We start from the raw sequence: 115,343 nt of genomic DNA, 5'->3' as shown, positions 1-115,343 counted from the left end.
TGGTCGGATCTTCGACCGCAGGCGTGGCGGCATGAGCGACGCCGCCCGAGCGGTCGAACGGAAGCATGGGAAGCACCGCTCCTCCCACCAAGGCAGTGCCGATCTTCGCGATGGCGCTTCGACGGGAAGTCAGCTGGGCCGCCCGCCGTACGCGGCGCTCGGCCATGCGATCGATCCATTGTTCGACGAGATGAAGCATCTGGAGTCTCCCTTCGAAGTGTCAGGCGCTTTCGCCCGAGTGAGCATGAGCGCCGCGCTGCAGGTAGTCCTGCACCGAAGCGACCCCGATTTCCTTGGCGTTGAACAGGCTCTCGAGCTGTTCCCGATTGTTGATGAGTCCCTTGGCCCGGATGACCCCATGCTCGTCCAGCAGCACGGCGTACGGTAGCCGGCTGACCCGGTAGGTCATCCCCAGGTCTGCCGACAGTACGTAAGGAAAGCTCTGGAGCTTCTGATCGCGATAGAAGGCCAGATGCTGTGTCGAATCGCCGTCGCTGGCGAGAATGACGTCCAGCCAGCTCTTTTCGGCCTGCGAGGCGGAGCGCAGGATCGGCAGGAGCTTCTTGCAGACGGGGCAGGTCGGGGAGAGAAAGAAGATGAGCTGGCTTCTGGGCCGTTCGCCTCCGATGCCGATCGCCTGGCCTGCAAGGGAAGGGAGATCGAAGGCCGGAGACGCATCTCCCAGTTTGGGGCCTGCATCCGTGATGAGCGCTCCCATGGGGGCCACACGTTCGTAGAGAATGCCCACCTGGCGGGCGAGCGCCCACAGAGCCACGATGACCCCCAGCATGAGCACCCAGAGAAGCGCGTTGGAGACAGCCATACTGGTCATGAGAGAGAACTCCTTGCATCGTCCGACCGCTCGGCGCGCGCCATACGGCTCGCCTGACGGAGCAGTTCATCGGCCATGAGATAGGAAGCGTAGAACGCGAGAACGCCTGCCACGAGCATGATCGCGTCGAGCCACGAGAACGAGCGCTCGGCCTTGGGCCCCGTCGCCGCGACCGCCAGTGCGACCAGCACCAGGTTGCGGCATACCAGTCCCCACGAAAGCGGGTGCGCGGAACCGCCACAACCGCAATCGATGTAGCTGCGCCCACGAACCAGATTGATGGCCATTGCCGATGCGTAGACGGCCATCAGTGCCGCGCAACCTGCCAGAGCAGGCGTTCGGCTCGCCGGAACGAGCATCCCGACGCCCAGGAGCACTTCAACGGCGGGAATGCCTCGCGACAGGATGTCCAGCGCCCCTGCGGGCAGGAGCCGATACGCTGCGAGCGACGACAGGAACATGTTCGGTTCGGCGAACTTGTGCCAGGCCGCGCTGAAGAGGATCAGGGCCAGTGCGCCGACGATGATGCCGGTTGCCGCCGGGTCCGACAGCAGGAGGTCCATGGGCGTCAGTTGACCTCGATCTGGCTCGGGAACTCGCCCACCTGGAACACACCCCTGACCTTGGGCTTGCGGCCGATCTCGACGATGACGAGTGAGGCCTTTTCCGCGTCGATCGCATAGAGGCGCTTACCGTCCGAGGAGGTCCCGATCGCCGTGGCCATGTGTCCTGGCATCTTCAGCACCCGCTTGCGGCTGGCAAGGTCGAAGCCCCAGATCTCCTTGGCAGGAGACTTGTGGCTGCCTTCGGCGCCGCCTTCATGCATCGCGACGTACATGCGTCCCGACCCCTCGTGGAGCGCCAGCACCTGGTAGCCACCCGGGCGCCACCCTTTCTTCCTTTCGGCTGCGGACACCAGGGACCACTTGCTGGCTGCCTTGGCCTTCGCGCCGCTCATGTCGACGCTCACGACGTTGCCGGTGAAAGAGACGAAATGGTAGGTGTCGCCGGTCGCTTCGCCCTGGATGAACAGCGCATCCGCATCGGGATCGAAGATCGTGTCGGAGATCGTCCGGTCGGCCGCACTTCCGTCGTCTGCCACGGTCACCATCTGCACCGTTCCGTCCCCGCAGAGGGTACCGAAACGGTTCGGCTGGGATCTGACCGGAAATACCGCCCAGCACCCAGGCAGGGAGATCTCCGATACCGCCTTCTTCGCCTGAAGGTCCACGACGGTGACCGAGGTGGCCGGCGTCGCGTTCTGCACGAACAGCCAGCGGCTGTCGGACGACAGGCTCAGCAGCCACTTGTAGTTGAGCGCCATGGCGCGCTTGTCGCTGATGGGGATCTCGTACTTGAAGCGCAGGCTGTCGGCGTCCCACACTTCGACGATGTCCGTCCGCTCCCCGCGCTGCCCGCGCGAGTAGTAACCGGTCGCGATGTAGATTTCCTTGCCGTCCAGACTCAGCTTGGTCTGGCCGGTGAACCCGGTACCGATGACGCCCTGGTAGGCTCCCGTCTCCCCATCGACGATGTGCAGCTTGCCGTCGGCGATGTGATTGATCGCGATGTCGGGGATGTAGACGCGCTGGGAGGCCTTGACCACCGGTTCCGTGGAGAGCGTCTCCGCGGGCAGTTGCGCGATGGATGATACCGGGTGCAATAGCGCGGCCGCGGCGAGCGAGAGAGCCGACCATCGCAACGAACGCACACCCCACTCACGCAAGTACTGTTTCATCGTTCGATCTCCCTCTGACGGCCGACCGTGCCGGTTCCGATGGAAGCAACGATAGCGCGACCATCGCGTCATTCCTATCAAAATTCGGCATCGAAGGATCGGCGGGACCACAAAATGCAACGACAGGCGCTCGACAACAGCGATCGGAACCTGGCACCTGGGCGGGATCGACGATGGGATGTGCAAAATCAGGCGATGATGCCCGGCAATGGGGCGCCGACGAGGCTCCGCGCACCAGCGGGGAGCGATTCCATCTGCATCGCGGTCACCGGCGCGACGCCGACGAGCACGCGGAAGCGTTGCGGCACTGGGACCAGCGATACGAACAGCTGTCCTCGGGTCCCTTCGAAGGCTGGCTCACCGACGTCTGGCTCGATGAGGTCCAGGTCTTCCGGGAGCGGACCCGGCAGGTCGTGCTGCAGACGGGACGATCGTGGCCGGATGCCTGCATCGTGGGACTGGTCCAGGGCGCAGAGGGCGACGGCAGCTTCTGCGGGCATCCGCTGGAGGCCGGCAGCGCGTTCGCATTCGGCACCCCCGGTGAGTTTTCGCTGCGCACGCCGGCGCGTCTGGACGTGGTAGGAATCGCGGTGCCGCTGGATGCGATCCGGAGACGCGGGGACCGCACGGGGGACGATGCCGCCGCGGATCGCTGGGACCGGTCCGGCGCGGACCTGTTGCGCGAAACCGAAGCGCTTGCGGCCCTCAATACCTACGTGCGGCACTTCTTCGAGATGCTGGACCGGGATGCGAGCCCGTTCGACCATCAGGAAGCGAGACGAACGTTCGTCACCTCCCTGCTGGACGGCGTCGAAGCGGCGGTGGAAGGCGCTCGCCTCCGCGATACGGTTCCCGCGTCGTCACCCGCCCGCAGTGCTCTCGTCGGACGCGCCAGGGAATTCATTGCCGGCCACTGCGCGGCTCCCATGACCGTCGCGGATCTCTGTGCCGAACTGGGGTCGAGCAGACGGACGCTCCAATACTGCTTCCAGGAAGTCCTTGGCGTGAGTCCGGTCCAGTACCTGAGAGCCGTGCGCTTGAACGGCGTGAGGCGCGAACTCAAGACGGCGGGCGGGACGGCCCGTATCGGAGACATCGCCGCGCGGTGGGGCTTCTGGCACCTGGGACAGTTTTCCCTGGACTATCGCCGGATGTTCGGCGAGAGGCCCTCGGATACTCTTCGCAGGGCGCCGGTGACCGCGCGCCCCGCGAATCCGGACCTCGGGGGTCAGCCGAAGACGGGGAAAGGCTCGTAGCGGCCTTTCAGCACCTTGTCGGCGCTGCGAAGCTGCAGCCAGCCATCGATGGCGGTCGAGTAGCCCCGGCGGAAGTCGGTGGTGTAAGCCAGATTGTCGCCGGCATCCAGCTGAGTCAGGTTCGGTTTCACGCCGTAGTGTCCGCCCGCGACGTGCTTGCCGGCGAAGAACATCACGTTGGCGGCACCGTGATCGGTACCCAGGCTCGTGTTTTCCGGCACGCGGCGGCCGAACTCGGAGAACGCCATCAAGGCCACCCGGTCCGCCACGCCGATGCGTTCCAGATCCCGCATGAATCCCAGCACCGCGTCGGCGGTGTACGTCAGCAGGCGCTGGTGCAGGTCGTTCTGCTGGACGTGGGTGTCGAAGGCATTGTTGCGGTACGCCACGTAGTACAGACGCGTGGGAAAACCTGCCGAAATGCAGGCGGCCACCTTGTTCAGTCCAAGCGGGTTGATGCCGTAATCCACCGGCGAGCGGTAACGGCCCCAGGCATCGCGTACCAGTTGCGAGGCTTCCTTGGCGCTCCGCGCGACGTCGTCGAGGTACTTCCTCGAGGCATTGGTGTCGGCGTTCGCGTCCCCGGCATCCAGAACGCCGCGCTCCTGCGCAAAGGCGCTGCGCAGGAACTTGTTCGGGTCGTCGAAGACCACGGGCGTGTGCACGCGGCTCTTCACGGCAAGCGACTGCGTGGTATCGACGTTGATCAGGAAATTGGGCTGGGCTTGTGGCGAGAGCGTATCTGCCACGCGGCCGAACCAGCCATAGTCGTCCCCGCTGTTCGGCGCCGCCGTATGCCAGTACGCCATCGAGGTGAAATGGGAGAACGACGGATTGTCGTAGCCGCAGCCGTGGAGGATTGCCAGCTGGCCGTCTTTCCATAACCGCTCGAATCCCGCCATGCCGGGGTTGAATCCGAAGTGGTCGTCGATCTTCCGCAGCTTGCTGGCGGGAAGTCCGATATTGGGACGATGCCGGTAGTAGGCGTCGTCGGCGTAGGGAACGACCGTATTGAGGCCGTCATTGCCGCCCGAGAGCTCCAGCACGACGAGAATGCGGTCGCTGGCCGACGATTCCGCGGCGGCATGTGCGATGTTGGAGAACATGCCCGGCACGATGATGGGAGAGAAGGCCTGAGCACCCACGCCGGCGAGGGCTCCCTTCAGGAGCCGGCGTCTGCCTGTCGATCGATCATTCATTTTCGTCACTCCATGCGCGGGCGGCGGAAGGCGCGCCTCGCGTCATTGTTCGAAGGGCTGATGCCCGTTGTTCCGAGGTTTCCTGGAATCCGGTGTCTGCGTCCGGCCTCAACCGAGCTGATACTCCGGACGGCTCAGGATGAGGTGCAGGAGCAGGCGGAGGCTGTCTTCCGCGTAGCTCTGCGCCGCGCGGAGATCGTCCGTGCCCAGTTCCTTGACCAGGAAGTCGCTCATCGAGCGGCGCACCGAATCGTCGAGGGGCACGCTGAGGAACCGGCGCTCCAGATACGCGACGGCATCTGCCGAATTCGCGCAACCCGCGCCGAGCAGCATCGACGTGAGATCGATTCTCGCCGTCGTGCGGGCGATCGGCTTCACCCGTTCGATGGCCATCTGCCAGCCGCGGTAGCTCGCGAAGCGCGTGTTGAAGTCCTCGTCCCGGTCCGCGTTCGCACTGGACATCGCCATCATGTCGGGACTGGAATCCTTGTCGAGAGGTTTGGTCGCGGTCGTGATGTCGGCGCCGGCGCGGATCCGGTCATGCACCGCCCGGATCTCGGCCCCGGTGTAGGACACCGGGTAACGGTCCTCCGGAATGAAGGAGATGTCCGGCAGCAACACGTCCAGCGCAAAGTTGCCCCGCTCGAGCAGCAGGCCCGGCGTGATCCAGCTGCGGCCCTGCGCCCAGCCTGCCACGGTAGGCGGATAGAGCAGCTTCTGGCCCAGGGCGCCGGTGACATCGTTGAAGTCGGGTACGCCCGGGACTTCCTTCAGACCCAGCTTCTTGTAGGTCGACAGCGCCAGTTCCACCGGGCTCTTGATGTGGGTCGCGACCGATTCGGGGGCGTAGAAATCCTGGGACAGGAGCAGCGTCTCCATGAACGGGGCGATCCGGTAACCGTTCTCGCGCAGCACGTTGCCCAGCTGTCTGCGCAACGCCGGATCGAGGTCTTCCCTCACGAAGAACCGATAGAGCTTGGCCGCGAGGAATTCCGCCGTGACCGGCTGCTCGAGAATGATGTCGATGACCGCCACGCCGTCGAAGCGGCCTTCCCGGCCCAGGACCGCCTTGACGCCGTCGTCGTGCTTGTCGTCGTTCACCCGGAACGTGGTTCCCTGGAAGTTCCAGCCGGTGAAGGCCCGCGCAGCCTCGCGGATGTCGTGCTCCGAGTAGTTGCCCACGCCCATGGAGAACAGTTCCATGATCTCCCGGGCGAAGTTCTCGTTCGGCGCGCCCTTGACGTTCACGCCGGCATCGAGGAACGCGAGCATGGCCGGATCCTGCGCCACGTTCACGAGCAGGCTGCGGAAGTCGCCCAGGCCGTTCTGCTGGAAGATCTCCAGCTGCCGCAGCATCTTGCGGTAGTCGCGAACCTTTTCTTCCGTCGTCGCGAAGTGGCCGTGCCAGAACAGGGCCATCTTCTCTTCCAGCGGACGGGGCGACGCCAGCATGCGGTTTGCCCACCAGTAGCCGATCCGGTGCGTCTCCAGCCGGCTTGCGCGAAGCCAGTAGAAGAACTTGTTCACCACCGGCTGCATCCTGCGGTTGCCCGCCGGCTTCACCTTGACCCCGATCGCCTCCCCCTGGCTGCGCGCCAGATCCGTCGTCGCCGGGCGGCTGGGCGGGAAGGCATCCAGGCCCTCGTCGAACACGCCCGACTCGTCGAAGGGAGGGAGGTCGGCGGCCGGGGCGCCTTCGAAGTAGACGAGACGACGTACGGCGTCCCGGGGCTTCATCGCCGCCAGCGCGTCGATCTCCTCGGGAGTGCCGCCGAATCCGGCACGCTCCAGCAGATGCCTGGCACGTTCGCGGCTCCAGTCGTTGTCCGAGATCGGCGCAAGGCTGCCGCTCCAGCCGGAGCCGCCGAACGCCGTGGAAACTGTCGCGCACAGCGCTGCCGAGGCGACGAGGACTGCAATCCTTTTCATGGGTTTCTTTGCCTGGAGGGTGAATGCTGCGGAGTCTGCCGAAGCGGTGGGGAAGGAACCAAGCGCAAATTCACGATCCGCTGCTCAGGATATTCATGATCGCGCCGGGCAATTTTCCCGGCGACGCAGCGGGTGGCGAAAGTATAAATCCGGTCGGGGCGCTGGGAACCCCCTGTGGCGGCCGGTGCGCTGCCCGTTTCCCCGGCGCGAAAGCGGACCGGTTCGTGCCCGGAACGCATCGTGGCGGGCCGCCGCGGCCAGTCCTCCGGGGCCCCGACGCCGCCCGGTCCGGGGATCGCAGGACCATAGGACGAATGGGATATGCCCGCGGTGCGGCTCCCGGCGGTATGCTGAAGGCATTCGATGAACGATTGCGCGTCACGAGATCGCGCGAGCGGAGGAGGGTGCCATGACGTCTCGCGATTCGGTCGAGTTCCGGATTCCCGGTGTGCCGTTGTCCGCGGTTGCCGCCCCGCGGATGCTGGGCGGTGGTTCGCGAGCCGCTTCCGATCCGGCCGACCTGTTCCTGCCGGAAGGGTTCGTCGAAGTCGTGGAAGCCTACGATCTCACGCGGGCCGCCCGCGACGTCGCGGCGGCCGCCCCGTCGACCATGGCCGCCCAGGGCGGCGAAGTCCTCGTGCTGGAGCTGGGCGAGGGCGTCAGCATCTTCACCTCGCCGCAGACGCTCGAGGAAGTCCTGGAACGCATCGATCCCGCGTCGGTCGGGGGCGGGATCGCCGACCTCGACGCGTTGCGGCGCCATGGGCAACAGACGCGCGGCTGGGTGAGCGACGCCGTCGGCGAACTCGTCGAGCGCGTCTTCCGCGTCAAGGTGGGCACGGCGGCCGATCCGATCCTCGACGCCGCCCGGCACAAGCTCGCAGAATGGCTCGGTACCAAGGCGGAAGAGAAGCTTCGCGATGTCGCCGGGCTCGGGGTCACCTGGCTTGGCACCAAGGCCCTCATGTGGGCCATCGAGAGCCGTCTCCAGCGCGAACCGGGCCTGTACCGCTGGGTCGGGGCCCAGGGCGAACCCACCGATCTCATCTCCGTGGGCGACGACCGGCTCGCGCAGGAGGGAAGACAGGGGCCGATGCTCGTCTTCATCCACGGTACCGGATCGAACAGCAGCGGGAGCTTCGGCGATCTCAAGAACGTCTCGCAGGAAGACTGGCGGGACCTGCAGGCACGATTCGGCGATCGCATCTACGCCTTCGAGCACCGCACGTTCTCGGAGAGCCCCATCGAGAACGCGCTCGCGCTGGCCCGCGTGCTGCCTCAGGGCGCGCAGATCAGCGTCGTCACTCATTCGCGTGGCGGACTGGTGGGCGATTTCCTGTGCCTGGAGCGGGTTGACGACACGCTCGTGCGCGAGTGCTTCGGCGATCCGGATCCGAGGCCGGGGGAGGACGAGGGGCAGCGCGCAGTGCGCGAGGCCTGCAGCCACGGCTACGCCGAACACCGGGCGAAGCTCGGGGAGCTCGCGATCGTGCTGCGGGAGAAGCGGCTGCGCGTCGACCGCTACGTGCGCGTCGCGAGCCCCGCACGCGGCACACGCCTGGCCAGCGCCAACCTCGATGTGTTCCTGTCGGGCCTGCTCTCCCTGATCGGTCTGGTGCCGGTACTGGCGGCAAGCCCGCTGTACTCCGCCGTCAAGCGCATCGTCCTGGAGATCGCGAAGAACCGGACCCGCCCCGAGATGGTTCCCGGCATCGAGGCGATGCTGCCGGACTCGCCGACCGCGCGCTTCCTCGCGCGTTCGGAGCCGCGGGAAGGCATGCAACTCGCCGTCATCGCCGGCGACATCGAAGGCGGCGGCGTGCTGAAGAAGCTGGGCGTGTTGTTCACCGACTACCTCTTCTTCGATCGTGTGGACAACGATCTGGTTGTCGACACCGATTCCATGTACGCGGGCCTCGCCCGCCCGGCGCTGGCCCACAGCCGCTTCGAGCAGGGGCCCAAGGTCAACCACTTCCGCTACTTCGAGAACGCCGATTCCCGGGCGGCGCTGGTCGAATGGCTCACGCTGCACGACCTCACCATCACGGAACGGTTCGAGCCGCTGCCCGCCACACCGGCGGAGCGTACGGCCGCCCAGGAGGCTGCCGCCGATCGGGACTTCCTCCTGCAACGGGGCGGGGAACGCGACGAAGGCGACCTGCCGATCGTGGTGATGCTGCCCGGTATCATGGGCTCGCACCTGCGGCTCATGGCCGGCGACGACCGCATCTGGTTCGATCCCCTCGATATCGTTGCCGGCGGTCTCGCCAAGCTCCGTTGGACGGGGAGGCGGACGATGTCGCGCCGGACAAGCTGTTCGACCGGTTCTACGGCAACCTGTGCGAACACCTGCTGCAGACGCACCGGGTCGAGCGCTTTCCATACGACTGGCGCAAGCCGGTGAGCGTGGCGGCGAACGCGCGGGCCGAGCGCATCGAGGCCTTGCTGGAAGGCAGCAAGGACCGGCCCGTGCCCATCCGTCTGCTCGCGCACAGCATGGGCGGGCTCGTCGTGCGGACCATGATCGCGGCGAGGCCCGATCTGTGGGAGGCGCTCAATGCGCGGCCCGGCGCGCGCTTCGTGATGCTGGGTACGCCCAACCAGGGTTCGCATTCCATGGTGGCGACTCTGCTCGGCAAGGACGAGACGGTCCGCAAGCTCGCGCGCTTCGTCGACATGAAACACGATCTGCAGGAGCTGCTGGACATCATCAAGGAATTCCGCGGCGCGCTGCAGCTCCTTCCGCGACCCGGCTTCGACGATGCCGCCGGCCGCAACGGCCAGTTCGCGGACTACTACGATCCGCAGCTCTGGCCCTCGTTCCGGGATCGGAACCGCGACTTCTGGTTCGGCAACGGGATCGTCGGCGCGCCGACCGGGGATGCCCTGGGCGACGCCGGCCGGATCTGGTCGGCTTCCCCCGAGTTCGCCGAGGGCCGCCTGCCGGCCCGCCATCGCGAGAACATCGTCTACGTGTGCGGCGTGGCCGAGAAGACGCCCTGCGGTGTGCGTCTGGAGGGTGATCGCTGGAAGATGCTGTCGTGCGCCGAGGGAGACGGCACGGTCACATGGCGTTCGGGCCTGATCGGCGGACTCGAGGAGAATCGCAACGTCTATTTCCTGAGGGCGGAGCACGGCGCGCTCGCGGATACCGAGGAAGCGTTCCCCGCGCTCGTCGAGCTGCTCGCGGAGGGCAAGCCTCGGGCAACAGACGTGCTGACGGTCACGCGGCCTGCAGCGCGCACGGCGGGGGAGGTGCTGGCCTACGAGCCGGGACCGGTGCCTTTGCCCAGCAGCGGCGAGATCCTCGATGCGCTGGCCGGCAGCCGCCGGCCCCGCAAGGCGCGCCCGGCCGCCCGGCCCGTCCTGGAGGTGTCCTGCGCCGCGATGGATCTGCGCCAATGCCATTCGCCCGTGATGGTGGGGCACTACGAGCAGGATGCGATCTCGGGCGCGGAGTCCCTGATCGACCGGGAGCTGGTGGGCGGCGAGCTCACCATGCGGCACCACCTGGGGCTCTACGCGGGGCGGATGGGCACGGCCACTGTCGTGCTCTTCTCCCGCAACGACGAAGAGCGGCGGCGGGGCAGCGCGCGCGGAGCCGTCGTGATCGGACTGGGCGAGCTGGGCAACCTCACCATGGGCAGCCTCACGGAAGCCGCGCGCACGGGAACGCTCCGATACCTGCTGCAACTCGTGGACAACCAGGGCGGCGTTCACCGGGCGGCGCAGGGGTCCACCGACATCGGGCTCTCGAGTCTGCTCATCGGACACAATTCCACGACGAACATCAGCGTCGAGGATTCCGTCGGGGCGATCGTGCGCGGTGTCCTGGAGGCGAATCAGCAATTCGCCGAGAACATGAAGCAGCCCATGCGCGTCACCCGGCTCGATCTGGTCGAGATGTATCTCGACACGGCCATCGGTGCGACCCGAGCGCTCCAGCGCGTGGCGAAGCGGCTGAACGCGGACGCCTCGAGATACGGCATGCGTGTCCAGCCGCAGCCGTTCCTCACGCAGCGCAAGGGCTGGCACTACCGCCTCGACGCGCCCGAGTCCAACGGCTATTGGCCACGTCTCATCGTCACGGATGCCGATGTGGAAGGCGGGCGCCTGCCGGGCGATGCCAACCGCAGCCCGGCGCGCGCCCTCAAGTTTCTCTATCTCGCCCAGCGTGCGCGGGCCGAGACGCAGGAGAAACAGCGTCAGCCTGGGCTCATCGAAGCGCTCGTGAGCAACAGCCTCACGCGCACCGGTTATTCCGAAGAGCTGTCGCGCACGCTCTTCCAGCTCCTGATCCCCAACGACTTCAAGGAAGTCGCCCGGCAGCTCGGCCGCCTCGTCCTGGTCGTGGACGCGTACACCGCCAACCTTCCGTGGGAACTGATGCTCGCCGAAAAGGAGCCGCTGTGCGTCCGCGCGTGGGTCGTCCGCCAGCTTGCGTCGGGGCAGTATCGCAGCCGCGTGCGTCAGACGCTGGACCCCCTCGCGCTGGTCGTGGGCAATCCGTCCACGAAGGGCTTCGGAAAGGTCTTCCATTCGGCGGACGGAACGCCCTATCCCGATCCGCCGGCGCTGGCGGGAGCCGAGAACGAAGCGCGGGCCGTGGTGCAGGCGCTCGGGGCCGCCGGATTCTCCGTGACCGAAGCGATCGGGACATCGTCCATGGCGCTGGATGTCATCAACAAGCTGTACCAGCGTCCCTATCGCATCGTCCACATCGCTTCCCACGGTCTGTTCGAGCAGCGGGCGGCGGATGGAACGCTGCGCACCGGGGCCATCCTTTCCGATGGCGTGCTGCTGACCGCCGCGGAGATCGACTCCATGGAGGTGGTTCCGGATCTCGTGTTCCTGAACTGCTGCCACCTGGCGCAGACGGGAGCGGCGCAGCCGGGCATCGCATTCAACCGCCTGGCCTACAGCATCTCCCGGCAGCTGATCGAGATGGGGGTGCGTGCGGTCGTCGCAGCCGGCTGGGCGGTCGACGACGAAGCCGCAGAATACTTCGCGGCCGAATTCTACGGCGCCCTTCTGCGCGACAACCGGTCACTCGGCGAAGCGGCGTTCCTGGCGCGCAGCCACACCTACGAAAGGTTCGGCACGACGACCAATACCTGGGGTGCCTATCAAATCTACGGTGATCCGGGATACGTCGCCCAGCCCCAGGCGATGGATCGGGGAAGTTCCAACCTGCCCAGCCGGGCGCCGGTGGTTCCGGAAGAACTGCTGGGCGCGATCGAACGGGTATCCGCCTCGATCAGCACGGCGCCCGGCGCCATGGCACAGGATGCCGCCGCGCGGCATGCCGCCAGGGCCGAGAAGCTCTTGAAGGACTGTCCGGAGGCCTGGGGTGCGCGCCCCGATGTCCGCTACGCGCTCGGGCAGCTCTACGGTGCGCTCGGGCGGTCGTATTTCCCCGTGGCGCGCGACCACTTCGTTGCGGCCCTGCAAAGCACCGATCGCGACCGCTCCGTGCCGACGCGTGCGATCGAGGAACTGGTCAATCTGGAGGCGAGGGTCGCCGACGAATCCGATGCCGCGGGATTGAAGGCGGTGGCGGTCTCGGGCCGCACGATGACGCCGCTCGAACTGGTCGAAAGCGCCATTGGCCGACTGGAGAAGTTCGGCTCGGTCATCGACGGAGACGGCGCGCCGGGACCGAACAACCGCGAACGTGCCGCCCTTCTGGGCGGCGCCTGCAAGCGCAAGGCCGCCATCATCGGGCGTGCCCTCATCGCCCGCCGGCCGGGTGCGCGGATGGAGGATCTTCTGGAATCGCTCGAGCGCGGCATCGAGGCGTACGAGACGGCCGCCGGCAAACCGGACGATGCCGACTACAGGTCTTACATCGCGCTCAATGCGCTGGGCTTGCGTGCGACGGAGCGCGGACGGGAACCCGCTCCGCCTTCGCAGCGGCAGGCGTGGCTCGCGCAGGTTCGATTGTGCCGGGAGCGGGCCCACACCGGCTTCCGTTCCATGCCCGATTTCTGGAACGCCGTGATGCCTGCCGATTCCGCAGTGGTCGAGTCGATCATCGTGGGGGACCTGGCGACGGCGGGGCAGGCCGGCGAGGAGACGCTGCAACGCCTGAAGGACGACTACGGCGAAGCGCTGAGCAGCGTGCGTGGCACGCCGCGGGAACTCGATTCCGTGGTCAAGCAACTGGATCTGCTGAGCCTGTTCCTCAAGGTGAAGAGCGTGCTAGCGGCATCCCGGACCGATGCCACGGCGACCGCGCGCCTGTCGAAGCGGCTCGCCCAATTGGCCAATCATCTTTGTCCCGGCAGTTGCCGGCTGGATGACGACGAGCCGGTCGGTCCTGCCGATTCCGGCGAGGTGGGGGATGCACCGAAGCCTGGGCCGGTCCGGAAGAAAACCGCCAAGCGGGTCAGACCGGAACCCGCGCCGGCAAAGGCGAGGAAACCGGCAACGAAGAAGGGCGCATCGACGAAGCGGAAATGATCGACGGCAGGGCGTGCCGGACGACTGGGAAAGCCCGGGGGTTCCGTACAGGGAACGGAACCCCCGGCCATGCTGCAGCGGACGTCGGAAGTCCTGCTCCGCTGCGCCCCAACACTCAGGCCTGAGTGCCGCGATCACCGCGGCGGCGCCAGGCAAGTAGTCCCATCGCGCCCAGGCCGGCGGCCATGGAGGCGAAAGTGGCAGGTTCGGGAACCGCTGCCACGTCTCCGGTACGCACGGCCCAGGCATAGCGAAGGTCCGTCTTGAGCCACGTCAGCTGTGGTCCGGCGTCCGTGTGGAAGGTCCAGGCCTTGGTGGGATCGTTGCCGGCTTCGCCGGCATACCAGTAGTAGCTCGCCTGGAGATTCTTCACGAGTCCGACGTCGTTCTGGTCGCCAAACGAACCGGTGCCGTTGCCGAAGATGCCGTAATCGGGCTGCGGGCCGACACCGCTCGTGTTCGCCCACCCTTTCAAGCCCAGATTCACGTAATACATGTACGCGAGTTCGGCGTGCTCGCTCGTGACGTTGTAGGCGCGGTCCGTCGAGCCGTCGAAGGTGAACGAGTAGACGTAATCGGTGCCGTTAACGGGCGTGTTGACGGCGAGACGCCAGTCGTCGTAGTCGACGTTCCTGACGGCATCGTGGTAGACAAGCGATTCGGCCCACTCATTGGCCGCCTGCCACGTCATCCTGCCATCGGCGTCGAAGCCGGAGGTCTTGGCGTAGTTCGCATCCTGCAGCCAGGTTACGTTCAGCACGTCGTCGTAGAGCAGTCCGCCTCCGCGATCCTGCAGCGCTGCCTGTGATCCGCCACTGATCGCCATGCCGACGACCCATGCCACCACCGTTCCTGTCCGTTGCATCCCCTGGCCCCATCCATTTGTCGGTTCTTGTGCTCCGGCCGCGAAGCGATTATCCGGGCGCGGATTTATCACCTGCACACACCGTGTCCGAGCGCACCGCATTGCATGGCGCAGCGCTGCATGACAACGGCGAATGTCAGACGGACCGAATTGTGGCGTGCACCGATGACGACGATAAGCGACACATTGACGCACGCGACCGAATGCCGCATGGCGGGAAGCCGCGTTTGCGCACCCGGTTCCCGCCGCGGTCACGCAGCGGGTGTTGCGCCGTTCAAGTGGAGACTTCCTTCTCCTCGAACCAGCGGTAGAGCGTGGGGACCACCACCAGCGTCAGCAGCGTGGACGTGATGAGACCCCCGATGACCACGATCGCGAGCGGACGCTGGACCTCGGAACCCGGTCCGGTGGCGAACAGGAAGGGGATGAGGCCCAGCATCGCGACGGTGGCCGTCATCAGCACCGGGCGGAACCGCATCGTGCAGCCTTGCACGATGGCGTCGACGCAGGTCATCCCTTCCTGCCGCAGGGACCGGATATACGACACCAGCACCACGCCGTTCAGCACGGCGATCCCCCATAGCGCGATGAAGCCCACCGACGCGGGCACGGACAGATACTCCCCGGTGACGAACAGCGCCACGACGCCGCCGATGGACGCGAACGGCAGGACCGTGATGATCAGTGCGGCGTAGCGCAACGAATTGAACAGCGTGAAGAGCAGGAAGAAGATGGCGGCGATGGTGATCGGCACGATGATCTTGAGCCGGCTCATCGCGCGTTCCATGTTCTCGAACTGGCCGCCCCACACCAGGAAGTAGCCCTCGGGCAGCTTCACCTCCGCGGCAATCTGGTCCTGGGCTTCCTTCACGTAGCTGCCGATGTCCCGGCCGCCGACGTTGGTGCCGACCACGATGCGGCGCTTGCCCTGTTCGCGGCTCGTCTGCACCGGACCGTCCACGACCTTGATGTCCGCCACTGCGCGAAGTGGAACGACGGCACCGCTGGGGCTGTTCAGCAGAATGTCCGAGATCACGTCGACCTTGTTGCGGAACTCCTCGGGAAACCGGACGACCGCGGGGAAGCGCCGCTCGCCTTCGTAGATCTCCGTGGCCACCTTGCCGCCGATGGCGGTCTCGATCACATCGTGCACGTCGGAGGCATTGAGGCCGTATCGCGCCATGGTCGCGCGTCGCAGGTCGACGGTGAGGTACTGCTGTCCCGTCAGTCGCTCGATGCGCAGATCCTGCGTTCCCTGAACGCGGTTCAGCACGCGCGCGATGTCGTCGCCCACCCGCTTCAGTTCGTCCAGGTCGTCACCGAAGATCTTGATGGCGACCTGGGAGCGCACGCCCGTGACCATCTCGTCCACCCGCTGGGCGATGGGCTGGTGCATGATGAGACTGATGCCCGGCAGGTCCTTGAGTTTCTCGCGTATCGCGGATTCGAAGTCTTCCTGGCTGCGTGTGCCTGCCGGCCACTGATCGCGCGCCACCAGCGACACCACCGGATCGGAATCGCTGTGAGGTTGCGGATCCGCCGGGCTTTCGCCGCGCCCCACCTTGTTCACGACCGTGCGCACGCCGGGAACCGAGGCAATGCGCTTCGAAGCTTCCATCTCCAGATTGAGCACCTCCTCGAACGACATGTTGGGCATGCGGGAGATGGCCGGCGTGATGGAGTTTTCCTTGAGCGTCGGAATGAACGACTTGCCCAGCAGCGGAAACAGGCTCACGGAATTTAGAAGGGCGATGACTGCGAAGATCACGGTCTTGCGCTCGTTGCGCAGGGCCGCATCCAGCAGGCGCAGATAGTTCCGCTTGAGGAAACGGATGGGCCGCGTGTCTTCCTCGTGACCACCCTTGAGGAAGTAGGCGCACAGCGCAGGCGTCAGCGTGAGGGCCAGCAGCAGGGATGCGCTCAGCGCGATGGCGATGGTGTAGGCCAGGGGCGCGAACATCTTGCCTTCCATGCCCTCCAGCGTCATGAGGGGCAGGAACACGAGGATGATGATGCCCACGCCGTACACGACAGGGGTCGCGACCTGCTGCACGGCTTCCAGGATGATGCGCAGCTTGCCTTCGCCCTTGCGGTGCGAGAGCTGCGCGAACGCGTTCTCCACCACGACGACGGCGCCGTCGACGATGAGGCCGATGGCGATCGCCAGCCCGCCGAGCGACATGAGATTGGCGGAGATGCCGAACTGGTTCATGGCCATGAAGGTGATCAGCGGGGCGATGCACAGTGACGCCACCACGATGAGGCTCGATCGCAGATCGCCCAGGAACACGAACAGCACCACGATCACCAGCGCGATGCCCTCGAGCAGCACCTTGACCACGGTCCACAGGGCGGAATCGACCAGTTCCGTGCGGTCGTAGAAGGGCACGATCTGCAGGCCGCCCGGCAGCATGCCCTTCGCGTTGATCTCCGCGACGCGCGCCTTCACGCGCGTCACGACCTCCTTGGCGTTTCCTCCCCGCAGCATCATCACGATGCCGCCGACCGCTTCGGTCTCGCCGTTCTTCACCAGGGCGCCCACGCGGACGGCGGCGCCGATCTTCACGTCGGCGACGTCGCGGATGAACACCGGCGTGCCGTTCTCTTCCTTCAGGACGATGTTGCGGATGTCGTCGATGGAGCGGATGAGCCCGATGCCGCGCACCAGGTACTGCTCGTCGCCCGTGGGCAGGATGCCGCCGCCCGAGTTCGCGTTGTTGCGGGTAAGCGCATCGTAGACCTCGTGGAGCGACAGCTCGTAGTGCCGCATCCGGTCCGGATTGACGAGCACCTGATACTGCCGTTCGAAGCCGCCCTGCGAATTGATCTCCGCCACGCCCTGGATCGAACGCAGCAGGGGCCGCACGACCCAGTCCTGTGCCGTGCGGCGCTCCATCAGTTCGTCTTCCGTGAGCTTGCGTCCCTTGTCGTCGGGCTTCTCCAGCGTGTACTGGTAGACCTCGCCCAGTCCGGTGCTGACCGGCCCCAGCACGGGCGAGATGTCTGCGGGCAGGCGCGAACGCACCTCGATGATCCTCTCCATGACGAGCTGGCGGGCGAAGTACACGTCCACATCATCGCGGAAGACGAGCGTGATGAGCGACAGCGCATTGCGGTTGAGCGATCGCATCTCCACTAGACCGGGCAGGCCTGTCATGGCGATCTCGACCGGGACGGTGATGAAGCGTTCCACTTCCTCCGGCGAGCGCCCCGGCGCCTCGGTGGCGATCTGGACCTGGACGTTGGTGACATCGGGAAAGGCATCGACCGAGAGATTCTGCATGGCGCGCACGCCGAAGGCGGCGAGAGCGACGGCCAGGACGACGAGAATGATTCGCTGCTGCAGCGAAAAACGGACGAGGGCGTTCAGCACGCGTGGTACTCCTGCGGCAATCGTTCGTGTTCAGGGAATGCCCGGCCGCGCGGTGGCGGTCCGGGCGATTGCGTCAGCTTCCTGTTACTGCAGGTTCTGCTTGCGTTCGTTGTTGAGGTGGAACGCACCTTCCGTGACGATGACGTCCTCTGCCGTCAGCCCGTCGAGGACGGGTCGCACGCCGTCGGATTCGTTGCCGAGGTTCACCTGGATGAGCCGGTAGCTGTTCTGTCCCTTGCGGACGAACACGTAGTCCCGGTTGTTCTCGCGGACCACGCCATCCACGGGGACGACGGCCCTTTTCTGCGGGTGATCCTGGATCAGCATGGTGGCCAGCATCGCCGGCCGGATCGTCCGGTCGGCGTTGTCCACTTCCGTGCGGGCCGTGACGGTGCGCGTTTCCGGGTTCACGATGGAACTCACGAATACGATGCGGCCTTCGATCGCGCGATTGCCCAGCGCGGGTATCTGCACCTGCACCACGTCGCCTTTCTTCACCAGATCCGACTGTTTCTCGGGTATCTCCGCCTGGACCCACAGCCGGGACAGGTCGGCCACGGTGAACACCGCGTCCGCGGGTTGCACCACCTGGCCCTGGGCGACCCTGCGTTCGATGATCGTTCCGCTGATGGATGCGACCAGAAAGGATTGCGAGTCCACCGTGCGCGAACGTTCGAGCTTCTCGATGCTCTTCTCCGACATGCCCAACACCTCGAGCTGGTCGTGCGCGGCGCTCAGTTCCGCTGCGGCTTGGGACTGCTCCGTCTCGCGTCGCTGGAGTTCGGCGGCGCCGATGACGTCTGCCTCGAAGAGCTGCTTGGCACGTTCCGCCGCACGTTCCGCGAGAATCTTGGCCGAATACGCCTTGAGGAAACTGAGCTGGGCGCTGGAAAGCTCCGTGCTGTTCAAGCTGGCGAGGATCTGTCCCTTCTGCACGTCCTGACCCAGGATGGCTCGCAATTCGGTGACCCGTCCGGTGACAGACGATCCAATGCGAGCCACGCGCGTCTCGTCCACGCTGGCGGATGCGGGGACGCGCAGCGTCTCGCGGAACTCCACCGACTGAACCGGCAAGGCCTTCACCCACTTCTGCGTCTCCGCGTCGGCCGAGACGGTCAGCGGATCCGACGATGCGCTCGCAGTGGCAGCGTTTCCGGCTGCGGTTGCGGCTGCGGCCTTGGGCGTCTCCTTGCTGGCGGGTTGATCCTTGGATCCACACGCCGCGATCATCAGGGTGGAGGCGAGGGTGCACGCGAGGGCGGCGTTGAGGCGGCTCATTTCGAGTCTCCGATCAGGTCTTTGGCGATGAGGCGTTCGATTTCCACGATGGCGGATTGCTTGTCGAAACGGGCGGCAAGGAAATCCGCGCGCACGGTGCGAAGGACACGTTGCGCATCGAGCACCTCCAGAAAACCCCGTTCACCGAAGCGGAATGCGGATTCGGCCACGCGCAAGGCGTTTTCCGCCTGGCGGATGAGGCCGCCTTCATAGGCGGCGATCTGCTGCCGTGCGACCAGCAAGCGGTTGTAGTTGATCTCCAGTTCTCCGCGCAGCAGCATCCGCTGCTGCTCTCCCAGCACGGCGGCCTGCTGCAGTCCGGCCACCGCTTCGCCGACCGGTCCCTGGCGCTGGTCCCACACGGGGATGGGAATGGAGACTCCGAAGAGCGTCCTGTTCTGATCGGGATCGCGGTCGACACCGGCGAACAGGGTGGGGCGCGGAACCTTCAGCGCGCGCTGTTCCTGGAGCCGGTATTCGGCGCGGCGCAGTTCCACTCGCGCACGCCGCAAGGCGGGGTGACGGTCCTGCATGGTCGTGTAGAGCGACTCGAGCGTCTCGTCGATCGTCGCGGGAACGAAGTCGCCGGCGACGTCCACGTCCGCATCGGTGGCGATGCCCAGAAGCAGCTTGAGCTGTGCGAGTGCCTGCGCAACACGGAGCCTGGCGCTCTGCGCCTGGTTCGTGGCATTGGCGAGTTCGGCTTCCACGCGGACCAGTTCGAAGCGTGCCCGCTCGCCTACGTTGACGCTCACCTCGATGCGATGGCGCGTCTGTTCCAGCAGTTTCTGGTTGTCGAGGGAGAGCTCGTATTCGGCCCGCCGGCGCAGCACCTGGTAGAAGGCCTGCTTCACGTCCGCCCGCAGCGTGATGAGCGACTCCTGGGCGTAGAGCTGCGCGCTCTCGAGTCCGGATTCCGCCTGACGGATACGCGGTTCCCGGTGCGAAGGAAGATCGATCGGCTGGCCGATGGATACGCTCACTCCCTGTCCGGAGGTGACTCCGGGGATTCGCGCCCGGACGCCGCCCCGCAGAGCCTCGATTTCGGGATTGGGGTATGCCTTCGCGGAGGTGGTTCCGCTGCGCGCGCGGTCCACTTCGGTCGCGGCGATCTTGAGGCGGGGGCTGTTCTTCTCGGCGAGTTCCAGCGCCCGGGTGAGCGTCAGGGCCTCGACGGCTTGCGCGGTTCCGGGAAGGCCGGAGAACAGCACGAGAGCGGCAGCCAGAAGGCTTGCGCGTAGTTTCATCGGTATACCTGCATGATGGCAGTTGCAGCAATGGCCGGACGGGTGGGCCCAGCGACTAGCAAGGATCATCCCGTGCCGGACGCTGCGCGGGATCCGAGGCTGACACCGGATTCCCCGCAACGGAGCGGGGAGGCCGGCGCACTGTCATGCGACCGGAGGAGGCCGGTGCAGGTTCGGAGGAGAACGGGTCTCGATGGATATGACCGCAGGCGCGAGACGCCCCACCATGGGCCGTACGCGCAGATCAGGGTACACCGGGAGTGCATGGGGATCGGAGTCCTCCATGTCGTCGACGCAGAATGCAGCCGAATGCGGCTCCTGAGGGGCGGTCAGCGACACGCTGTCGTCCTCGAAACCCGCATCTGCCAGAACCCCATCCGCCGCGAACGAGGCGAACGCGATCAGGAGGATGGCAAGCGCTGCCCGCAATGAGCTGCCGATGTCTATTTCTATTTCCCTGGAATTTGTTCTGTTCGTACCGCGATTGCCGGTTTGCATCGCGGACACGACACGGCTTGGTCGGTACGAGTCCCGCGAAGTTCCATCCGCCGGCAAATTATTCCGGCCCCCGGAGTATGAGCGATGCCTTCGCCCGGTGACAACCCCGGGGAATGGAAGGATTCTCAGTGCGTTCCATCGACGAGCGACTCCGCCCAGTCGAGCACTCTCCTTGTGCGGGGCACGAGCCGCGTCGCGGCATCGTCGAAGACCAGCCAGCGGAACTCGTGATGCTCCGGTCGCCCGGAAACCGGTGAAGGCTCGAGCCGCACATCGCCTCGGGGGCACTCCGCCAGGTAGTAACGGGCGATCTTGCCGCCGGCATAGGGCTCCGTCTCGATCCACAGATCCCCCCAGCGGAAATCCAGATCGGTCAGGGTGGTTTCTTCGCGGGTCTCGCGCCTGGCGGCCTCCAGCGGGCTTTCTCCCTGTTCGATCCGGCCCTTGGGAAAATCCCAGTACGCGAATGCGCGCAGAAGGAGGACGTTCCAGGCGTCCCGATTTCTTCGAACGACCACGACGCCTGCAGATCTGCGAGCTTTCATGGAGACCTGTCCGAGCCGAGAGGGGGCGGGCGATGCCCGGGGCATCGTCACGACGGAGGGATATTGACACATTCCGCGGTCGGCCGATCAAGCCGTCGACTGGCATGGCCCGGCGGCAAGCGCTTGCCGAGGCGGCAAGTTTGATTGAGTCCGCCATGCCGCGTCCTTGCCGGGAGATTCCAGCCGGCCATGGTCGCCGTCGATCCAAGTCAATGAAATACAAGAGGTTCTGTGGAGCGGCCGCGATGTCTGTGCAGGTGGCACGGCCTTCGCACCAGGCATGGCCGTAAACCTCCACCCACCGGTGAACCGATCATGCTGGACCGCTTGAACCGAGTCTTCGAACCCCACGAAAGGGCGTTGCGCCTGCGCGGGTACCGCAGCGAGATTCTGTCGGCCAACATCGCCAATGCCGATACGCCCAACTATCAAGCGCGGGATTTCGACTTCCAGGCCGCCTACCGGGGTGCGGTCGCGAAGGGCGATCTGGCCCTGACGCGCACCGATCCCAAGCACATGGGTGCGTCCGCCTCGAACGCCGGACCGTCGTGGCTCGCGTACCGCAATCCGGTCCAGCCTTCCATCGACGGCAACACCGTGGAACTCGACGCCGAGGTCGGCCGGTTTTCCGAGAACGCCCTGCGCTACCAGGCGGCACTCACCTTCACCAGCAACAGCATCCGCACTCTCGTGGCTGCGATACAGGGTCAGTGATGAGCCTCACGAACGTATTCGACATCGCCGCCTCGGCACTTTCCGCTCAGTCGCAGCGGCTGAACGTCGTGGCCTCGAACATGGCGAACGCCGACAGCGCGGTCAGCGCCGACGGCACGCCCTACCGCGGCAAGCAGGTCGTCTTCCAGGCGCAGATGCTGCGGCCCGGGAGCCTGGCCCCCGCAGTCGCGGTGAAGCAGGTGATCGACGACCCTTCGCCGCCGCGCCTCGTCTACGACCCGAAGCATCCGCTCGCGAACGCGCAAGGCTACGTCACCTTTCCGAACGTCAGCGTGGTGGAGGAGATGACCAACATGATCTCCGCCTCACGCTCGTACCAGATCAACACGGACGTGATGAACACGGCCAAGACCCTCATGTTGCGAACCCTGAGTCTCGGACAATAACCATGGCCACTGCTTCCACCACCGGTGTGACCGGCAACAGTTATCTCAACAGCCTCACCGGCACCAAGGCGAACAAGTCGGCCGAGGATCCGGAGAACCGGTTTCTCACGCTGCTCGTGAATCAGATGAAGAATCAGGATCCGCTGAATCCCATGGAGAACGCGGAAGTCACGAGCCAGCTCGCCCAGATCAGCACGGTGTCGGGAATCGACAAGCTGAACAAGACGCTGGAAAGCATGAGCGGCGCGTTCTCGAGCGCCCAATCGATGCAGGCCGGCAATCTCATCGGGCGCTATGTCACCTCGCAGTCCGACAGCGTGGTGTATCAGGGCCAGCCGATACCGCTGGGCTTCGCACTGGACGCGACCACCGCGAGCGGCACCCTCGTGGTCAAGAACGACAAGGGCAAGGTGGTCCATACCGAGGACTTCAAGGAAATGACGTCCGGCCGTCACGACCTCTGGTGGAACGGCGATGTGTCGCTGTCCAAGGCAGCCGCGTCCGGCCGATACACCTACGACGTGTCTTCCGTCGATGCGACGGGCAAGGCCACATCCGTCGCCAAGGACGTCGCGTTCACGTACGACGGCTCGTCCATCCAGCTTCCCATCGACGCCACCAGCGCGTCGGGGACGCTCAAGCTGACCATCAAGAATTCCAACGGCGAGACCATCCTGCAGAAGGATCTGGGCGCGAGTAGTGCGAATGCCTCCACCTATGCCTGGCAGGGGGACATCAACAAGGCCACGGGCGGTATCTACAGGTTCGAAGTGAGCACGCTCGGAGAGGATGGCAAGAAGCACAAGGTCGAGAAGACCTACGGCTTCTCGCCGGTGGACAGCGTGTCGCTCGCCAACGGGCTCACGGTCAATACCGTGGGCATGGGTGCCGTTCCTTTCAGCAGCATCGAGAGCGTCCTCTGAACGGCGCGAGTGCCGCAGGGAACCAGACAGTGATTCAAGTCAAGGGAGTCTGACGATGGGTTTTCAAACCGGTTTGAGCGGTCTCAGCACCGCGTCGCGCAACCTGGATGTGATCGGCAACAACGTCGCCAATGCGTCGGTCGTGGGCTTCAAGCAGTCCTCCGCCCAGTTCGCGGACGTCTTCGCCGCGAGTTCGTCGAACAATCAGGTCGGCATCGGTGCGAAAGTGCAGTCGATCGCCCAGCAGTTCAATCAGGGCAACATCACGCCGACGTCCAACCCGCTCGATTTTGCCATCGCCGGCAGAGGCTTCTTCCGGCTCTCCGACAACGGCGAGATCGCATACTCCCGCAATGGCCAGTTCCGGCTCGACAACGAGGGTTACATCGTGAATGCCGAGGGCCTGAATCTGACGGGCTACGGCATCGACGCCAACGGGAACATCGTCAATTCGTCGCCGGAGCCGCTGCAGTTCGACACGGCGGATCTTCCTCCGCAGGAAACCAGCCGTCTGGATGCCCGGGTGAACCTGAACTCGGAAGAGACTGCCATCGGGGGAGGGGTGACCTTCGACCCGACCAATGTCTCGACCTACCACTATTCGACCTCGGCAACCGTGTTCGACTCGCTCGGCAGCTCGCAGGTCATCACGATGTACTTCGTCAAGACGGCGGCCAACGCGTGGGACATGTACGCCAATGCCACGGCGGCCGGAACGACCACGACCGTCGACCTGGGCAACGGCGCGGGCGCGGCCGTGCCGCTCGCCTTCGACAGCAACGGACAACTCACGACCACCATGCCGCTGACGGCCACCGTGACGGTGTCCACCGGCGCGACCGACCCGCTGGTATTCCCTTTCGATCTGACCGGAAGCACCCAGTTCGAGTCCGCCTCCGGCATCAATTCGCTCTTCCAGGACGGATACACCTCCGGACGTCTCACCGGTTTCAATGTCACGGGTGACGGTACGATCAAGGGGCGCTACAACAACGGACAGTCGCGCAATCTCGGCCAGGTCGTGCTGGCCGACTTCGTGAATACGCAGGGCCTCGGACCTCTCGGCAACAACCTGTGGCAGGAAACGGTCGCCTCCGGACTGCCTCTGGTGGGCGTGCCGTCCAGCGGGACGCTCGGCAGCCTGCAGTCGGGTGCCGTGGAAGATTCCAACGTGGAACTCACGTCCGAACTGGTCGCGATGATCGTCGCGCAGCGCGTCTACCAGGCCAATGCGCAGACCATCAAGACGCAGGACGCCGTGCTGCAGACGCTGGTCAATCTCAGGTAACAGTCCCTGGACCCTACTCCCTAGTCCCTAGACCCTAGACCCTAGACCCTAGACTCGGAAACCCCCCATGGACCGCCTTCTGTACGTCGCCATGAACGGCGCCAAGAGCATGTTCGACCGGCAGAACCAGGTCGCGCACAATCTTGCGAACGTCTCGACCGCCGGCTATCGGGCGGAGACCATGGCATTCCGCGCGCTGCCCGTGGAAGGGCCAGGGCGCCACACGCGGACGTTCGTGGTCGATTCGACGACGGGTACCGACTTCTCGATCGGCCCGATGCGCGAGACCGGACGCGTGTTCGATGTAGCGCTGGACGGCAAGGGTTTCATCGCAGTGCGCGGCGCCGACGGCAAGGAGGCCTATACCCGCGACGGTGCGCTGCAACTCGGACGTAACGGCGTACTGGAGACGAAGAACGGCCTGCAGGTCCTCACGGATGCCGGCGGCACCATCGTCATCCCGCCGGACAACACCATCACGGTCGGGCGCGACGGCACCATCTCCGCCATTCCGATGGTGGGCATTCCGAACACCGCGACCATCGTCGGCCGCATCAAGCTGGTCAATCCTGCCGAGAAGACCCTGCAGCGAGGCACCGACGGACTGTTCCGCCAGGAAAGCGGCCGGCCCGCGCCGGCCGATGCCGGTGTGCGGCTCACCAGCGGCATGCTGGAAGGCAGCAACGTGAACGCCGTGGAGGCGATTACCAGCATCATCTCCGTCGCTCGCCAGTACGACACGCAGGTGCGTCTGATGCAGAGCGCCGACCAGAACGCGCGCGGCCTTTCGCAGCTGCTCACCCTCAACGCCTGACGGCCGGTCAGACCGACCATTCGACAGAAGAGACTCACCAACATGATCCGTTCCCTCTGGACCGCCAAGACCGGGCTCGAAGGCCAGCAGTTCAACGTCGATGTCATCTCCAACAACCTGGCCAACGTCAGCACCAACGGCTTCAAGCGCCAGCGTGCGGTGTTCGAAGACCTGCTGTATCAGGTCGTGCGTCAACCGGGAGCCCAGACGTCCCAGCTCAATCAGGTTCCCTCCGGCCTCCAGCTGGGCACCGGCGTGCGGCCCGTCGCGACGGCCCGCGTGTTCACCACCGGCAATCTGCAGCAGACCAGCAACCAGCTGGACATCGCCATCAACGGCCAGGGGTTCTTCCAGGTGCTGCTGCCGGACGGATCCACGGCCTACACCCGTGACGGCTCCTTCCAGATGGACAACCAGGGCAACATCGTCACATCGAGCGGCTACCCGATACAGCCCGGCATCACCATCCCGCCCAACACGATCAGCATCACCATCGGCAACGACGGCACGGTGACGGCCGTGGTGGCGGGAAGCCAGACGCCCACCCAGGTGGGCACGATCCAGCTCGCGAACTTCACCAACCCCGGCGGCCTGCAGGCGCGCGGCGAGAACCAGTTCCTGGAGACCGCCTCGTCAGGCGCGCCGCAGGTCAATCAGCCCGGCACCAACGGACTTGGCGTGCTCAACCAGGGATTCGTCGAGACCTCCAACGTGAGCGTGACGGAGGAACTGGTGAACCTCATCACGGCGCAGCGCGCCTTCGAGATCAACTCCCGGTCGATCCAGTCGTCCGACCAGATGCTGCAGAAGCTCACGCAGCTCTGACCTTCCGCGTTTTTCCGGTTCCGCGGGCTACGGATCGATCTGCCAGCAAGCCGGAAGATCCCCGCGCCCGCGGACCCTCGCGAACCCGTGGCGTCTGCGCCGCTCCGCGAACCACTGCATTCATCATCGACGGCGCCCGTGCCGCATTGCCCACGTTCGTGCCGCCGTGGACATCCTTGCCGGGCCGGCAAGCGGATGCCGCCCGGTCACCAGGCAACAGTCCTCGTTTGTTCGTTCAAGTATCTGTCCCGTAATAACATTTTTCGGGTCTTCGGGCTGGCACGACCACTGCGAATAGACCCGCATGAAACTTCGCCCGCTCCGACCATGAACAGACTCTCCTTGACGCTGGGCTGCGCCTGCGTTCTTGCCGGGTGCGGCATGACTACGCCCAGCACCTCGGTCCACCAGCCCATGAGCGCGCGCCCTGCGCCCGCGGCCGTGGCCTCGCAGGACAACGGATCCATCTATCAGCCGGGCACGGCAAAGCTCGCGTTGTTCGAGGACCGGCGTGCCCGCTACCTGGGTGACACATTGATGGTGATCCTCGAGGAACGCACCAATGCCTCGAAGACGACCTCCAGCGCCGCCAACCGCTCCGGTTCCGTGTCCGCGACGATCCCGACGCTCACGAAGGTGCCGGGGGCGAGCCTGGAAGGACTGGAGGTCGGCGCAACCACCGACTCGACGTTCGAAGGCGGCGGCAACAGCGCGGCGAACAACGTGTTCACGGGCAACGTCGCGGTCACGGTGATCGAGGTCTATCCCAACGGCAATCTGCTGGTGAGCGGTGAGAAGCAGATCACGCTCAACAATGGTACCGAGTACATCCGCTTCTCCGGGGTCGTGAACCCGGTGAATCTCAGTTCCGCGAACACGGTGTCGTCCACCCGAGTTGCAGATGCCCGCGTGGAATACAAGGGCAAGGGCTACGCCACCGAGGCACAGAACATGGGCTTTCTGCAGCGCCTGTTCCTTTCCATCTCTCCGTTCTGATTCGGATCTCCCTGGAGCACGAACTTGAAGCCCGCTCATCTTCTCCGCCTCTGCGTATCGATCGGCGTTTCCCTGGCAGCGCTGGCCGTGTCTCCGGCCGCCTCCGGCGCCGAGCGCATCAAGGATCTCGCCGTGATGTCCGGGGTCCGCATGAATCAGCTCGTGGGCTACGGTGTCGTGGTCGGTCTGGACGGCACCGGCGACCAGACGACACAGACGCCCTTCACGACCCAGGCGCTCACGAGCATGCTGAACCAGATGGGTCTCACCTTGCCGCCCGCGGCACTGCAGCTTCGCAACGTGGCCGCCGTGATGGTGACCGCCCAGCTGCCGCCCTTCGTGCGGCCGGGTCAGCCCGTCGACATCACGGTCTCCTCCATTGGCAATGCGCGAAGCCTTCGCGGAGGGACGCTGCTGCTCACCCCGCTTCGCGGGGTCGACGGCCAGGTCTACGCCATTGCCCAGGGCAACGTCCTGGTCGCCGGTGCCGGTGCCCAGTCGGGCGGCACGAGCACGACGGTGAATCACCTGAATGCCGGGCGCATTCCCGCAGGCGCCACGGTGGAACGTGCGGTCCAGGCAGCGCTGGGGCAGGGAGAGTTCATCACCTACGACACCATCGATACGGACTTCACGACCGTGGCACGCATCGTCGAGACGATCAATGCGGCCGTGGGGCCGGGGACCGCCACTGCCGCCGATGCGAGGCAGGTGCGCGTCCGCGCTCCGCTCGACAGCACTCAGCGCGTCGCCTTCATATCGAGAGTGGAGAACCTGCTGGTCAATGCGGGCGAGGCCGCCCCTCGCGTGATCGTCAACAGCCGCACCGGCTCGGTCGTGATGAACACCCGCGTCAACGTCGCGAACTGCGCCGTGGCACACGGCAATCTGCAGGTGACCATCCAGAGCGATCCCATGGTGAGCCAGCCCAACGCGCTGTCCGGCGGACAGACCGTCGTGACCGACCGGCCTCAGGTCGAGATCAAGGAGGACAAGACGGGGCTCATCGTCCTGCCCAACACCAGCTCGCTCGCCGACGTGGTGCGGGCGCTGAACGCCGTCGGCGCGACGCCCACCGACCTTCTTGCCATTCTCCAGGCGATGAAGGCGGCCGGTGCGCTCAAGGCCCAGCTCGAGATCATCTGAGGAATCGCGCCATGAACGTGACCGACGCCGCGCAGCTCGCCATCGATCCGCAGGCCCTTGGCAGCCTCAAGGGCATCGCCAAGAAGGACGACGAGAAGGCACTGCGCAAGGTCGCGCAGGAGTTCGAGGGGCTGCTCCTGAACCAGGTCATGAAGTCCATGCGCAACGCGAGTTTCGGCGACGACATGTTCGAAAGCGACACCACCCGCACCTTCACCGGCATGCTGGATCAGCAGTACGTGCAGGACATCACGCGGGGTTCCGGGCTCGGCCTGGCGGACATGATCGTCCGGCAGGTCCAGCTCGCCCAGGGCACGGGGGTCAAGAATTCCGACCCTACTGCCGATAAGTCTTCAACGTAGCGGTCCCGGAACGAAAGGGACACGAGGAACGGCAAGTCATGGCAAACGTTCTTTCCATCGGCATCAGCGGTCTCAATGCGGCCCGCGCGGGTCTCACGACCACGGGCCACAACATCGCCAACGTCTCGACGCAGGGTTTCACCCGGCAGGCGGTCGTGTACACATCGGCCATGCCCCAGTTCACCGGCTCGGGCTACATGGGCTCGGGCGTGAACGTGTCCACGGTCCAGCGGCAGTACAGCACCTTCCTGGAAACCCAGCGTCTGGCGGTGGAAACCCGGCAAGGCTTCCTGGACGCCTTCCTGGTCCAGGCCCAGCAGATCGACGACGTCCTGGCGGATCCGACGAGCGGCCTGTCGCCCGCCCTGCAGGACTTCTTCTCGGGCGTGCAGGACGTTGCATCGAACCCGTCCTCCGTGGCTTCCCGGCAATCGATGCTGAGCCTGTCGGAATCGCTCGTGGCCCGTTTCAACGCGCTGGATGCCCGATTCGGCGATCTGCGCTCCGGCGTCAACACGGAAATCATCGCCTCGGTCGACCGCATCAACAGCATGGGTTCGCAGATCGCCGCGCTCAATCAGCAGATCGCCGCCTCGTCGGGGCCGGCGGAGATGCCGCCGAACGATCTGCTGGATCAGCGGGATGCGCTGGTCGCCGAACTCAATTCCCTGGTGAAGGTGTCCACCACCACGGAGGTCGACGGTTCACTGAGCGTCTTCATCGGCACCGGACAGATGCTGGTGGTCGGATCCAAGACCATGACGCTTGCGGCGTCTCCTTCGGCGGAGGATCCCCGCAACTACCAGATCGCGCTTTCCATCGGATCGGCCACGGTCAACATGCCGACGTCCATCTTCCAGGGAGGCAAGCTGGGCGGTCTGCTGTCCTTCCGCGACGAGATGCTGGACAAGGCGCAGAACACGTTCGGGCGCGTGGCGCTCACGCTCGCGCACACCTTCAACGAGCAGCACCGCCTGGGGCAGGATCTCCACGGCGCGCTGGGCGAGGATTATTTCAGCGCGCCCGATCCCTTCGTGCAGGCACGAGCGACGAATGCGGGCGACGGCGTCCTCGGTGCGACGGTCTCGGATGTCGGCGCTGTGACACTGTCGGATTACCGCGTGCTCTATATGGGCGGCAACTACACCGTCCGCCGCGTGCCGGAAGGCACCGAGACGACCTACGCCTCCATGCCGCAGACGTTCGACGGCATCACGCTGGATCTCACGAGCGGGACGCCGGCCGACGGCGATACGTTCATGATCCAGCCTACGCGCTTCGCTGCCCGGAACATCGACGTCCGCATCAGCGACACGGCGATGATCGCTGCGGCCGCGCCGATTCGCACCAGCGCCGACATCGACAACAACGGCAACGCCAAGATCTCCGCCGGAATCGTCACCGACACGACGGACCTGCCGCTGCCCAATGACGTGACGTTCACCTACGACCAGGCCGCGAACGAATGGGTCGTCGCGGGAGCATCGCCCTCGGCCGGGCCGTTCGCCCATTCGCCCGGATCGGACATCAGCTTCAACGGCATGACGTTCACCATCACGGGAAATCCGTCGGATGGGGACGTCTTCACGCTGACCAACAACACGGCAGGGGTTTCGGACAACCGCAACGTGCTGTTGCTGGCCAAGCTGCAGACGGCCAACACCATGGCCGGCGGCACGGCGAGCTACCAAGGCGGCTACAGCCAGATGGTGAGCGACGTCGGCAACCGGACGCGCGAGATCGAGGTGCAGCTCAAGGCGCAGGACGCGCTCGTCAAGCAGGCGACCGACGCGCAGCAGGCATTCTCGGGGGTCAACCTCGACGAGGAGGCCGCCAACCTGGTGCGGTACCAGCAGGCCTATCAGGCGTCGGGCAAGGTGCTGCAGATCGCATCGCAGCTCTTCGACGTGATACTGGAACTCAACTAGCGGGCGGCGCATGAGAGTCAGCACCAACACGGTTTTCGAGCAGGGCGTCTACAACATCCTGCGGGGTCAGGCGCAGCTCATCAAGACGCAGGACCAGATCTCCACCGGGCGGCGCGTGCTTTCGCCGTCGGACGATCCGGTCGCTTCGTCCCGCGCGCTGGAAGTCTCGCAATCCAAGTCGGTGAACGCGCAGTTCAACCGCAACAGCGAGTCGGCGCAGGCCGCCATCTCGCTGCAGGAAGAGTCGCTCAACCGCTACACCTCGCTGCTGCAGGACGTGAAGACGCTGGCCGTGAATGCGGGCAACGGCGCGCTGACGCAACGCGAACTGAAGAGCCTGGCCGCCGAATTGCGCGGCCGCTACGAGGAACTGCTGGGCATCGCCAACACGACGGATTCCAACGGCCTGTATCTGTTCTCCGGGTTCCAGGGCAATACGCTTCCCTTCACGGAGAATTCCCCCGGTGTCGTGGCCTACAACGGCGACGAGGGTACGCGGCTCGTCCAGGTGGGGCCAGCGCGCGACATTCCCGTGAGCAACTCCGGCGCGGAGGTATTCCAGAAGATCCGCAACGGCAACGGCACGTTCGTCACGGCTGCGGCCGGCACGAATACCGGTACAGGCGTCGTCACTCAGGGCGTCGTGCGCAACGAGGCGGCGTGGAACACGGCGGGAAATCCGAAGAACTTCGAGGTCCGCTTCCACGTGGACAGCACCGTCATTCCACCCCGGACGACCTACGACATCGTGGACACGGTGAACGGCGTGTCGTTGCTGACGGGCGGCGCACCCGCGGCAGGCCCGCACACCCGGACCTATCAGACCGGTGCGGCCATCTCGCTCTCGACCCAGACACCGCCCGACACCAACCCCACGGCATTCGACTACGGCATCGAACTCTCCGTGACGGGCACGCCGGCCGATGGAGACGCCTTTACCGTCGAGCCGAGTGCGACGCAGGACGTCTTCACGACGATGTACAACCTGATCACCGCCATGGAGAACACGGGTGCGGGAGCGACGGAAAACACGCGCCTCACGAACTCGCTCAACACGGCGCTGACCGAGATCGACAATGCGCTGGACGTCAATCTCCGTGTGCTGGCGGCCGTGGGCTCGTACTCCAAGGAACTTGACGTCAATCGCGAAGTGGGCGAAGACCTCAATCTGCAGTTCGACAAGATGCTGTCGAGCCTGCAGGACCTGGACTACGCCTCTGCCATCACCCAGCTGACCTATCAGCAGATCTCGCTCGACGCGGCCCAGAAGTCGTTCATGCAGGTGCAGCAGCTGTCGTTGTTCGAACTGCTCTGATCTTCACCTGACGCCGCGCACCGGGTCCGCCGCTGTGGGGGCGGCGCGAGGCGCATCGCCGCCTTTGCCGTTCTTTCGAACTCAGTGCCGTTCCGGCTTCGCGCAGCGTTCGAGCGTGGCGTAGAGCGCGCTTGAATAGGCCTGCCATTCGGCGGCGAATGCCGAGGCATCCTTGCCGAACCGGGCGCCCGATTCGTTGAGCGCCTCGGCAGAAGCATTGAACCGGGCGAGCCGTTCGCGCAGTTGTCCCTGACGGGTTGCGTGATCGTGCAGGGCTTCGTTGTGTTCCGTGACCTTCCGGTTGAAATTCTCTGCCGCGTAGCCGAGGCGCTGAGCGGCATCCGGATTCTTCCGCCGCTCGATCTGCAGTTTCTCGATATCGGATTTCATGCGCATCAGGGCCGCTTCGCCCTCGGCAAGGCGGGACTTTTCTGCGGCGAACGCGCGCTTCTCGCCGTCCAGTTCGCGCCGCTTCTCGTCGAGGACTTTCCGGTCTGTCCGGATCGCGCCATACGTGGCGTCGAGCTTGTCGCGCTCGGCGAGCAGTGCGCCGTACTGCGATGTCCAGTGCTCCGATGGCCCTTCGCATTGCGCCGCGGCTCCCACGGAAGCGTCGCCGGGCAGCGGGTCCAGGTCGGCACGCCAGTGGGGAGGGGCGGAAGGTGACGCGGAGGAGGAATCGTCGGCGGTGGCGGGAAAGGACAGCGACAGAAGGGCGAGCGTGGCGAATAGCAGGCGATGCTTGATGAGAATCATGCGAAACCGTGAATACGTTGTCTGCCGTGGCGAGAAATACGCACCGCATCCCGATGGAAAACAGTGCTTGTTGTTCGTCAGCCGATGGTACGGCATCCCTTCCGCCGCGTCGATTGCCCGGCGGGTCCGGGGCGCCCGCTGGCGCTCCGGTTCAAGGTGGGGAAGGGGAGTCTGCGTCGGGTCTGCAGCCGGCTCGATCGAACGGCCCACGCACCGGGCGGCCCGGGCACCACACGTTCAGCCGGCCCGTTGCCGCTCATGTCTCGGCACCCGGACTAGCCGGCACCGGTGTCGGAGCGCCACCGCGTCCATCGGGACAGGAAGTCCGGCCAGTCGGCCTCCAGCCAGCCGCGCACGCTGTTGAGGAACGCCAGCGCATCGGCTCGCCGCGGATCCTCGACCGTGAGCCGGGCCTCCTCGATCCGTCCCTCCGCCAGAAGATGCGCGCGGTACACGCCCGGCAGCAGACCAGCATCGGCCGATGGCGTCAGCCACCGGCCTTCGATCCGCAGCGCGACATTGCCGAACGTCGTCTCGGTGAGCGCTCCATCGCGGTTCCTCAGGACCGTGTCGAACCAGTCCCCGCCCGCCTGAGGTGCGTGAGGGGCATAGGCGTCGCGCCGGGTGGTCTTGTGCCGGATGAATTCGTCGGCCCGCGGCATGGGCTCCCGCGCCCAGGCGAGGCGGACCGGGCCGGCCGTGGCGGGCAGCGGTGTGGCTTGCGCGGCCGGGCGGCCCGAGGCATCGACGCGAAGCCGGACGCGATAGAGGCCCGTCGGATGTGTTGTCGCGACCTCCTCGATGCAGCGCGTGACGGCGCTCATCTCGCAGGGCCGGCCGAAGTGGCGGGCCGAGTCTGCAAGACGCCGGAGGTGCCCGTCGAGCAGCCAGTAGACGCCCTCCTCGAGACGCAGCGTTTCCAGCAGGTCGAAGGCAGACGCGGCCCGAACGAGGAATGCCTTCTTGTGCAGCCATTCGCGGGCTTCCGCCGGCGCAGTGGAGTCGTGCGTGATGCCGCTGCCCACGCCGCAGACCGCCCGCCAGGACGGCCGCGCGGATGCGGGGGTGTCATCCGCTTCGTCGAGGACCACGGTCCGGATCGGGACGTTGAACACTGCCGATCCACCCGGACGGAGGAGACCGATGGCCCCGCAGTAGACGCCGCGGGGCTGCGGTTCGAGCCGGTGGATGATTCCCATGGCGCTTCGCTTCGGCGCACCGGTCACCGAGCCGCAGGGAAAGAGTGCGGCGAACAGCGCCGACAATGCGAGCCCGGGCACCGTTTGCGCGGTGACCGTCGAGGTCATCTGCCATACCGTCGGCAGCGCCTGCACCTCGAACAGGGTGGGCACGCGCACGCTGCCCAGGACCGCGATCCGCGACAGGTCGTTGCGGGTGAGATCCACGATCATCAGGTTCTCCGCGCGTTCCTTCTCGTCCGCGCGCAACGACTGCGCGGCCTGTGCGTCCCGCGGGGCTGTGGCCCCCCTGGGCGCCGTTCCCTTCATCGGCCGGGCGGTCACGATGCCGTCGTGCCAGTGGAAGAAGAGTTCCGGGGACACGCTCAGGATCCGCTGCGGTACCAGTCCCAGACGGTGGGGGATGTGGAACACGTACCCGTCCGGCTGGCTTGACCGCAGTGCATGGAAGTAGGCGTCCGCGTCGTTTTCGAGACGGCTCGCGAGCGGCGTCGTCAAGTTGACTTGATAGACGTCGCCATCGCGAATGCGGGCGCGGATCTCCTGGACGGATGCCGCGAACGGTGTGCCCATGCCGCCTTCGGCGGCCGCCTCGAGGGACAGGGAGTCGGTCCATTCCGAGGTCTTCCAGGGGGCTGCCGCCGCCTGCGTGCCGTCGTCGAGCCATTCGTGCGCCCGGTCGAAGACCGCGAAGGCGGCGAGCGGGCTGCCGGGTACCGGCGGATGCAGATGTTCCCCCACGCGAAACACCGGGTTCAGACCGGCGGCCGCTTCGTAGGTCATCCAGCCGACACACCAGCGGCCGGCCAGGGCCTCGCGATGAGCGCTGTCGATGACGGGTGCGACGTCGGCGGGTTCGCGGGCCACGAGCCAGCAGACGGGATCGCGAAAACGAAGGCGCAGGCGCGAACGCGGATCCTTGCCTTCGGCAGGGAAGGCAGGCACGTCGGCGAGGATGTCGTGAAGCGGGGAAGACACGGGCGGGACGGGTAGCGTAGGCGGGAGGATAGCCCGTCTGCGGAACCGGGTGAGCGCCGGCAGCGGGTGGAGGCATCGCGGGTCGTGTTCGCGTTGTGGACGCGGGCCGTCTTACGGGGACGGGTGAGGGTCGGGTCCGCCGGACGACGACGGGAATGTGTTCCGCGCACGCCGGTGGAGCGTTCGCCGGGACGGAGTCGTGTCATCAGTGGAAGTCGCGCGATTGCGTCGCCAGATGACCCAGCAGATGGGAGAGATCCTCCAGCTTTCCGGCGATCAGATGGGCCACGCTGCCGTCGCGTTCGAGCGTACCGTGGACGGCCAGCAGCTTCGATCCCAGCAAGGCGCGGCGCTGACGTTCGGCGAGATCGTGCCAGACCACCACGTTGGTGGAACCGGTCTCGTCCTCCAGCGTCACGAAGATCACGCCGCTGGCCGTGCCGGGCCGCTGCCGGCAGGTCACCAGACCGGCCGAGCGGACCAGCTGTCCGTGCCGCGCATGCAGCAGTTGCTGCGCCGTGAACATCCGCCGCTTCTTCAAATGGGCACGGAGCAGGGCAAGCGGATGGCGTCCGAGGGTAAGACCCAGGCTTGAATAATCGGCGACGATCTCCTCGCCTTCGGTAGGCCAGGGCAGTTCGGGCGTGGCATCGCGGATGACGGTATCGCGCAGGATGGGGGGGCGGCTTTCGATTCCGGCGATCTCCCACAGCGCTTCGCGCCGGTGACCGCTGACGGACGCCAGCGCGCCGGCGTGCGCCAGGCATTCCAGTTCGTGCCGGTTCAACCCGGCGCGCAAGGCGAGCTGCTCGAAGGATTCGAACGGCGTGCGCCGCGCTTCCACGATGCGTTCCGCCGACGCCTGGGACAACCCCTTGATCATGCGCAGGCCGAGGCGCAGAGCGGGCGAGGGGAGGTTCATGTGCTTCGCACCGCTCGGGGAACCCACCCTCACCCCCGCCCCTCTGCTCCACCCCGAAAAGTCTTCGACTTTCCGGGGGCCCCGGTCTGAGGGCGAGGGGAGATTCGTGTGCTTCGCACCGTTCGGATCGCCCACCCTCACCCCCGCCCCTCTGCTCCACCCCGAAAAGTCTTCGACTTTCCGGGGGCCCCGGTCTGAAGGAGAGGGGAAATTACTGTGCTTCGCACCGCTCGGATCACCCACCCTCCCTTGCTTGCCTGCATGAGATTCGCAGCAGCAGGTCCCTTCCCCTTCAGGGGGAAGGACAGGAGGGGGGTGGGGGGCACCGGATCCGGGAGCGGCGGTCCCGCGACTTTCCTGTTGCTTCTCTCCTCCCGCCCACAGCCCATCCGGGGCATTTCCTGGCGCTTCGTCACGACTCCCTGAATAGCAGGTCCCTTCCCCTTCGGGGGGAAGGACAGGAGGGGGGTGGGGGGCACCGGATCCGTGAGCCGCGATCCCGGGACTTTCCCATTGCGCATCGCCTGTCGCCCATCGCCTGTCTTTCAGCACGCAATCCCACTCGCTCTCCAGCACATCCACGGGCAGCACTTCCACGCCGTGGCGCTGCGCGTCCTGGACGAGTTGCGAAGGGGCGTAGAAGCCCATGGGCTGGCTGTTCAGCAATGCCGCACAGAAGGCCGCAGGCTCGTGGTACTTGAGCCAGGCGGAGACGTACACGAGCAGTGCGAAGCTCGCGGAGTGGGATTCGGGGAAGCCGTATTCGCCGAAGCCCAGGATCTGCTGGAAGATCTGGCGCGCGAACTGTTCGGAGTAGCCGCGGCTGCGCATGCCTTCCACGAGACGGTCCTGGAAGTGGGTGAGGCCGCCCTTGCGCCGCCATGCCGCCATGGAGCGGCGCAGGCGGTCGGCCTCGCCCGGGCTGAAGCCCGCGGCCACGACGGCCAGCTGCATCACCTGCTCCTGGAAGATGGGCACGCCCAGCGTGCGTTCCAGCACCGACCGCACTTCGGGCGAAGGATAGGTGACCGGTTCCAGCTTCTGCCGGCGGCGCAGGTAGGGATGCACCATGCCGCCCTGTATCGGTCCTGGGCGGACGATGGCGACCTCGATGACCAGATCGTAGAAGCACCGGGGTTTCAGGCGCGGCAGCATGCCCATCTGGGCGCGCGACTCCACCTGGAACACGCCCACGGAGTCTGCCTTGCAGAGCATGCCGTAGACGGCCGGGTCTTCCGCCGGGATGTCGTGCATGCCGAAAGGGCGCCCCCGCAGCACGCTCACCATGTCCAGCGCACGCCGGATCGCCGAGAGCATGCCCAGGGCCAGCACGTCCACCTTGAGCAGCCCCAGGGCGTCGAGATCGTCCTTGTCCCACTGGATGATCGACCGGTCGGGCATGGCCGCGTTCTCCACCGGCACCAGGCGGGACAGGGGGCCGCGGGAGATGACGAACCCGCCCACGTGCTGGGACAGGTGGCGCGGAAATCCGATCAGCGTGCGCGTGAGCGCCACCAGCTGGCGCATGCGCAGCGAACGCGGGTCGAAACCGGTTTCCCGCAGGCGCTCGGCAACCACTTCGGTGCCGCGATCCCAGAAGGCGAGATTCTTGGCGATGCGGTCCACCTGGGCGAGATCGAGCCCCAGGGCCTTGCCCACGTCGCGGAAGGCGCTCTTGGGCCGGTAGCAGATCACCGTCGCCGCGATCGCCGCGCGTTCGCGCGTGTACTTGGCGTACAGGTACTGGATGACTTCCTCGCGGCGCTGGTGCTCGAAGTCCACATCGATGTCGGGCGGCTCGTTGCGTTCCCTGGAGATGAAACGCTCGAACAATGTCGACATGCGCGCCGGGTCCACTTCGGTGATGCCCAGCGCGAAGCACACGGCCGAGTTGGCGGCCGAACCGCGGCCCTGGCAGAGGATGTGGCGGCGCCGCGCGAACCGGACGATGTCGAACACGGTGAGGAAGTACGGCTCGTAGCGCAGCTCGGCGATCAGGGCGAGCTCGTGTTCCACCTGGGCGTGGACGGAACGGGGAACCCCGGTGCCTTTCGCGGGGGAGGGATGGAACGCGAGCGAATGCGCCGCCGCCATGCCGCGAACGGCGGGTTCGCGGGCAGCGCCGGCCGGCTTGAGTCCGGCGGCAGGATCGCTGCCGGGGAAGGCGGGCGATTCAAGGGAAGAATCGCCGTGTGCGGGGCCGGGCGACCCGGCGGAAGGCGGCCCGTCGCCGTCGAGGCGCTCCCACGGGGGCGGCCCGCCTTCATAACGCCAGGCGAGGCCGATCCGTGTGAGCTTGCGCAGCCAGGTGGTGGGCGTTTCGCCGGGGGGCGAGAGTTCTTCCGGATACTCGTAGCGCAGTTCGTCCAGGGAAAAAGTGCAGCGGTCCGCGATGGCGACGGAGGCTTCGAGCCACTCGCCGGGATACAGGCCGGCCAGCGTTTCGAGGGGACGCAGATGACGTTCTGCGTTGGGATGCAGAGCCGTGCCTGCTGTCGCGACGGGCGTGCCCAGCCGGATGGCGGTCATCACGTCCTGCAGCGCGCGTCGCTGGCGTGCGTGCATGTGCACGTCGTTGGCGGCCACGACGGGAATCGCTGCGGCGGCGGACAGAGCGCGCAGATGAGTGAGGTGGGCCGCGTCGTCCGGCCCCTGATGCAGTTCGGCGGCGAGCCAGAGACGGTCACCGAAGCGGGCGCGCAGCCAGCGGGCGGTGTCGAGCAGGGAGGAAGGCGCGCAAGCCGGTGAGGCCGGTGGCGGGCCCGCCATGGCCGCCAGGCGGTGGCTGTCTCCGGTGACCGTGCGTTCGGTTTTTCCTTCTCCGGCGACCGGCGTCCGGGGCCGAAAGCTCCGGATCCACAGCGCCATGCACGCCGGCACGCCATCGTCGAGATCGCGGCGGGTGAGGCGGTACGACCCCTTTCCGGTACGGCGCCGTGCCGTGGTGACGAGTGCCGAGAGATTGCCGTAGCCCTCCCGGTTCATGGCGAGCAGCACCAGCGACGGACCGTCTTCCAGGTGGATCTCGATGCCGACGATGAGGCGCAGGCCGTGTTCCTTCGCGGCTTCGTGGGCGCGCACGATGCCGGCGAGCGAACACTCGTCGGTGATGGCGAGCGCCCGGTATCCCAGCTTCGCGGCCCGTTCCACCAGTTCGCCGGCGTGGGAAGCCCCGCGCAGGAAGGTGAAGTTGGACAGGCAGTGGAGTTCGGCGAAGGCGGTCATGAGATCGGCGGAGAGATCAACCGAACAGGCCGTGCACGAACCAGCGCTCGGGTTCGCCGGTGCCATCGCGATGGCAATACACCCACACGCGCGAGCCGTCCTGCTGCGCAGCCACGTAGTAGTCGCGCCGCACGTCGTTGCCGTCCCACCACCCCGATTCGATGCGCTCCGGCCCGGCCAGGAATTCCAGCCCCCCGGCTGCGATCGGGCGGGGAGTGGCGAGCAGCCAGAAAGGGCGCAAGGCATCGCAAGGCACAGGGGCGGCCGATCCCGGCTCCGCTTCGCGGAAAGCCAGCTCGGGACGGTGTTCCGGCACCAGCACGAGACCCTGCACGGCCTGCCGGCCCAGCCGCGCGCGCAGCCGCTCCACCAGTTCGGCGCGATGCTCGGTGGCGGTCTCCCGCGTGGCGAACAGCGAGAAGTTGCGCGGCGCCAGTTGCATGGTCTGCGTGCAGTGCAGGCTGAAGGCTTCCACCGGGCCGGGGAGTTCCAGGCGCGCAAGCCGCTCGCGCAGCAGCACCATGAAGTGAGCGGCATCGCGGTTGGGCATGGAAAGCTCCAGCACGATGCGCGTGACCGGGGGGGCTTCGTGCTCCAGCAGGAACAGGAGCTGTGTGGCACCGGCGCCCCGACCGGTGAGAAAACCGGCCAGTTCGGTAGCCAGGCGTCTCGCGCCGAAGAGGATCTGATCGGTGTTGGGCACGGGTACGGGCAAGACGAGCCGGCTCGCGAAGCGGGCGGGAGGCACGTGCGGCACGCGCGGATCGGGCAGCCGTCCCAAGGCGCGGTCGAGCTGATCGACGAGCTCCTGGCCGAAGCGTCGCGCAAAGCCGTCGCGCGGGAGGCGAAGACAATCGTCGAGCGTGCGCAGGCCAAGGCGCAGCAGGGATTCGGTGATGGCGGCGGAAGTCTCGAGAGAGCCGGCGGGCAGTTGCCCCAGCCTGCGGGACAACGCCACGAAATCGGTCACGTGCAGTTCCAGCCCGTTGCGCGCGAGCATGAGGGCCCCGGTGGGTGTCGGGGCACTGGCGAGCGACACATCGAAGCCCAGTTGCGCGAGCCCCTGGCGCACGCGTGCCAGCAGGGCTTCGAGACCGTCGAACAGCCGCAGGCAACCGCCGATCTCGAGCAGCAGGGCATCGGGAGGCGCAAGGCTCACCGCCGGCGTGAACTGCTCGGCCCACAGGGCCAAGCTTTCCAGGGCGGCGGTTTCGAGCGCGAGATCACGTGGCCGGGCGACGAGATCGGGAGCGAGTGCGTAGGCGGCCGATAACGTCATGCCCGGCTGAATGCCGCACCGGTGCGCCGGGGCATCGGGCAGCAGGACGCGGGGAACGGAGGGCGCCGCCGTCACTACCAGCGGCAACAGGGAAGGATCGTTCGCTGCTGCGCTTTCGGTGATGGTGTCCTGGCCCAGCCCCCGCTGGAAGACTTCCAGCGGAAGCCGGGGGAGATGGAGCGCGAGCCATAGCACGGAAGCCATCGGAAGCGGGGGACACCGGCTCAAGCCGCCGAAGCAGCGGCAGCGGGTCCGGGAACGGGGGATGGAGCGGGAAAGCCGGTCCTCATCGAAGAGGTGCCGCCCATCTCCAGGGTGAGGGTGGTGCCGATGCCGCGCCCCCGCACCTTCAGCACGCGCACGCCCAGCCGCCCCCCATCAGGAAAGAGCTGCAGCCGCAGCGAAGCCAGCGAACTGCTCGTGGCGTGCCCGACGGAGAAGTAGGCGCCGAACGCCTGTCCCTTCTCGGCAGCGAGCTGCAGGCGCCGCAAGGCGCGTTCGTTCAGGAACGTGGGCCAGCCGATCACGGCTGCGCAGGCGCCGGAAGCCAGCGCCTGTTCCATGGCCCAGAGCGTGTCCGGACCGTCTTCTGCCCGAACGACGATCAGGCGGGAGAGTTCGAACCGGCCGCGGGCCAGGGCCGGCGCGTAGGGCAGATGGGGCGGAGCCACGAGAGCGATCCACTGCTCCCGGCTCGACAGATCGGCCAGGGCCGGCAACAGCAGGGACATCTCGCCGATGCCTGGCCGGGGGATCGAGAGTTCGGTCAGCGCGCCCCGCGGCCAGCCCTTGCCCGGCAGCAGTTCATCCAGTTCCGCATGGCCGGTCGGAATGCTGGGAATGGCCACTTCCGCCCGCCCGTCGCCGCGCCACACGTGCGACTTGAGCAGAAGGGTTTCGAGGGCGGCTGACATGGCGAGGTATGGATCGAAGGGCGAGATCCGAAAGGGACGGTCCCATGCGAATGTGGCGAAGCGCGTGGATCAGACGGGCCGGACGAAAGCGGCGCGGGATTTCCCTGAGAGACCCGCGCGGGATGAGGTGCGCGATCCCCGCGGGGATCATATTGGATCCCCGCGGGGATGTGCTGGATCCCGGCGGGGATGTGCTGGATCCCGACGGGGATGTGTTGGATTCCAGTTGGGCCATCTTGGATCCCGGTTGGGCCATCTTGGATCCCACTTGGGCCATCTTGGATCCCAGTTGGGATGGGCTGGATCCCGGCCGGGATCGGGTCTGGGATCCCGTACGGGAGTTAGCCCGGGGCCCGGGGCTCAATTGCAGCGCCTGGCGGATGGTGTCGAGCACCGCCCGCGTGTCCACCAGCACATCGCGGTCGCGCAAACGCAGCACCTGGAATCCCTGGGCGTGGAAGAAGGCGCGGCGGGTGCTGGCGTGCAGTGCCAGCGAAGGGGTGAGCGTGCTGCACAGTTCGATGACCAGCCGGGCATCCATGCACACGAAGTCGGCCAGATAGAGATCGACCAGGTGCTGACGGCGGAACTTGGCCCCTCCCAGCCGGCAATCCTGCAGGTGCTGCCACAGCGTGCGCTCCGCGGCGGCGCGCAACTGCCGGTCGATGTGCCGATGGGCGGAGGTGTGCGCTGCGGTGTCCTGCTGGATCGTACGGACGAACGGTTCGACGACGATACTCATGAACGTGTCTCCTCAAGCGTGCGTGGTAGGGGCGGAAGCGGCTGCTGCCGCGGGAAGGTCTGCTCTTCCCTCGATCAGGACAGCTTGCCGTTGCGGATGACGCCCACCGCCAGGCCTTCGATGGCGAAGAAGTCCTCCCGCAGGTCCACCACGATGGGTTCGAACTCCGGGTTCTCGGGAAGAAGCTCCACGATGTGCCCCTGCCGCTGCAGGCGCTTCACCGTGACTTCGTCCTGCAGGCGGGCCACGACGATCTGCCCGCTGCGCGCTTCGGCGGTGCGATGCACCGCCAGAAGATCGCCATCCAGGATGCCGACGTCGCGCATGCTCATGCCGCGCACCTTGAGAAGGTAGTCGGCCTGGGGTTTGAACAGCGCGGGGTCGATCTGATAGCGGTTCTGGATGTGCTGTTCCGCCAGGATGGGGCGACCGGCAGCGACGCGGCCGATCAGCGGCAGGCCCAGCGGTTCGGTGAGCCGGATGCCGCGGGCGATGCCTTCGGACAGTTCGATTACGCCCTTGCGTGCCAGCGCCCGCAGATGGTCTTCCGCGGCGTTGGGTGAAGCGAAACCGAAGGCCTGGCAGATCTCGGCCCGCGTGGGCGGCAGGCCGGTGGCCGCCACCGCATCGCGGATGAGTTGCAGGATTTCCTGTTGACGGGGAGTGAGGGGGCGATCGGTCATGGCGGGCTCAGGCGTTCAGGGGGTAGGAGAAGCGGCGGGATTCCTCGGTACGCAGGGGACGCGGAGACTGCCCGGATTCCCGAGGGGCCTCTGCCTCCCTGACGTGCTCCGCCTCCTTGGCCTGCTCCGCACCGGGAACCGCGATTCGATAACGGGCCTTTTCCGGCAGAGGCAAACGGCCCAGCATGGCCAGGCGCACCTGCACGGCGAGCCGGGAGCGTCCGTGTTCGAAGGCCAGGGCAGCGAGGTCGAGACCGGTGTCGAAGCCGGTCAGCAGGCGCCCGTCCTCTTCCGGCGACCAGGGCTTGCCCGCATTGGCCGCGCGCGTGGCTCGTGAACGGCCCGCCGGTTCGGCGGGGGAGGCCGCATGCCTGGAAGCCGCTCCCGCGGCAGGCGGAGCGCCTTCGATCAGACGCAATGCATGGAACAGCGCCCGCACCGCTTCCGGGTGCTGGCAAGGGCTGGAAGACGGAAGATCCTCACCCGTGAAAGGGTCCACGCCCCGGGACAGGGCGGAAAGAATGCAAGCGGCCCTGCTCTGTTCCTTGTCCTGCTCCATGCTGCCCATGCGGTCCATGCTGCCTCCTGTTCATCCATACAGCTGTATTTGTATCCAGCTTTCCGGAAGAAGGCAATAGGAGGGCCCGGCGAAATCGCCAAGTCCTTGAGCGGCAAGAGATCGAAAAACGGGAGGGGCGGGCCGGCCGCCGCATGCGACCGGCCGCGGAAGGTCAGTGCAGGTCTTCGGAGGGCGGGACGGGAAGGCTCATCACTTCGATGCCTTCCTCGCGCAGGGCTTCGGCTTCCTCGTGGGAGGCCTGGCCGCGTATGGTGCGCCGGGGGGCCTCGCCGTAGTGGATCCGTCGCGCCTCCTCCGGAAAGCGCTGGCCCACGTTCTCGGACTGGGCGAGGATCTTGCGCAGGGCGTCGATGACGTTCTTGCGTTCGGAGAACGCCGCCACGTGTCCGTGCTCCGGCGGCGGCGGTGCGGATTCCTCGCGGCCGTGCCGGGCGGTGTGCACGGCGGAAGGCACCCGCCGCACCTCGCCGCTGTTGCAGACGGGGCAGGTGAGCATCGGCGTGCCGGCCTGCCGTTCGAAATCCTCTGCGGATGCGAACCACGCCTCGAAGCGGTGGTCCGCATCGCAGATGAGGTCGTACACGATCATTTGCGGTCCCTTCCTTCTTTTGATCGCCGGAGACGGTTTCTGCTTCATGCGAGCACCGTCCCTGCGGCACATTTCTCCAGGCCTTTGTCGAGCACCGCCCGGGGCAGGGCCGTGCCGATGAAAACCAACACGCTCGAGCGCGGCCCGTCCGTCCACGGTTCTCCGGGGACGAGGGAGCGTTGCCGGTGCACGCCCTGGAAGATCCAGCGGCGGGGGTCGTCCTCGAGCGAGAGGATCCCCTTGTAGCGCAGCAGGTCGGCGCCATACCACTCCAGCAGCGTCTCGAGGAAGAGCTCGAGGCGCTCGCGATCGAACGGGGCATCGGTCCGGTGAACCCAGGATTCGACGCCCGGGCTGTGGACCGCGGGCCGCGCATACCGCGGAAAACCGGGGTGAAGATCCAGCACGCCCGACACGTCGAAGCCGCCTACGTCCAGCACCCAGTCCGCCTGGACGTCGCCCTGGCGGGCGATGCGGACGGCAGCGCGGGGGTTCATGTCCTTGAGCCGGTCCGCCAGCGCGGTGAGCTGTTCCGGCGATACGAGATCCGGCTTGGTGAGGATCAGCCGGTCGGCGAAGCCCGCCTGTTCCTGGGCCTCGGGGTGGCGGTCGAGCTGTTCCGCGCCATGAAGCGCATCCACCAGGGTCACGACGCCGTCGATCCGGTACCGGGCTGCGAGATAGGCATCGACCAGCAGGGTCTGCACGACGGGCGCCGGCTGGGCCAGCCCGGTGGTTTCGATCACGACCCGGTCGAACGCCAGTTCGCCGGCGGCACGCCGCTCGTACAGGGAGGTCAGCGCGCGCTTGAGGTCGCCCCGGACCGTGCAGCACAGGCAGCCGTTCTCGGTCTGGATGATCTCCTCGGCGCCGTCCCGCACCAGAATCTGGCCATCCACCCCCACGGCGCCGAACTCGTTTTCGATCACGGCCAGCTTCAGGCCATGGGGGATTTGAGCAAGCCATTGATTAAAGTTGTTTTTCCGCTTCCCAAAAGCCGGTCACCACCGTGACGGGGAGGCCGTCGGGCGGGAGGTCGGGGAGGAGGCGGGGGGAATTCATGGGTCCGATTGTAGCCTCTCGGCCCGGCCCCCCCGGCGCGGGCCCCCCCGGGATGCGCGTGACATGACCGGGGCCTCGTCGCTAGACTCGCTGTCCCGTCCGGAATGCCCGATCCATGAAGGCGCGAGGCGGGCGAACCGGCGCCATGCGGTGCGACCCACGTCCGGCCGGGCGGATCCGCCGCGCGGATCTCCCGCGGTGGCGAACCCGGCGACCCTTCCTACCGTGGAGACCTCTCTGATGAAACGACTCGCCACCTGCGCACTGCTTCTTGTCGCATCGCTTTGTTCCTGGCAGACACGTGCTGCCGACGACGTGTCCGCCATGCTCGACCGCGCCGTGGCGGGCGACCATCGCACGGAGGAAAACCGTGCGCGCGACGTCTACCGCCACCCGAAGGAGACGCTGCAGTTCATCGGGCTCCGGCCGGACATGACCGTGGTGGAGATCTGGCCGTCCGCCGGCTGGTTCACGGACGTGCTGGCGCCGGTGCTCAAGGAAAGGGGCAAGCTTTACGCCGCCCGGTATCCGGTGAGCCCGAGCAATGCGCCGGCCTGGGCGGTGGACCGCGACCGGGCCTTTCTCGCGCGCATGGCCGGCCGGCCGGACGTTTTCGGGGCCGTCGTCACCACCGAGATCAAGGCGCCCGAATTCGTGGACGCGGCGCCGGCGGGCTCGGCGGACATGGTGCTCACCTTCCGCAACGTGCACAACTGGGCGAAGAACGGCTACGCGGACGCGATGTTCAAGACCTTCCACGGTCTGCTCAAGACGGGCGGCATCCTCGGCGTGGAGGAACATCGCGCCAAGCCGGGCACGCCGTTCGAGGACCAGGTCCGTACCGGCTACATGACCGAGCAGTACGTGATCGATGCGGCGACCAAGGCGGGTTTCCGCTTCGTCGGCAAGTCCGAGATCAACGCCAATCCGCGCGACACCAAGGACCACCCGAAGGGGGTCTGGACGCTTCCGCCCACCTTCGCCCTGGGCGACCAGGATCGCGACCGCTATGCCGCCATCGGCGAAAGCGATCGCATGACGCTCAAGTTCGTGAAGCCCTGAGCGGGCTTCTCCTGCCCACATTCCCACCCGAGAGGACTCCCCGATGAAAAGAATGCACCTCCTCACTGCGGCCGCCCTGGCGGTGGCCGCCATCGCGCCCGGCAGCCAGATCTACGCCGACGGCACGGTCGATGCGAAAGGCTTCGTGGTGGTCAAACCGGGCGAGGAGGTGTGGCAGGACTACCCCGGCATCGAGGGCATCCGGGTCATGGTGGTGGAAGGCGATCTGCGCAAGGCCGGCCCGTATGTCCTGCGCGTCAAGTTCTCGCCGGGCGTGATGAGCATGCCGCATCACCATCCGGAAGACCGGCTCGTGGCCGTGCTGAAAGGCACCTGGTACACGGGCACGGGCCCGACGTTCGAACCCTGGAACACGGATCCGCTTCCCCAGGGCAGCTACATGAAGCACCCTGCCGGCGAGGCGCATTACGACGGCGCCAGGGACGAGGAAGTCATCCTGCAGATCTCCGGCATGGGCCCCAGCGGCACCATCTTCGAGAACCCGGACCTCGGCAAGACCGGCAACGGATTCCGCCGGAACCACTGACAGGTTCTCTCATCCATGACAACGGCGGGGTGGCGACCGCCGTTTTCTTTTGAGCAGTGAGGCCCGCCGGCCAGGCGGGCATGGCTTCGACAGGAGTTCCGGTGCTGTCCGATATCGAAATTGCGCAACGCGCGACCCTCAAACGCATCGTGCCGCTCGCGGGCGAGCGGCTGTCCATTCCCGAGGAATCCCTCGAGCCCTACGGCCACTACAAGGCCAAGATCTCGCTCGACTACGTCGATTCCCTCGCGGACAGGCCGGACGGCAAGCTCATCCTCGTCACGGCGATCAGCCCGACCCCGGCCGGGGAGGGAAAGACGACCACCACGGTGGGCCTTGGCGATGCGCTGAACCGCATCGGCAAGCGGGCGCTCATCTGCCTGCGCGAACCGTCGCTGGGGCCGGTCTTCGGCATCAAGGGCGGCGCGGCCGGCGGCGGATACGCGCAAGTCGTTCCGATGGAGGACATCAACCTCCATTTCACCGGGGACTTCAATGCCATCCAGCTCGCCAACAACCTGCTGGCGGCAATGGCCGACAACCACATCCACCACGGCAACGCGCTGGGCATCGACCCCCGCCGCATCACGTGGAAGCGGGTGCTGGACATGAACGACCGGGCGCTGCGCGACATCGTGGTGTCGCTCGGCGGACCTGCCAACGGCTTTCCGCGCGAGGACGGCTTCGACATCGTGGTGGCTTCGGAGGTGATGGCGATCTTCTGCCTCGCCTCGTCGCTGGAGGATCTCAGGAACCGCCTGGGCAACGTCGTCGTGGGGTACACGCGCGACCAGGAGCCGGTCCGGGCGCGCGATCTCGAGGCGCACGGCGCGATGACCGTGTTGATGAAGGATGCGCTCAAGCCCAACCTGGTCCAGACCCTGGAGAACAACCCGGCCATCATCCACGGCGGCCCGTTCGCGAACATCGCCCACGGCTGCAATTCCGTCATCGCCACCCGCAGCGCGCTCAAGCTGGCGGACTACGTGGTGACCGAGGCCGGATTCGGTGCCGATCTCGGCGCCGAGAAGTTCGTGGACATCAAGTGCCGCAAGTCCGGGCTGCGCCCGAGCGCCGCCGTGGTGGTGGCCACCATCCGCGCGCTCAAGTATCACGGGGGCGTGGAACTCAAGGCCCTCGGCCAGGAGAATCTGGAGGCGCTCGAACACGGGTTGGCCAATCTGGAGAGGCATGTGCGCAACGTCCGGGACCATTTCGGTCTGCCGTGCATCGTGGCCATCAACCACTTCACCCAGGACACGCCGGCCGAGCATCGCCTGGTGCAGGATCGCATGAAGGCCCTGGGCGTGCCGGTCGTCCTTGCCCGTCACTGGGCCGAAGGCGGGAAGGGCGCGGAAGAACTCGCGCGCACGGTGGTCGACGTGATCGAAGGGTCCGACGCCAGCCTCAAGTTCGTCTACGAGGACACGGCGCCGCTGTGGGAGAAGATCGAGACCGTCGCCCGGAAGATCTACGGCGCTGCGGGCATCACCGCGGATGCCAAGGTCCGGCAGCAGATCCAGCGCCTGCAGGACAGCGGCCACGGCACCTATCCGGTGTGCATCGCCAAGACCCAGTATTCGTTCTCCACGGATCCGCAGGCGCGAGGCGCCCCCAGCGGTCACACGGTGCATGTGCGAGAGGTCCGGCTGTCGGCCGGAGCGGAGTTCCTGGTGGCCATCTGCGGAGACGTGATGACCATGCCGGGGCTGCCGATGGTTCCGGCCGCCACCCGCATCGACCTGGGTCCCGACGGGAAGGTGGTGGGACTGTTCTGATCACGAGCCGCGGCCGGCACGTTCGTGGCGCCGGCACGACCGCCACTTTCCCGGGAATCGACGTCATGGCATTGATCGAACGCAACGCACTGCAGGCAGCGACGGCGCTCTCCACGGGAGCGCTGGCGCGCGAGACGGTCCAGTCGCAGTCGGAACAGGACCGCCACTGGTTCCGCCAGAACATCCCCTGCCGGACTGCCTGCCCGGCCGGCACCGACATCCCGGGGTATCTCGAGGCGGTCTACCACGGCCGCTACGACGAGGCATACCGGATCAATCTCGGCGACAACGTCTTTCCCGGCGTGCTGGGCAGGGTATGCGCGCGACCTTGCGAGGACGCCTGCCGCCACGGCCGGGCGGGCAACGGCGAGCCGGTCGCCATCTGCTTCTCCAAGCGCTCGGCCGCCGATCATATGGCCGCCAGTCCGGTGGTGCTGCCGCTCCTGTTCCCTGCCAGCGGAAGGCACGTGGCGGTGGTCGGCGGCGGGGTGGCCGGGCTTTCGGCGGCGAGAGATCTCCGTCGCCTGGGCCATGAAGTCACGGTGTACGAGCGGCACGAACGACCCGGCGGCATGCTGAACCAGGGCATTCCCGCGTTTCGTCTGCCGCGGGCACTGATCGACCGGGAGGTCGGCCAGATCACGGCGCTGGGCGTGCAGGTGCGCTGCGGCGTCGAGATCGGGCGGGACGTCACCCTGGACGAACTGGCTACGCGGCACGACGCGGTCGTGCTCGCTGCCGGCACGCTGCGCCCGAACATGCCGGCCGTTCCGGGAACGAACGCGCGTGGCGGGGAGCACGGCCTGCATTTCCTGTTCGACGTGAACGAGCGAGGCCGGCGCGGCATCGGCGCGCGGGTCGCGGTGATCGGCGGCGGCTACACGGCCATGGATTGCGCGCGGACCGCCTCGCGCCTCGGCGCGCAGGTCACGGTCTACTACCGCCGCGGGCGGGAGGACATGGTCGTCCTGCCCGGCGAACTGGAAGAGTATCTGGCCGAAGGCGGCCGGCTGGAGAACCATCTGTCGCCCGTGGAAGTGCTCGGGAACAGCGATGCCGTCACGGGATTGCGCCTGATCCGCACGGAGCCGGTGGTGGCGGAAGGGCAGTCGCGGCGCGGATTCAGGGACGTGCCCGGCAGCGAGATCGACGTGGCCGTGGATCAGGTCATCTGGGCGACCGGCCAGTACCCGCAGACGGACTGGATCCATGGCCCATTGGCCGGAGCGCTGGTGGGGCGTGACGGCTGGCTGGCGTCCGGCTCGCGCGCACAGACGAGCCTGCGCAACGTCTTCGCCGCCGGCGATTTCGCGCTCGGGGCCACCTCTCTCATCCAGGCCATCGGACATGCGCGGGATTGCGCGCGGGCCGTGGACCTCTTTCTGACGGGCGCCGTCCGTCAGCGCGAGGTGCTGCGTCTGGAACCGGTGTTCCAGTCCGGGCGCGAGGGCCGCGGGACCGGCCGATCGAGCGCCATGAACGCCATTCCGCTGCATCCCATGCCCCTGGTGCCGGTCCCTGCGCGCGCTCGAAACGGAAGTGGAGACGGGTTACTCGCGGGAAGCCGCCCCGGAAGCGGCGTCGCGCTGCTACCTCTGTCACTACAAGTTCGAGATCATCGACAGCCGCTGCGTTCTCTGCGACGAGTGCCTCAAGGTCAAGCCCGTTGCAGGGTGCATCCAGGAGATCTCCGGGCTGGAGCGCGATGACGCGGGGCGCATCACCGGTGTCAGGCCGCTCGTTCCGGGCCATGCGGACTCGCTGTACTACAACCGCCTCTGGATCGATCAGGACCAGTGCATCCGCTGCGGCCAGTGCGAGGCGGTGTGCCCTGTCAACGCGATCACGATCCAGAAAGTTGTCGCGGCTGAAACGACCGGCGGTTGAGCAGCGCCCGGAACGGTACTTTGCCGCACCATCGCGAGCTATACTCGCCGAGCAGGTTCAAGGCGTCGGTTTCGGAAGTTGCTGAAGGCGTCGGTATCGGCGACGCCTCCGCGTGCCGGGAGGTCTGATCGTGGCAATGATTCTCGCGCTCGACATGGCAGGTCTGCCGAGCCGATGGTTGATGATCGACGAAGCCATCACGTATCACGCCAGACGCATGGTGGCGTGGTCGCTGGGCGACGTCGTCGCGACCTACCATGGCGGCGTCTCGCGCATGACCGGTGAACGCTCGGAGCTGTCCACCTCCAGCATCATCGCCATCAAGGGGGCCAGCGAACTGGTCCGGGACGCCCACGCCGAGCCGCATCTGACCAACGCCGCCCTGTTCGCCCGCGACCGTCACGTGTGCGCCTATTGCGGGGGCGAATACCGCGAGCGCGATCTGTCGCGCGACCACGTGGTCCCCGTCTACCGCGGCGGCAAGGACCGCTGGATGAACGTGGTGACCGCCTGCCGCGTCTGCAACATCCGCAAGGGAGGCAGGACGCCCGAGGCCGCGCACATGCCGCTGCTGTACACGCCCTACGTGCCCAACAAGTACGAACACCTGATCCTGCAGAACCGCAGGATCCTTCAGGATCAGATGGAGTATCTCCTCGTCAAGGTGCCCAGGCACAGCCGCCTGTTCGCCTGAGTCCGTCCCGTTCCAACCAGGAAGACCTTTCCATGAAAACGATTCGTGCAGCCGCCCTCGGCGCGGCTGTCCTCGCGCTGGCCGCCTGCCAGAGCGCTCCCGTCACGGGGCGCAAGCAACTCATCCTCGTTTCCGAGGACTCCGCCATCGCGTCGTCCGCATCGGCCTACGTCCAGATGCTCACGCCGTACCAGAAACAGGGCAAGCTGGACAACGATCCCGCCGTGACCCAGCGCATCGTCGACATCACCGAGCGGCTCATCCCCCAGGCGATCAAGTACCGGCCCGAGACCCAGCAGTGGGCCTGGAGCGTGAAGGTCATCGACGATCCGAAGACCGTCAACGCGTGGTGCATGGCCGGCGGCAAGATGGCGTTCTACACCGGGCTCATCGTCGCCTTGAAACCCTCCGACGACGAGATTGCCCAGGTGATGGGCCACGAGATCGCCCATGCGCTCGCCAAGCACCAGGCCGAGAAGATGTCCCAGGCGATGGCGACCCAGGTGGGCGCGGGCCTCATCGGCATCGTGGCAGGTCAGAAGTACGGCGGTCTCGCGGCTTCGGCGGCCGTGGCGGCCGCTGCGGTCACTGTGTCTCTTCCCAATAGCCGCGAGGCGGAGGCCGAGGCGGATCGCATCGGCATCGAACTGGCCGCCAAGGCCGGTTACGACCCCCATGCCGCGGTCACCCTGTGGCAGAAGATGGCGAAGGTCTCGGGCGGTGGCGGCAAGAGCGATTTTCTCAGTACCCACCCTGCCCCGGAAAAGCGCCAGGCAGCGCTGGCGGAACTGGTGCCGCAGATGCAGCCGTACTACGCCGATCGCAGCCCGAAGCCCGTGTTCAAGCTGAAGTCCCAGCCGCTGGGCGCCGCGCCCGCGCACCCGAAGAACTGATCTGCCGGCCTGCGCCGCAAGCGTGCCCGGCTTGCGGCGCGCGCGCGCTTGCGCGTAGGATTTCCGGGCGGCGTAGGTGCAACCGCGTCGCAGCCGCCGGCCCTTTTCCGTGGCATCCAGTCGAACAATTACAGGAGAGTTCCGATGTCCCTGACCATGCGCTCGTCCTCTTGGCAATTCGCTGTCCGCAGTTCCGCACTGGCTCTCGCAGCCCTCTTCGGCGTTGCCGCCGGCGCGGCCCAGGCGGGCCCGCTGCAGAAGATCGGCAAGGGCGAGGGTCGGGTGGACATCGTCGCGTGGCCCGGCTACATCGAGCGCGGCGACACCGACAAGGCCTTCGACTGGGTCACGGGCTTCGAGAAGAAGACCGGCTGCAAGGTCAACGTGAAGACCGCCGGCACCTCCGACGAGATGGTCGCGCTCATGAACGAAGGCGGTTTCGATCTGGTGACGGCCTCGGGCGACGCGAGCCTGCGCCTCATTGCCGGCAAGCGGGTCCAGGAGGTGAACGTCAACCTGGTCCCCAGCTTCAAGAACGTCGACCCGCGCCTGCAGAAGGCCAAGTGGCACTACGTCGACGGCAAGCACTACGGGGTTCCCTACCAGTGGGGCTACAACGTGCTGGCGTACAGCACCAAGGCGTTCAAGGAGGCGCCCAAGAGCTGGAAAGTCGTCTTCGAGGAGATGACCCTGGCCGACGGCAAGTCCAACAAGGGGCGTGTGCAGGCGTTCGACGGGCCCATCTATATCGCCGACGCTGCGCTGTACCTCAAGGCGACCAAGCCGGAACTGGGAATCAAGGATCCCTACGAGCTGAACGAGGACCAGTACAAGGCGGCGCTGGAACTGCTGCGCCAGCAGCGCAAGCTCGTCTCACGCTACTGGCACGACGCCATGGTCCAGATCGACGATTTCAAGAACGAGGGGGTCGTGGCGTCGTCGTCGTGGGGCTTCCAGGTGAATCTGCTGAAGGGCGACAAGCAGCCCATCGCCAGCGTGGTGCCCGTCGAAGGGGCCACCGGCTGGGCAGATACCACCATGATCCACGCAAACGCCAAGAACCCGAACTGCGCCTACATGTGGCTGGAGCACTCCATCAATCCGAAGCTGCAGGGCGATCTCGCCGCCTGGTTCGGTTCGGTGCCCTCAGTGCCGGCTGCGTGCAAGGGCAACAAGCTGCTGGGTGACGAAGGCTGCAAGACGAACGGATACGAGGAATTCGACCGCATCTCGTTCTGGCGTACGCCTACGGCCAAGTGCTCCGATCCCAAGGGCTGCGTTCCCTACTATCGCTGGGTGTCGGACTACATCGCCGTCCTCGGCGGGCGCTGATGGGAGGCCGGACGACCTCCGGCGCAGATACTCCCATGGCAGGTGAAAGCGCGGCGGCGGTGGCGTTCGATGCCGTCAGCCGCCGTTTCGGAGACGTGCGCGCCGTCGACGGTGTCTCGTTCGACATCGCCGACGGCGAGTTCTTCTCCATGCTGGGCCCGTCCGGGTCCGGCAAGACCACTTGCCTGAGGCTCATCGCCGGTTTCGAGCAGCCCAGCAGCGGCCGGGTGTTCGTGCATGGCGTGGACGTCTCGGGAGTTCCGCCCTATGCCCGCGACGTGAATACCGTGTTCCAGGACTACGCGCTGTTTCCGCACATGAGCGTGGGCCGCAACGTGGAATACGGGCTCATGATCCGCGGTGTGCCCGGACCGGAGCGGCGCCGCAGGGCCGAGGAGATGCTGGCGCTGGTCAAGCTCGACGGACTCCACGCCCGCAAGCCGAGCCAGCTGTCGGGAGGGCAGCGGCAGCGGGTCGCCCTGGCGCGAGCGCTCATCAATCACCCGCGCGTGCTGCTTCTGGACGAGCCGCTGGGCGCCCTCGATCTCAAGCTGCGCGAACAGATGCAGCAGGAGCTCAAGAGCCTGCAGCGCAGGCTCGGCATCACCTTCGTCTACGTCACCCACGACCAGGGCGAGGCGCTCGCGATGAGCGACCGCCTGGCCGTGTTCAATCACGGCCGCATCGAACAGATCGGCACGCCGGCACAGGTGTACGACGCGCCGGCCACGGCCTTCGTCGCCGGGTTCGTCGGGCAGACCAATCTCGTCGAAGGGCCGCTCGCCGAACGGCTTGGCGGGGCGGCAGGGCGCTACGCCATCCGGCCGGAACGCATCCGCATCGAAGCCCCGGGCACGCCGACACCGGAAGGCTGCGTGAGCGTGACCGGCAGCATCGCAGGCACGACCTATCTGGGTTCGACGATCCGCATCGCGGTCACGGTCGACGGCGGCGAGATGGCCGTCGTGGAGCAGAACCTGGCAGGCGGAGAGGGCAGCGACGGCCGGGCGCCTGGCAGGCCGGTGCAGCTCACCATCGAACGCCGTCACGTCCGCGCTCTGGGCGAGGCCGCATGACGGCAGCTGCGGCGGTTTCGGCAGCCGCCGCGCCCGGGGTGTCGAGCCGCATTTCCACGGCGCTGTTCGTGCGCCCCCGCCTGCTGCTGCTCCTCCTTCTCGTACCGCCGCTGCTGTGGCTGGGCATCATCTACCTGGGATCGCTGTTCGCGCTGCTGGCGCAAAGCTTCTTCACCATCGACGAGTTCTCCGGCGTGGTGGTCAAGGAGTTCTCGACGGCCACCTATCGCGAGTTCTTCGCTTCCGACTCGAACTGGGATGTCGTTCGGCGCACGGTCACCATGGCCGCGGCGGTGACCGCGGCGTGCGCGGTCATCGCCTTTCCCATGGCGTATTACATGGTCCGTCATGCGAGCCTGCGCATGAAGGGCCTTCTGTACTTGGGCGTGATGCTGCCGCTTTGGTCGAGCTACCTGGTCCGGGTGTACGCATGGAAGCTCATTCTCGCCCGCGAGGGCATCCTGAGCTGGTTCGCCGCCCAGCTGCATCTCACCTGGCTGCTCGATGCCCTGCTCGAACTGCCGGTCGTCGGCGGGCCGTCGCTGTCGACGTCCTATCTGGGCACCTTCATCGTCTTCACCTACATCTGGCTCCCCTTCATGATCCTGCCGGTGATCGCCGCGCTGGAACGGGTGCCCGGTTCGGTGATCGAGGCGTCCGCGGATCTCGGTGCGCATCCGTCGCAGACGTTCCTGCGCGTCATCCTGCCGCTGGCAGTACCGGGGGTGGTGGCCGGCTCCATCTTCACCTTCTCGCTCACGCTCGGCGACTACATCATCCCCGGCATCGTCGGCAATTCCATGCCCTTCATCGGCCAGGCCGTCTACGCGCATCAGGGCGTGGCCGGCAACATTCCCATGGCCGCCGCATTCACGGTCGTGCCCATCGCGATCATGGGCGTCTATCTGGTGGCGGCGAAACGTCTGGGAGCGTTCGATGCGCTCTGACGGAACCGGCGTGCGAGCGGGTTGGGGGCTGCGCGCCGCCACCGCCGCCGGCATGCTGTTCCTGCATGTGCCGCTCGTGATCATCGTGCTGTATGCGTTCTCGGTGGAGGAGAAGAGCTTCCGCTTCCCCATCCCCGGCTTCACCACGAAGTGGTTCGCCGTCGCGTTCGGCCGCGAGGACATCCGCAGTGCCCTGTCGCTGTCGCTCCAGGTGGCGGCCGTCGCGACGCTCACCGCCATGGTGCTCGGCACGCTGGCGGCCGCGGCCGTCTGGCGCTCGCGCTTCTTCGGGCGGGAGGCCATCTCGTTGCTGCTGATCCTGCCGATCGCGCTGCCCGGGATCATCACCGGAATCGCGCTGCGTTCGGCACTGGGCCTCGCGGAGATCCCGTTCAGTTTCTGGACCATCGTCGTCGGCCACGCCACGTTCTGCATCGTGGTCGTCTACAACAACGTTCTCGCACGGTTCCGCCGCACGAGCCGGGCACTCATCGAGGCGTCCATGGATCTCGGCGCCGACGCCTTCCAGACGTTGCGCCACGTCATCCTGCCCAACATCGCCACGGCGCTGCTGGCAGGCGGGATGCTCGCCTTCGCGCTTTCCTTCGACGAGGTCATCGTCACCACCTTCACCGCAGGCCAGCAGAGCACGCTGCCCATCTGGATGCTGAGTGAACTCGTGCGTCCGCGGGAACGGCCGGTGACCAACGTCGTCGCGGTCTTCGTGATCGCGCTCACCTTCGTGCCGATCGTCGCGGCGTTCTATCTCACGCGCGACACGCATGACGTCTCCGGCAGCGTGAAGTGAGCCCCCGGATCGCATCGAATCAACGCCAACGAGCAGAGGACACCCCATGGATACTCAATTGATGATAGGCGGTCGGCAGGTGACAGGCGGCGGAGACCCGCTCGCGGTGCTCAACCCGGCCACCGGTACGACGCTCGCCGAAATCCCGGAGGCCACGACGGGACAGGTGGATGCGGCGGTCGTCGCGGCTGCCAAGGCCTTCGACGCCTGGAGCGCGACGACGCCTGCCGAGCGTTCCACGCTGCTGCTGCGGCTCGCGCAGCGCATCGACGACGACGCGGCCGAAATGGCGCGGCTGGAGTCCCTCAACTGCGGCAAGCCGGTCGCGCGGGCCAGGGCGGACGAGATGCCGGCCGTCGCGGACGTCTTCCGCTATTTCGCCGGTGCGGCACGCTGCCTGACCGGATCCGCCGCAAAGGAGTACCTGGCCGGCCACACGAGCATGATCCGGCGCGACCCCATCGGCGTGGTAGCCCAGATTGCGCCGTGGAACTATCCGCTGATGATGGCCGCGTGGAAGATCGCGCCGGCGCTGGCTGCGGGCAACACGGTCGTGCTCAAGCCCTCCGAGCTGACGCCGCTCACCACGCTTCGCCTCGCGCGCATCTGCGCCGAGATCTTCCCGGAAGGTGTGTTCAACGTGGTCCACGGTCGGGGATCGTCGGTCGGACAGCACCTCATCTCCCATCCGAAGGTCGCGATGGTGTCCGTGACCGGCAGCATCGCGACGGGACAGGCCGTGCTGCAGGCCGCCGTGCCCACGCTCAAGCGGACGCATCTGGAACTGGGCGGCAAGGCGCCCGTCATCGTGTTCGACGATGCAGACCTCGACGCGGTCGTGAACGGGTTGCGGACATTCGGGTACTACAACGCCGGACAGGACTGCACAGCCGCCTGCCGCGTCTATGCGGGACCCAAGGTGTACGAGAAACTGGTGGCGGACCTCGGTTCCGCCGTCGGCACTCTCAAGTACGGCGCGCCCGAGGACGAGTCGACGGAACTCGGGCCGGTGATCTCCGCGCGGCAGCGTGAGCGGATCGCCTCGTTCGTGGACCGCGCCGCTGCCTCGGGACACATGGAAGTGGTGACCGGCGGCAAGACGGTGGGCGGGGCGGGCTTCTTCTATCAGCCGACCGTGGTGGCCGGCGCGCGCCAGGACGACGAGATCGTTCGGAAGGAAGTGTTCGGGCCGGTGGTGTCCGTGACACGGTTCAGCGATGCGGACGATGCGATCGCCTGGGCCAACGATTCGGACTACGGGCTTGCGTCCTCGGTGTGGACGCGCGACGTGTCCCGCGCCATGAAGGTCGCCTCACGGCTGCAGTACGGAGCCACCTGGATCAACACGCACTTCATGCTCGCGACCGAAATGCCCCACGGAGGACTCAAGCAATCGGGCTACGGCAAGGACATGTCCATGTACGGATTGGAGGACTACACGGTGGTCCGGCACGTGATGGTCAACCTGGGATAGAACGCGGGCTGCTGGAAGGCATGGTGGCAGTGCGGGATACCGCAGGCGTCGTCGGACTCCTTGACACCAGGTGTCGTAGCGTTTGACGCAACTTTTCTAACGGTTTGATAGATTTTGAGAAAAGTGGCGTGGCACAGGCGTTGCGTTGGAGGAGTCCAGAGGCAGTCACTGCCCTAGAACAGGAGACCCCAAACGGGGAGACCGACTCCTTCAATGCTCTTCTTGGCGGTTGGGCAGAAGCCGAAGGCGCTGTGCGAAAGCACGGCGCCTTCGTTTTTTGGGGCTCCGGTCAGAGCGCTTCCGCCGCGTAGTCCGCCAGCCGGGACCGCTCGCCCCGCTGCAGCGTGATGTGTCCGCTGTGGCCCCAGCCCTTGAAGCGGTCCACCACGTACGTCATGCCGGAACTGCCTTCGGTGAGATAGGGCGTGTCGATCTGCGAGATGTTGCCCAGGCACACCACCTTGGTGCCGGGGCCCGCCCGGGTCACGAGCGTCTTCATCTGCTTGGGCGTGAGGTTCTGCGCCTCGTCGATGATCAGATACTTGTTGAGGAACGTGCGGCCGCGCATGAAGTTGAGCGACTTCACCTTGATGCGCGACCTGATGAGATCGCGCGTCGCGGCGCGGCCCCACTCGCCGGCGTCTTCGTCCGTGTGGTTGAGGACGTCGAGGTTGTCTTCCAGCGCCCCCATCCACGGGGTCATCTTCTCCTCCTCCGTCCCGGGCAGGAAGCCGATGTCCTCGCCGACCGGAACGGTGACGCGCGTGACGATGATTTCCACATAGCGTTGTTCGTCCAGAGTCTGGGCGAGTCCCGCGGCCAGCGTCAGCAGCGTCTTGCCCGTGCCGGCCTGCCCCAGCAGCGAGACGAAATCGATGTCCGGGTTCATGAGCAGGTTCAGGGCGAAGTTCTGTTCGCGGTTGCGCGCCGTGATGCCCCAGACGCTGTTCTTCTGATGGGTGTAGTCGCGCAGTGTCGACAGGATGGCGGTGCTGCCGCTCGTCTCGCGCACCTGGGCATAGAGGGGGCCGTCGGCTTCGAGGTAGACGAACTCGTTCACCAGCAGGCTGCTGCACAGCGGCCCGCGCACCCGGTAGTAGGTGACGCCGCCTTGCTGCCACGACTCCATCTCCTTGCCGTGGGTGTCCCAGAAATCCGCCGGCAGTTCGCGCATGCCGGTGTACAGCAGGTCGGTGTCCTCGAGGACCTTGTCGTTGAAGTAGTCCTCGGTCGCCAGGCCCAGCGCGCGGGCCTTGATGCGCATGTTGATGTCCTTCGATACCAGAATCACCTGGCGCGGGCTGTGGGTGTCCTGCAGGTACTTCACCACGCCGATGATCTGGTTGTCGGCCTTGCCGGCGGCCAGCTTCGCGGGCAGGTCCGCCGCGATCGCTTCGGTCTGGAGGAAGATCCGGCCCGTCGATTCCTTGCCGTGGGACGAGAGCGGAATGCCCTCGGCGATGTCCGCGGGCGCGTGGCCCAGCATCTCGTCGATGAACCGCGCGGCCTGACGGGCATTGCGCGCCACTTCCGACATGCCCTTCTTGTTGTTGTCCAGTTCTTCCAGGGTTGCCATGGGCAGGAAGATGTCGTGCTCCTCGAAGCGGAACAGACTCGTCGGGTCGTGCATGAGAACGTTGGTGTCGAGTACGAACAGCTTGTTGGCTTGCTTGAGACGCGTTACCACGCCGGTCGAGGCCTTCTTCTGGATCATCGTCACTCCGTTCTGAGGGTTGCCGGAAACCACACCTGCGCGGCAGGTCGGACCGCGCGGTGCAAACAAAAACGCCGCCGGAGGAGCCCGGCGGCGTTGTCGATTTCTGCTTCGGCCACGGGCCGTGGCGACGGTCCGCAGCGGCCGGAACCGTCCGGCACGCGGGTACTGCCGTATAGTCTTCGTCGACTCATCCGAGCCCTTTCACGAAGGCAAGCACCTCGTCCACGTGTCCCGGAACCTTCACGCCGCGCCACTCCTTTCGCATCTTGCCCGAGCCGTCGATCACGAACGTGCTCCGCTCGATGCCCCGCACCTGTTTGCCATACATGTTCTTCAGCTTGATGACACCGAACATGCCGCACACGCTCTCGTCCGGATCCGATAGCAGATCGAAGGGAAAGTTCATCTTGGCCTTGAACCGCTCGTGCGAGGCGAGCGAGTCGCGGGACACGCCGAAGATGGAGCAGTTCGCCGCGTCGAATTCGGCATGCAGATCGCGGAAGGCCGCACCCTCGGTCGTGCAGCCGGGTGTGTCGTCCTTCGGATAGAAGTAGATCACCAGATTGCGGCCTTTCAGGGCCGACAGCTGGAAGGTGCTGCCGCCCGTGGAGGCACAGCTGAAATCGGGTACCGCGAGGTCCTGGAGCATGGTCTCGATCCTATTCGATTTCTGGTTGCATTGTTCGTGCCGGACGCAGACTTCCTGCCGTCATGTCCGCTCGCCTGCGCAGTGGAAGTTCACGCATAGCGCGCCAGGAACTCGGGGCCCTGCAGCGCAAGGCTGCCGCTGCGCCCCTCGATCTCGCCCGTGGCCACATTGTGGCGCGGCAAGGCCTTGGAGGGCAGGGCATCGAAGTAGTCCCGCAGGCTCACGAGCTCGTATCCCTGCGCGGACCACCCGGTCAGGAGCGCCTCGAGGACCGGCATGAGCTTGCGGCCTTCCAGCTCCGCGTGAAGCGTGTAGACGTGACCCGCCGCAGGATGGACCCGTGTCAGATCGAGCAGGTGATCCACCACGTTGTCGGGCGTGATGCCGTTGCGTCCCAACAACTCGTCGAGGGTGGGCAGTGTCGTGGGCAGCTGCGGACAGGCGATGAGTTCGGCCTCGTAAAGCGGCACGAAGGGATGCTCGCCGCGCGTGTCGGAACAGTAGTCGAACCCCAGAGTCTGGGTCAGACGGTAGGCGTGACGGTTCATCTGCCAGCCCGCGGCCCCATGAACGCGAGGCGGCTCGCCGAAGATCTCCTCGAAGCGCTCGCACGCGCGCTCCATCTCCTGCTTCGTCCATTGCGCATCGGCCTCGGCCACGCCGTCCTGCCACCGGATGTGGTCCCACGTATGGACCCCCACCTCGAAGCCGGCGTCACGGGTCTGGCGCATTTCGTCCGCGCACCGCCTGCCGATGTCCGGCCCCGGCAGGAGCGTGCCGTACATGAGGGTGGCAATGCCATAGTGCGACACCACGGATGTGCGCTTGACCTTGGCGGCGAATCCGCGCCGGAAGACGCGCTTGATCGCGCGTCCCGTGTGGTCCGGACCGAGGCTGAACAGGAACGTGGCGCCCGCCCGGCGGCGGCGCAGCAGATCGGTGAGGGCCGGCACGCCTTCCCGGGTGCCGCGGTAGGTGTCGACGTCGACCTTGAGGGCGAGTTTCATGCGTCGGAGATTGGGACGCGGATCGGGAAAGTCCTGGCGGAATGCACGAGGGTGACGGGGGATCTCTCCGGCGCCGGTCAGTCGACCAGTCCGCGCGCCTCGGCCACCTGGGTCCGGTAGGCATCGTAGATGAAGCGCAGGGCCTGCGCCATGGCGACCTTCGGCTCCCAGCCGAGGTCCTCGGTCGTGTTGCGAATGCGAGGCATGCGATGCTGGACGTCCTGATACCCGGCGCCGTAGTACGTCGAGGACGTCGTTTCCACGAGCTGCACCTTGCCGGCCGCATCACGGTATTCGGGATACTCCAGGGCGAGCTTCACCATCATCGTGGCGAGTTCGCGCACGGAGAACTCGTTGCGCGGGTTGCCCACGTTGTAGATCTTCCCGCTGGCGATGCCGTCCTTGTTCTCGATCATCCGCATCAGGGCATCCACGCCGTCGTCGATGTACGTGAACGCGCGTTTCTGCCCGCCGCCGTCGACCAGCTTGATCTCCTCGCCCCGCACGATGTGGCCGAAGAACTGGGTGATGACGCGCGAGCTGCCTTCCTTGGGCGTGTGGATGTTGTCCAGGCCCGATCCGATCCAGTTGAAGGGGCGGAACAAGGTGAAGTCCAGCCCTTCCTGCACTCCGTAGGCCCAGATCACGCGGTCGAGAAGCTGCTTGCTCACCGAGTAGATCCACCGCTGTTTCGGAATCGGGCCCACGACCAGTTCGGACTCGTAGGGATCGAATTCCGCATCCCGGCACATGCCGTAGACCTCGGAGGTGCTGGGGAACAGGATGCGCTTGCGGTACTTCACGCACGACCGGACGATGGGCAGGTTCGCCTCGAAGTCCAGCTCGAACACCCGCAGCGGCTCCTTCACGTACGTGGCCGGAGTCGCGATCGCCACGAGCGGCAGCACCGTATCGCACTTGCGGATGTGGTACTCGATCCACTCCTTGTTGATGGTGATGTCGCCTTCGAAGAAGTGGAAGCGCGGATGAGTGCAGAGATCGGCGACGCGGTCGTTCTGCATGTCCATGCCGTAGACCTCCCACGGCGTGGTTTCGATGATCCGCTTGGACAGGTGGTGTCCGATGAAGCCGTTGACACCGAGGATGAGGATTTTCTTCATGATCGTCCGGGCTCCGAGGCGAGCGCCTCGTCACCGAGCAGTTTACGGAATGCCGCGGCGTCGAGCGAGTTTCCGTCGACCTCCAGCGACAGGATCGGGAGGGCCCGGCCGTCGCCGCACGCAGCGAACAGGCGGTCACCCTCGGCATAGACGGTTCCCGCAGGGCGGGCCGTCGGCCGCGAGGCCGACAGGGTTCGAAGCACGCGGGCGGGCCGCCCCGCCAGGACCGTGAACGCGCCAGGGTAGGGCGGTGCCACGCCGCGCACGAGGTTGTGCACGTCCGCCGCCGGACGCGTCCAGTCGATCCGTCCGTCCTCAGGGCGTCTGCCGCCGAAGTAGCTGCCCTTGACGAGATCCATCGGCCGCGAGGCGGCCGTTCCCGCAAGCAGGCCCGGCAGCGAACGATCCAGCACGACCTCGGCCGCGACGGTCACCTTGCGAAACACGTCGCCGGCCGTGTCGTCCGGCAGGATCGGCACGGCCATCTGATCGACCAGATTGCCGGCATCGGGCTTGGCGACCATGTAGTGGAGCGAAGCGCCGGTCTGTCCTTCACCGCGGATCACCGCCCAGTTGACCGGCACCCGCCCGCGATAGTGCGGCAGCAGCGAGCCGTGCAGGTTGAGCGCGCCCCGGGGCGCCAGGGAGAGGGTTGCCGGCGGAAGCATGCGGCGGAAGTAGAACGAGAACAGGAAATCGGGCGCGGCGGCACGGACCGCGTCGGCCAGGGCGGCATCGTCCAGATCCTCCGCGTACGCCACCGGAAGGCCATGGCTGCCTGCCAGCGAGGCCACGTTGGCGAACCAGATCTGCTCCGTGGGCGAGTCGCGGTGGGTCACTACCAGCGGGATGTCCATGCGGTGGGCGAGCAGCACGCTCAGACAGCGGTAGCCCACGTCGTGGTAGGCGAGTACGACGGCCCGCCCGGTCATCGGCTCGCGGAAGCCACGCGGGCCTGCGAAGTTTCGGCCCCGGAAGGCCTCGCGGGCGCGACCAGCACGGCCTGCACGATGTACCGCGGACGCTGCCTCACCTGCTGGTAGATGCGCCCGACGTACTCGCCCAGCAGGCCGATGCCGAACAGTGCGATGCCGATCAGGAAGAAGGCGATTCCGAACAGGGTGAACAGCCCCTCGGCCTCGGGCCCGATCACGAGCCGGCGGATGGCGAGGAACACCACGAAGGCCACGGACAGCAGCGAGATCGCGATGCCGAACAGCGAGAACATCTGCAGCGGAACCAGCGAGAAGCCCGTGACCAGATCGAAATTGAGGCGGATCAGCTTGTACAGCGAGTACTTCGATTCGCCGGCCGCGCGCTCCTCGTGTGTCACCTCGATCTCCGTAGGCTTCTGCGCGAACGTGTACGCAAGCGCCGGGATGAAGGTATTCACTTCCCTGCAGGAATTGATGGCGTCGATGATGTCCCGGCTGTACGCGCGCAGCATGCAGCCCTGATCGGTCATGCGGATGCGCGTGATGCGCTCGCGCAGGCGGTTCATGGCGCGCGAGGCATTGCGGCGGAAGGCGGTGTCCTTGCGCATCTGCCGGATCGTGCCGACGTAGTCGTAACCTTCGTCCATGGCGGCGAGCAGCCGGCCGATCTCTTCCGGCGGGTTCTGCAGGTCCGCGTCCAGCGTGACGATGCGCTGGCCGCGCGCGTGCTCGAAGCCTGCCATGATCGCCAGATGCTGGCCGAAGTTGCCGTTGAAGAGCACCACCTGGGTCTGGTCGGGTCGGCGCTGGAACTGCTCCCGCAGCAGGGCGGCCGAGCGGTCCTGGCTGCCGTCGTTCACGAAGACCACTTCGTAGCTCGTGCCCAGGCGATCGAGCGCGCCGTAGAGACGCTCGAACAGGCCGGGCAGGCCGGATTCTTCGTTGTAGACCGGTATGACGACGGAAACGGCGGGAGACGCGCTCATCGGTGGCGGGATTTCACGTGCGGTCGGAGGATATCACGCAGTGCTTCGCAGACCCGGTCCACGTCCTCGTCGCGCATGGCCGGAAACAGCGGCAGCGTCAGGATGCCGGCGCCGATCCGCTCCGCGTGCGGAAAGTCCCCGGGTCCGTAGCCCATGCCGCGGTAGAGCTTGAACAGATGCAGCGCCGGATAGTGCACGCCGGCACCGATGCCGCGTTCCTGCAATCCGCGCAGCACGTCCGCGCGGCCGATGGACAGTTCGTCCAGGCGCAGGACCGGTTGGAACATGTGCCAGTTGGACTGCGTGCGGTCGCGAGGCGGCAGATCGAGTGGCAATTCCCGGTCGAGCTTGTCGAAATAGCGTTCGGCCAGCACGCGGCGCCGCACGGTGAACTCCTCGATCCGCGCGAGCTGGCCGATGCCGATGCGTGCCGCGATGTCGGTCATGTTGAGCTTGGCGCCGGCGACCTCCACTTCCTGCTCTCCGTCGGGCAGACGTACGACCCCCTGGAGGCGCAGACGTTCGCACAGGCCGGCTTCGCGCTCGTCGTTGAGCACCAGACAGCCGCCTTCGGCAGTCGTGACGTTCTTGTTGGCGTGGAAGGAGAAGCACACGAGGTCGCCGAAGCTGCCGATGCGGCGGCCGTTCCACGCGGCACCGAGACTCTGCGCGGCGTCCTCGATCACCCGCAGCCCGCGGCGTTCCGCCACGTCGTACAGCGCGTCGCGGTCGGCAGGAAGTCCGGCCAGGTCCACCGGAATGACGGCGCGCGACTTCGGCGTGACCGCCGCTTCCACGCGTTCCATGTCGATCAGCCGTGTGGCCGGGTCGACGTCGACCAGCACCGGCCGGGCTCCGGCCCGGACGATCACGTTGGCCGTGGCGACCCAGGTGAGCGGTGTCGTGATGACTTCGTCTCCCGGTTTCACGCCGGCAATCTCCAGGGCCAGTTCCAGCGCGCCGGTGCCCGAGACCAGCGCACGCACGGGCCGGCCGCCGCAGTACTCCGACAGCATCGCCTCGAAGCGCTTCACCTGCGGACCGCTGGTGATCCAGCCGGAGCGAAGAACGTCGACGACGCCCTGGATCGTCGCCTCGTCGATGGCAGGGCGGGTGAAGGGAAGGAAGTCCTGGGTCATGGGCAAACCTGCGCGGGAATCAGCTCCGTGCCACCAGCACGACGCCGACGATGATCACGGCGATGCCCCAGAGGCGCATCGCATTGAGGGACTCGCCGAACAGATAGTAAGCCGCCACGGCGTTGACGACGTAGCCCAGCGACAGCATGGGGTAGGCGATGCTCACCTCCACGCGCGACAGCGCCAGGATCCACACGGCCACGCTCACGACGTAGCACGCGAGGCCGCCGAGGATGTGGGGCTCGAAGGCCACCTTCATGCCGATGGGCAGCGCGTTGGCGAGGGTGAAGTCGAAGTGGCCGATGGCATTCGTGCCGGCCTTGAGCAGGAGCTGGGCGGCGGCGTTCAGCATGACGCCGAAGACGACGAGAGCGAACGCGACGGCATTCATGGCAGCGGCGTGATCTCCATCCCGGGGTGAGCGACCAGCACGCGCCGGGTGTCGCGTCCCACGATCCGCATGGGCAGACCGGCGGCGGTCAGTTCGTCGAACACGGCGGGCTCCATGAACGCGTACTCGCATCCGCCTTCGCGCCAGCGGGCTGCGAACCCGTCCATGTCCGGAATCCAGCGCTGCGGTTCGCGTTCCACGCCGAAGGTCATCTCGTCCGAGAACGCCACCAGGGTCACGGTGCGTTCCAGATAGAAAGGCAGCGTCTGATCATAGGTGCGTACGCTGTACAACGGGCAATCGGGCCGGATCAGCGGCTTCGTCTGCCGGGCGAAGCGGGCCGCTGAGAAGGAGGGCGACAGCGCATCGTGCCCGGTGATCGCCGCCTGCCACGCGACCAGTCCGCCGAATCCGAGGGCAGTCGCCGCCGCCGCCTTGCGGCCTCTCGAGCTCCAGACCATGCAGAGCAGGGAGCCCACGCCCATCGCGATGGCTGCGCCCACGATCCACGGCTCGAAGGCCTGGTACAGCGCCACGGGCGTGCGCTCGTTGGCGAACCGCTCCGCGCGCAAGCCCAGCACGCCGGCCGCGATGGCGAGGGGCAATAGCGGTACGGCGTGCCAGCGCAATTCCCGCGCCGGCAGGTTCGCGAGCCGGTCGCCCATCAGCCACGCCAGGGCAGGAAACAGCGGCAGGATGTACGAGGGCAGCTTGGAACTGGAGGCGCTGAAGAACAGGAACACGAAGACGATCCAGCACAGCAGATAGAGCCGCGGACGCAATGGCGCCGCGGGATCGTCCTGACCGTGCGCGCGCCAGACGGAGCGCGCGGCCAGCACGACCCAGGGCAGGGTTCCGGCGATGAGCATCGGTGCGAACGTCCACCACGGCTCGCTGCGGCGGTGCACGGTCGTGAGATAACGCTGGAAGTGCTCGCGGACGAAGAAGAACTCCGGAAACTCCGGATTCGCCAGGGACACCGCCACGAACCATGGCGCCGCGATCAGCAGCAGCACGACGAGGCCCGCCGGGATGTGCAGCCGGGTCAGGAGACGCCAGTCCCGCGTCGCGAGCAGATAGAACGTGATGGCACCGCCCGGCAGCACGATTCCGATCAGGCCTTTCGTGAGCACCGCGCCCGCGCAGGCCACCCACGCCGCCGCCATCCAGCGGCGTCGCGACTCCACTGCCGTGCGGCGCTGCTGCGCGACGAGAAGCGCGCCGGCGCAGACGGTGAGGAAGAACGTGAGCCCCATGTCGAGCGAGTTGAGATGGGCGTTGGCCACCATCCAGAGCATGGAGCCGGCGACGAGCGCGGCGTATGCGCCGGCCGGTTCGCCGAACAGCCGGCGTCCGATGCGCCACACTGCCAGGACACACAGGACGCCGGTGAGCGCAGGCCACAGCCGCGCCGTCCATTCGTCCGGACCGAACATGCGGAATGCGGCCGCGGTGACCCAGTATTGAAGCGGTGGCTTCTCGAAATACTTGAGGCCGTTGAGGCGGGGTGTGACCCAGTCGCCGGAGACGGCCATCTCACGCGCGATTTCCGCATAGCGGCCTTCGTCGGGCCGGATGAGGCTGCGCGTGTCGAGGTTGGCAAACCACACGGCACAGAAGATGGCAACGAGCAGCAGGATGAGGGGCAGTCTCGGGCGCGTCACGGCTGCACGACCCCCGCCCCGATCTGCCCGGCGGCGCGGGCGAACGACTCGGCCGACGGCGATCCGATCGTCACGGCATCGACGGTGTGCCACGTCGCGTAGTGGCCGCCGATGGAGCGCGTGTACGCAGGATCGTAGTGGTCGACGAGCAATTCGGTGACCAGCTCGGGCCACCGGCGCGCGGCCACGTGTTCCACCCAGCGGTCCACCACGCGGTGGCCGTGCAGAGGCGTCAGCGCGCGCAATTTCGCTTCCAGCCGCGCCGGGTCGTCGAAGAAGTGCGCGTACTCCTCCAGCAGCAACGCTGCGCGCGTGGAAACGTCGGCCTCGATCTTCACGCACTCGCCCGCGTGCATGCGGTCCATGAGCGATTCGGGCACGCGGAGGTTGCCGATCTTGCGGCTTTCGGATTCCACGAAGACCGTCCGGGAAGGGTCCAGCTTGCGCAGGGCCTGCCACAACTGCGTCTCGAATCCCTTCTGGCTCGGTTGGGGTTCCTGCGGCAGATCGCCCAGCACGGAACCGCGATGAGCCGCGATGGCCTCCAGATCGAGCACCGGCTCGCCGCGCTCTGCCAGCGCCCGCAGCAGCCGGCTCTTGCCCGAGCCCGTGAGCCCGCAGATCACGCGGAACCGCAGGCCGGCCGCCAATGCGTCCAGTTCGCCGATCACGTGGCGGCGAAAGGACTTGTAGCCTCCGTCGAGCTGCTGCGCCGCCCAGCCGATCTCGCGCAGCACGTGCGTCATGGAACCGCTGCGCTTTCCTCCGCGCCAGCAATACACGAGCGGCCGCCACTGGCGGGGATGCTCGAGGAAATTCGCTTCGATGTGGCGTGCGATGTTCGCGGCGACGAGGGCCGCTCCGACCTTGCGGGCCGCGAAGGGCGAGACCTGCTTGTAGAGGGTGCCGACACGGGCACGCTCCTCGTCGTCCAGGACGGGGCAGGAGAGCGCACCGGGCACGTGGTCCTCGGCGAACTCGGCGGGCGATCTGACGTCGATGACGGCGTCGAATCCGTCCAGATCGGCGACGGTGGCGACGTCGTGGCGCATGGAAGGGGGAGGGTTCGCGAAGGGCGCGATTCTCTCACGACCGGGTCGTGCGCGAACTCCGCGCGTGGCCGGAGGCGCGTCGTCTTGCAGCAGGCGGATGGCGTACGGGACCAGCCCCGGACGGTGCCGCGCGCAGTGCCGGGCTCACCCGGGGAGGCGCGAGCCGGCTTTTCCGGGGGGGGCGCAGATCGTGAGTGCGTCGACGGCCCGGACCCTTGGCGGGACTCAGCCCTTCCCGAGCAGCATCGACAGCGAAGGCAACACGTTTTCCAGGATGCGCGGCTGCGCGGCGGCGACCGGGTGGATGCCGTCATCCTGGAAGTTGCCCCGGTCGCCCGCCAGTCCGTCCAGCAGGAAGGGGACGTAGGCGGAAGAGGAAGCCTTCGCAACGTCGCTGAACAGCTCGAAGAACCGCTTCGTGTAGACCGGTCCGTAGTTGGGCGGGATGCGCATGCCCACGACCAGCGTCTTCGCGCCCGCATTGCGGCTCGCCGAGACGATGCGCTCGAGATTGCCCTTGGTGAGGGACAGGTCCATGCCGCGCAGGCCGTCGTTCGCACCCAGTTCGACGACCACGACGGACGGGGCGTGGTCCTTCAGCAGGCGGGGCAGCCGTTCCAGTCCGCCGAAGGTCGTCTCGCCGCTGATCGACGCGTTGACCACCTTGAATCCGGGATGGGTGCCCGCCATCTTCCGCGCGAGCAGGTCGACCCAGCCCTGGCCCGCCGGTACGCCGTAACCTGCCGACAGGCTGTCACCCAGCACCAGTACCGTCCCCGCCGGCGGCGCTGCCGCCGTGAACCCGGCCATGCCGGCGATTGTCAGCGTCAGGGCGGCCGCCAGAGCGCGGCGCCGCGTCTTCGTGCAAGCTTCGCGGCGCCGCACCGGCCCGCTGCCTTCCATTCTCGGGAATTTCATGACAACGATTGTCTCCGCCTCGCGATTGACCAAGCAAGTCGCCACGGGCAGCACGCAGCTCACCATCCTGGACGACGTGACCTTCGACATCGCCCGCGGCGAATCCGTTGCGGTGGTGGGCGCGTCCGGCTCGGGCAAGACCACGCTGCTGGGACTGCTGGCGGGGCTGGACCTGCCCAGTTCGGGGGCCGTCACCCTCGCGGGCCGGGCCCTGAACGACCTGGACGAGGACGGGCGCGCGGCGCTGCGCGGCGAGACCATCGGCTTCGTGTTCCAGTCCTTCCAGCTCCTGCCATCGCTGACGGCCCTGGAGAACGTGATGTTGCCGCTGGAACTCGCGGGAGTGTCCGACGCCAGGGCGGCTGCCAGCGGATTGCTGAGCCGGGTGGGCCTGGCGGACCGGATGACCCACTACCCCCGGCAGCTCTCCGGAGGGGAACAGCAGCGCGTGGCCATCGCACGGGCATTCGGCGGTCCGCCGCAGGTGCTGTTTGCGGACGAGCCCACGGGCAATCTGGATGCGGCTACCGGAGCGGAGATCGTCCAGCTCATGTTCGAGCTCAATCGCGAAAGGGGCACCACGCTGGTGCTCGTGACCCACGACGAAGGGCTCTCGCGGCGATGCGAACGCCGGCTGCGGCTGGCCGGCGGAAGACTGGTGGCCGACGAGCGGCAGGCGCAGGCGATCTTCGCATGAGGTCGGTCCTGCGTCTTGCCCTGCGCCTGCTCGCTCGAGACTACCGGGCAGGCGAACTGCGCGTGATGGCGGTTTCGGTCGTGATCGCCGTCGCCGCCTTCACCACCGTCGCCTTCTTCGCCGACCGCGTGAAGCAGGCGCTGTCCCAGGAGGCAAGCCAGCTCCTCGGCGCAGATCTGGTGCTGGTCTCGGACCGCCCGATTGGCGACCCCTTCCGGGCCGCCGCCGCCAGCCGTTCGCTGCGCCGTGCCGAAACGATCCGTTTCCCGAGCATGGCGATGGCCAGCGAGCGGAGCCTGCTGGTGGAAGTGAAGTCCATCGGCTCGGGCTATCCGCTCAAGGGCCGTCTTGAAATCCGGGATGCGTCCGGCGCGATCAGGCCGGGCGCTGGCGGGCCGACTCCGGGGACCGTGTGGCTGGACGACCGCGCGATGGCCCGCCTGGGCATTGCCTTTGGTGGAACGCTGGACCTCGGCGATCGCAGTTTCACGGTGGCGGGGCGGATCGAGTCCGATCCCGAGGCCAACATCGGCTTCCTCAACATGATGCCGCGGCTCATCGTGGCCTCTGGAGACCTGGAGGCGACCGGCCTGGTCCAGACTGGCAGCCGGATCAAGTACCGGCTCATGCTGGGCGGTTCTGCCTCGCAGCTGGAAAGCTGGCGCAAGGAGGTCTGGGATTCCCTGCAGGCGGGGCAGCGGATCGAGGACGTGCGCGACGCCCGGCCGGAAATCCGCTCCGCCCTGGAGCGGGCGGAGAAGTTCCTCGGGCTGGCCTCCCTGCTGTCCATCGTCCTGGCCGCCGTGGCCGTCGCGCTCGCCGCGCGGAGGTATGCGCAGCGGCATCTGGATCACTGCGCGATGCTGCGCTGTCTGGGCGCCAGCCGGCGGGCCACCGTCTGGATCCACGCCATCCAGGTGGCCATCGTGGGCTTGGCCGGCGGTCTCGCGGGGTGCGCGCTGGGTTTCATCGCTCAGTTCGCCCTGTCGGAAATGCTGGCCCCCATCGTGACGGTGCAGCTTCCGCCCCCGAGCGCGTTGCCGGCGCTGCAAGGGGTGGCCGCAGGGCTGGTCATGCTGACGGGTTTCGCGATGCCGCCGCTCATCGACCTCGGGCGCGTGCCGGCCCTTCGGGTGCTGCGCCGCGACCTGGGTCCGCCCGGCGGCTTGGCCTGGCTCGCGTACGCGGCCGGACTGGCAGCGGTCGCGGCACTGGTCTTCTGGCACACCCAGGACGCGAAGCTCGCGTCCTGGGTGCTGGGGGGGCTGATCGGAGCTGCCGCGGTCGCCGCGGTCGCGGCCTTCGGGCTCATCCGGGCCACGGCGGGCCTTGCGCGCAAGACCGGTTTCGTCTGGCGCTTCGGGCTCGCCAATCTGTCGCGCAGGGCGTCCGGCACGGTGGTCCAGATCGTGGCCTTGGGCGCCGGTCTGCTCGCCCTCATCCTGTTGTCGATCACGCGGGGCGACCTGCTGGACAGCTGGCGAAAATCCCTGCCGGATCAGGCGCCCAACCGGTTTCTGGTGAACATCCAGCCGGAGCAGGTCAGCGAGATCGAGCGCTTCTTCGCCGAGGAGCGCCTGGCGTCTCCCGAGTTCTTTCCCATGATTCGCGGCCGGCTCACCGAGATCAACGGCAAGGCCGTCAGCTCCGCGAACTACACGGAGGATCGCGCGAGGCGTCTGGTGGACCGGGAATTCAACCTGTCCTGGGCGGCCCGACCGCAGGACGACAACCGCATCGTGGCCGGCCGCTGGTGGCGCCCGGCCGGGGGCGAGCCGCAGTTCTCGGTGGAGACAGGCATCGCCGACACCCTGGGCATCCGGGCGGGCGACACCCTCACGTACCAGATCGCGGGACAGCGGCTGGAGGCGCCCGTCACCAGCCTTCGCACCGTGGCATGGGACAGCTTCCGCGTGAATTTCTTTGTCGTGTCGCCTCCGGGAACGCTGGAGTCCTACCCCGCGAGCTACGTGACCAGTTTCCATCTGCCGGAGTCATCGGGGGCAGTCATGGACCGGCTGGTCAAGCGGTTCCCCAACCTGCTGGTCATCGATGTCGCGGCCATCCTGCAGCAGGTGCAGACGATGATGGGGCAGGTGGTGCGGGCCGTGGAATTCCTGTTCCTCTTCTCCCTGGCGGCGGGTTTTCTGGTGCTCTTCGCCGCCATCCAGACGACCCACGACGAGCGCCGGCGCGAAGCCGCCATCCTGCGCACGCTCGGCGCGAGTACCCGGCAGATCGGGCGCGCGCAGACGGCGGAGTTCATGGTCATCGGCGCGTTGTCCGGCGTCTTCGCCGCCGTGGGGGCGACTTCCCTCGGCTTCGTGCTGGCCAGCCGGGTGCTGGAGGTGGCCTACGAGGTGAACCCGCTCGTCTGGGTGGCAGGCCTGGGTCTGGGGGCGCTGGGCGTGGCGCTTGCCGGGCTGCTCGGCACGCGAGGTGTGCTCAGGACTGCGCCGATGGAGGTCCTGAGGCGGTCCTGACCGCTGAAACTTTCCCGCGGGCGTCCGATAAGAGCAAATTCGTCTGGACAGCCCGTCGTCGCGCCGTCACAATGCGCGGTTAGCCTTTTCGGCTGCTGCCTGTCCGTCATCCACGCACGCGCGTCCGCGCAAGGTGTTTCCATCGTGACCCGAGCCATCCGCAACATCGCCATCATCGCCCACGTCGACCACGGCAAGACCACCCTGGTCGACCAGCTCCTGCGCCAGTCCGGCACGTTCGCCGCCCACCAGCAGGTGGCCGAACGGGTCATGGACTCCAACGACCTGGAGAAGGAACGGGGCATCACGATCCTGGCGAAGAACTGCGCCGTGCAGTACGAGGGCACGCACATCAACATCGTCGATACGCCCGGACACGCCGACTTCGGCGGCGAGGTCGAACGCGTGCTGTCCATGGTGGACAGCGTGCTGCTGCTGGTGGATGCCGTGGAAGGCCCCATGCCCCAGACACGCTTCGTGACGCGCAAGGCGCTCGCCCAGGGCTTGAAGCCCATCGTGGTGGTGAACAAGGTGGACCGTCCGGGCGCCCGCGCCGAATGGGTGGTGAACCAGACCTTCGATCTCTTCGACAAGCTCGGCGCCACCGAAGAGCAGCTCGATTTCCCCGTGGTGTACGCCTCCGCCCTGCAAGGGTGGGCGTCCGATTCCGCGACACAGGCCACCCCCGACATGCGTCCGCTGTTCGAGGCCATCCTCAAGTACGTGCCGGTGCGCGACGCCGATCCGGAAGGCGCGCTGCAACTGCAGATCTGCTCGCTCGACTACTCCACGTTCGTCGGCCGCATCGGCATCGGCCGCATCCAGCGCGGCCGTATCCGTTCGGGGCAGCAGGTGGCGCTCATGAACGGGCCGGACAGCGAACCGAAGCTCACCAAGGTCAACCAGGTGCTGTTGTTCAAGGGCCTGGAGCGCACCGTGGTCGAGCAGGCAGAAGCCGGCGACATCGTGCTGGTGAACGGCGTGGAAGACGTGGGCATCGGCGTCACGCTGTGCGATCCCGCCAACCCCGAGGCGCTGCCCCTGCTGACGGTGGACGAACCCACGCTCACCATGAACTTCGTCGTCAACACTTCACCCATGGCAGGCCGCGAAGGCCAGTACGTCACCTCGCGCCAGATCCGCGAGCGACTGGAGCGCGAACTCCAGAGCAACGTCGCGCTTCGCGTGGAGTTCACGGCCGACTCCGACACCTTCGTGGTATCCGGCCGCGGCGAACTGCATCTGACCATCCTGCTGGAGAACATGCGCCGCGAAGGCTACGAGCTGGCGGTCGGCCGTCCTCGCGTGGTCATGAAGGAAGTCAATGGCGAACGTCTCGAGCCCTACGAGATGCTGACCGTGGACGTGGAAGAGAACCACCAGGGCACGGTCATGGAAGAGCTGGGGCGCCGCCGCGGCGAGATGCTCGACATGCAGCCCGACGGCAAGGGTCGTGTCCGCCTGGAATACCGCATCCCCGCGCGTGGCCTGATCGGCTTCCAGGGCGACTTCCTCACCATGACGCGCGGCACCGGCATCATGAGCCACGTGTTCGACGAATACGGTCCGGTGAAGGGCGACATCGCGGAACGCCGCAACGGCGTGCTGATCTCCCAGGACGAGGGCGAAGCGGTCGCCTATGCGTTGTGGAAGCTGCAGGATCGCGGCCGCATGTTCGTCTCCCCGGGCGACGCGCTGTACGAGGGCATGGTGATCGGCATCCATTCGCGCGAGAACGACCTCATCGTGAACCCGGTGAAGGGCAAGAAGCTCACCAACGTCCGCGCCGCCGGCAAGGACGAGGCGATCAACCTCACGCCGCCCATCCAGCTCACGCTCGAATCGGCCATCGAGTTCATCGGTGACGACGAGCTGGTGGAGATCACCCCCGAAGTCCATCCGCATCCGCAAGCGTCATCTCAAGGAACACGAGCGCAAGCGCGCGTCGCGCGCCTCGTCGGACGTCGCGGCGTAATCGCGCCGGTACTTCCGGGTCCGGTTCGTCCGTGCCGGGAACGGCCATGAGCTTTGTCCGGGACCGGACGACTTCCCGGTGCCGGGCTGTCCGATGGAGGGAGTTTCGCATTCCCGACGCCGGCACCCGGTCCGGCGCCGATAGGCTGTTCCGGTTCTCCAGCGGCTGGCTGGCCGGGGCCGCCTGTACTTTCCTCATCTCTGCCTGCAACCCTTTCGGCGATGACATCCCGCGGGACCTGCCTGCCCAGGCCAAGGGCAACTGGGGCCCGGACGGCAAGACGTGTCCCCGCCTGGACGGCGTGTACCGGTACGCGGGCCAGGACGGATCGGGCTTCGCGGCCGCGGACGAGATCTTCCCGCCGACCGAACTCGGACAGTGGAGCGTGGTGAAGCTCGCGTCGCGTTCCGCATCCGAAATCGCCCTCGCCCGGGCCATGTCGCGGGAACAGTTCATCGAGGCGGCCCTCGGCCTGCGGAAGTCGGCGCCGGCCCGTTACGAACGCTGGCGGTCGGAGGTCCTCCTGGGCCCCGATCCGCGCGACATCCGCGTTCCTGGCGAGACGCAGGAACGGCCGGTGCTCGTCCGCTCGCAGGAACACCGGATCATGGCCGTGTCGTGCGAAGCCGGATGGGTGACGCTGTACCGCGGGTCCCGGCTCGTCAAGAAGGGGGGTGAACCGGCCTCCAGCGTTTTCACCCAAGTGGACGTGACGCCGGACGTGGACAAGGGACTGCTCGTGCGCACCGCCCGGTGTCCGATGAAGACCACGGACATCCTCAGCGTCCAGTACTGTTCATCGCCTGCAACCACCTATTCGAGATTGGCGCCCTCGGCCTGGCCGGCCGACTGGGTTCCGACGTCGAACGATCTGCCCCCGCCTGCCGTTGCGGAGACGGCTCCGGCGCTCCAGGCAGCGACAGCACAGAATCCGGCAGCACACGCCGGGTCCGCAGCGGACGAGAACCACGGGCCCACGGACGATGCCGCGCGTCTTGCCACGCATCTGTTCGAACGGCTGGACGGCAGGCTTCCGCAGGGCGTCACGCTCGATTCGATCTCCGCGCGTGGGACCGGTGTCGTGCTCGTGCTGCACGGCTCGCCCACGCTCGACATGCCCGCGCTCAAGGGAACGCTCGGGGCCGATCCCGCCGTGGGCAGTGTGTCCGTGTCGCACGTGAGCGTCGTCGACGCCCAGACTTCCGAATACCGTCTGCTGCTGCTGCCGCGCCGCTTCTGAGCGCCCGGGCGTCGGCGGCTGCAGGTGCGTCGGCCCTCTATACTCCGGACGCCATGAATGCCACCGTCCTCGATCTGATTCTGCTGGCCGCCGCGATCGTCACGCTGCTTCTCGTGTGGCGGCAGCAGGTCACGCTCCGGCGCCTCGAGTCGCGGCAGGACGAAGCCGCGCGGACACTCGCCTCATCGCTGGGCGACCGGCATCTGTCCATGCTGCGCGATACGAACGATGCATTGAACTCGCTGGGCGACCGTCTGGTCGCGAACACGGCGGAGCGCAGCGATGCGCTGCGCGGTACCGTCGAACAGCAGTTGCAGCAGACGCGCGATGCGCTCGTCGCGCTGCAGATGTCCAGCCACCGCAGTCTCGCCGAGATGCGGCAGTCGCAGACCGACGCCCTTTCGGAACATCGCGATGCCCAGCGCCGTGCATTGGGCGAACTGCGGACCGAACTGCTGGAGAAATCGCTCGCGGCCCTGGGCCAGCAGGCGCAGTCTCAATCGGAATCTTTGCGGACGAGCGTCCAGTCGCTGACGCAGCAGCTCACTGCCACGCTCGAGACGCTCACCCGGTCCTTCGATGGCCGCATGGGCGAGATCCAGGGCAAGGTGAACGAGCGCCTGGACGAGGGGTTCCGGCGCACCAACGAGACGTTCGCCAACGTGATGGCGCGACTGGCCACCATCGACGAGGCACAGCGCAAGATCGACGGGCTCACGACCAACGTGGTGAGCCTGCAGGAGCTGCTGGGCGACAAGCGCTCCCGCGGCGCGTTCGGGGAGGTGCAACTCGAACATCTGGTGCGCAACGCGCTGCCCGCTTCGGCCTTCGAGTTCCAGTACACGCTTCCCGGCAATACGCGCGCGGACTGCGTGCTGCGTCTGCCGGAGCCCACGGGGCTTGTCGCCATCGACGCCAAGTTCCCGCTGGAGAACTACCACCGCATGTTCGACGAGGCGCTGACGGAGCCGGAGAGGAAGGAGGCGCAGAAGGCTTTCCGTGCCGATGTGCGCAAGCACGTCGACGACATCGCCAGCCGGTACATCCTGGAAGGCGTGACCAGCGACGGTGCGGTGATGTTCGTTCCCGCCGAGGCGGTGTTCGCGGAGATCCACGCGCACCATGGCGAGGTGGTCGACCATGCGCTACGCCGCCGCGTGTGGATCGTGTCGCCCACCACGATGATGGCCGTGCTCAACACGGCACGTGCCGTGCTGAAGGATGTCGAGACGCGCCACCAGGTGCACGTCATCCAGGACGAACTGGGCAAGCTCGGCCGGGAGTTCGGCCGTTTCGAGGACCGCATGCGCAAGCTCGCGTCGCACATCAGGCAGGCGAACGAGGACGTGACCGACGTGCACAGGACGAGCGAGAAGATCGTGCGCCGCTTCCAGGAGATCGAGCGGGTGGAACTGGACGCGCCGGCTCGGGCGGGGGAGACCATGCTTTCGCCGGTCGCGATGCCGCCTGGCGGCGAGGCGCACTGACCGTGCTGGGGGCGCTGCGGCGGTGGCGTCGCGAACGGACGCTGCAGCGTCATCGCATCGACGACGATCTGTGGCAACAGGCGCTCCGGTGCTTCGTCTTCACGCGCACGCTCACGGACGGGGAAGCAGGCCGCCTGCGCGAGATCGTCACGCTGTTTCTTGCGTCCAAATCCCTCTCCGCCGCCGGTGGCCACCAGCTCACCGACGCCATGCGCATCTCCATCGCCACCCAGGCGTGCATCCTGGTGCTGGAACTGGGAGTGGAGTACTACGACGGCTGGGTCGAGGTGATCGTCTATCCCGACGAGTTCATTCCCGAGCACACCTGGACCGACGAGGCGGGAGTCGTTCATCACGGCCGCGTGCCGCACATGGGCCAGGCGTGGCTGCACGGTCCGGTGATCCTGTCCTGGGCCGACGTGGCGCGCGCAGGCGAGGCCGACGGGTTCAACGTGGTGATCCACGAGTTCGCCCACAAGCTGGACATGCTGAACGGAGATGCCAACGGATATCCACCGCTGCACAGAGGAATGAACCGGACGCAGTGGCGCGATGTCTTCAGCGAAGCGTTCGAACGTTTCAGCCGCAAGGTGCGCCGGCACGTCTACACCGAGATCGATCCCTATGCGGCGGAGTCGCCGGCGGAGTTCTTCGCCGTGATGAGCGAGGCGTTCTTCGAGATTCCGGACATCGTGCAGACCGACTATCCGGACGTGTACGAACAGTTGCGGCAGTTCTACCGGCAGGATCCGTTGGCACGGCTGTCCCGGGACGCTGCGGCGGCAGGAGGGCAGGGCCATGAGGGGTGACAGCTTGGGCGGGATTCGCGGAGAGGAGGGGCCGAACCCGGTCCGGCGCTCGATCGCATTGTTGGCATGGGTCTTCCCGTTTGCCGCCATCTGCGGTCTTCCGGTCCCGGCTCTCGCCCAGCGCACGGTCCTGGAAGTGATCGATCTGCATTACCGCAACGCCGACGAGATGCTGCCGGTCCTGCGGCCGCTGCTGGATCCCGGCGGCACGCTGTCGGCGCACAACAATCAGCTCATTGTCCGCACGAGCCCGGAGAACCTCGCGCAGCTCCGTTCGGTGCTGGACAAGCTCGACCGCCGGCCGCGCCGCCTGATCATCACCGTCACGCAGGACGAGGACCGCGCCCTTCAGGAAAACGACGCCGCCTTAGGCATCCGCAGCGGCAACGCGGCGGTCCCGCTTCCTCCCGGGCCCGGCGCAACGGCCGGCGCCGGTGCAGCGCGGGCACGTGTGTATTCGAGCCGGTCGGCCGCCACCGATCGCACGTCGCGCAGTGTCCAGGTGCTCGAAGGCGGCGAGGCGTTCGTCGCCGCCGGGGAATCTTTCCCGGTGCGCTCCACGCAGATCGTCCCCACGCCCGCGGGGCCGCGTGTCGCCGATTCCACACAGTATCGCGATGCCCTGTCCGGGTTCTATGCTCGCGCCCGGGTCCATGGCGACAACGTCACGGTGGAGATCTCCTCGCAAAGCGCGCGGCGCACGGCCGGAACGTCTTCGCCCGGCACGGTGCGGCAGGGCGTGCTGGAGACCACCGTGTCGGGACGCCTCGGCGAATGGATCGCGCTGGGCGGGGCAGGGCAGACGCGTGACGCGCAGTCGGATAGCATCGTGCGCCGCAGTTCGGAAGCCGCTCGTGACGATCGCCGTCTCTTTCTGAAGGTGGAGGAAGTCCAGCCTTGAACCAGTCGCACAGGAATCCGCCATGACCGCCCGGCCGTGGTTCCGGAACGGGGCCTCGCGGTGACCGGCACCACCGTGCTGTTCCGGTCGTCCGGATCGGCCGCCAACCGGCCGTTGCACGCCGCGCTGCTCGCAGGCTTCCTCCTCATCCTCGGCTGGTCGGGCTTCCATCCCAAGGACACGCTCACCTGGTTCCTGGAGGTGTTCCCCGCCATTGGCGGGGCCGTGATTCTCGCTCTGCTCTATCCGCAGCGCAGGCTCACCGATCTGGTGCTGGTCCTCGTGTTCGTTCACGCCGCCATTCTTTGTGTGGGCGGGCACTACACCTATGCGGAAGTCCCCGCCTTCAACTGGCTGCGCGACGAGTTCGGCCTCGCGCGCAACTACTACGATCGCGTCGGTCACGTCGCCCAGGGCTTCGTTCCTGCGATGATCGCCCGCGAGATCCTGCTGCGGCTTCGCGTGGTGAACGGCCGCGGCTGGCTCTTCTTCCTCGTCACCTGCATCTGCCTCGCCATCAGCGCGTTCTACGAATTCATCGAGTGGTGGGTCGCCCTCGCTTCCGGCGAGGCAGCCGAGGCTTTTCTCGGCACGCAGGGCGACGCGTGGGATACCCAGTGGGACATGTTCCTCGCGCTCCTCGGCGCCATGAGCAGCCAGCTCCTGCTGGGACGCTGGCACGACGGCCAGCTCGTTCGACTCACCGCCTCCCGGATCTGACGCATGAGAACTCCATCGCGCTTCTGGCCCCGCTTTCTCGCCGTATCCGATCCGCGCCCGGTCGCGCCGGGCGGTCTGCTCGATCGCCGGGCCGTGCTGAAGGGGCTGGCCGCCATGAGTGCGGTGTCGGCAGTGCCGGCACGGGCCGAGGACGACGCCCGTCTCGCCGCGGCCATGCCCTGGCAGAAGACCGCCGGCAAGCCCATGTCCGGCTACGGCACGCCGTCCTCCCACGAAGGGCACGTCCTGCGCACGACCTACACGCGTTACGGGGCCATCGCGCTGGGCAACGGCGGATCGTTCACACCCCTGCATCAGCTCGAGGGAACGATCACGCCCAGCGGTCTGCACTTCGAGCGCCATCACCACGGAGTGCCCGATATCGATCCCGCGCGGCACCGGCTCGTCCTCCACGGCCTGGTCGACCGGCCGCTGGAATTCCGGGTGGAGGACCTGCTGCGCTATCCGATGGAAAGCCGGGTGCTGTTCATCGAGTGTTCCGGCAACAGCTTCCGCAATACCCTGGGGAAGCCGGCACAGGTGAGCTGCGGCGAGATTCACGGACTGGTATCCAACAGCGAGTGGACGGGCATTCCCCTGTCGGTGCTGCTCGACGAGGCCGGCGTGCAGACCGGCGCCCGCTGGGTGATCGCGGAAGGTGCGGATGCGGCCACGATGGCGCGCTCCATTCCGCTGGAGAAGGCGCTCGACGACACGTTGGTGGCGCTCTACCAGAACGGCGAACGCCTCAGGCCCGAGCAGGGCTATCCGTTGCGGCTGGTGCTGCCCGGGTTCGAAGGCAACATGTGCGTGAAGTGGCTGCATCGGCTGAAGCTCGCGGATGGTCCGCAGCACTCGCGCGACGAGACGTCGCACTACACCGATCTGCTGCCAGACGGACGCGCGCTGCAGTTCACGTTCGAGATGGGCGTGAAATCCGTCATCACGCAGCCCTCCGCCGGCCGCTCGCTGCCAGGTCCGGGTTACTACGACATCGCCGGGTTCGCCTGGTCGGGGGCGGGCCGTGTGAGGACCGTGGAGGTGTCCGCCGACGCTGGCCGCACCTGGGTGCCGGCCGCGCTGACGGGCGACGCGCCTTCGCACACGCTCGTGCGTTTCCGGATTCCATGGCATTGGGACGGTCAGCCCGCCACGCTGATGAGCCGGGCGACCGACGAGCGCGGGCAGGGACAGCCGACGCGGCCGGAGTGGCTGGCACGCTATGGCGCCAACCAGCGTTACCACTGCAATGCCATCCAGGCCTGGGCCGTCGACGACATGGGGGAGATCGCCAATGTGTTCGTGTGACGGAAGGCTCGTGCGGCGGGCGATCGTCGCGGCGATGCTCACGTGCGGCATCGCCACATCCGCGTCCGGAGACGGGCCCCGGCTCGGGCGGCCGTTGACGCCCGAAGAAGTCGCGCCGCTGGACATCGATGTCGCTCCGGACGGTCTGGGCTTGCCCGCCGGCTCGGCGACGGCCGTCGACGGCGTCGATACCTACGTGCAGAAGTGTGCGTCCTGCCATGGTTTGCGGGGGCAGGGGGCCGCCACGGGTCCGGCACTCGTGGGTGGGCTCGGATCGCTGGGCACGAAATCTCCCAGGCAGACGGTCGGCAGCTACTGGCCCTACGCGACCATCGTGTTCGATTACGTGCGGCGAGCCATGCCCTATGACCGCCCGATGAGTCTCACCGACGATGAAACGTATGGTGTGACGGCCTACATCCTCTGGCTGAACGGCATTGTCGGCCGCGACCAGGTGATGGACGCCAACACGCTGCCCGCCGTGCGCATGCCCAATCGAGAAGGCTTCGTCGATGCGTGGAGCGCACGCCCGAGACCCTGACCCGTCCATGGCGGGTGCCCTGGCCGCCCGGCTGCTGTCGCTTCTTCTGATCGCCGCTTCGTCGTCCGGCGTCGTTGCGGCGGCCGAACGCCTTCCCGTGCGGATCGTGCAGCAGGGGCGGACGATCTCCGCGGGCAACGGACCGGTCACCCTCGAGGCCGCACCGTTCGCGATCCTCGTCCCCCGCGATCGAGGCGACGTGTCGGTCTACGCCACGAACCGGGCGGGCGCGGCAGGTTCCCGGGCCTGGCCCTCCGGCCCGGTCGCCGCCCCGCGCGGAATGATGGCGGCTTCCGCGCCGTTGTCGTTGCACGTGGACGAGGCCGAACCGGAGATCTACGACGGTCTCGAACCGGCACTCCTGGAGCGGTGGGGCAGTGTGCTGGGACCGGATCAGATCGGCGCCTTCGATTCGCTGCGCACCCGGCTCAAGCGGGATCCCCGGGTATTCATGTCCGGCCGGCAGACGCTGCGCTCGGGCAATGCGCACGACTGGATCATGCCGGTCTTCTCGGTAGGCTCGAAGCCGCCGGCGGAATGGTCGGGCAGCGAATTTTCCGTGTTCGTGCTGTCCCGTGACGCGCCGTCGTCGTCCGCGTGGATGCTTCTGGCGAGCGAGACGATTTCCCTGCGCTTCTCGCCTGCAGCGGGACAGGGCGCGTGGCCGTCCGCGCCGCTACCGGCGCCGCGCTTGCTGGATTGTGGAAACAGTGCGGTGGTCGCCGCGGTTCGAGGCTCGAACTGGCAGCGAGTGGAACGGCTGCTTCGCGACGGCCTCGACCCCAACCTGCGGTCGCCGCGCGGTGGAGTGACGCTGCTCATGTGCGCGCTCGGCGGAACGGATGTCTCACCGGAAACCGTGGCCGCGCTGCTGGATGCGGGGGCCGATCCGAATCTCGCCGCCCAGGATGGTCAGACCTCGCTGCACTGGGCGGCCCGCGGGCTCGGCCGGGCCTCGGATCCCGCACGGCTCGCGGCGCTGGAACAGCTCATCCGGCGGGGCGGGGACGTGGAGAGAGAGTCGGCCCAGGGGGAGACGCCGCTGCGCCTTGCCGTGGCCGACGACGCGGCCGAGGCGGTCGCCCTCCTGCTGGCGGCGGGCGCCGATGCGCGGATCGAGAACCGCCACGGAGAATCGGCGCTGGAACTCGCGGCGCGGCTCGAGCGACCGCGCCTGTCCTGGTTGCTGGAACTCTTTTCCGGACGCTGAGCGGGGCGGATCCCGTTCAGAGTGCTCCGTCGAACGCCTGCACGGTCACGTTCGTGCCGGCCTCCGCGTTTCCCTGTTCGGTGGGCAGCACGATGAAGCAGTTGGCCTGGCTCATGGACGACAGGATTCCCGAGCCCTGGTCGCCGGTGGGTTTCACCGTCCATTGACCGGTCGCGTCGCGCGACAGGATGCCCCGCTGGAACTCCGTCCGCCCCGGGGCCTTCTTCACGGGGGCCGTCAACCTGGCCTCGAACGCCGGCCCGGGGTCCACATCCGTGCGGCCGGCGACGATCAGCAAGGCATCGCGGACGAACTGGTAGAAGGTGACCATCACCGCCACCGGATTGCCGGGGAGGCCGAAGAAGTGCGCGTTGCCGATCCGGCCGAACGCGAGCGGACGTCCCGGTTTCATGGCGATCTTCCAGAACAGCACCTGTCCCAGCCGGTCCAGCATCTGCTTCACGTAGTCGGCATCGCCCACGGACACACCGCCGCTGGTGATCACCACGTCGGCGCAGGCGGCCGCTTGGGTGAACGCCTTCTCCACTGCTTCCGGCGTGTCCGGGACCATGCCCAGATCGAGCACGTCGAATCCCATTTCGGTCAGCATGCCGAAGATCGTGTAGCGGTTGGAATCGAAGATCTGGCCGGGACCCGGCGTGCCGCCGATGGGCACCAGTTCGTCCCCGGTGGAGAAGAACGCCACGCGCAGACGCCGGTAGACCGAGACCTCGCCGATTCCCAGCGAGGCGATCAATCCGAGTTCCGCCGGGCGCACCGGCTGACCGCGTCTCAGCACCACGCTGCCCGTCTTGATGTCCTCTCCGGCGAAGCGCCGGTTCTGCCCGAGCCTGGCGCCCGCACCCAGCGTGACCGAGCCGTCCGCCGCCTTGGCGCGTTCCTGCATGATCACCGTGTCGCAGCCGGGCGGAACCACCGCGCCGGTGAAGATCCGGACAGCCTGGCCCGGGCCGACTTCGCCCATGTACGGGCGTCCGGCGAACGATGTCCCGACGATCTTCAGCGTGACGTCCGCTTCGGCCTTCAGATCCGCATGCCGTACCGCGTAGCCGTCCATGGCCGAATTGTCGTGCGCGGGGACGTGGATGGGCGAGACGATGTCGTCCGCCAGGATCCTGCCGAGCGCGGCACGGACCGCGACGCGCTCCACGGTCGTGATCGGCGTGAGGTAGTGGCGGATGTGCCGGCGCGCTTGATCGACCGGCATGGAATTCGGGTCATAGTCGTCGGCGCGCGTGATGTCGAGCAGGGATCGTGGAGTCATGGTGTCGTGTGGATATGCTGCGCGATGAACGGTATGTCACCGTGCCGGATCGCGCGGATCCGGCCTCGGGGAGGGCAGTCGAGAAAGGCGGCGGGATCAGCCGCCGATGTAGGACATCTCCACCTTGGGCCGGGCCGCCGTTTCGGAGGTGCGGATCTCCGAGTAGCGGTCCGCGCGAGCCCGCCACACCCGTTCGATGGCGGCCGAGATCTCCTCATCCGAGCCGTCGCTGCGGATGATCGAACGCAGGTCGGTACCCTTGGTCGCAAACAGGCAGGTGAAGAGCTGGCCCTCCGCGGAGAGGCGCGCCCGCGAGCAGTCCTTGCAGAACGCCTGGGTCACGGACGAGATGAAGCCGATGTCGCCGCTGCCGTCGCGATAGCGCCAGCGCTCGGCGACCTCGCCGGTGTAGTTGGGATCGATGGGCTCGATGGGCATTTCGGCGCCGATGCGCGCGATCAACTCGCTGGACGGCACCACGTTTTCCATCTTCCAGCCGTTGGTGGATCCCACGTCCATGAACTCGATGAATCTCAGGATGTGGCCGCTGCCCTTGAAGAAGCGCGCCATGTCCACGATCGAGTGGTCGTTCACGCCGCGCTTGACCACCATGTTGACCTTGATCGGGTTGAGGCCCACGCGGTCGGCTTCCTCGATGCCTTCCAGCACCTTCTCCACCGGGAAGTCCACGTCGTTCATCTTCATGAACGTCGCGTTGTCCAGCGAATCCAGGCTGACCGTGATGCGCTTCAACCCGGCATCCTTCAGCGCCTGGGCCTTCTGCTTGAGCAGCGAGGCGTTGGTGGTCAGCGTGAGGTCGAGGTCGCCGTGATAGGCGATCATCTCGATCAGCCGCTCCAGCTTGCGCCGCACGAGCGGCTCGCCGCCGGTGATGCGGATCTTCTCCACGCCGTGATCGCGGAAGATGCGCACGAGCCGGTGGATCTCGCCGAAGGACAGCAGCTGCTCGCGTTCGAGGAACTGGAAGTCCTTGCCGTAGATCTCCTTCGGCATGCAATAGGTGCAGCGGAAGTTGCATCGGTCCGTAACGGAGATGCGCAGGTCCCGCAGGGGACGTGCGCGCGTGTCCAACAACGTAGATGGGATGTTTGTCATGGCGTCGTTCTCGGCAGCCGGCGCCCGCGGCTGGGTCGGGGGGGGATTATAACCGCCGGAACACAACGGGCCCGGCGTACACTGGCCCGCCGAACATCCTCCGAGGAGACCCCCATGGCTCGTCCCACCGCCAACCCCCGCGAAGTCGACTGGGCCGGAGAAAACCCCGGCATGTATCTCAAGGAGTCTCCGGATGGACCCTACGTCGCCCTGATTAGTTTCTTCCGGGTGGTCCTGTCGCCGCACGGGCGAGGGCACGCGGCCTTTCTGGTCCTCGACCCCTATGGCGACGGCAAGGATGCGGCCCGGCCCAATCTCTGCGCCACCGACAACGAGCCGATGGCGGAGTGGCTCAAGGACGAATTCGTCGGACACTTCGTCGCCTTCCGCGGCACGAGCGGGCTGGCCAGCGTCCGGACCATCCCGGCCTGGGACTTCGTGGCGGGCGGTGACGGGCGGACGGAGCACGTGGAGTGGTTCCGCTCCTCCGCCGGGCAGGTGCAGCTCGCCTGGAAGGGCTGGGGCGACCGCTATGTCCTGGAACTGGTCGACGGCAAGGCCGTCACCGGGCGGCACGAGATGTTCTCCACGTTCGTGGACGTGCACGAGACTGCCGCATTCATCAACGGGCGGCCGGTCCCCGGGCGGCCGGTCCCCAGGGAATTCGCGGGCAAGAAGAACGCGAGCACGGCCTTTCTCGCTTTCGCCGAAACGTGGGTCAAGAGTTGAGTCGAGCCCCGGGCTGAGTCGAGGCCCGGCTGGCAGGAATTTCGGTTCGTGCAGGCAGCGAAGTCCCTCCCCTATGCGGGGCTGCATATGGCTCGTGCCCTATCCGGCTGTTCAAATCGGGGGGTAGCGGTCGATACGGCGTCCACTCCGGACGCTTCCACAAGGCCGCAATGCGAATGCCGAACCAGGAGCCTGCCCGATGAAACCCGCCACGCTTTTCCTTCCCCCGTTGTTCCTGCTCGCCGGTGCGCTCGGCGCCACCGCGGCGCACGCGGATGTCAACGAAACCTTCTCCATCGGCCCCAACGGCTGGGTCTACGTGGACCTCCGCACCGATACCCTCGGGCTCTCGCAGTACACGGCGGTCGTGAGCCCGCTGGAGGTGACCCACAGCGATGGCGGCAATCCCGGCGGATACATCTCTGCCTCCGATCCTTCCAGCGGATCCTTCTACTTCCAGGCCCCCGCGGCCTTCCTCGGCAATCTCACGCCCTACGCGGGCGGCACCCTGAGCTGGGACACGATCTACACCCCGACGGGAAGCCCTTGGTCCGACGACCCCGACATCATTCTTTCGAACGGCACCACGGCGCTCTTCTACGACGGCAACCTCGACCCGGCAGGCGCCTGGACGCACGTGAGCGTGACGCTGGCTCCCGGTGCCGGATGGACGGTCGGTTCCTTCGGAGGGCCAGCTGCCACGGCCTCCGACTTCGCCGCCGTATTGCCGTCGGTCACCCTGCTCAGGCTTCGCGGGGAGTTTTACAACGGGGTCGCCGAAACGACCGGCGTGGACAACGTGGCGCTGACGTCGGCCGTGCCGGAGCCCAAGACCTGGGCCCTGGTGGCGGTGGGTATTCTGCTGTTGGGCCGCACCGTCAGGACGCGCCTGCCGTCCGTCTGATCGAACTTCGCCGGCCGGGCGCCTGTCCGGCCGGCAGCCACGGTCTCAGACGTCCACCGTCCTGCCCGGATCGAACGCCCCGTTCTCGAACACCACCGTCACCCCCTCCGGCACCTTGCCTGCCAGCCTGGCCCCCGACTTGCGGTAGCCCATCGGATTGGCGACGACGCGGGTGCCGTTCGCCTGGTAGTCGAACCCGTCGTGCGTATGGCCATGGATCCACAGTGCCGGCGTGCCCACCAGGGAGTGCAGCCGCGACACGAAGGCCGCGCTGGTGAGATCCTCCGCCCAACGGGGATGAACGCTCCGCTCGTGGGGCCCGTGATGGGTCACGACGACCGTCGGACCCTCGAAAGGCTCAGCGAACTGTTCCGCGAGAAAGCAGAGGGCCGTCGCATGCAAGGCCAGCATGTCGTCGGGCGTGATGCGGCCGTCCGGTCCGCGCCGGATCGCCCGGAAATCCACCACGTGCCGCAGCGATGCCTCGATGGCTTCCTGCATGCGCTCCTTCCCGAACAGCTCGAAGTCCGTCCAGAGCGTGGTTCCCAGGAAGCGGACGTTGCCGATCACCAGAGCATCGTTCTCGAGGAACCAGACGTTCGCGCTGTTCGCGGAGCGGTCGCGCAGCGCCGCCATGACCTCCGCCAGCTCGCCGTCGTAGAACTCGTGATTGCCGGCCACGTAGACCACCTGCTTTCCGGCGAAGACGCGCTCGGCCCAGTCGATGCCTGCCGTGCCGTTGTGGATGTCTCCCGCGAGCACGACCACATCCGCGTCCGTGGGAGGCGGGGTCCACGAAGGATGGCGATCGGCGTATTCGAGATGGAGGTCCGAAAGGACGTGAATTTTCACTGGGGGCATTCTCCGGTGGCGCGAGGGTGCCACGAATGGCCGGTGATGCGATACGTGTCCGTTGCCGAAGTCACGCGTCCTCGCGGTGGCCGGGGAAGTCCGCGAGAGTCATTTGGTACGATCGGTCACCATCGTCAGGGAGGACATCCATGAAATTCGGTCTGGAAGGGCTTCGCGTGCTGGTCACGGCGGGCGCGGCAGGAATCGGTCTCAAGGTCGCGCAGGCGTTCGATGCCGAAGGCGCGCGCGTCCACGTGTGCGACGTCGATCAGAAGGCGCTGGATGCGCTGGTCGTCTCCAACCCGCGCATCACCTCCAGCGTATGTGACGTCTCCGACCGTGCATCCGTCGCCAGGCTGTTCCAGGACGCCATCACCCATCTGGGGGGACTCGACTGCCTGGTGAACAACGCCGGCATCGCCGGACCCACCGGACCGGTGCACGAGATTTCCCCGGAAGACTGGGACCGCTGCATCGACGTGTGCCTGACCAGCCAGTTCAACTGCACTTGGCTTGCCGTGGAGCACCTCAAGCGCTCGGAGAACCCGTCCATCGTCAACCTGTCCTCTGCCGCGGGGAAGTTCGGTTTCCCCAACCGCTCGCCCTATTCAGCCGCGAAGTGGGGTGTGGTGGGTTTCACCAAGACCATTGCCATCGAGCTGGGCGCGTACGGCATCCGCTGCAACGCGATCCTGCCCGGTGTCGTGGAAGGCGAGCGCATCCGCCGCGTGATCGAAGCCAAGGCGCAGATCGCGGGCAAGTCGCCTACCGAAGTGAAGGATGCCTGGCTCGCCCATGCATCCATCAAGGAACTGATCCAGCCCGACCAGCTCGCGGACATGATCCTGTTCCTCGCGTCGCCGCGCGCCCGGACCTTCTCCGGCCAGGCGATCAGCATCGACGGCAACCTGCAGGCGCTCGTCTGAGACATCACGAAAGGAGAGCCCCATGACCTACCCCGGCCCGCTCGTTTCCACGGCCTGGCTCGACGAGCACCACAAGGATCCGTCGTTGCGCATTGTCGACGCGACCGTGCATCTGCCCGACACCGGACGCGATGCCCGCGCCGAATACCTTGCCGAGCACATTCCCGGCGCACTGTTCTTCGACTTCGAAGTCATCGCCGACCCCGACAACCCGCTGCGCCGCAAGCTGCCGCCGCGCGAGCGCTTCGCCCAGCTGGTCGGTGCGCTGGGCATCGACAACACCACGCACGTGGTGGCCTACGACACGCCGGGGCTCTACAGCGCGGCACGCGTATGGTGGCTGTTCCGTCACTACGGCTACGACAACGTGTCCGTCCTCGACGGGGGATTGAAGTCGTGGAAGCTCGAGAACCGGCCGGTGGAAGCCGGTGAGGTCGCGGCGCCACCGAAGGCGTTCGCACCTGGAGAAACCCGCAATCTGGCCGCCTTCTGGCAGGACGTCCAGGCCGTCACGCAGAGCGGCGGCGCGGAGCAGATCCTCGATGCGCGCACGCCCGGAAGATTCGCCGGTACGGAAGTCGACCGGTACCCGGGGGCGCGTCCCGGACACATCCCGGCGAGCGTCAATCTCTACTGGGCGGATCTGCTCGACCCCCAGACGCGGCGAATGCTGCCCACCGACGAATTGCGCACGCGCTTCGCCAAGGCCGGCATCACCTTCGACAAGCCCGTGACGCTCACCTGCGGTTCGGGACTCACTGCCTGCATTCTCGCGCTGGGCCTGCACCGCCTCGGGCACGATCGCTGGCGTGTGTACGACGGTTCGTGGGACGAGTGGGGCAGGCGGCACGATCTGCCGGTGGAGACGTCGGCGTGAGGGAGAGGTTCGCAGGTGGATCCAGGCGGGCCGACAACGGGTTCCGGCCGTGCCGCCCTGCGATTTCCCTTGGCTGACGAGCGAACCCCTCTCTTGACAGAATAGTTGAAGCCCGAGTAGCGATGCGTTAGCGTTCCGCCAAACCACTCCAAAGAGGCAGACCATGAACACGCATCGCGCTTTTTCCCTGAAGCAGCCTGCATCGCATCCAGCGGCACCCGTGTCGGGACTGTCCTTCTTGTCGAGGTGCAAACGCAGCATGGCACCAGGCTCCGCTGCGATGGGCCTCCTGCTGGCCGCGATCGCTCCCCAAGTCCACGCGCTGGTTCCCGCCTGCACGCCGCAGATCGGTATCACCGAGCAAGTCGTCGAGGCTTCCGGTGGCGCCATCCTCGCCCAGTACGTCATGCAGACCGGCGATCTGTGCGGACAGCAGATCGTGGCGCTCGCAGTCGACAATGACGAGAGCCTCGCGGCGTTTGCGAACCTGTCGGGCTGGAACGCCCAGGTGGTGACCGATGACTTCTGGGATGCCGGCATCGTCCTGCGCCGGGACGACTTGGGTAGCGGCACTTCGTATCAGATCACGACGGGACCCCAAGGGGTGGGCAGCTTCGCGTCCTTCTTCGGTCCGGTCGCCCAGACCGCCAATCTGTACTGGCTTTCGGCGCATTACGGCGGTCCCGTGGTCGACAACTCCACCGGATTCACGGCGGTCGGAACCCCGGTTCCCTTGCCGGAGGATGCCTTCCAGTTCCAGACCAGGGCGCTGGCGTCGACCGCCATCGCGTTCACCCAAGAGGGGGGCGCGATTCCCGTGTCCGCCGTGCCGGAGCCTGCCTCCACCGCAATGCTTGCCCTGGGCCTCGGGCTGCTTGCCGTGGCCGGCCGCCGGATACAGTCGGCGGTTTGACGCATCCAGGGATCGCCGGGACGGGCGGCGCCTCCGACGAGCACCAGGTCCGCGTCGTCCGTTGCGAATCCCTGTGGCTGGTGCGGTGCCCTTGCCTCACTTGCTAGCTCCGGCCAACGGAGGTCTCCATGTCGTCCTCGGCTTGTCGCTTGCCCAACTGGTCGACCGCAAAGGCCAGCCGGCCCTCCGTGATGGAACGGATCTGACCGTCCAGAAACTGGCGCATGCTGCGCCAGGAGAACTCGACCGTCACGATTGCGTGTTCCCCGATGATCTGCAGCGCGTGGCGCGTGATGGCCGGGTCGAAACGCCCGCCGTCCCACATGAACCCCAGTATCCGCGTCTGGCGCTCCCTCGCGATCTCCGCCGTGCGTTCCACGATTCGTGCCGCCGCCAGCGGCCCCATCGCCACATCGTCTTTCATTCTTCCCTTCCATCCGTGCGAACGACGATGGCAGCCCGCAGCCGTCTCTCGTCGAAGGTGTGTGTAATGTCTGGCGAATGTCTGGAAAGAAGCCCCCAGCACATCGCCCGCGTTCGCGGCCGCAGAGCGGACATCGCGTTCACCGCGCGGGAGTTAGGGGGCGGAAAGGAACTGCTGACGGCATCTGCGACTGCAGGCCCGCCGAGGCGCTGTTAGGCTCGGCGGCAATGCCGGAAAGGCTTTGCGGGCAAGGCAAAAGCGGTTCGATGGTAACACCGGCAGGACGCACTCGAGCATGTTCCGAGCACGAGTTCCAAGTCGTGCGGGCGACTGGCGAGCCGCTGCGGAAGCGTCGAACGGCGTTGCCTCGACGGGTCGGCTGAACCGGTCCTGACGCGCGTGTTCCCCGCGTAGAATCGGCCGAAAGATCATGGCCCATTCGAGGCGGCCAGGGCCACGTCGGCCCGGGAATCCCTCTCTCGCGGAGTCTGCAGATGACCCACTTCCGTCCTGTTGCGCTCCACCACGCCAGCCGTCTCGTCAATCATGGTCCCACGGTCCTGGTCACGAGTGCCGCCGGTGGCCGCCGCAACGTGATGGCCGCGGCGTGGTCGATGCCGGTGGAGTTCACGCCGCCGCGCATCGCCGTGGTGATCGACAAGAAGACCTTCACACGCGAACTCGTTGCCGCGAGCGGCGCCTTCGGACTCTGCATTCCCGGTGCGGCGCTGAGGGACATGACGTTCACCGTCGGCAGCACCAGCGGTCGCGACGTCGACAAGTTCGCCAGGTTCGGCATCGCTTCGCAAGCGGGGCCCGAACTGGGGATGCCGGTCATCGAGGAAGGCTGCTCCGCGTGGCTCGAATGCAGACTGATCCCGGAACCCCATGCCGAGGAGGCGTACGACACGTGCTTCGGCGAAGTGCTCTCGGCCGCCGCGGACTCCCGCATCTTCGACGCGGGCCGCTGGAGTTTCCGCGACGACAATCGGGACTTGCACACGATTCATCACCTCGGTGCCGGCAATTTCGTCACCGCAGGCAACGGCATCCAGGCGCGCATGCTGCCGGGAGACTGAACGCCGAACCGGACGTCACACTCCGATCCATTCCCGTTTCGCCTCGAATCGGGGATGCTCAGCCCGATGCACACGTAAAGCAACTGCGCCAGAGCAGCAGCACCGGCGGCGTTTCAAGCGCGTGACAATTCCGCCAAGTGCCCTTCTGCACCGGCCGCTCGACCCATTCGATGGACGACCGCCTGGTGACCTTCGTCCTCATCTGACGTTGCGTGAACGCACCACCACGGAACACGGGAGGCCATGCCGTCGCTCCCATCGCCATTGGCAGATGCAATCTTCCGGCAATCAACCCGCTCTTCTGTAACTTCGGACATTCCTTCGCTTGCGCCGAGTGCGATATCTTGGTCGCACAAACCGATGAAGCGATGTGGCGAGGTATTGCGTCGTTAGACCGGCAGTGGAGCGCTGTCCGCACGAAACAAGGGCAGCGGCGAACAATAACGATGTCAACACGACACTCCCTGAAATGACATATCGAACACCACGTGCCCGCCCTGAACGGCACTTTCGAAAATGACGGTGGCGGCCGGCAACGCAGGATCCGCGCAAGCCACGCCCTCCACCGTTGTCGGTGCAAGGCGGCGCAAGGTCCGAGGTGGTTCGGTCGCGCCAGGGAAATTCTCCCAGTCCGCACGCCTCCGGGTGCCGGCAGGGACGACACGCAACGGTCGTCACTCCTGCCAAACATCAAGCCCTGCTTGCACTAGGAGCAGGTTCCGGCGGTGCCCTCCGGGCGGCGCACGCGGGTCGAAGTGAAGTCGATCCCCATCTGGTGTGCAGTGCTCGCGATCGCCATTGGCGCCGTCGCCCTTGCCGGCTGGATGCTTGATGTGCCCGGGTTGAAGTCGCCCATCGCCGATTCGGCGACGATGAAGGTGAACGCGGCGGTCGCGTTTCTGCTGGCGGGGGCGTCCTTGTGGCTGCTGGCCCCTTCGCAAACTTCCGGTGCACGGCGTCTCGCCGGTCAGGTGCTGGCCTGGGTGGTCGTCGCGGTGGGACTGGTGACGCTGAGTCAGGAATGGACCGGCGTGGACCTGCGCATCGATCAGCTGCTCCTCCGCGATCCGGACGAAAAGCAGGTTCTCACTTCGAGACCGGGGCGGATGGCAGTGAGTGCCGCCACTTCGTTCGTGCTTCTCGGCGCCGCTCTCGCGCTGCTCGACTGGCGGCCTGCGTGGCGTTTCCGGGTCTCCGATGTTCTCGTGTTCGGCGTTGCCGTACTCAGTTCGATCACCGCGGCCGAATACGCGTTCGGCGGCATGGTGGGCAGCCGGTTTCTCGACGAGACGCGCATGGCGGTCCACGCGATCCCGGCCTTTCTCCTGCTGTGCGTCGGTGTGATCGCAGCGCGGCCGCGGCAGGGTGCGCTGGGACTTGTCAGATCGCGGTTGCAGGGCTCGCTCGAGCGTTCGTTGTACGCCGCGCTGGGACTCAGTCTGCTTGCGCTTTTCGTGACGGGCGGTGCCGGCTTCTTTGCCGCCCAGGAATCCATCGTGCGCGCGAACTGGGTGAATCACACCCAGGAAGTCCGGCGGCAGTTGAGCCTGCTCGTTGCGGAACAGTACGAACTGGAAAGCGCCGCGGACCGTTATCTGCTGACGGGCAACCGGACGTTCCTGCAGGGCTTCGATGCCGCCCGGGAAGCGAGCGAACGCACGATGACGGCGCTCACCGCGCTGGTTCGCGACAATCCCGTGCAGAGCGCACGCGTGGCGGAGGTGCGCAGGCTCCAGCAGGAGCACTTCCAGTCCGTTCGGCAGACACTCGAATCGCTCGGGCAGGGGGTGCATGCGGCGTTGTCCGGCGAAGAACCGGCGGAGCGCGGTCCGGCGGGCGCTCTGCGATCGACCGTCGCCCACATGGATACCGAAGAGGCGCGCCTGCTGGACGAGCGATTCGAGCAGGAGAGGGACAGCATCCTGCGGCTCAAGATCACGCTCGCGGTCAGCACGCTGCTCGCGGCCTGCGTGGTCGTGTTCTCCGTCGTCGTGATCCACCGCGATCTCGAAGTGCGCCGCCTGCGGGAGCAGGACGCGCGGGAACAGAACGAGGTGCTCGAGCGGCGGGTGCAGGAGCGAACCGCCCGGATCGAGGAAGACGAAGTGCGCTTGCGCACGATCGTCGAGAGCCTCGATCAGGGAGTGGTGGTCTTCAGCCTGGGCGGCAGCGTGCTCGACTTCAATCCCGCCGCGATGGCGCTCCATGGGTACACGCATCCGGAGGAGTACCGGCGGCAGCTGCCGGAGTTCCCGGACATCCTCGAACTCTCCTCCGACGATGGCCGTGTGCTGCCGCTCGATCAGTGGCCCATCTCCCGCATCCTGCGCGGCGAGGTCCTCCGGGACGTGGAACTGACACTGCGGCATCTGCCGGAGCCGGAGGAGCGGGTCTTCAGCTACAGCGGCCGCATCGCCCGGGACAGCAAGGGCAAACCGCTCATCGCGGTCATCACCATGCGGGATATCACCGACCGCAAGCGCGCGGACGCGCGCATCCGCGCGCAGCTCGAACGGCTGAGTCTGCTGGACCGGATCACGCGATCCACCGGAGAACGGCTGGATCTGCGCAGCATCTTCCAGGTGGTGGTGGGCAGTCTGGAGGACAGCATGCCGGCCGCCATCGCTTGTGTCTGCTTGCATGACGCCGGCGCGGACACGCTGACGGTGACGGCCATCGGCCACAACGGCGCGGCGCTGCCCATCGAGCCCTCGCTCGCCGAGGAATCCGCCTTCGGTGTGGATCGGAACGGACTGTCGCGGTGCATGCAGGGCCAGCTGGTCTACGAACCGGATGTGTCGGCGATCGATTTTCCTTTTCCCCAGCGGTTGGCGCGGGGCGGCATCCGTTCGGTGGTGATGGCGCCCCTGCGTGCGGAGAGCCAGGTGTTCGGGGCGCTCGTCGTGGGGCGGACCGGCCAGGACGCCTTCTCGAGCATCGAGTGCGAGTTCATTCGCCAGTTGAGCGAACACGTGGCGCTGTCCGCCCAGCAGGCTCAACTCTACGAATCGCTGCAGCGGGCCTACGACGATCTGCGGCAGACCCAGGCGGCGGCCATGCAGGAAGAGCGGCTGCGCGCGTTGGGGCAGATGGCCAGCGGCATCGCTCACGATATCAACAATGCGCTCTCGCCTGTATCGCTCTACACGGAATCGCTGCTGGCCAGCGAGAAGAACCTGAGCGATCGCGCCCGCGGCTACCTGGAAACCATCCAGCGCGCAGTGGAGGACGTCGCCCAGACGGTGTCGCGCATGCGCGAGTTCTACCGTCGACGGGAGCAGCAGGTGGAACTGGTTCCGGTGGCACTCAACCGCATGGTCCGGCAGGTGATCGATCTCACCAAGGCCCGGTGGAGCGACATGGTCCAGGCGAACGGCATCGTCGTGGACGTGTGCACCGACCTCACCGCGGATCTGCCTGCCGTGATGGGTGTGGAGAGCGACATCCGGGAAGCGCTCACGAATCTCGTCTTCAACGGAGTGGATGCGCTCCCTGAAGGTGGCACGCTCACCCTGCGGTCGCGAGTGGGGACGGATTCGTTCGGCCAGAACCGGGTCATGCTGGAAGTGACCGACACCGGCGTCGGCATGGACGAAACCACGCGCAAGCGGTGTCTCGAACCGTTCTTCACCACCAAGGGCGAGCGTGGCACCGGGCTGGGGCTGGCGATGGTGTACGGCATGGTGCAGCGGCACGGCGCCGACATCCAGATCGATAGCGCCCCCGGGGCAGGCACCACCGTCCGCATTCTGTTCGACGTGGCGAGCGATGGCACGACTTCCTCTGCCGGGCCGGGAGAGGCGGAATCGCCCCGCGGCCTGCGCCTGCTGGTGATCGACGACGATCCGATCCTCATCAAGTCGCTTCGCGACGCCCTGGAGGTCGACGGTCACATCGTCGAGACGGCCAACGGGGGCGAGCCGGGCATCGCGAAGTTCCTCGCTTCCCTTGCCGGTTCCGAGCGATTCGCCGCCGTGATCACCGATCTGGGCATGCCCAAGGTGGATGGCCGCCGCGTGGCGGCCGCGATCAAGCACGAATCCCCGGCAACGCCGGTGATCATGCTCACCGGCTGGGGGCAGCGCATGGCGGCCGAAGGCGACGTGCCGCCGCACGTGGACCGCGTTCTCGCCAAGCCGCCGAAGCTGCGCGAGCTGCGTGAGGCGTTGTCCGATCTGGCCGTGAAAGCCGCGGGGGAATCCGCATGAGCAGCCTTTCCATCGCACGGATACTGATCGTCGACGACGAAGCCGCCAACATGCTTGCGTTGTGCGAAACCCTGCGGGATCGAGGCTACGAGACCGAAGGGGCCACGGACGGACACGCCGCGCTGGAGGCACTGGCCCGGGAGCCGTTCGATCTTCTGCTCACCGATCTGATGATGCCGGGCATGAACGGCGTCGAGCTGCTTTCTGCTGCACTGCAGGTGGACCCGCAGCTCGTGGCGGTGCTCATGACGGGGCAGGGCACCGTGGAAACGGCCGTGGCGGCCATGCAGGCGGGCGCCATCGACTACGTGCTGAAGCCGATCAAGCTCGGCGCGATCATTCCTGTTCTGTCGAGGGCGCTGGACATCCGCCGCCTGCGCCATGAGAACCTGGAACTGCGCAACACGATGGTGATCCACGAACTGAACCAGGCGATCGCGTACACCCTGGACATCAACGTCCTGCTGGACAAGATTGCCGATGCGACACTGGGCCAACTCGAGGCGGACGAGGTTTCCATCATGCTCGCCTCGCCGGAAGGCGAGTATCTGCAGATCGCCGCCGTGCGAGGCGCAGGCCGCGAGTCGCTGCTGGGGCTGCGCGTTCCTTTCGGCCAGGCCATCGCGGGCACGGTGGCGCTCCGGCGCGCCCCCGTGATTCTCGACGGGGAGGTGAAAGATCCGGCACTCGCGCCCGTCAATCCGCGCGCCGACATCCGGTCGGCGCTGTCCATGCCGATGATCTCGCGCGGCAAGCTGGTGGGCGTGATCAACGCCAGTTCGCTCAGGCGGCCCAAGGCCTTCCCCCTGGGACGCATCAAGGGTCTCAGCATCTTCACCAATGCGGCGGCCGCCGGTATCGAGGCGGCCCGCATGCACGAGGAGCAGCGGCGCAGCGAGACGCGCCTGTGCGCGCTGCTGGAGAGTGTTCGAGACTACGCGATCTTCATGCTCGACCCGAAGGGCCGGATCGTCACGTGGAACGACGGCGCGCGGGAGCTGACGGGCTTCACCGAGAACGACATCCTCGGCCGTCCGTTCTCGTGCTTCTTCACCGCGGAGGACGTGGCGGCCGGGACGCCCACCCGGCTGCTGACGGAGGCAGGTCTGTACGGCCGTGCCGAGGACGAGGGCTGGCGGCTGCGCAGCGATGGCGTGCGGTTTCACACGCATTCGGTCATCACGGCCATGCGCGATCCTGCCGGTCAACTGCTCGGCTTTGCCGCCATCACGCACGACGTCACCGAACGTGTGCTCGCCGCTCAGAGGCTGCAGGCCCAGATGCAGCGCGCCGAGGCGCTGCTCCAGGCCGCACCCGATCCGGTGGTCATCGTGGACGAGGAAGGGCAGGTTGCGGTGGTCAACGCACGCGCCGAAGAGGTCTTTGGCTGGTCCCGTGACGAAATGGTCGGTCACCCGGTCGAGATGCTCATTCCTCCGGCGCGGCGCGGCGGGCACGTGGCGATGCGCCATTCCTACGTGAGCGCGCCGCGCGCCCGCGCCATGGGCGTCGACCGGGAACTCTTTGCCTGCCGCAAGGACGGAAGCGTGTTCCCGGTGGACGTGAGCCTCAGTCCTCTGCTCACCCCCGAGGGAACGCTGGTGATCAGCATGATCCGGGACGTGACCGACCGGCGCCGCATCGAGCGCGAGATCCGCGAACTCAACGTCACGCTGGAAAGGCGCGTGGCGGAGCGGACGCTGCAGCTCGAAGAGGCCAACCGCGCGAAGTCGGATTTTCTTGCCAACATGTCGCACGAGCTGCGCACACCGCTCAACTCGATCATCGGCTTCTCGGAGATGCTCAACGACGGCGTGGTGGGAGATCTCTCCGACAAGCAGCGCCGCTTCTGCGCCGACATCTTCGACGCCGGCACGCATCTGCTTTCGCTCATCAACGACATCCTGGACCTGTCCAAGGTCGAAGCCGGCATGCTGCAGCTCGAAACGGCACCGGTCGATGTGGTCGCGCTGCTGAAGGCCAGCACCCTCGTGGTGCGCGAGAGAGCGCTCAAGCAGCGCATCCGGCTTTCCGTGGACGTGCACTCCAGACTCGACACGATGTTGAGCGACGAGCGAAAGCTGAAGCAGATCGTCTACAACCTTCTCTCCAACGCCGTGAAGTTCACGCCCGAGGGCGGTTCGGTCACGTTGCGCGCATGGCGCTGCATGCGCGATGCCGTCGCGCTCGCGCCGCACTGGCCAGGCCGGCTGCTGCCGATGCCCTCGGACGGTGCCCAGGAGTTCCTGGCGGTGGAGGTGGAGGACTCCGGCATCGGCATTGCCGAGGACGACCTGCATCGCCTGTTCGAACCGTTCGTCCAGGTGGATGGATCGGCGACACGGCGGCACTCGGGCACCGGACTGGGTCTGGCCCTTGTCCGGAGGCTGGCCGAGCTGCATGGAGGTACGGTGGGCATATCGAGTTCACCCGGTGCGGGCACCAGCCTGCGCGTGTTCGTGCCGTATCTCTCGGCAGCCGTGGCGGGCGGCGAGCCGCCCGCCACGGCCGGACGCAGCCGTGCGGAAGACGGTCCGGTGCCGCTCGCCCTGGTGATCGAGGACGACGATCGCATGGCGGAGACCATCTCCACGCAACTGCGCGACGACGGCTTTCAGGTCCTGCGTGCCGCCACGGCGGAGGAAGGCCTGGTGCTGGCCGTGAGAAAGCGCCCCGCGGTGATCACGCTCGACATCTTCCTGCCGCTGATGGATGGCTGGGAGTTCATGCGCCGGCTGCGGGCCGAGCCGTCGCTCACCCACACGCCGGTGGTCATCATCACCGTGTCGCCCGATCTCGATCACGGCCTGGCACTGGGAGCACGCCGGGTGTTGCAGAAGCCGTTCGTACGCGAGGAACTCACCTCCGCGCTGGCCGGGCTGGTCGCGCCGCATCGGGACGGCTCGCCGCCCACCGTCCTCGTGGTCGACGACAACGTCAGGACGCTGGACCTCCTGACCGAGACGCTGACCAGCGGCGGGTACACCGTGGTCCGGGCGTACAGTGGTGCCGAGGCCATCGAGGCGGCGCAGGATGTTCTGCCGGACCTGGTGATCCTCGATCTCTTCCTGTCCGGCGCCGGGGGCTTCGAGGTGGCTCGCGCCTTGCGCGAATCGCCGGACACCGCGGGCATTCCCATCGTCGTGCTGGCGGCCCGGGATCTCGAGCCCGAAGACCGGGCGCAGCTCAACGGTCACGTGAATGTCGTCCTGGAGAGATCGCGGTTCAGCACGACCGACATCCTGGCGGAACTGCACCGCGTGATCGGTGCGCGCACCGTGAGCTGATCCGCGAAGACCGTCGATGCCGACCATTCTCGTGGTGGATGACGATGACCGGAACCTTCGTCTTGCCCAGGCTGCCCTCGAACAGGCGGGGCACATCGTCCTCACGGCGGAGGACGGCGCCACGGCCATCGAAGCGGCGCTGGAGCATGTGCCGGATCTCATCCTCATGGATGTGCAGATGCCGGGGCTCGACGGCCGGGGTGCGCTCGCGGGCCTGCGCGCGGACCCACGAACCGCGGCCATCCGCGTGGTCGCCTTCACGGCCATGGCAATGAAGGACGACCGGGAGGAGCTCCTGGCCCAGGGCTTCGACGGTTATCTGAGCAAGCCGATCCGTTACCGGGAACTGCTTGCCGAAGTGGAGAGGCTGCTGCAAGGCGGCCCGGCGATGTGAAGCACGAACCCGCCCAATCCCCCGCGGCCGTGCACCGTGTGAACGTCTCGTCTGCGGTGTTTGTCCGCTCTTCCGTCTGCCTGCAAGCGTGGGCGCATGGGCTCGGCGCGCCGTGGCCGAATGGATCGTGCAGGAGACGACATGAACCCGGATGCCCAGGCGGCCCGCGTGCTGGTGGTGGACGACGAAGACAGGAACCGCAGAGTGCTCGCCGCGATGCTGGAACACGAGGGCTACGCGGTGGTGGAGGCGGCGAGCGGCGAGGAGGCGGTGTCTTCGGCGCAGGTCAACCCGCCGGATCTGGTGCTGCTCGACATCATGATGCCGGGCATGGACGGCTACGAAGTGGCCCGCCTGCTGAAGACAGCGGACGCCACGCGCTCCGTGCCCATCATCATGGTCACCGCCCTGGGTGATCGCGGCTCGCGGGTGAGAGGTCTCGAAGCGGGGGCCGAGGAGTTCGTCACCAAGCCGATCGACCGGTGGGAGCTGCGCGTGCGTGTGAAGAATCTCCTCAAGCTCAAGGAGTACGGAGACTTCCTCGCGAACATGAACCGGATCCTCGACGACCAGGTCCGCGAACGATCGAAGCAGCTCGTCGCGAGCTACCGCGAGACGATCGCGACGATGACCCGCGCGGCGGCGTACAAGGACGAAGAGACGGGCGCGCACGTGGCACGCATCAGCCACTACACGGTGGAGATCGCGCGCACCCTGCAACTGGGCGACACGTTCTGCGACGTCATCCACTACGCGAGCCCGATGCACGACGTGGGCAAGATCGCCATTCCCGACGCCATCCTCGGCAAGACAGAGAAGTTCGAGCCGCACGAGTGGGAGATCATGAAGTCGCACGCGATGCTGGGTGCCAGGCTTCTGCACGGCTCCAGCTCGCCGTACCTCGCCATGGGGGCCGAGATCGCCGGCGGGCACCACGAGCGCTGGGACGGCAGCGGCTATCCGCTGGGGCTCAAGGGCGAGGCCATTCCGCTCTCTGCCCGCGTCATGAACATCTGCGACCAGTACGATGCCCTCCGCTCCCGGCGACCGTACAAGCCGCCGTTCACTCATGACCGGGCGGTGGAGATCATCACGGTCGGCGACGGGCGCACTTCCCCCGCACACTTCGACCCCGTGGTGCTGGAAGCCTTCAAGGCGCGAGCAGGGCGGCTGCGGGAGATCTACGAGGCCTACGCGGACGCGGACTGAGGGGACATGCGGGACTGCCATGGGATAGCCTGGAGCGTTCCGACGATACGGGCCCGGGTCAGCCTCGCGCTGTATTGCCATTACCATTCGAGGATTCGGAACCGCGCCACTCGAAACGCATCGCCATGCAGATTCCCTTCCCTCAAAGCTACTGGTTCCACGAGGGTCTGTTGTGCGCCGGGCACTACCCGGGCGACCTGACTCCAGCCGGGCGAGACGTCAAGCTTCGTGGTCTGCTCGACTGCGGTATCCGTCAAGTGCTCAATCTGATGGAGGCCGGGGAGGCGTCCCGTGGCGGCGCGCCGTTCGACCCCTACGAGACCCGGCTCGCGGTGCTGGCGGCCGAGAGAGGCGTGAAGGTCGACTGTCTGCGCCTGCCGATTCCCGATGCATCGGTGCCTGATCCGGCGGTGCTGCGGGAGATCCTCGATAGGCTCGACCGTGCGCTGCGAAGCCGGACGCCGACGTACCTCCATTGCTGGGGCGGCCACGGCCGGACCAGCACCGTGGTGGCGTGCCATCTGGTGGAGCGGGGCCGCACGGCCGATGAAGCCATGGAGGCGATCGACCGTTGGCGCATGCCGCTGCCCAAGCATCACTTTCCGTTCGAAGGGGATCAGGTGAAGTTCGTTCGAGCCTGGCGCGGACCGAACGCGCATCCACCGCAGGTCCGCCGATGATCGACCTTCTCCTGAACTGGGGCGGAGATCCGGCGGCCGAAACGCACTTTCTGGGCGAGTTGTCCCGCCATGTCGACGCGGTCGGTGCGTCCGCCAGGCGTGGCGACAAACGCCGGGTGCAGACGCTGGAAGCGGCAGTCGCCGGAGATCCGGCGTCGTCGTTTCATTTCGATTCCCGCGGCCACGGGACGCTGCGCGCGGCAGGCGTCGAGCTATCCGCCGGACGATTCACCACACCGACGCTCGGCGAGTTGCGCCAGCGGTTGACCGTCCAGCGCGGCGGCGACCGGCGCGCCCGCCTTCGCCTATGGGTCCTCGACGGTGCATCGCCTGCCACCGACATCGGCAGTCTGCAGGCGACGGCAGGTGCAGGGACGCTGTTTCAGGTGGCGTCGCAGTTCAATTGCCTGGAATCGCCAGGGCCCTACCTCACGGCCGTGACGAACTACTTCAGCGATCCCACGCAAGGGCCACGCGCCTCCATCTCGGCGTGGCCCGGCACGCTGCTCCGACACTACGCGGCCCCCAACAGCGACGGAAGCCGGTTCGTGCAGAGCGATGACGGCCCGCAGATCAATCTGCTGGAAGCCGTGTGCGCAGAGGGGGTGGCGCGGGTACGAAGCGGCTATCTCGCCTCCGGCGGTATTGCGAATCTCCCCGCTTTCGAGCGAGCGCTGGCCGAACGCTTCGACGACATCCGCGTAGGCCTGCACGAAGACGTGCCCGTGATGCTCGGCTACAACTGGGATGGCGGTGTCGAGGGCGAGCGGCGCATCGCGCAGGTCTTCACCTCGACGTTTGCCGGCGGCGGCTACAGTCATTCATCGAAGGCGGGCGAGCACGACCGGATCAGCGAGACGCTGCTGCGCGCCGCCTACCTCGGTACGCTCATGGCAGCCGCGTCCACCGGTACACCGAAGGTCGTGCTCACGCTGATCGGCGGCGGCGTGTTCGGCAACGAGGTGTCCACCATCTGGAACACCATCGTCTGGGCGCTGGATCAGGTCGAGCCGCTCCTGGGCACGCCGATGGACGTGATCGTGAATGGGCGCAATCTCGGGTACCACGTGGACGAAGCCACGCTCCTGGCACAGACGAAGCGCCGGGCAGGGGCGGTGATCCGGTTCCAGCGCGAGGGCGTCGCGGTGATCCGCGGTACGCTGGGCTTCGACTCCGCCCCATCCCCCGAAGGAACCACCCCATGATCATCCGCAACGGACTCTTCTCTTCCGAATCCGTCTCCGAAGGCCACCCGGACAAGCTGGCCGACCGCCTGTCCGACGCCATCCTCGACGCCTTCCTGGCCGGCGAACCCGACGCGCGGGTCGCGTGCGAATCGCTGCTGTCCAACGACCTGGTCGTGATCGCCGGAGAATTCCGCACGCGCGACGAAGCTCTCTTCGAACGGATCCGCGATGCTGCTCCGGCTATCGCTCGGCGGGTGCTGCGCGATTCAGGTTATGTCGACCCCTGGATGGGTGTGGACGAATCGAGGCTGGAAATCCTCGTGCGCTTCAACCACCAGTCGCCCCACATTCAAATGGGTGTGGACCGCGACGACGGGGTGCTGGGCGCGGGCGACCAGGGCCTGATGTTCGGCTATGCCTGCGACGACACGCCCGAGCTGATGCCGCTGCCCATCCACCTGGCGCACCGCCTCGTGCAGCGGCAGGCACAGTGCCGCAAGGAGAAGGTACTGGACTGGCTGGGACCCGACGCCAAGTCGCAGGTGAGCATCCGATACCGCGACGGCGAACCGGGCCAGGTGGAGGCCGTCGTGCTGTCCACCCAGCACCGGGAAGACATCCCGATCGGGCAGGTGAGGGACGCCGTGCGCGCCGAGATCATCGACCCCGTCATTCCGACCGAGCGCCGCGCCCCCGGAATGAAGGTGCTCATCAACCCCACAGGCCTCTTCGTCGTCGGCGGCCCCAAGGGCGACACCGGCCTCACCGGCCGGAAGATCATCGTAGACACCTACGGCGGGGCGGTGCCGCACGGCGGCGGAGCGTTCTCCGGGAAGGATCCCTCGAAAGTCGACCGCTCTGCAGCCTACATGGCGCGCTTTCTCGCACGGCAGGTGGTCGCCCGCGGCTGGGCGAGAAAGTGCCTCGTCCAGATCGCCTACGCCATCGGCGTGGCCGAGCCGGTGAGTTTTCTGGTGGAGACGTTCGGCACCGGACAGCGCAGTGCCGAGGACATCGTGAGCACGCTGCGCGACGAGTTCGATCTCACGCCGGCCGGGATTCTGACGACGCTGGATCTGCGACGGCCGATCTACGAGCTGACAACGAACTACGGGCACTTCGGGAGGCAGAGGGAGGAGTTCGCGTGGGAAAGGGGCGTGACGACGGGCTGAACGTCCGGGGAGCGACCCGCTGGGTGTGCCGCCCATCTTGGGCTGCCTCGTGATCCGGGCCACAGGTGTGCCCAGGAAAGAAGAAACCCCGCCGCAGCGGGGTTTCTTGCCGACCGCCTTGCCAAAGCCATTCTCGACGCCTTTCTGACAGGCGCAACCAGCCTTGGCAGCGAAGCTCGGCATTACCGCGCTTCACCCGCGTTCTTCGCTTCGAGTTCCGAGCCTGCGAAGGCGGCGGTGCACGCCGTCCGCTATCTGGTCGAAGAGCTGGCCGGGAAAGTCATCTGGCAGCGTGGCAGCGAGGGCATCAAAGGCGCGAGGGAGATCGGTCACGAGTTCGTCCTGGACCTCGTCGACGACGGACTTTCCAATCCCTGCAGCATGCGCCGTCTGTTCGAAGTGGCGCGGCTCGATCTCGTTGATCACATAGTGGCGGTTCTTGCCGACGGCCATCGACATCCGGAACTGCCGCTGAGTGATCCGAGAGGCATCGACGAGAGGCTGCGCGGAAAGGATGTCGTAGAGCGGAGCCAGGCGAAAGCGCCCTCCGCGAAGCAGATGGATACTGAAATTCTTTGCGTGGCCGTCGGTGGCGCCAAGGAGCCAGAAGAACAACTGCGCCTTGAGGAACAGGCGGCGGTCTTCGGCCGGCTGGTCGCTTGCCTCGAGGAGCGCGAGCAAGGCGGCGATCCCGGGACCGCCATCCGATTCGTACTTGCGGCTGGGCATGACGCCAAGCGCCTGGCAACCGTCTTCCTGCGGCAGGCGAAGGAGGCGGCCATCACTGGTCCACAGCCGATCGAAGCGCTCAACGACGAGCGTGCGGATGCCATCGAAAGTGGCGATCTCCGCGCGCGCGCAAGGAAGTCCGATTGCACTCGCAAGGCGCAGGCAGAGATACTCGTTGTCGACACTGTCCGACAGGTCCATGCCGCTCGCGAGCTTGCCGATCGCGGGCTTGAGGATGTGAGTGGTCGCGGTAGCGCCGTGCGGCAGGTGCCACTGGTCGTGCCACCACAGGAGGGCGGTCTTCTCCTGCGCGCCCGCAAGCGAAATCCGAAAGGCCTCATCCGTCGTGACACCGAGCGGGGCAGGGCCGAGATTGCCAAGGATCGCCGCGATATCGGCATCGGCAAGCCTGGTCCCCGCTACGTGGGCCGGTGTGCCGGGGTCGGCTTTCTTAGGCACGAACTGAAGAGCGCCCACGCAATCGCGGCCGATGGTACCGAGCAGGCTGAAGGCGTCGCTGCCCGCCGCCTGGGTGCGCGCGGCGAGGCGGTTGCGGATCTCGGTGTTGTCCGGAAGAAGGTTTTCGAAAACGGCGAGAACCGGCTCGCCGAGATAGCGATCCTCGCGCAGCGGCAGCGAGAGCGAGACCGGCAGCGCTTTGTCCCAGGCGAGCCAGTCCGCGTCATACCGAAAATCCACAGCACCGCTGCCCTCGCGCCGAAGCTGGCCCACGCGGCGGCCGTTCAGGTAGACGTCGAGCGGTATGTGGGTGCGAGGACGCCCGGCCATCAGAACATGTCCTCGATCTCACGGGCCGAGCCCTTGGTCCGCGGCCTCACGACCAATTCCAGGTCAAGGGCGGCGAGCGCCGCAAGGAGTGTTTGCACGCGCGTGGCGTTCTCTCCGGCCTCGAGGCTCGATACCGTGGCCTGGCGCAGACTCATGCGCGCGCCAAGCTCGACCTGCGTCAGCCCCGCGCGCTTGCGCTCCCGGCGGATGGCGGCGCCGAGCTGCTTTTGGGTGCGGGCAATCTGTTCCATGCCGATTCCTCCTTGATCTTCACTATGCGCGACGGCGTATATATTGTCAATATACGCGGAAGCGCATTAAGTCTGGGTATTCGGCTAAGCGTATGGTTTGATGATGGTGTTTCGCGCGGCAGAGTCGGAAAGTCGGTCGGCCCGCTTTCCCGCGAGGCAGGTGGTCGCCCGTGGTTGGACAAGGAAATGCCTGGTCCAGATCGCCTACGCCATCGGCGTGGCCGAGCCGGTGAGCTATCTGGTGGAGACTTTCGGCACCGGACAGCGCGGTGCCGACGAGATCGTCAGCGCACTACAAGACGAGATCGACCTCACGCCGGCCGGGATACTGAAAACGCTGGATCTGCGGTGGCCGATCTATGAGCTGACGACGAACTACGGGCACTTCGGGAGGCAGAGGGGGGAGTTTTCTTGGGAGAGGGAAGTGACGACAGGCTGAACTTCCCGGAGGCGGTTCGGTCGGTGCGCCGCCTATCTTCGGCCGCCGCATCGAGTCGCGCCATTGGTCTGTCCAGAAAAGAAGAAACCCCGCCGCAGCGGGGTTTCTCCGGGTGGCAGAACTGACCGGCCGATCAAGACGCTTGTTTCTTGCGGCGAGCCATGAATCCCATCAGCCCCAGACCGGCCATCAACATGGCGTACGTTTCCGGTTCTGGCACGGGCAGCGGGGTGCCCTGCCAGTTCGTCACGTAAGGCAGATCATTGATGAGTTCAAGCTGCACGATGCCGGTGTTCTGGAGGCCATGCGAAAAGGCGAAGTCGAGGCTCACGTTCTCGGCAAAGTAGGGCATGACGAAACCGATTTCCGCCCCGTGTCCGACCAGGACCACGATTCCGTCCTCGTCCTTGTGCTGATTGATGATCTCGTTCCACGCCGGGATGACGCGTGCCGCCATTTCATCGAGCGATTCGGCATTGGGCAGGTTCGCCTTGGCACCGGTATTTCCCGCGGCCCAGGCACCGATGACGGCGAAAGGATTGACGGTGGCCAATTCTTCGAGGCTCGTGACGTCACCGATGTACCACTCGTTGGTCCGGGCGTCTGCGATGGGCGTGAGGCCAAACGCAGCCGCTGTGGGCGCAATGGTGAGCTGGGTGCGCTGATAGGCGCTGGTATAGAGGGTGGTGATGTCGTAGCTTGCCAGCACAGTTTGCAGGTTGAGCGCCTGCTGTTGGCCCAGCACCGTCAACGGCGGGTTCAGGAATTCCTGAACCGTGGTCGCCGTGCCCGCATTCGCCGTGCTTTCGGCATGACGGATGAAAAGGAAGTCCGCGGCGGAAGCGGGTACCGCCTGGAGCGCCGCGAATACGAGAGTACCGATAGACAGCGTCTTGCGCATTGTTCATCTCCCCGATGGCAATTGAGTCACATGCAAGCGCACGCATCGCAAGAACGTTGGATGGTGAGCTTGTGTGCTTCGCCATCGTAGCTAGCCATGTTGGCCGGAGCATGGCAACGCGTGGGACAGCAGCGGATCCAAACGGACTACGTTGAAGATTGGCAGGGGGCAAATGAGGCATGCATCGCTGCGGTCAGAAGGCCTCGTCCTTGATCTGTAGATCGGTGCCCTCGCTATGCATGGCCCGATTTCCCGCGCGGCAAGTGGTCGCCCGCGGTTGGGCAAGGAAATTCCTGGTCCAGATCGTCTACGCCATCGGCGTGGCCGGGCCCGTGAGTTTTCCGGTGGAGACGTTCGGCACCGGACAGCGCAGTGCCGGCGACATCGGCAGCGCGCTACGAGACGAGTTCGAACTGACGCCGGCCGGGGTCCTGAAGGCGCTGGATCGGCAGCGGCCGATCTACGAATTGACGACGACTGACGGGCACTTCGGGAGGGTGAGGGAGGGGTTCACGTCGGAGCCGGGCGATAGAGAGCTGCGCCGGTGTGGCTCATCCAGTAAGCCAGCCTGCTGCCAATCTGCGGGCGGAGCGGCCCGCACGGTTCTTTGCGCAGGCTGGCTCGCACGCGGGTCAGGGCTTGCTGGGCCAGGCAATCTGGATCTGCCTGTTTTGCGCAATGCAGTCGCGAAGATAGAGACTGATGAGGCTTTGGTAAGGGACGCCTACATCGACCGCCATGCGCTCGAAGTAGGCAACGACGTCTTCGGAGGGCTGCATGGTAACGGGTGTCTTGAGCTTCGATGCGTAGGGGGTTCCTGCGCGACTTCATCTTGGAGAGATCGTATTCGGCTTTCATGGAATCCTCACTTCCCGTAGAACGCGCTTTCACGCTGGGTGGCCTTGCGCGCGGAAATGACGCGGATGACGTGACCGTCGTCTCGTTTGCAGTGAGCAACCGGAAGCAGTCTCGGACCAGCGCTCATCCCCAACAACAGAAAGCGCTCTTCAAGCGTCGAGTGGTCATCATCGAAGAACTGGATGGCGAACTCATCGTAGAAGACAGACTGGGCTTCCTCGAAGGAAACACCGTGCTTCTTGATGTTTGCCGCAGCCTTGGCGGGAATCCACTCGGAATTGATCATGCGTACAGTGAATGTTTGTGAGACAGGATGTCAATCCGGCCATGGCGTTGAGCGGTGCCAAAGGCTTGGCCTCCAGAGAAAGATGCGGGCGGAACGGGAAGCCCCGCGGATTGCTCAGCCAGGCTTCCGCGTGGCGAAAGCCCCAGAGCCCGTCTACGTCCTGCAATGCGCCGACTTTGACCCGACGCCCGATGCAGGGGTGGCGGGCGGTTCCCCGTCACACGCTGCTCGTGACCTTCGGTCCTGGGCTGCGCCAGTTCTTCCTGATTTTGGGCCTGTGGTGTTGGCCGACTATGGCTCGGCGCCGCAGCTGGCCATGCATTCTTCGCCTGGACGGGAACCTACCGAGGCCGGTATGCTCTGATCTAAATGGGTTGGGACTACCCGACCGGCGCTGGGCTCCTGGGACTTCCTGGGGGCCCTTCTGCTTTCTGGGGCGCGATTCTTCACGGAAACACCTTCAGGCCGTTGCCCGGGACCACGCCGTGAGCCCCGGCGAACAGCTTGGTCGCCAAGACGTCCCACGCCCGGTTTGGCTGGTCGGGCCGCAGAACGTGTAGCCCCGCCGGCCGGGCCACGAGGTCGGCCAGTTGCAAGCCCTCGGAGTTGGCGCGCTTGTCGGCGATCACGATGTCCAGCGCGTACGGGCGCCTGTCGCGGTTGTCGCCGTCGCAGACACGTCGAAAGGTCACCTCGATTTCCTTGTCTTCTTTCAGTCCACGTGCCTCGCAGACCACAGTGGTGCGGCGCTCGCCCTGTCCCCGCAGGTGCAGGAAGTGATGCACGCGCTCCAAGCCGTACTTCAAAGCGAGGTGGTAAGGGTGCTCGGGGCTTAGGTAGCGCGCCTTGTGCTTCACCTTGTCGATCACTACCGCCACCAGCGTCATCGGCGCAGCGCGAATGACTTCGGTGAGCCCCTCCAGCAGCGCCTCGCGCGCATCCTTGCCCAGGCGTGCGAAGGGGCCCGTCTTCTTGCGAATGTCGTGTTCGTGCAGGATCACGAGGTCGTGGCCGAACAACTGGCACTTCAGCCGGCGTACGGCCGGCGTGATCTGCTCCACATAGGCCGCCGTGGGCAGGATGCAGAAGGCCAACACGAAGATCGGGTATTCGGGGTTCACCGACTCCAGGCTGTGGTCGCCGCTTTCGTCGACGAAGACGATGTAGTCGCTGTGCGAGGGCGGGATACCGCCGCCGACGGGCGTCACAGCGCTGACCTCGGTCATGAGGCCTGGGCCTCGGCGGCGCTGGCAGACCATTCCAGGTCAGTCGGCTCCAGCGTGCGGCGTAGCAGAACTTCCAGCATGCGCGCACGATGGGTCTCGCAGGCGGACAGACTGGCCTCCAACTGGTCGCAGCCTCTCATCAATTCAGCAACCTTGGCAACGATCCTGCCCTGCTCGACAAGCGGGGGCACAGGCACCGCGAAGTGGCGAAGCGGGCGAAGGCCGATGGTTGGCTGCGCCGTGCCGGTAGTACTTCGGATTGCCTGGTCGTAGACGTGCGGTGAACTCAACATCCAAACCAAGTACTGGAGATTCATCGCGGAAGCCGGCTTCAAGATCGCAATGTGCCGCTGGACGCAGAACTCTCGATCTGTATCAACCAACGCGGGGCGGCCAAAGGTGGCACCGACGACCGTGTAGAGAATGTCGCCGTGTGCAGGTACACGATAGGTAGGCAGAGACTGGAAGTAGTCTTTGGATACTAGTCTGCAATCGGCAAAGTTGAGTTTTCCCGTGGTGACATTCCCGATGGTCAAGAACGCGATCCCCTCATCGGCACGCGGAGGAGGTTGGTGGTCGCCATCGGTAATCACTCGGTGTAGTTCAGCCAAACGAGCCCATCGCCACCCCAGAGGCAATGTGTAAGGTTCGTTTTCTTTCTCGATTGGTTCCACGACCGCTCTGGTGAGGCGGTGTGTCTTGCAGTACGCGTCGATCTCCCGGCTGACGCGAGTGAGAAGATCGGATGCGGGTTCGTCGCGTGGATCTTGCCCGACCAGTTTGCCTCGCACGGCAAGACCGAGGATCGTTTGTCGCATTTGGGTGATCTGATCACACCGTGTGGTGAGCGCCGGCAGGGCGTCCAGCGCGAACCGCGCGTCATCGGCAAACGTCTCTGGGTCGGGTGTATTGAGGCGGGCCAGGCTGGCCGCGGTCAGCCGGTCGCGCGCCGTTTCGCGTTCCGCCCGAGCGGCCTCCAGCCGGTCGCACAGCGCCATCAGTTCATCGACCTTGGCGACGATGCGATGTTGCTCAGCGAGTGGCGGAATCCACACGACGTGATGCAGGAACGGTCCGCGATTGATGTGGGTCATCACGAGCCCGTGCGCATGAACGCTCTCTGAGAGGTCGCGGATCGCCCGCTTCAACAGCAGCAGTAGATAGCCACTGTCTGTCAGGCCAGTCGCCTGAATCACACGGAAGATGTGCTGGTTCAAGACTCCGGTCTGTCGCTTCCAGAGATAGGCGTCCAGCGTCGCTGACCACGACACAAGGATGTCGCCGGTCCGAACCAGTACTTCGTCAGCGAACTCGCCCTGGGCATAGTTGAACTCCCGAGAGTCATCCGAGAGGTTCTGAATGCGGATGATTGGCAGGCCCGAGGCTTTCCAGTCCGACGGCTTGAACGCAAGCCCGTTGATGTACAGCCCGGTGTCGTTGATGCGGGCGGCCACCCATCCCGTGGGCAATTCGTCGCCGATCTCCGCCTCCGCAATCGGCGCGCTCGGCGTGAAGCGAAGACGCCCTGTCGCCTTGGCGCGCTCACTGAGTTCGCTTCGTGCTGCCGCCAACGCTTTGGCTTGAGGATGGTCACCTGGCTGCTGGGGCAATAGCTTCCCCCGAACAGCCAAGTCAAGCACCAGCTGGCGCAGCCGCGGTAGCGCCTCCGGCGCATCCGCCACACGCTCGAGAGTGCCGCAAAAAGTTCGTCGGCCTTCATCGCGCCAGCGCCTCCGCCAGGATCGCCTTCAACTGGTCCCGCAGGCGCGCTGTCTCCGCCTCGGCCGCGTTCAAGGCTGCCAGCAGATGCTCCGGATCGCCGTGGTCGTCATCGATCGCATGCGGGTTCTTGATGTCGAGGTTGTAGCCGCGCGCCTTCACCTCGTCAGCCGTCACACGCCACGCTTGCGGCGTCTCCACGCGGCCTTCGCGCGCTGCGCCGCCCCACCAGTCCACGCACCCCTGGAGGTGCTCCACGCGGATCGGCTTGGTCATCGAATAGGCCTTCTGGCCCTCGGGCACGCGGTGCTCGTAGAACCAGATGTCCTGTGTTGGAGTGCCCTTCTCGAAGAACAGCAGGTTGGTGCCGATGCTGGCGTAGGGCTTGAACACGCTGTTGGGCAGCCGCACGATGGTGTGCAGGTTGCACTCGGCCAGCAGGTGTTCCTTCAGGCGCGTCTTCACGCCTTCGCCGAACAGGCTGCCATCGGGCAGCACGATGGCAGCTCGCCCGCCGGGTCTCAGCAGCCGGATGAACAAGGCCAGGAACAGGTCGGCCGTCTCCTTGGTGCGGAAGTGCGACGGGAAGTTGCTCTCGATACCGTCTTCCTCGCGCCCGCCGAACGGCGGGTTGGTGAGGATGATGTCCACGCGGTCGCTCTGGCTGTAGCTCACGTAGGGGCGAGCCAGGGTGTTGTCGTGCCGCACGAAGCCGGGGTCCTCGATGCCGTGCAGCAGCATGTTGGTGACGCACAGCATGTGCGGCAGCGGCTTCTTCTCCACCGCGCGCAGGCCGCGCTGCAGCGCCTGTTCGTCTTCGGGCTTCTTCACGTAGCGGTCGCGCATGTGTCGGATGGCGCAGGTGAGGAAGCCACCCGTGCCGCAGCTCGGGTCGAACAGCGTCTCGCCTGGCTTGGGGTCGATGCGGTCGACCATGAAGGCGGTCAGTGCGCGTGGCGTGTAGTACTCGCCGGCATTGCCGGCGCTCTGCAGGTCGTTCAGCAGTTGTTCGTAGATTTCGCCGAAATGCCGTCGGTCGGCCAGGTCGTTGAAATCGACACCGTTGATCTTGTTGAGCACCTGCCGCATCAGCTGGCCGCTCTTCATGTAGTTGTAGGCGTCCTCGAACACGCCGCGCACCACCCGCGCCCGCGCCGCGGCTGGCCTGATGTCGACAGCGCCTTGAGCGTGGGGAACAACTCGCCGTTGACGAAAGCCAGCAGAGCGTCGCCAGTGATGCCCTCGGGGTCGGCCGCCCAGGTTCGCCACTGCAGCTTGGCCGGGATCGGCGATCGGTAACCGTCCTGCATCACCTCCAACTGCTGGTCCTGGTCGTCGATGATTTTCAGGAAGAACATCCAGCACAGCTGCGACAGGCGCTGAGCGTCGCCATCGACGCCGACGTCCTGTCGCATGGTGTCCTGGATGGATTTGATGATGGCTCTGGCTGACATGTTCTGGTTCTGAGGGTGCGCGTCGGCGCCGGCGCGCCGGCTGTAGTCATGCGGAGATCAGGCTGTTTCCTGGTACAGCGCCGCCTGCAACTCGTGCACGGCCTGCTCGAAGCCGGCGCGGTTGCCGAAGGGCTTGATCAGCTGCAGCGGCGTGCCCATGGTGCTGAACGGCGGAATCTCCAGCATCTTCACGTTGTCCAGCCCGCCGACGATGCCTTCGTCCTGGTACTTGGCGAGCAGCGCTTCCAACACCGCGCGAGCCTGCGGGCCATACTGGGTGAACACGTCGCGCTTCTTCACGTTGTTGGCGCGCTCTTTCCGTGTGAGCGGCGGCTGGTCGAAGGCGATGTGGCAGATCAGGTCGAAGGGGTCGAGGTCCTTGCCGACCTCTTCCAACAGCGGATCCAGCAATAGGCCTTCGGCCGCCAGCTCGGCGATGACGGCGTCCTTGCGCTCGCTGGCGCGCCATCGCTTGAGGAACTGGTCCAGGCTGGCGAACTGCTTGCGGATCGCCTTGCGCGAGAAGTCGCGCAGCGACTCGGTCACCAGCTTGCCGCCGTCGTCCAGGTATTCGACGCGTTCGGTCAACACCGTCACCGGTCGGCCGTCGATGTGGAACTTGGGTTGAGGTGGTGGCGGGGGTGGCTGAAGCGGGCCCGGGCCTGGGGGCGGAGGATCGACCAGGATCTCTTCCCCGTCGTTGTCTTCTTGCTCGTCATCGCCACCGCCCGGCGGCGTGGGCGGCTCGATGGGCGGATCGGGTGGCAACGGGGGGTCATGCTCGCCCGGCTCGTAGATCTGCACCGGGTCGCCGTCGAAGTCGGGGTCTGCGAAGTGCGCCGTCGCGCCGCGGAAGTCCACCAGGGTGAAGTAAAACTTCTGCGTGTCTTCGTGGATGCGCGTGCCGCGCCCGACGATCTGCTTGAACTCGGTCATCGAGCCCACCGCGCGGTCCAGCACGATGAGCCGGCAGGTCTGCGCATCCACGCCCGTCGACAGCAGGCGCGAGGTGGTCACCAGCACCGGGTAGTTCGACTCGGGGTCGATGAAGTTGTCCAGTTGCTCAGCGCCGGCCGGGTCATCGCCGGTGATGCGCATGACGTAGCGCTCGTTCTTCAGCACCAAGTCTTGGTTCTCGACGATGAGCGCCTGGCGCAGGCGTGCCGCGTGGTCGGTGTCGGTGCAGAAGATGATCGTCTTCTGCATGCGGCTGCCGCTCTGCTTGAGGTAGTCGGTGATCCAGCGCGCCACGCGCTGCGTGCGCCTGTCGATAATCAGGCTGCGGTCGAAATCCTTGACGTTGTAGATGCGGTCGTCAATCAGCAGGCCGTGCTTGTCGGTCTCGCCGGCGTGCGGGCGCCAGCATGCACATCCACGTCCAGGTGGACGCGGATCACTTTGTATGGGGCCAGGAAGCCGTCGCCGATGCCCTGGCGCAGTGAGTAGGTGTGGACCGGTGGGCCGAAGTAGTGGATGTTGGAGACGTACTCGGTCCCTTGGGCGTGGCGGTCAGGCCGATCTGCGTGGCAATTCGGAAATGGTCGAGGATCTCGCGCCATGCGGCGTCTTCGGCCGCGCTGCCGCGGTGGCATTCGTCGACGATGATCAGGTCGAAGAAGTCTGGCGACAGCTCGCGGAACAGCTTCTGCCGGTCGTCTGGGCCGGTCAGCGCCTGGTAGAGCCCGAGGTAGATCTCGTAGGCGGTGTCGATGCGGCGCTGCTTGTCGGCGCCGCCGCGATCGACCGCGATGGTCAATTCGGTCTTGCTGCCGTCGTCGCGTTCGATGGTCTTCGCCTGGGTGCTCAGCTTGGCCATCTTCGCGCCGAAGGGGCGGAAGTCATTGACCATGGTCTGATCGACCAGGATGTTGCGGTCGGCCAGGAACAGCACACGCTTCTGCCGGCCGGCGTGCCACGGTGACTTCCACAGCCGCCAGATGATCTGGAAGGCGGTGTAGGTCTTGCCGGTGCCCGTGGCCATCACCAGCAGCACGCGGTCGCGCCCCTTGGCGATGGCCTCCACCGCGGCATTGATGGCGTTGCGCTGGTAGTAGCGCGGTTCCTTGCCGCTGCCGTCGTCGTAGTAGGGCTCGAGAACGATCGGCTCCTCGGCCGCGCCGATGCCTTTCCACTCTCGGTACTTCGCCCACAGCGCGTCGGGCGAGGGGAACTCGTGCATGCCCAGGTCGGCCTCACCCTTGACCATCAGGCCGGTGCGATCGTGGAAGACGAAGCCCTTGCCATTGCTGGCAAACACGAAGGGCACCTGCAGCGCGGCTGCGTAGTCCAGCGCCTGCTGCATGCCATGCCCGGCTGAAAACTTGGAGCGCTTGGCCTCGATCAGCGCCAGCGGAATGTGCCGCCAGTAGAGGACGAAGTCCGCCTTCTTGGCCTTGCCTCGGGCCACCAGCCGACCGCGCACGATGATGCGGCCCTTGGTGAAAGACACCTGGCGCCGGATCTGCGTGGCCTCGTCCCACCCGGCCTGGACGATGGCCGGGGTGATGAACTTGACGCTGACGTCGTCTTCGGTGAGGAGATCGGGGTTCATCCGGCGATAGCGGCTCGAATCCTTCGATGCTTTCGGAGCAGAAGCACATCAACAGTCTATGGCACTAAAGGGCTCCGCAAAGAATGTCGAACATACGAATATGCATCCGCGGCGCGAACCTGCAGGGCGAGCACGCTTTTGGTCCTGTCGTCCCAAGTTGCGACTTGGATGGATACTACGGTGATGACCTGATAGTGGTGGAACGTTCTGAGATCGACGGGCAGGCGCGACCCTCGAAGGGACTTGGTGCAACTTGATGTGGCTTGTACGAAAGACCGCGCCGGAACGATAGGGCAGGCCAGTTGCGGCACGGAGACGCCGAAGAAGCGGTCAATGCTAACCGCAAGGCTAGTCCGGACTAGAGTGCTGAAGTTACGGCGGAATTTTTGGTGGGCAGTAGTGGGATCGAACCACTGACCCCCGTGTGAAGGCAGTGCTCTACCGCTGAGCTAACTGCCCGCCGCGAGAGGGGGCGAATTACAGCATAGGCGGTCCGGTTCGGTCAATCGCCGCGCTGCTCCCCAGAGGCCCCTCACGTAGAATCGCGACCTTTCCCTGAAACAGACCCCTCGCATCATGAT

91 protein-coding genes, 1 tRNA gene and 6 pseudogenes (1 of these 98 running past the window's edge) are annotated in these 115,343 nt (G+C 66.4%); 50 read left to right on the top strand and 48 right to left on the bottom strand.

Features of this window, described 5'->3' with window-relative positions; genetic code table 11:
• The 4 genes in view from IPK20_14555 to IPK20_14540 are tightly spaced (at most 21 nt apart) and all read right to left on the bottom strand, a layout consistent with a single transcriptional unit that may run on beyond the window.
• Positions 1-199 carry the 5' end (the start) of an amine dehydrogenase gene (locus tag IPK20_14555; GenBank protein ID MBK8017817.1) on the bottom strand. 329 nt of this gene lie to the left of the window's left edge, so only the first 199 of its 528 coding nucleotides appear in the window; the start codon lies at positions 197-199; its stop codon lies off the left edge, out of view.
• Positions 200-220: 21 nt separating this feature from the next.
• Positions 221-832: a methylamine dehydrogenase accessory protein MauD gene (gene mauD, locus IPK20_14550; GenBank protein MBK8017816.1), complete on the bottom strand. Its 612-nt coding sequence runs from the start codon at positions 830-832 to the stop codon at positions 221-223.
• Positions 829-1,395: a methylamine utilization protein MauE gene (locus IPK20_14545; protein ID MBK8017815.1), complete on the bottom strand. Its 567-nt coding sequence runs from the start codon at positions 1,393-1,395 to the stop codon at positions 829-831. The genes mauD and IPK20_14545 overlap by 4 nt, the downstream gene beginning before the upstream one ends.
• A gap of 5 nt (positions 1,396-1,400) precedes the next feature.
• Positions 1,401-2,570 carry an amine dehydrogenase gene (locus IPK20_14540; GenBank protein ID MBK8017814.1) on the bottom strand — a complete coding sequence of 390 codons (1,170 nt, stop codon included), beginning with the start codon at positions 2,568-2,570 and terminating at the stop codon, positions 1,401-1,403.
• Positions 2,571-2,743: 173 nt separating this feature from the next.
• Here IPK20_14540 and IPK20_14535 point away from each other — a divergent pair, with 173 nt between their 5' ends.
• The gene (locus tag IPK20_14535) at positions 2,744-3,826 is read left to right on the top strand and encodes a helix-turn-helix domain-containing protein (protein MBK8017813.1); all 1,083 of its coding nucleotides are present in this window, start codon (positions 2,744-2,746) and stop codon (positions 3,824-3,826) included.
• Here IPK20_14535 and IPK20_14530 read toward each other — a convergent pair.
• On the bottom strand, positions 3,799-5,025 hold the full coding sequence (locus IPK20_14530; GenBank protein MBK8017812.1) for a DUF1501 domain-containing protein: 1,227 nt from the start codon (positions 5,023-5,025) through the stop codon (positions 3,799-3,801). The genes IPK20_14535 and IPK20_14530 overlap by 28 nt on opposite strands.
• A 108-nt stretch (positions 5,026-5,133) precedes the next feature.
• Positions 5,134-6,954, bottom strand: a complete 1,821-nt coding sequence (locus tag IPK20_14525; protein ID MBK8017811.1) for a DUF1800 domain-containing protein — start codon at positions 6,952-6,954, stop codon at positions 5,134-5,136.
• 2,277 nt (positions 6,955-9,231) lie between these two features.
• On the opposite strand from IPK20_14525, the gene IPK20_14520 reads away from it, so the two are divergent.
• Positions 9,232-13,416: a CHAT domain-containing protein gene (locus IPK20_14520; protein ID MBK8017810.1), complete on the top strand. Its 4,185-nt coding sequence runs from the start codon at positions 9,232-9,234 to the stop codon at positions 13,414-13,416.
• A 115-nt stretch (positions 13,417-13,531) separates the two neighbouring features.
• Here IPK20_14520 and IPK20_14515 read toward each other — a convergent pair whose 3' ends face one another.
• The 6 genes from IPK20_14515 to IPK20_14490 form a co-directional block, all read right to left on the bottom strand.
• A complete protein-coding gene (locus IPK20_14515) occupies positions 13,532-14,260 on the bottom strand; it encodes a PEP-CTERM sorting domain-containing protein (GenBank protein MBK8017809.1) in 729 nt (242 codons plus the stop codon).
• 295 nt (positions 14,261-14,555) lie between these two features.
• Positions 14,556-17,654: an efflux RND transporter permease subunit gene (locus IPK20_14510; GenBank protein MBK8017808.1), complete on the bottom strand. Its 3,099-nt coding sequence runs from the start codon at positions 17,652-17,654 to the stop codon at positions 14,556-14,558.
• 84 nt (positions 17,655-17,738) lie between these two features.
• Positions 17,739-18,932, bottom strand: coding sequence for an efflux RND transporter periplasmic adaptor subunit (locus IPK20_14505; protein MBK8017807.1), 1,194 nt, complete (start codon positions 18,930-18,932; stop codon positions 17,739-17,741).
• Positions 18,929-20,179 carry a TolC family protein gene (locus tag IPK20_14500; GenBank protein ID MBK8017806.1) on the bottom strand — a complete coding sequence of 417 codons (1,251 nt, stop codon included), beginning with the start codon at positions 20,177-20,179 and terminating at the stop codon, positions 18,929-18,931. Before IPK20_14500 ends, IPK20_14505 begins: the two co-directional genes overlap by 4 nt.
• Positions 20,180-20,323: 144 nt before the next feature.
• Positions 20,324-20,686 carry a hypothetical protein gene (locus IPK20_14495; protein ID MBK8017805.1) on the bottom strand — a complete coding sequence of 121 codons (363 nt, stop codon included), beginning with the start codon at positions 20,684-20,686 and terminating at the stop codon, positions 20,324-20,326.
• A gap of 116 nt (positions 20,687-20,802) precedes the next feature.
• Positions 20,803-21,222, bottom strand: a complete 420-nt coding sequence (locus tag IPK20_14490) for an NUDIX domain-containing protein (protein ID MBK8017804.1) — start codon at positions 21,220-21,222, stop codon at positions 20,803-20,805.
• A 315-nt stretch (positions 21,223-21,537) separates the two neighbouring features.
• Between IPK20_14490 and flgB the strand changes: the two genes are divergently transcribed.
• The 11 genes from flgB to flgL all read left to right on the top strand — a co-directional run bounded on the left by flgB (position 21,538) and on the right by flgL (position 31,940).
• Positions 21,538-21,936 carry a flagellar basal body rod protein FlgB gene (flgB, locus tag IPK20_14485; protein MBK8017803.1) on the top strand — a complete coding sequence of 133 codons (399 nt, stop codon included), beginning with the start codon at positions 21,538-21,540 and terminating at the stop codon, positions 21,934-21,936.
• Positions 21,936-22,343, top strand: coding sequence for a flagellar basal body rod protein FlgC (flgC, locus tag IPK20_14480; GenBank protein ID MBK8017802.1), 408 nt, complete (start codon positions 21,936-21,938; stop codon positions 22,341-22,343). Before flgB ends, flgC begins: the two co-directional genes overlap by 1 nt.
• 2 nt (positions 22,344-22,345) lie before the next feature.
• Entirely contained in the window at positions 22,346-23,266 is a 921-nt protein-coding gene (locus IPK20_14475; GenBank protein MBK8017801.1) for a hypothetical protein, read from the top strand.
• 55 nt (positions 23,267-23,321) lie between these two features.
• Complete coding sequence (gene flgE, locus IPK20_14470; GenBank protein ID MBK8017800.1) at positions 23,322-24,554, top strand: flagellar hook protein FlgE; 1,233 nt, start codon at positions 23,322-23,324, stop codon at positions 24,552-24,554.
• 67 nt (positions 24,555-24,621) lie between these two features.
• A complete protein-coding gene (gene flgF, locus IPK20_14465) occupies positions 24,622-25,368 on the top strand; it encodes a flagellar basal-body rod protein FlgF (GenBank protein ID MBK8017799.1) in 747 nt (248 codons plus the stop codon).
• A gap of 42 nt (positions 25,369-25,410) precedes the next feature.
• Positions 25,411-26,193 (top strand): flagellar basal-body rod protein FlgG, encoded by a 783-nt coding sequence (gene flgG / locus IPK20_14460; GenBank protein ID MBK8017798.1) that lies wholly within the window; start codon positions 25,411-25,413, stop codon positions 26,191-26,193.
• Positions 26,194-26,520: 327 nt separating this feature from the next.
• The gene (locus IPK20_14455) at positions 26,521-27,189 is read left to right on the top strand and encodes a flagellar basal body L-ring protein FlgH (GenBank protein ID MBK8017797.1); all 669 of its coding nucleotides are present in this window, start codon (positions 26,521-26,523) and stop codon (positions 27,187-27,189) included.
• Positions 27,190-27,270: 81 nt separating this feature from the next.
• Positions 27,271-28,335 (top strand): flagellar basal body P-ring protein FlgI, encoded by a 1,065-nt coding sequence (locus tag IPK20_14450; GenBank protein MBK8017796.1) that lies wholly within the window; start codon positions 27,271-27,273, stop codon positions 28,333-28,335.
• An 11-nt stretch (positions 28,336-28,346) separates the two neighbouring features.
• Positions 28,347-28,697, top strand: a complete 351-nt coding sequence (locus IPK20_14445) for a rod-binding protein (GenBank protein ID MBK8017795.1) — start codon at positions 28,347-28,349, stop codon at positions 28,695-28,697.
• A 38-nt stretch (positions 28,698-28,735) separates the two neighbouring features.
• Positions 28,736-30,625 (top strand): flagellar hook-associated protein FlgK, encoded by a 1,890-nt coding sequence (flgK, locus tag IPK20_14440; protein ID MBK8017794.1) that lies wholly within the window; start codon positions 28,736-28,738, stop codon positions 30,623-30,625.
• Between the two features lie 10 nt (positions 30,626-30,635).
• Positions 30,636-31,940 carry a flagellar hook-associated protein FlgL gene (gene flgL, locus IPK20_14435; GenBank protein ID MBK8017793.1) on the top strand — a complete coding sequence of 435 codons (1,305 nt, stop codon included), beginning with the start codon at positions 30,636-30,638 and terminating at the stop codon, positions 31,938-31,940.
• A gap of 81 nt (positions 31,941-32,021) precedes the next feature.
• Here flgL and IPK20_14430 read toward each other — a convergent pair whose 3' ends face one another.
• From IPK20_14430 to IPK20_14375, 12 genes and pseudogenes are all read right to left on the bottom strand, one after another.
• Complete coding sequence (locus IPK20_14430) at positions 32,022-32,696, bottom strand: hypothetical protein (protein MBK8017792.1); 675 nt, start codon at positions 32,694-32,696, stop codon at positions 32,022-32,024.
• Between the two features lie 275 nt (positions 32,697-32,971).
• A complete protein-coding gene (locus IPK20_14425; GenBank protein MBK8017791.1) occupies positions 32,972-34,852 on the bottom strand; it encodes a chorismate-binding protein in 1,881 nt (626 codons plus the stop codon).
• A 226-nt stretch (positions 34,853-35,078) separates the two neighbouring features.
• Positions 35,079-35,795, bottom strand: a complete 717-nt coding sequence (locus IPK20_14420; GenBank protein ID MBK8017790.1) for a hypothetical protein — start codon at positions 35,793-35,795, stop codon at positions 35,079-35,081.
• 543 nt (positions 35,796-36,338) lie between these two features.
• Positions 36,339-37,889, bottom strand: a pseudogene (gene dnaE2 / locus IPK20_14415) (error-prone DNA polymerase).
• 792 nt (positions 37,890-38,681) lie between these two features.
• Positions 38,682-39,020, bottom strand: a pseudogene (locus IPK20_14410) (PHP domain-containing protein).
• Positions 39,021-39,036: 16 nt separating this feature from the next.
• Positions 39,037-40,503, bottom strand: coding sequence for a DNA polymerase Y family protein (locus tag IPK20_14405; GenBank protein ID MBK8017789.1), 1,467 nt, complete (start codon positions 40,501-40,503; stop codon positions 39,037-39,039).
• 20 nt (positions 40,504-40,523) lie between these two features.
• Positions 40,524-41,213, bottom strand: coding sequence for a translesion DNA synthesis-associated protein ImuA (gene imuA, locus IPK20_14400; protein ID MBK8017788.1), 690 nt, complete (start codon positions 41,211-41,213; stop codon positions 40,524-40,526).
• Complete coding sequence (locus IPK20_14395) at positions 41,104-41,955, bottom strand: DUF559 domain-containing protein (GenBank protein MBK8017787.1); 852 nt, start codon at positions 41,953-41,955, stop codon at positions 41,104-41,106. Before IPK20_14395 ends, imuA begins: the two co-directional genes overlap by 110 nt.
• A 74-nt stretch (positions 41,956-42,029) precedes the next feature.
• The gene (gene lexA, locus IPK20_14390) at positions 42,030-42,638 is read right to left on the bottom strand and encodes a transcriptional repressor LexA (GenBank protein ID MBK8017786.1); all 609 of its coding nucleotides are present in this window, start codon (positions 42,636-42,638) and stop codon (positions 42,030-42,032) included.
• Positions 42,639-42,645: 7 nt separating this feature from the next.
• On the bottom strand, positions 42,646-43,215 hold the full coding sequence (locus IPK20_14385) for a hypothetical protein (GenBank protein ID MBK8017785.1): 570 nt from the start codon (positions 43,213-43,215) through the stop codon (positions 42,646-42,648).
• A 154-nt stretch (positions 43,216-43,369) separates the two neighbouring features.
• Positions 43,370-43,807: a DUF1178 family protein gene (locus tag IPK20_14380; protein ID MBK8017784.1), complete on the bottom strand. Its 438-nt coding sequence runs from the start codon at positions 43,805-43,807 to the stop codon at positions 43,370-43,372.
• A gap of 44 nt (positions 43,808-43,851) precedes the next feature.
• Positions 43,852-44,869 (bottom strand): annotated as a pseudogene (locus IPK20_14375) (GTP-binding protein).
• A 240-nt stretch (positions 44,870-45,109) separates the two neighbouring features.
• On the opposite strand from IPK20_14375, the gene IPK20_14370 reads away from it, so the two are divergent.
• From IPK20_14370 to IPK20_14320, 11 genes are all read left to right on the top strand, one after another.
• On the top strand, positions 45,110-45,931 hold the full coding sequence (locus IPK20_14370; GenBank protein MBK8017783.1) for a class I SAM-dependent methyltransferase: 822 nt from the start codon (positions 45,110-45,112) through the stop codon (positions 45,929-45,931).
• A 43-nt stretch (positions 45,932-45,974) separates the two neighbouring features.
• Positions 45,975-46,478, top strand: coding sequence for a cupin domain-containing protein (locus IPK20_14365; protein MBK8017782.1), 504 nt, complete (start codon positions 45,975-45,977; stop codon positions 46,476-46,478).
• A gap of 104 nt (positions 46,479-46,582) precedes the next feature.
• Positions 46,583-48,256: a formate--tetrahydrofolate ligase gene (locus tag IPK20_14360; protein MBK8017781.1), complete on the top strand. Its 1,674-nt coding sequence runs from the start codon at positions 46,583-46,585 to the stop codon at positions 48,254-48,256.
• A 65-nt stretch (positions 48,257-48,321) separates the two neighbouring features.
• The gene (locus IPK20_14355) at positions 48,322-49,965 is read left to right on the top strand and encodes an FAD-dependent oxidoreductase (protein MBK8017780.1); all 1,644 of its coding nucleotides are present in this window, start codon (positions 48,322-48,324) and stop codon (positions 49,963-49,965) included.
• A gap of 314 nt (positions 49,966-50,279) precedes the next feature.
• Entirely contained in the window at positions 50,280-50,837 is a 558-nt protein-coding gene (locus IPK20_14350; GenBank protein ID MBK8017779.1) for an HNH endonuclease, read from the top strand.
• A 32-nt stretch (positions 50,838-50,869) separates the two neighbouring features.
• Positions 50,870-51,730: a M48 family metallopeptidase gene (locus IPK20_14345; GenBank protein MBK8017778.1), complete on the top strand. Its 861-nt coding sequence runs from the start codon at positions 50,870-50,872 to the stop codon at positions 51,728-51,730.
• A 156-nt stretch (positions 51,731-51,886) separates the two neighbouring features.
• Positions 51,887-53,062, top strand: a complete 1,176-nt coding sequence (locus IPK20_14340; GenBank protein ID MBK8017777.1) for an ABC transporter substrate-binding protein — start codon at positions 51,887-51,889, stop codon at positions 53,060-53,062.
• A 35-nt stretch (positions 53,063-53,097) separates the two neighbouring features.
• Complete coding sequence (locus tag IPK20_14335; protein ID MBK8017776.1) at positions 53,098-54,138, top strand: ABC transporter ATP-binding protein; 1,041 nt, start codon at positions 53,098-53,100, stop codon at positions 54,136-54,138.
• Complete coding sequence (locus IPK20_14330) at positions 54,135-55,085, top strand: ABC transporter permease (protein MBK8017775.1); 951 nt, start codon at positions 54,135-54,137, stop codon at positions 55,083-55,085. The genes IPK20_14335 and IPK20_14330 overlap by 4 nt, the downstream gene beginning before the upstream one ends.
• A complete protein-coding gene (locus IPK20_14325) occupies positions 55,075-55,893 on the top strand; it encodes an ABC transporter permease (GenBank protein ID MBK8017774.1) in 819 nt (272 codons plus the stop codon). Before IPK20_14330 ends, IPK20_14325 begins: the two co-directional genes overlap by 11 nt.
• Before the next feature lie 46 nt (positions 55,894-55,939).
• Positions 55,940-57,367 carry a gamma-aminobutyraldehyde dehydrogenase gene (locus IPK20_14320; protein ID MBK8017773.1) on the top strand — a complete coding sequence of 476 codons (1,428 nt, stop codon included), beginning with the start codon at positions 55,940-55,942 and terminating at the stop codon, positions 57,365-57,367.
• Between the two features lie 289 nt (positions 57,368-57,656).
• On the opposite strand, the gene IPK20_14315 is transcribed toward IPK20_14320, so the two are convergent.
• From IPK20_14315 to IPK20_14265, 11 genes are all read right to left on the bottom strand, one after another.
• Complete coding sequence (locus IPK20_14315; protein ID MBK8017772.1) at positions 57,657-59,081, bottom strand: PhoH family protein; 1,425 nt, start codon at positions 59,079-59,081, stop codon at positions 57,657-57,659.
• 190 nt (positions 59,082-59,271) lie between these two features.
• Positions 59,272-59,733 carry a peroxiredoxin gene (locus tag IPK20_14310; protein ID MBK8017771.1) on the bottom strand — a complete coding sequence of 154 codons (462 nt, stop codon included), beginning with the start codon at positions 59,731-59,733 and terminating at the stop codon, positions 59,272-59,274.
• A gap of 89 nt (positions 59,734-59,822) precedes the next feature.
• Complete coding sequence (locus IPK20_14305; protein ID MBK8017770.1) at positions 59,823-60,740, bottom strand: 4-deoxy-4-formamido-L-arabinose-phosphoundecaprenol deformylase; 918 nt, start codon at positions 60,738-60,740, stop codon at positions 59,823-59,825.
• Between the two features lie 77 nt (positions 60,741-60,817).
• On the bottom strand, positions 60,818-61,861 hold the full coding sequence (locus IPK20_14300) for a bifunctional UDP-4-keto-pentose/UDP-xylose synthase (protein MBK8017769.1): 1,044 nt from the start codon (positions 61,859-61,861) through the stop codon (positions 60,818-60,820).
• The gene (locus IPK20_14295) at positions 61,858-62,793 is read right to left on the bottom strand and encodes a formyltransferase (GenBank protein MBK8017768.1); all 936 of its coding nucleotides are present in this window, start codon (positions 62,791-62,793) and stop codon (positions 61,858-61,860) included. The genes IPK20_14300 and IPK20_14295 overlap by 4 nt, the downstream gene beginning before the upstream one ends.
• Entirely contained in the window at positions 62,790-63,782 is a 993-nt protein-coding gene (locus IPK20_14290) for a glycosyltransferase (protein ID MBK8017767.1), read from the bottom strand. The genes IPK20_14295 and IPK20_14290 overlap by 4 nt, the downstream gene beginning before the upstream one ends.
• Positions 63,779-64,921 (bottom strand): DegT/DnrJ/EryC1/StrS aminotransferase family protein, encoded by a 1,143-nt coding sequence (locus tag IPK20_14285; protein MBK8017766.1) that lies wholly within the window; start codon positions 64,919-64,921, stop codon positions 63,779-63,781. The genes IPK20_14290 and IPK20_14285 overlap by 4 nt, the downstream gene beginning before the upstream one ends.
• A gap of 19 nt (positions 64,922-64,940) precedes the next feature.
• The gene (locus tag IPK20_14280; GenBank protein MBK8017765.1) at positions 64,941-65,312 is read right to left on the bottom strand and encodes an EamA family transporter; all 372 of its coding nucleotides are present in this window, start codon (positions 65,310-65,312) and stop codon (positions 64,941-64,943) included.
• Positions 65,309-66,976, bottom strand: a complete 1,668-nt coding sequence (locus IPK20_14275; protein ID MBK8017764.1) for a glycosyltransferase family 39 protein — start codon at positions 66,974-66,976, stop codon at positions 65,309-65,311. The genes IPK20_14280 and IPK20_14275 overlap by 4 nt, the downstream gene beginning before the upstream one ends.
• Positions 66,973-68,028 carry a tRNA 2-selenouridine(34) synthase MnmH gene (mnmH, locus tag IPK20_14270; GenBank protein ID MBK8017763.1) on the bottom strand — a complete coding sequence of 352 codons (1,056 nt, stop codon included), beginning with the start codon at positions 68,026-68,028 and terminating at the stop codon, positions 66,973-66,975. The genes IPK20_14275 and mnmH overlap by 4 nt, the downstream gene beginning before the upstream one ends.
• 225 nt (positions 68,029-68,253) lie before the next feature.
• The gene (locus IPK20_14265) at positions 68,254-68,931 is read right to left on the bottom strand and encodes an arylesterase (GenBank protein MBK8017762.1); all 678 of its coding nucleotides are present in this window, start codon (positions 68,929-68,931) and stop codon (positions 68,254-68,256) included.
• Between the two features lie 13 nt (positions 68,932-68,944).
• Here IPK20_14265 and IPK20_14260 point away from each other — a divergent pair, with 13 nt between their 5' ends.
• The 11 genes and pseudogenes from IPK20_14260 (at position 68,945) to IPK20_14210 (ending at position 82,317) form a co-directional block, all read left to right on the top strand.
• On the top strand, positions 68,945-69,643 hold the full coding sequence (locus IPK20_14260; protein ID MBK8017761.1) for an ATP-binding cassette domain-containing protein: 699 nt from the start codon (positions 68,945-68,947) through the stop codon (positions 69,641-69,643).
• Positions 69,640-72,126 carry an ABC transporter permease gene (locus IPK20_14255; GenBank protein ID MBK8017760.1) on the top strand — a complete coding sequence of 829 codons (2,487 nt, stop codon included), beginning with the start codon at positions 69,640-69,642 and terminating at the stop codon, positions 72,124-72,126. Before IPK20_14260 ends, IPK20_14255 begins: the two co-directional genes overlap by 4 nt.
• A gap of 144 nt (positions 72,127-72,270) precedes the next feature.
• Positions 72,271-74,101 (top strand): annotated as a pseudogene (gene typA, locus IPK20_14250) (translational GTPase TypA).
• A gap of 46 nt (positions 74,102-74,147) precedes the next feature.
• On the top strand, positions 74,148-75,341 hold the full coding sequence (locus tag IPK20_14245; GenBank protein MBK8017759.1) for a hypothetical protein: 1,194 nt from the start codon (positions 74,148-74,150) through the stop codon (positions 75,339-75,341).
• A gap of 53 nt (positions 75,342-75,394) precedes the next feature.
• Positions 75,395-76,828 carry a DNA recombination protein RmuC gene (gene rmuC / locus IPK20_14240; GenBank protein MBK8017758.1) on the top strand — a complete coding sequence of 478 codons (1,434 nt, stop codon included), beginning with the start codon at positions 75,395-75,397 and terminating at the stop codon, positions 76,826-76,828.
• A 2-nt stretch (positions 76,829-76,830) separates the two neighbouring features.
• A complete protein-coding gene (locus IPK20_14235; GenBank protein ID MBK8017757.1) occupies positions 76,831-77,637 on the top strand; it encodes a zinc-dependent peptidase in 807 nt (268 codons plus the stop codon).
• Positions 77,627-78,538, top strand: coding sequence for a hypothetical protein (locus tag IPK20_14230; protein MBK8017756.1), 912 nt, complete (start codon positions 77,627-77,629; stop codon positions 78,536-78,538). Before IPK20_14235 ends, IPK20_14230 begins: the two co-directional genes overlap by 11 nt.
• A gap of 114 nt (positions 78,539-78,652) precedes the next feature.
• Complete coding sequence (locus IPK20_14225; protein ID MBK8017755.1) at positions 78,653-79,258, top strand: DUF2238 domain-containing protein; 606 nt, start codon at positions 78,653-78,655, stop codon at positions 79,256-79,258.
• 3 nt (positions 79,259-79,261) lie between these two features.
• Positions 79,262-80,566: a sulfite dehydrogenase gene (soxC, locus tag IPK20_14220; GenBank protein MBK8017754.1), complete on the top strand. Its 1,305-nt coding sequence runs from the start codon at positions 79,262-79,264 to the stop codon at positions 80,564-80,566.
• Complete coding sequence (locus tag IPK20_14215; protein ID MBK8017753.1) at positions 80,553-81,107, top strand: cytochrome c; 555 nt, start codon at positions 80,553-80,555, stop codon at positions 81,105-81,107. The genes soxC and IPK20_14215 overlap by 14 nt, the downstream gene beginning before the upstream one ends.
• Positions 81,108-81,114: 7 nt before the next feature.
• On the top strand, positions 81,115-82,317 hold the full coding sequence (locus IPK20_14210) for a hypothetical protein (protein ID MBK8017752.1): 1,203 nt from the start codon (positions 81,115-81,117) through the stop codon (positions 82,315-82,317).
• Between the two features lie 16 nt (positions 82,318-82,333).
• On the opposite strand, the gene IPK20_14205 is transcribed toward IPK20_14210, so the two are convergent.
• Together IPK20_14205 and moaA are read right to left on the bottom strand one after the other, a co-directional pair.
• Positions 82,334-83,602 carry a molybdopterin molybdotransferase MoeA gene (locus tag IPK20_14205; GenBank protein MBK8017751.1) on the bottom strand — a complete coding sequence of 423 codons (1,269 nt, stop codon included), beginning with the start codon at positions 83,600-83,602 and terminating at the stop codon, positions 82,334-82,336.
• A gap of 96 nt (positions 83,603-83,698) precedes the next feature.
• Positions 83,699-84,718: a GTP 3',8-cyclase MoaA gene (gene moaA, locus IPK20_14200; GenBank protein ID MBK8017750.1), complete on the bottom strand. Its 1,020-nt coding sequence runs from the start codon at positions 84,716-84,718 to the stop codon at positions 83,699-83,701.
• Positions 84,719-84,832: 114 nt separating this feature from the next.
• Between moaA and IPK20_14195 the strand changes: the two genes are divergently transcribed.
• Positions 84,833-85,447 (top strand): hypothetical protein, encoded by a 615-nt coding sequence (locus tag IPK20_14195; protein ID MBK8017749.1) that lies wholly within the window; start codon positions 84,833-84,835, stop codon positions 85,445-85,447.
• A gap of 199 nt (positions 85,448-85,646) precedes the next feature.
• Positions 85,647-86,351, top strand: a complete 705-nt coding sequence (locus tag IPK20_14190) for a PEP-CTERM sorting domain-containing protein (protein MBK8017748.1) — start codon at positions 85,647-85,649, stop codon at positions 86,349-86,351.
• Positions 86,352-86,396: 45 nt separating this feature from the next.
• On the opposite strand, the gene IPK20_14185 is transcribed toward IPK20_14190, so the two are convergent.
• A complete protein-coding gene (locus IPK20_14185) occupies positions 86,397-87,203 on the bottom strand; it encodes a metallophosphoesterase (GenBank protein ID MBK8017747.1) in 807 nt (268 codons plus the stop codon).
• 149 nt (positions 87,204-87,352) lie between these two features.
• Here IPK20_14185 and IPK20_14180 point away from each other — a divergent pair, with 149 nt between their 5' ends.
• From IPK20_14180 to IPK20_14170, 3 genes are all read left to right on the top strand, one after another.
• Positions 87,353-88,129, top strand: coding sequence for an SDR family oxidoreductase (locus IPK20_14180; protein MBK8017746.1), 777 nt, complete (start codon positions 87,353-87,355; stop codon positions 88,127-88,129).
• A gap of 22 nt (positions 88,130-88,151) precedes the next feature.
• Positions 88,152-89,006, top strand: a complete 855-nt coding sequence (locus IPK20_14175; protein MBK8017745.1) for a sulfurtransferase — start codon at positions 88,152-88,154, stop codon at positions 89,004-89,006.
• Positions 89,007-89,169: 163 nt separating this feature from the next.
• A complete protein-coding gene (locus IPK20_14170) occupies positions 89,170-89,919 on the top strand; it encodes a PEP-CTERM sorting domain-containing protein (protein MBK8017744.1) in 750 nt (249 codons plus the stop codon).
• 103 nt (positions 89,920-90,022) lie between these two features.
• Here the strand turns inward: IPK20_14170 and IPK20_14165 are convergent, their stop codons facing one another.
• Complete coding sequence (locus IPK20_14165) at positions 90,023-90,343, bottom strand: hypothetical protein (GenBank protein ID MBK8017743.1); 321 nt, start codon at positions 90,341-90,343, stop codon at positions 90,023-90,025.
• A 494-nt stretch (positions 90,344-90,837) separates the two neighbouring features.
• On the opposite strand from IPK20_14165, the gene IPK20_14160 reads away from it, so the two are divergent.
• The 8 genes from IPK20_14160 to IPK20_14125 all read left to right on the top strand — a co-directional run bounded on the left by IPK20_14160 (position 90,838) and on the right by IPK20_14125 (position 103,559).
• Complete coding sequence (locus IPK20_14160; protein MBK8017742.1) at positions 90,838-91,422, top strand: flavin reductase family protein; 585 nt, start codon at positions 90,838-90,840, stop codon at positions 91,420-91,422.
• A gap of 755 nt (positions 91,423-92,177) precedes the next feature.
• The gene (locus IPK20_14155) at positions 92,178-95,630 is read left to right on the top strand and encodes a CHASE3 domain-containing protein (protein MBK8017741.1); all 3,453 of its coding nucleotides are present in this window, start codon (positions 92,178-92,180) and stop codon (positions 95,628-95,630) included.
• Positions 95,627-98,917, top strand: coding sequence for a response regulator (locus IPK20_14150; GenBank protein ID MBK8017740.1), 3,291 nt, complete (start codon positions 95,627-95,629; stop codon positions 98,915-98,917). The genes IPK20_14155 and IPK20_14150 overlap by 4 nt, the downstream gene beginning before the upstream one ends.
• Positions 98,918-98,933: 16 nt before the next feature.
• On the top strand, positions 98,934-99,311 hold the full coding sequence (locus tag IPK20_14145) for a response regulator (protein ID MBK8017739.1): 378 nt from the start codon (positions 98,934-98,936) through the stop codon (positions 99,309-99,311).
• Positions 99,312-99,452: 141 nt separating this feature from the next.
• Positions 99,453-100,520 (top strand): response regulator, encoded by a 1,068-nt coding sequence (locus IPK20_14140; protein ID MBK8017738.1) that lies wholly within the window; start codon positions 99,453-99,455, stop codon positions 100,518-100,520.
• Positions 100,521-100,645: 125 nt separating this feature from the next.
• Positions 100,646-101,200, top strand: a complete 555-nt coding sequence (locus tag IPK20_14135; protein ID MBK8017737.1) for a hypothetical protein — start codon at positions 100,646-100,648, stop codon at positions 101,198-101,200.
• Entirely contained in the window at positions 101,197-102,405 is a 1,209-nt protein-coding gene (locus tag IPK20_14130) for a hypothetical protein (protein ID MBK8017736.1), read from the top strand. Before IPK20_14135 ends, IPK20_14130 begins: the two co-directional genes overlap by 4 nt.
• Complete coding sequence (locus IPK20_14125) at positions 102,402-103,559, top strand: methionine adenosyltransferase (protein ID MBK8017735.1); 1,158 nt, start codon at positions 102,402-102,404, stop codon at positions 103,557-103,559. Before IPK20_14130 ends, IPK20_14125 begins: the two co-directional genes overlap by 4 nt.
• Positions 103,560-103,751: 192 nt before the next feature.
• On the opposite strand, the gene IPK20_14120 is transcribed toward IPK20_14125, so the two are convergent.
• Together IPK20_14120 and IPK20_14115 are read right to left on the bottom strand one after the other, a co-directional pair.
• Positions 103,752-105,077 carry a type II toxin-antitoxin system HipA family toxin gene (locus IPK20_14120; protein MBK8017734.1) on the bottom strand — a complete coding sequence of 442 codons (1,326 nt, stop codon included), beginning with the start codon at positions 105,075-105,077 and terminating at the stop codon, positions 103,752-103,754.
• A complete protein-coding gene (locus tag IPK20_14115; GenBank protein ID MBK8017733.1) occupies positions 105,077-105,328 on the bottom strand; it encodes a helix-turn-helix domain-containing protein in 252 nt (83 codons plus the stop codon). The genes IPK20_14120 and IPK20_14115 overlap by 1 nt, the downstream gene beginning before the upstream one ends.
• Positions 105,329-105,428: 100 nt before the next feature.
• Here IPK20_14115 and IPK20_14110 point away from each other — a divergent pair, with 100 nt between their 5' ends.
• Positions 105,429-105,767, top strand: a complete 339-nt coding sequence (locus tag IPK20_14110) for a methionine adenosyltransferase domain-containing protein (protein ID MBK8017732.1) — start codon at positions 105,429-105,431, stop codon at positions 105,765-105,767.
• 133 nt (positions 105,768-105,900) lie between these two features.
• Here IPK20_14110 and IPK20_14105 read toward each other — a convergent pair whose 3' ends face one another.
• Complete coding sequence (locus IPK20_14105; protein ID MBK8017731.1) at positions 105,901-106,668, bottom strand: histidine phosphatase family protein; 768 nt, start codon at positions 106,666-106,668, stop codon at positions 105,901-105,903.
• A gap of 239 nt (positions 106,669-106,907) precedes the next feature.
• Here IPK20_14105 and IPK20_14100 point away from each other — a divergent pair, with 239 nt between their 5' ends.
• The gene (locus IPK20_14100) at positions 106,908-107,546 is read left to right on the top strand and encodes a methionine adenosyltransferase domain-containing protein (GenBank protein ID MBK8017730.1); all 639 of its coding nucleotides are present in this window, start codon (positions 106,908-106,910) and stop codon (positions 107,544-107,546) included.
• On the opposite strand, the gene IPK20_14095 is transcribed toward IPK20_14100, so the two are convergent.
• From IPK20_14095 to IPK20_14070, 6 genes and pseudogenes are all read right to left on the bottom strand, one after another.
• Entirely contained in the window at positions 107,534-107,812 is a 279-nt protein-coding gene (locus IPK20_14095) for a BrnT family toxin (GenBank protein MBK8017729.1), read from the bottom strand. The genes IPK20_14100 and IPK20_14095 overlap by 13 nt on opposite strands.
• A 446-nt stretch (positions 107,813-108,258) precedes the next feature.
• Complete coding sequence (locus IPK20_14090) at positions 108,259-109,038, bottom strand: DUF3800 domain-containing protein (GenBank protein ID MBK8017728.1); 780 nt, start codon at positions 109,036-109,038, stop codon at positions 108,259-108,261.
• On the bottom strand, positions 109,035-110,720 hold the full coding sequence (locus IPK20_14085; GenBank protein ID MBK8017727.1) for a restriction endonuclease subunit S: 1,686 nt from the start codon (positions 110,718-110,720) through the stop codon (positions 109,035-109,037). Before IPK20_14085 ends, IPK20_14090 begins: the two co-directional genes overlap by 4 nt.
• A 34-nt stretch (positions 110,721-110,754) precedes the next feature.
• Positions 110,755-112,211: pseudogene (locus IPK20_14080) on the bottom strand (N-6 DNA methylase).
• 57 nt (positions 112,212-112,268) lie between these two features.
• Positions 112,269-114,762, bottom strand: a pseudogene (locus tag IPK20_14075) (DEAD/DEAH box helicase family protein).
• 387 nt (positions 114,763-115,149) lie between these two features.
• Positions 115,150-115,221, bottom strand: a tRNA-Val gene (locus IPK20_14070).
• Between the last annotated feature and the right edge of the window lie 122 nt (positions 115,222-115,343).

Source organism: Betaproteobacteria bacterium (assembly GCA_016713305.1).
In the GTDB taxonomy this organism is placed as follows: Bacteria; Pseudomonadota; Gammaproteobacteria; order Burkholderiales.
This window is presented reverse-complemented; position numbering and strand designations above follow the sequence as displayed.

Excerpts from the sequence above, each read along its gene's own strand:
- mauD (MBK8017816.1), bottom strand. The coding sequence starts at position 832 with ATGACCAGTATGGCTGTCTCCAACGCGCTTCTCTGGGTGCTCATGCTG.
- IPK20_14545 (MBK8017815.1), bottom strand. The coding sequence starts at position 1,395 with ATGGACCTCCTGCTGTCGGACCCGGCGGCAACCGGCATCATCGTCGGC.
- IPK20_14540 (MBK8017814.1), bottom strand. The coding sequence starts at position 2,570 with ATGAAACAGTACTTGCGTGAGTGGGGTGTGCGTTCGTTGCGATGGTCG.
- IPK20_14535 (MBK8017813.1), top strand. The coding sequence starts at position 2,744 with ATGGGATGTGCAAAATCAGGCGATGATGCCCGGCAATGGGGCGCCGAC.
- IPK20_14530 (MBK8017812.1), bottom strand. The coding sequence starts at position 5,025 with ATGAATGATCGATCGACAGGCAGACGCCGGCTCCTGAAGGGAGCCCTC.
- IPK20_14525 (MBK8017811.1), bottom strand. The coding sequence starts at position 6,954 with ATGAAAAGGATTGCAGTCCTCGTCGCCTCGGCAGCGCTGTGCGCGACA.
- IPK20_14505 (MBK8017807.1), bottom strand. The coding sequence starts at position 18,932 with ATGAGCCGCCTCAACGCCGCCCTCGCGTGCACCCTCGCCTCCACCCTG.
- IPK20_14500 (MBK8017806.1), bottom strand. The coding sequence starts at position 20,179 with ATGAAACTACGCGCAAGCCTTCTGGCTGCCGCTCTCGTGCTGTTCTCC.
- IPK20_14490 (MBK8017804.1), bottom strand. The coding sequence starts at position 21,222 with ATGAAAGCTCGCAGATCTGCAGGCGTCGTGGTCGTTCGAAGAAATCGG.
- flgB (MBK8017803.1), top strand. The coding sequence starts at position 21,538 with ATGCTGGACCGCTTGAACCGAGTCTTCGAACCCCACGAAAGGGCGTTG.
- flgC (MBK8017802.1), top strand. The coding sequence starts at position 21,936 with ATGAGCCTCACGAACGTATTCGACATCGCCGCCTCGGCACTTTCCGCT.
- IPK20_14475 (MBK8017801.1), top strand. The coding sequence starts at position 22,346 with ATGGCCACTGCTTCCACCACCGGTGTGACCGGCAACAGTTATCTCAAC.
- flgE (MBK8017800.1), top strand. The coding sequence starts at position 23,322 with ATGGGTTTTCAAACCGGTTTGAGCGGTCTCAGCACCGCGTCGCGCAAC.
- flgF (MBK8017799.1), top strand. The coding sequence starts at position 24,622 with ATGGACCGCCTTCTGTACGTCGCCATGAACGGCGCCAAGAGCATGTTC.
- flgG (MBK8017798.1), top strand. The coding sequence starts at position 25,411 with ATGATCCGTTCCCTCTGGACCGCCAAGACCGGGCTCGAAGGCCAGCAG.
- IPK20_14455 (MBK8017797.1), top strand. The coding sequence starts at position 26,521 with ATGAACAGACTCTCCTTGACGCTGGGCTGCGCCTGCGTTCTTGCCGGG.
- IPK20_14445 (MBK8017795.1), top strand. The coding sequence starts at position 28,347 with ATGAACGTGACCGACGCCGCGCAGCTCGCCATCGATCCGCAGGCCCTT.
- flgK (MBK8017794.1), top strand. The coding sequence starts at position 28,736 with ATGGCAAACGTTCTTTCCATCGGCATCAGCGGTCTCAATGCGGCCCGC.
- flgL (MBK8017793.1), top strand. The coding sequence starts at position 30,636 with ATGAGAGTCAGCACCAACACGGTTTTCGAGCAGGGCGTCTACAACATC.
- IPK20_14430 (MBK8017792.1), bottom strand. The coding sequence starts at position 32,696 with ATGATTCTCATCAAGCATCGCCTGCTATTCGCCACGCTCGCCCTTCTG.
- IPK20_14420 (MBK8017790.1), bottom strand. The coding sequence starts at position 35,795 with ATGAACCTCCCCTCGCCCGCTCTGCGCCTCGGCCTGCGCATGATCAAG.
- IPK20_14405 (MBK8017789.1), bottom strand. The coding sequence starts at position 40,503 with ATGGCTTCCGTGCTATGGCTCGCGCTCCATCTCCCCCGGCTTCCGCTG.
- imuA (MBK8017788.1), bottom strand. The coding sequence starts at position 41,213 with ATGTCAGCCGCCCTCGAAACCCTTCTGCTCAAGTCGCACGTGTGGCGC.
- IPK20_14395 (MBK8017787.1), bottom strand. The coding sequence starts at position 41,955 with ATGAGTATCGTCGTCGAACCGTTCGTCCGTACGATCCAGCAGGACACC.
- lexA (MBK8017786.1), bottom strand. The coding sequence starts at position 42,638 with ATGACCGATCGCCCCCTCACTCCCCGTCAACAGGAAATCCTGCAACTC.
- IPK20_14385 (MBK8017785.1), bottom strand. The coding sequence starts at position 43,215 with ATGGACCGCATGGGCAGCATGGAGCAGGACAAGGAACAGAGCAGGGCC.
- IPK20_14380 (MBK8017784.1), bottom strand. The coding sequence starts at position 43,807 with ATGATCGTGTACGACCTCATCTGCGATGCGGACCACCGCTTCGAGGCG.
- IPK20_14370 (MBK8017783.1), top strand. The coding sequence starts at position 45,110 with ATGAAACGACTCGCCACCTGCGCACTGCTTCTTGTCGCATCGCTTTGT.
- IPK20_14365 (MBK8017782.1), top strand. The coding sequence starts at position 45,975 with ATGAAAAGAATGCACCTCCTCACTGCGGCCGCCCTGGCGGTGGCCGCC.
- IPK20_14355 (MBK8017780.1), top strand. The coding sequence starts at position 48,322 with ATGGCATTGATCGAACGCAACGCACTGCAGGCAGCGACGGCGCTCTCC.
- IPK20_14350 (MBK8017779.1), top strand. The coding sequence starts at position 50,280 with ATGATTCTCGCGCTCGACATGGCAGGTCTGCCGAGCCGATGGTTGATG.
- IPK20_14345 (MBK8017778.1), top strand. The coding sequence starts at position 50,870 with ATGAAAACGATTCGTGCAGCCGCCCTCGGCGCGGCTGTCCTCGCGCTG.
- IPK20_14340 (MBK8017777.1), top strand. The coding sequence starts at position 51,887 with ATGCGCTCGTCCTCTTGGCAATTCGCTGTCCGCAGTTCCGCACTGGCT.
- IPK20_14335 (MBK8017776.1), top strand. The coding sequence starts at position 53,098 with ATGGCAGGTGAAAGCGCGGCGGCGGTGGCGTTCGATGCCGTCAGCCGC.
- IPK20_14330 (MBK8017775.1), top strand. The coding sequence starts at position 54,135 with ATGACGGCAGCTGCGGCGGTTTCGGCAGCCGCCGCGCCCGGGGTGTCG.
- IPK20_14325 (MBK8017774.1), top strand. The coding sequence starts at position 55,075 with ATGCGCTCTGACGGAACCGGCGTGCGAGCGGGTTGGGGGCTGCGCGCC.
- IPK20_14320 (MBK8017773.1), top strand. The coding sequence starts at position 55,940 with ATGGATACTCAATTGATGATAGGCGGTCGGCAGGTGACAGGCGGCGGA.
- IPK20_14315 (MBK8017772.1), bottom strand. The coding sequence starts at position 59,081 with ATGATCCAGAAGAAGGCCTCGACCGGCGTGGTAACGCGTCTCAAGCAA.
- IPK20_14310 (MBK8017771.1), bottom strand. The coding sequence starts at position 59,733 with ATGCTCCAGGACCTCGCGGTACCCGATTTCAGCTGTGCCTCCACGGGC.
- IPK20_14305 (MBK8017770.1), bottom strand. The coding sequence starts at position 60,740 with ATGAAACTCGCCCTCAAGGTCGACGTCGACACCTACCGCGGCACCCGG.
- IPK20_14300 (MBK8017769.1), bottom strand. The coding sequence starts at position 61,861 with ATGAAGAAAATCCTCATCCTCGGTGTCAACGGCTTCATCGGACACCAC.
- IPK20_14295 (MBK8017768.1), bottom strand. The coding sequence starts at position 62,793 with ATGACCGGGCGGGCCGTCGTACTCGCCTACCACGACGTGGGCTACCGC.
- IPK20_14290 (MBK8017767.1), bottom strand. The coding sequence starts at position 63,782 with ATGAGCGCGTCTCCCGCCGTTTCCGTCGTCATACCGGTCTACAACGAA.
- IPK20_14285 (MBK8017766.1), bottom strand. The coding sequence starts at position 64,921 with ATGACCCAGGACTTCCTTCCCTTCACCCGCCCTGCCATCGACGAGGCG.
- IPK20_14280 (MBK8017765.1), bottom strand. The coding sequence starts at position 65,312 with ATGAATGCCGTCGCGTTCGCTCTCGTCGTCTTCGGCGTCATGCTGAAC.
- mnmH (MBK8017763.1), bottom strand. The coding sequence starts at position 68,028 with ATGCGCCACGACGTCGCCACCGTCGCCGATCTGGACGGATTCGACGCC.
- IPK20_14265 (MBK8017762.1), bottom strand. The coding sequence starts at position 68,931 with ATGGAAGGCAGCGGGCCGGTGCGGCGCCGCGAAGCTTGCACGAAGACG.
- IPK20_14260 (MBK8017761.1), top strand. The coding sequence starts at position 68,945 with ATGACAACGATTGTCTCCGCCTCGCGATTGACCAAGCAAGTCGCCACG.
- IPK20_14255 (MBK8017760.1), top strand. The coding sequence starts at position 69,640 with ATGAGGTCGGTCCTGCGTCTTGCCCTGCGCCTGCTCGCTCGAGACTAC.
- IPK20_14245 (MBK8017759.1), top strand. The coding sequence starts at position 74,148 with ATGAGCTTTGTCCGGGACCGGACGACTTCCCGGTGCCGGGCTGTCCGA.
- rmuC (MBK8017758.1), top strand. The coding sequence starts at position 75,395 with ATGAATGCCACCGTCCTCGATCTGATTCTGCTGGCCGCCGCGATCGTC.
- IPK20_14230 (MBK8017756.1), top strand. The coding sequence starts at position 77,627 with ATGAGGGGTGACAGCTTGGGCGGGATTCGCGGAGAGGAGGGGCCGAAC.
- soxC (MBK8017754.1), top strand. The coding sequence starts at position 79,262 with ATGAGAACTCCATCGCGCTTCTGGCCCCGCTTTCTCGCCGTATCCGAT.
- IPK20_14215 (MBK8017753.1), top strand. The coding sequence starts at position 80,553 with ATGTGTTCGTGTGACGGAAGGCTCGTGCGGCGGGCGATCGTCGCGGCG.
- IPK20_14210 (MBK8017752.1), top strand. The coding sequence starts at position 81,115 with ATGGCGGGTGCCCTGGCCGCCCGGCTGCTGTCGCTTCTTCTGATCGCC.
- IPK20_14205 (MBK8017751.1), bottom strand. The coding sequence starts at position 83,602 with ATGACTCCACGATCCCTGCTCGACATCACGCGCGCCGACGACTATGAC.
- moaA (MBK8017750.1), bottom strand. The coding sequence starts at position 84,718 with ATGACAAACATCCCATCTACGTTGTTGGACACGCGCGCACGTCCCCTG.
- IPK20_14195 (MBK8017749.1), top strand. The coding sequence starts at position 84,833 with ATGGCTCGTCCCACCGCCAACCCCCGCGAAGTCGACTGGGCCGGAGAA.
- IPK20_14190 (MBK8017748.1), top strand. The coding sequence starts at position 85,647 with ATGAAACCCGCCACGCTTTTCCTTCCCCCGTTGTTCCTGCTCGCCGGT.
- IPK20_14180 (MBK8017746.1), top strand. The coding sequence starts at position 87,353 with ATGAAATTCGGTCTGGAAGGGCTTCGCGTGCTGGTCACGGCGGGCGCG.
- IPK20_14175 (MBK8017745.1), top strand. The coding sequence starts at position 88,152 with ATGACCTACCCCGGCCCGCTCGTTTCCACGGCCTGGCTCGACGAGCAC.
- IPK20_14170 (MBK8017744.1), top strand. The coding sequence starts at position 89,170 with ATGAACACGCATCGCGCTTTTTCCCTGAAGCAGCCTGCATCGCATCCA.
- IPK20_14165 (MBK8017743.1), bottom strand. The coding sequence starts at position 90,343 with ATGAAAGACGATGTGGCGATGGGGCCGCTGGCGGCGGCACGAATCGTG.
- IPK20_14160 (MBK8017742.1), top strand. The coding sequence starts at position 90,838 with ATGACCCACTTCCGTCCTGTTGCGCTCCACCACGCCAGCCGTCTCGTC.
- IPK20_14150 (MBK8017740.1), top strand. The coding sequence starts at position 95,627 with ATGAGCAGCCTTTCCATCGCACGGATACTGATCGTCGACGACGAAGCC.
- IPK20_14145 (MBK8017739.1), top strand. The coding sequence starts at position 98,934 with ATGCCGACCATTCTCGTGGTGGATGACGATGACCGGAACCTTCGTCTT.
- IPK20_14140 (MBK8017738.1), top strand. The coding sequence starts at position 99,453 with ATGAACCCGGATGCCCAGGCGGCCCGCGTGCTGGTGGTGGACGACGAA.
- IPK20_14135 (MBK8017737.1), top strand. The coding sequence starts at position 100,646 with ATGCAGATTCCCTTCCCTCAAAGCTACTGGTTCCACGAGGGTCTGTTG.
- IPK20_14130 (MBK8017736.1), top strand. The coding sequence starts at position 101,197 with ATGATCGACCTTCTCCTGAACTGGGGCGGAGATCCGGCGGCCGAAACG.
- IPK20_14125 (MBK8017735.1), top strand. The coding sequence starts at position 102,402 with ATGATCATCCGCAACGGACTCTTCTCTTCCGAATCCGTCTCCGAAGGC.
- IPK20_14120 (MBK8017734.1), bottom strand. The coding sequence starts at position 105,077 with ATGGCCGGGCGTCCTCGCACCCACATACCGCTCGACGTCTACCTGAAC.
- IPK20_14115 (MBK8017733.1), bottom strand. The coding sequence starts at position 105,328 with ATGGAACAGATTGCCCGCACCCAAAAGCAGCTCGGCGCCGCCATCCGC.
- IPK20_14110 (MBK8017732.1), top strand. The coding sequence starts at position 105,429 with ATGATGGTGTTTCGCGCGGCAGAGTCGGAAAGTCGGTCGGCCCGCTTT.
- IPK20_14105 (MBK8017731.1), bottom strand. The coding sequence starts at position 106,668 with ATGCGCAAGACGCTGTCTATCGGTACTCTCGTATTCGCGGCGCTCCAG.
- IPK20_14100 (MBK8017730.1), top strand. The coding sequence starts at position 106,908 with ATGGCCCGATTTCCCGCGCGGCAAGTGGTCGCCCGCGGTTGGGCAAGG.
- IPK20_14095 (MBK8017729.1), bottom strand. The coding sequence starts at position 107,812 with ATGATCAATTCCGAGTGGATTCCCGCCAAGGCTGCGGCAAACATCAAG.
- IPK20_14090 (MBK8017728.1), bottom strand. The coding sequence starts at position 109,038 with ATGACCGAGGTCAGCGCTGTGACGCCCGTCGGCGGCGGTATCCCGCCC.